The 114,431-nt window shown below is 39.6% G+C and carries 133 protein-coding genes, 5 pseudogenes and 1 riboswitch (1 of these 139 running past the window's edge); of the genes and pseudogenes, 34 read left to right on the forward strand and 104 right to left on the reverse strand.

From position 1 onward, the window contains the following. Positions 1–601, forward strand: the 3' portion of a protein-coding gene (locus H8S40_RS16595; protein ID WP_436286254.1) for a recombinase family protein. Its footprint begins 152 nt before the window's first position; the window shows 601 of its 753 coding nt (coding positions 153–753); the start codon falls outside the window, past its left edge; the stop codon is at positions 599–601. Continuing rightward, positions 598–1,704 carry a DUF4368 domain-containing protein gene (locus H8S40_RS16600; protein ID WP_436286255.1) on the forward strand — a complete coding sequence of 369 codons (1,107 nt, stop codon included), beginning with the start codon at positions 598–600 and terminating at the stop codon, positions 1,702–1,704. The genes H8S40_RS16595 and H8S40_RS16600 overlap by 4 nt, the downstream gene beginning before the upstream one ends. On the opposite strand, the gene H8S40_RS14950 is transcribed toward H8S40_RS16600, so the two are convergent. Together H8S40_RS14950 and H8S40_RS14955 are read right to left on the reverse strand one after the other, a co-directional pair. Beyond that, positions 1,627–2,232, reverse strand: a complete 606-nt coding sequence (locus H8S40_RS14950) for an FMN-binding protein (RefSeq protein ID WP_186865529.1) — start codon at positions 2,230–2,232, stop codon at positions 1,627–1,629. The two genes, H8S40_RS16600 and H8S40_RS14950, sit on opposite strands and share 78 nt — an antisense overlap. A gap of 23 nt (positions 2,233–2,255) precedes the next feature. After that, positions 2,256–3,329: an FAD:protein FMN transferase gene (locus tag H8S40_RS14955; RefSeq protein WP_186865530.1), complete on the reverse strand. Its 1,074-nt coding sequence runs from the start codon at positions 3,327–3,329 to the stop codon at positions 2,256–2,258. A gap of 184 nt (positions 3,330–3,513) precedes the next feature. Between H8S40_RS14955 and H8S40_RS14960 the strand changes: the two genes are divergently transcribed. The 3 genes from H8S40_RS14960 (at position 3,514) to H8S40_RS14970 (ending at position 6,849) form a co-directional block, all read left to right on the forward strand. After that, positions 3,514–4,197, forward strand: coding sequence for a helix-turn-helix domain-containing protein (locus H8S40_RS14960; protein WP_117992213.1), 684 nt, complete (start codon positions 3,514–3,516; stop codon positions 4,195–4,197). A gap of 32 nt (positions 4,198–4,229) precedes the next feature. After that, positions 4,230–5,159, forward strand: coding sequence for an IS3 family transposase (locus H8S40_RS14965; RefSeq protein ID WP_186864265.1), 930 nt, complete (start codon positions 4,230–4,232; stop codon positions 5,157–5,159). Positions 5,160–5,397: 238 nt separating this feature from the next. Next, the gene (locus tag H8S40_RS14970; RefSeq protein ID WP_118725032.1) at positions 5,398–6,849 is read left to right on the forward strand and encodes a sodium:solute symporter family protein; all 1,452 of its coding nucleotides are present in this window, start codon (positions 5,398–5,400) and stop codon (positions 6,847–6,849) included. A 149-nt stretch (positions 6,850–6,998) separates the two neighbouring features. On the opposite strand, the gene H8S40_RS14975 is transcribed toward H8S40_RS14970, so the two are convergent. The 3 genes from H8S40_RS14975 to H8S40_RS14985 all read right to left on the reverse strand — a co-directional run bounded on the left by H8S40_RS14975 (position 6,999) and on the right by H8S40_RS14985 (position 9,226). Continuing rightward, complete coding sequence (locus H8S40_RS14975) at positions 6,999–7,658, reverse strand: HAD-IA family hydrolase (RefSeq protein WP_186865531.1); 660 nt, start codon at positions 7,656–7,658, stop codon at positions 6,999–7,001. Then, positions 7,659–8,531, reverse strand: a complete 873-nt coding sequence (locus H8S40_RS14980; RefSeq protein ID WP_186865532.1) for an NAD(P)/FAD-dependent oxidoreductase — start codon at positions 8,529–8,531, stop codon at positions 7,659–7,661. Positions 8,532–8,686: 155 nt separating this feature from the next. After that, complete coding sequence (locus H8S40_RS14985; protein WP_243238270.1) at positions 8,687–9,226, reverse strand: HdeD family acid-resistance protein; 540 nt, start codon at positions 9,224–9,226, stop codon at positions 8,687–8,689. 277 nt (positions 9,227–9,503) lie between these two features. Between H8S40_RS14985 and H8S40_RS14990 the strand changes: the two genes are divergently transcribed. Next, positions 9,504–10,211, forward strand: a complete 708-nt coding sequence (locus H8S40_RS14990; protein WP_186865533.1) for a LytTR family transcriptional regulator DNA-binding domain-containing protein — start codon at positions 9,504–9,506, stop codon at positions 10,209–10,211. A gap of 154 nt (positions 10,212–10,365) precedes the next feature. On the opposite strand, the gene H8S40_RS14995 is transcribed toward H8S40_RS14990, so the two are convergent. Together H8S40_RS14995 and H8S40_RS15000 are read right to left on the reverse strand one after the other, a co-directional pair. Further along, the gene (locus H8S40_RS14995) at positions 10,366–11,598 is read right to left on the reverse strand and encodes a chloride channel protein (protein WP_118738443.1); all 1,233 of its coding nucleotides are present in this window, start codon (positions 11,596–11,598) and stop codon (positions 10,366–10,368) included. Between the two features lie 85 nt (positions 11,599–11,683). Beyond that, entirely contained in the window at positions 11,684–12,700 is a 1,017-nt protein-coding gene (locus H8S40_RS15000; protein WP_186865534.1) for an acyltransferase, read from the reverse strand. A gap of 161 nt (positions 12,701–12,861) precedes the next feature. Between H8S40_RS15000 and H8S40_RS15005 the strand changes: the two genes are divergently transcribed. Then, entirely contained in the window at positions 12,862–13,275 is a 414-nt protein-coding gene (locus H8S40_RS15005) for a potassium channel family protein (protein WP_118725025.1), read from the forward strand. Between the two features lie 10 nt (positions 13,276–13,285). On the opposite strand, the gene H8S40_RS15010 is transcribed toward H8S40_RS15005, so the two are convergent. The 4 genes from H8S40_RS15010 to H8S40_RS15025 form a co-directional block, all read right to left on the reverse strand. After that, entirely contained in the window at positions 13,286–14,068 is a 783-nt protein-coding gene (locus H8S40_RS15010) for a DUF2238 domain-containing protein (protein ID WP_186865535.1), read from the reverse strand. Between the two features lie 17 nt (positions 14,069–14,085). Next, complete coding sequence (locus tag H8S40_RS15015; RefSeq protein ID WP_186865536.1) at positions 14,086–15,375, reverse strand: L-cysteine desulfidase family protein; 1,290 nt, start codon at positions 15,373–15,375, stop codon at positions 14,086–14,088. A gap of 45 nt (positions 15,376–15,420) precedes the next feature. Next, on the reverse strand, positions 15,421–16,356 hold the full coding sequence (locus H8S40_RS15020) for a DUF4349 domain-containing protein (protein WP_186865537.1): 936 nt from the start codon (positions 16,354–16,356) through the stop codon (positions 15,421–15,423). A gap of 187 nt (positions 16,357–16,543) precedes the next feature. Next, a complete protein-coding gene (locus H8S40_RS15025; protein ID WP_366482632.1) occupies positions 16,544–17,170 on the reverse strand; it encodes a M48 family metallopeptidase in 627 nt (208 codons plus the stop codon). Between the two features lie 248 nt (positions 17,171–17,418). Here H8S40_RS15025 and H8S40_RS15030 point away from each other — a divergent pair, with 248 nt between their 5' ends. Beyond that, the gene (locus H8S40_RS15030; RefSeq protein WP_186865538.1) at positions 17,419–17,610 is read left to right on the forward strand and encodes a hypothetical protein; all 192 of its coding nucleotides are present in this window, start codon (positions 17,419–17,421) and stop codon (positions 17,608–17,610) included. Between the two features lie 182 nt (positions 17,611–17,792). Here H8S40_RS15030 and H8S40_RS15035 read toward each other — a convergent pair whose 3' ends face one another. The 4 genes from H8S40_RS15035 to H8S40_RS15050 form a co-directional block, all read right to left on the reverse strand. After that, positions 17,793–18,332: a hypothetical protein gene (locus H8S40_RS15035; protein ID WP_186865539.1), complete on the reverse strand. Its 540-nt coding sequence runs from the start codon at positions 18,330–18,332 to the stop codon at positions 17,793–17,795. A gap of 154 nt (positions 18,333–18,486) precedes the next feature. Further along, entirely contained in the window at positions 18,487–18,753 is a 267-nt protein-coding gene (locus tag H8S40_RS15040; protein ID WP_118737830.1) for a heavy-metal-associated domain-containing protein, read from the reverse strand. A 71-nt stretch (positions 18,754–18,824) separates the two neighbouring features. Further along, positions 18,825–19,181, reverse strand: coding sequence for a VOC family protein (locus H8S40_RS15045; RefSeq protein WP_118725018.1), 357 nt, complete (start codon positions 19,179–19,181; stop codon positions 18,825–18,827). Next, a complete protein-coding gene (locus H8S40_RS15050; protein ID WP_186865540.1) occupies positions 19,178–19,864 on the reverse strand; it encodes an MBL fold metallo-hydrolase in 687 nt (228 codons plus the stop codon). The genes H8S40_RS15045 and H8S40_RS15050 overlap by 4 nt, the downstream gene beginning before the upstream one ends. 208 nt (positions 19,865–20,072) lie before the next feature. Here H8S40_RS15050 and H8S40_RS15055 point away from each other — a divergent pair, with 208 nt between their 5' ends. Then, positions 20,073–21,833: a diguanylate cyclase domain-containing protein gene (locus H8S40_RS15055; RefSeq protein WP_186865541.1), complete on the forward strand. Its 1,761-nt coding sequence runs from the start codon at positions 20,073–20,075 to the stop codon at positions 21,831–21,833. An 84-nt stretch (positions 21,834–21,917) separates the two neighbouring features. Here the strand turns inward: H8S40_RS15055 and H8S40_RS15060 are convergent, their stop codons facing one another. Both H8S40_RS15060 and H8S40_RS15065 read right to left on the reverse strand, forming a co-directional pair. Further along, complete coding sequence (locus H8S40_RS15060; protein WP_186865542.1) at positions 21,918–22,793, reverse strand: YitT family protein; 876 nt, start codon at positions 22,791–22,793, stop codon at positions 21,918–21,920. Positions 22,794–22,950: 157 nt separating this feature from the next. Then, positions 22,951–24,291 (reverse strand): MATE family efflux transporter, encoded by a 1,341-nt coding sequence (locus tag H8S40_RS15065; protein WP_186865543.1) that lies wholly within the window; start codon positions 24,289–24,291, stop codon positions 22,951–22,953. Between the two features lie 181 nt (positions 24,292–24,472). Beyond that, positions 24,473–24,569, forward strand: a riboswitch (purine riboswitch). Positions 24,570–24,617: 48 nt separating this feature from the next. Here H8S40_RS15065 and H8S40_RS15070 point away from each other — a divergent pair. The 5 genes from H8S40_RS15070 (at position 24,618) to H8S40_RS15090 (ending at position 31,516) form a co-directional block, all read left to right on the forward strand. After that, positions 24,618–25,904, forward strand: coding sequence for an amidohydrolase family protein (locus H8S40_RS15070; protein WP_243238271.1), 1,287 nt, complete (start codon positions 24,618–24,620; stop codon positions 25,902–25,904). 189 nt (positions 25,905–26,093) lie between these two features. After that, positions 26,094–27,011, forward strand: coding sequence for an AraC family transcriptional regulator (locus H8S40_RS15075; RefSeq protein ID WP_186865544.1), 918 nt, complete (start codon positions 26,094–26,096; stop codon positions 27,009–27,011). A 176-nt stretch (positions 27,012–27,187) separates the two neighbouring features. Further along, on the forward strand, positions 27,188–28,606 hold the full coding sequence (gene melB, locus H8S40_RS15080; protein WP_118725008.1) for a melibiose:sodium transporter MelB: 1,419 nt from the start codon (positions 27,188–27,190) through the stop codon (positions 28,604–28,606). Positions 28,607–28,639: 33 nt separating this feature from the next. Then, positions 28,640–30,883: an alpha-galactosidase gene (locus tag H8S40_RS15085; RefSeq protein ID WP_186865545.1), complete on the forward strand. Its 2,244-nt coding sequence runs from the start codon at positions 28,640–28,642 to the stop codon at positions 30,881–30,883. 3 nt (positions 30,884–30,886) lie between these two features. After that, complete coding sequence (locus H8S40_RS15090; RefSeq protein WP_118725006.1) at positions 30,887–31,516, forward strand: YczE/YyaS/YitT family protein; 630 nt, start codon at positions 30,887–30,889, stop codon at positions 31,514–31,516. A gap of 139 nt (positions 31,517–31,655) precedes the next feature. Here the strand turns inward: H8S40_RS15090 and H8S40_RS15095 are convergent, their stop codons facing one another. The 7 genes from H8S40_RS15095 to H8S40_RS15125 all read right to left on the reverse strand — a co-directional run bounded on the left by H8S40_RS15095 (position 31,656) and on the right by H8S40_RS15125 (position 37,323). After that, positions 31,656–33,059, reverse strand: coding sequence for an alanine/glycine:cation symporter family protein (locus tag H8S40_RS15095; RefSeq protein WP_118725005.1), 1,404 nt, complete (start codon positions 33,057–33,059; stop codon positions 31,656–31,658). Positions 33,060–33,369: 310 nt separating this feature from the next. Continuing rightward, positions 33,370–33,783 carry a hypothetical protein gene (locus tag H8S40_RS15100; protein ID WP_118725004.1) on the reverse strand — a complete coding sequence of 138 codons (414 nt, stop codon included), beginning with the start codon at positions 33,781–33,783 and terminating at the stop codon, positions 33,370–33,372. Between the two features lie 15 nt (positions 33,784–33,798). Beyond that, positions 33,799–35,325: a Y-family DNA polymerase gene (locus H8S40_RS15105; RefSeq protein ID WP_186865696.1), complete on the reverse strand. Its 1,527-nt coding sequence runs from the start codon at positions 35,323–35,325 to the stop codon at positions 33,799–33,801. A 79-nt stretch (positions 35,326–35,404) separates the two neighbouring features. Further along, entirely contained in the window at positions 35,405–35,773 is a 369-nt protein-coding gene (locus H8S40_RS15110; RefSeq protein ID WP_186865546.1) for a VOC family protein, read from the reverse strand. A gap of 26 nt (positions 35,774–35,799) precedes the next feature. Continuing rightward, a complete protein-coding gene (locus tag H8S40_RS16485; protein ID WP_207723331.1) occupies positions 35,800–35,865 on the reverse strand; it encodes a peptide deformylase in 66 nt (21 codons plus the stop codon). Between the two features lie 110 nt (positions 35,866–35,975). Further along, on the reverse strand, positions 35,976–36,905 hold the full coding sequence (locus H8S40_RS15120; protein ID WP_186865547.1) for an AEC family transporter: 930 nt from the start codon (positions 36,903–36,905) through the stop codon (positions 35,976–35,978). Between the two features lie 79 nt (positions 36,906–36,984). Continuing rightward, positions 36,985–37,323 carry a winged helix-turn-helix transcriptional regulator gene (locus H8S40_RS15125; RefSeq protein WP_118725001.1) on the reverse strand — a complete coding sequence of 113 codons (339 nt, stop codon included), beginning with the start codon at positions 37,321–37,323 and terminating at the stop codon, positions 36,985–36,987. 119 nt (positions 37,324–37,442) lie between these two features. Between H8S40_RS15125 and H8S40_RS15130 the strand changes: the two genes are divergently transcribed. Further along, positions 37,443–38,009: a flavin reductase family protein gene (locus tag H8S40_RS15130; RefSeq protein ID WP_118725000.1), complete on the forward strand. Its 567-nt coding sequence runs from the start codon at positions 37,443–37,445 to the stop codon at positions 38,007–38,009. Between the two features lie 138 nt (positions 38,010–38,147). Here H8S40_RS15130 and H8S40_RS15135 read toward each other — a convergent pair whose 3' ends face one another. From H8S40_RS15135 to H8S40_RS15305, 34 genes are all read right to left on the reverse strand, one after another. Then, positions 38,148–39,158: a helix-turn-helix domain-containing protein gene (locus tag H8S40_RS15135; protein ID WP_186865548.1), complete on the reverse strand. Its 1,011-nt coding sequence runs from the start codon at positions 39,156–39,158 to the stop codon at positions 38,148–38,150. A gap of 149 nt (positions 39,159–39,307) precedes the next feature. Further along, complete coding sequence (locus H8S40_RS15140) at positions 39,308–39,505, reverse strand: hypothetical protein (RefSeq protein WP_186865549.1); 198 nt, start codon at positions 39,503–39,505, stop codon at positions 39,308–39,310. A 29-nt stretch (positions 39,506–39,534) separates the two neighbouring features. Next, positions 39,535–39,696: a hypothetical protein gene (locus tag H8S40_RS15145; RefSeq protein ID WP_186865550.1), complete on the reverse strand. Its 162-nt coding sequence runs from the start codon at positions 39,694–39,696 to the stop codon at positions 39,535–39,537. Between the two features lie 65 nt (positions 39,697–39,761). After that, a complete protein-coding gene (locus tag H8S40_RS15150) occupies positions 39,762–40,226 on the reverse strand; it encodes a DUF3021 domain-containing protein (RefSeq protein ID WP_019162974.1) in 465 nt (154 codons plus the stop codon). 10 nt (positions 40,227–40,236) lie between these two features. Beyond that, complete coding sequence (locus tag H8S40_RS15155; RefSeq protein WP_186865551.1) at positions 40,237–40,677, reverse strand: LytTR family DNA-binding domain-containing protein; 441 nt, start codon at positions 40,675–40,677, stop codon at positions 40,237–40,239. Between the two features lie 160 nt (positions 40,678–40,837). Further along, positions 40,838–41,158: a TfoX/Sxy family protein gene (locus H8S40_RS15160; RefSeq protein ID WP_028088277.1), complete on the reverse strand. Its 321-nt coding sequence runs from the start codon at positions 41,156–41,158 to the stop codon at positions 40,838–40,840. Positions 41,159–41,181: 23 nt separating this feature from the next. Beyond that, positions 41,182–41,607, reverse strand: coding sequence for a GNAT family N-acetyltransferase (locus tag H8S40_RS15165; RefSeq protein WP_186865552.1), 426 nt, complete (start codon positions 41,605–41,607; stop codon positions 41,182–41,184). A 46-nt stretch (positions 41,608–41,653) separates the two neighbouring features. Continuing rightward, on the reverse strand, positions 41,654–42,175 hold the full coding sequence (locus H8S40_RS15170) for a YodL domain-containing protein (protein WP_243238273.1): 522 nt from the start codon (positions 42,173–42,175) through the stop codon (positions 41,654–41,656). Positions 42,176–42,273: 98 nt separating this feature from the next. Next, positions 42,274–42,588: a type II toxin-antitoxin system RelE/ParE family toxin gene (locus H8S40_RS15175; RefSeq protein ID WP_186865554.1), complete on the reverse strand. Its 315-nt coding sequence runs from the start codon at positions 42,586–42,588 to the stop codon at positions 42,274–42,276. Continuing rightward, positions 42,578–42,871: a type II toxin-antitoxin system RelB/DinJ family antitoxin gene (locus H8S40_RS15180; RefSeq protein ID WP_118724996.1), complete on the reverse strand. Its 294-nt coding sequence runs from the start codon at positions 42,869–42,871 to the stop codon at positions 42,578–42,580. The genes H8S40_RS15175 and H8S40_RS15180 overlap by 11 nt, the downstream gene beginning before the upstream one ends. Positions 42,872–43,156: 285 nt before the next feature. Further along, on the reverse strand, positions 43,157–43,330 hold the full coding sequence (locus H8S40_RS15185; RefSeq protein ID WP_186865555.1) for a hypothetical protein: 174 nt from the start codon (positions 43,328–43,330) through the stop codon (positions 43,157–43,159). A 119-nt stretch (positions 43,331–43,449) separates the two neighbouring features. Further along, positions 43,450–43,626, reverse strand: coding sequence for a helix-turn-helix domain-containing protein (locus H8S40_RS15190; protein ID WP_186865556.1), 177 nt, complete (start codon positions 43,624–43,626; stop codon positions 43,450–43,452). 273 nt (positions 43,627–43,899) lie between these two features. After that, positions 43,900–44,979, reverse strand: a complete 1,080-nt coding sequence (locus H8S40_RS15195; protein WP_118737811.1) for a PDDEXK nuclease domain-containing protein — start codon at positions 44,977–44,979, stop codon at positions 43,900–43,902. Positions 44,980–45,020: 41 nt separating this feature from the next. After that, positions 45,021–45,653 (reverse strand): GyrI-like domain-containing protein, encoded by a 633-nt coding sequence (locus H8S40_RS15200; RefSeq protein ID WP_118725269.1) that lies wholly within the window; start codon positions 45,651–45,653, stop codon positions 45,021–45,023. A gap of 23 nt (positions 45,654–45,676) precedes the next feature. After that, complete coding sequence (locus tag H8S40_RS15205; RefSeq protein WP_186865557.1) at positions 45,677–46,327, reverse strand: hypothetical protein; 651 nt, start codon at positions 46,325–46,327, stop codon at positions 45,677–45,679. 27 nt (positions 46,328–46,354) lie between these two features. Continuing rightward, entirely contained in the window at positions 46,355–46,780 is a 426-nt protein-coding gene (locus H8S40_RS15210) for a GNAT family N-acetyltransferase (protein WP_186865558.1), read from the reverse strand. A 358-nt stretch (positions 46,781–47,138) separates the two neighbouring features. Next, complete coding sequence (locus H8S40_RS15215; RefSeq protein ID WP_186865697.1) at positions 47,139–47,330, reverse strand: YdbC family protein; 192 nt, start codon at positions 47,328–47,330, stop codon at positions 47,139–47,141. 78 nt (positions 47,331–47,408) lie between these two features. After that, entirely contained in the window at positions 47,409–48,206 is a 798-nt protein-coding gene (locus H8S40_RS15220; RefSeq protein WP_243238349.1) for a YhfC family intramembrane metalloprotease, read from the reverse strand. Positions 48,207–48,225: 19 nt separating this feature from the next. Then, positions 48,226–48,528, reverse strand: coding sequence for a hypothetical protein (locus H8S40_RS15225; RefSeq protein ID WP_008121271.1), 303 nt, complete (start codon positions 48,526–48,528; stop codon positions 48,226–48,228). 9 nt (positions 48,529–48,537) lie between these two features. Then, positions 48,538–48,744 carry a helix-turn-helix transcriptional regulator gene (locus tag H8S40_RS15230; RefSeq protein WP_003865061.1) on the reverse strand — a complete coding sequence of 69 codons (207 nt, stop codon included), beginning with the start codon at positions 48,742–48,744 and terminating at the stop codon, positions 48,538–48,540. Beyond that, positions 48,741–49,070: a DUF6442 family protein gene (locus H8S40_RS15235; RefSeq protein ID WP_005608366.1), complete on the reverse strand. Its 330-nt coding sequence runs from the start codon at positions 49,068–49,070 to the stop codon at positions 48,741–48,743. Before H8S40_RS15235 ends, H8S40_RS15230 begins: the two co-directional genes overlap by 4 nt. An 823-nt stretch (positions 49,071–49,893) precedes the next feature. Further along, complete coding sequence (locus H8S40_RS15245; protein WP_118198095.1) at positions 49,894–50,103, reverse strand: DUF6219 family protein; 210 nt, start codon at positions 50,101–50,103, stop codon at positions 49,894–49,896. Positions 50,104–50,191: 88 nt separating this feature from the next. Next, complete coding sequence (locus H8S40_RS15250; RefSeq protein WP_186865559.1) at positions 50,192–52,249, reverse strand: oxidoreductase; 2,058 nt, start codon at positions 52,247–52,249, stop codon at positions 50,192–50,194. Between the two features lie 104 nt (positions 52,250–52,353). Further along, complete coding sequence (locus H8S40_RS15255) at positions 52,354–52,875, reverse strand: TetR-like C-terminal domain-containing protein (protein WP_186865560.1); 522 nt, start codon at positions 52,873–52,875, stop codon at positions 52,354–52,356. A gap of 16 nt (positions 52,876–52,891) precedes the next feature. Continuing rightward, positions 52,892–53,215: a virulence RhuM family protein gene (locus tag H8S40_RS15260; RefSeq protein ID WP_186865561.1), complete on the reverse strand. Its 324-nt coding sequence runs from the start codon at positions 53,213–53,215 to the stop codon at positions 52,892–52,894. 64 nt (positions 53,216–53,279) lie between these two features. Then, the gene (locus H8S40_RS15265) at positions 53,280–53,936 is read right to left on the reverse strand and encodes an L-2-amino-thiazoline-4-carboxylic acid hydrolase (protein ID WP_186865562.1); all 657 of its coding nucleotides are present in this window, start codon (positions 53,934–53,936) and stop codon (positions 53,280–53,282) included. A gap of 291 nt (positions 53,937–54,227) precedes the next feature. Further along, entirely contained in the window at positions 54,228–54,419 is a 192-nt protein-coding gene (locus tag H8S40_RS15270; RefSeq protein WP_186865563.1) for a DUF6019 family protein, read from the reverse strand. 28 nt (positions 54,420–54,447) lie between these two features. Next, positions 54,448–54,783 (reverse strand): type II toxin-antitoxin system RelE/ParE family toxin, encoded by a 336-nt coding sequence (locus H8S40_RS15275; protein ID WP_118725271.1) that lies wholly within the window; start codon positions 54,781–54,783, stop codon positions 54,448–54,450. Continuing rightward, a complete protein-coding gene (locus H8S40_RS15280) occupies positions 54,780–55,088 on the reverse strand; it encodes a type II toxin-antitoxin system RelB/DinJ family antitoxin (protein ID WP_117990300.1) in 309 nt (102 codons plus the stop codon). Before H8S40_RS15280 ends, H8S40_RS15275 begins: the two co-directional genes overlap by 4 nt. A 406-nt stretch (positions 55,089–55,494) precedes the next feature. Continuing rightward, entirely contained in the window at positions 55,495–55,884 is a 390-nt protein-coding gene (locus H8S40_RS15285) for a class I SAM-dependent methyltransferase (protein WP_243238274.1), read from the reverse strand. Positions 55,885–55,917: 33 nt separating this feature from the next. Next, positions 55,918–56,244: a hypothetical protein gene (locus tag H8S40_RS15290; protein ID WP_243238275.1), complete on the reverse strand. Its 327-nt coding sequence runs from the start codon at positions 56,242–56,244 to the stop codon at positions 55,918–55,920. Positions 56,245–56,389: 145 nt separating this feature from the next. After that, a complete protein-coding gene (locus tag H8S40_RS15295; protein ID WP_117990301.1) occupies positions 56,390–56,833 on the reverse strand; it encodes a GNAT family N-acetyltransferase in 444 nt (147 codons plus the stop codon). A 35-nt stretch (positions 56,834–56,868) separates the two neighbouring features. Then, positions 56,869–57,681 (reverse strand): alpha/beta fold hydrolase, encoded by an 813-nt coding sequence (locus H8S40_RS15300; protein ID WP_118725272.1) that lies wholly within the window; start codon positions 57,679–57,681, stop codon positions 56,869–56,871. Positions 57,682–57,711: 30 nt separating this feature from the next. Continuing rightward, a complete protein-coding gene (locus H8S40_RS15305) occupies positions 57,712–58,137 on the reverse strand; it encodes a GNAT family N-acetyltransferase (RefSeq protein ID WP_118725273.1) in 426 nt (141 codons plus the stop codon). A 381-nt stretch (positions 58,138–58,518) separates the two neighbouring features. Between H8S40_RS15305 and H8S40_RS15310 the strand changes: the two genes are divergently transcribed. Beyond that, positions 58,519–58,665 carry a hypothetical protein gene (locus tag H8S40_RS15310; RefSeq protein WP_186865564.1) on the forward strand — a complete coding sequence of 49 codons (147 nt, stop codon included), beginning with the start codon at positions 58,519–58,521 and terminating at the stop codon, positions 58,663–58,665. 457 nt (positions 58,666–59,122) lie between these two features. Here the strand turns inward: H8S40_RS15310 and H8S40_RS15315 are convergent, their stop codons facing one another. Genes H8S40_RS15315 through H8S40_RS15325 form a run of 3 tightly spaced genes read right to left on the reverse strand, consistent with a single transcriptional unit; the run spans position 59,123 to position 60,884 of the window. After that, on the reverse strand, positions 59,123–59,290 hold the full coding sequence (locus tag H8S40_RS15315; RefSeq protein WP_366482640.1) for an NAD(P)H-dependent oxidoreductase: 168 nt from the start codon (positions 59,288–59,290) through the stop codon (positions 59,123–59,125). A gap of 2 nt (positions 59,291–59,292) precedes the next feature. Beyond that, entirely contained in the window at positions 59,293–59,883 is a 591-nt protein-coding gene (locus H8S40_RS15320; protein WP_117835391.1) for a sugar O-acetyltransferase, read from the reverse strand. A gap of 2 nt (positions 59,884–59,885) precedes the next feature. Continuing rightward, entirely contained in the window at positions 59,886–60,884 is a 999-nt protein-coding gene (locus tag H8S40_RS15325; RefSeq protein WP_186865565.1) for an alpha/beta hydrolase, read from the reverse strand. Between the two features lie 118 nt (positions 60,885–61,002). On the opposite strand from H8S40_RS15325, the gene H8S40_RS15330 reads away from it, so the two are divergent. Further along, positions 61,003–61,440 (forward strand): MerR family transcriptional regulator, encoded by a 438-nt coding sequence (locus H8S40_RS15330; protein ID WP_015541390.1) that lies wholly within the window; start codon positions 61,003–61,005, stop codon positions 61,438–61,440. 42 nt (positions 61,441–61,482) lie between these two features. Here the strand turns inward: H8S40_RS15330 and H8S40_RS15335 are convergent, their stop codons facing one another. Then, entirely contained in the window at positions 61,483–62,094 is a 612-nt protein-coding gene (locus H8S40_RS15335; protein ID WP_186865566.1) for a class I SAM-dependent methyltransferase, read from the reverse strand. Between the two features lie 296 nt (positions 62,095–62,390). Between H8S40_RS15335 and H8S40_RS15340 the strand changes: the two are divergent. Then, positions 62,391–62,618 (forward strand): annotated as a pseudogene (locus tag H8S40_RS15340) (DUF6061 family protein); the annotation flags it as partial. Between the two features lie 76 nt (positions 62,619–62,694). On the opposite strand, the gene H8S40_RS15345 reads toward H8S40_RS15340, so the two are convergent. Further along, positions 62,695–63,888, reverse strand: coding sequence for an MFS transporter (locus tag H8S40_RS15345; protein WP_366482641.1), 1,194 nt, complete (start codon positions 63,886–63,888; stop codon positions 62,695–62,697). After that, a complete protein-coding gene (locus H8S40_RS15350; RefSeq protein ID WP_186865567.1) occupies positions 63,885–64,106 on the reverse strand; it encodes a hypothetical protein in 222 nt (73 codons plus the stop codon). Before H8S40_RS15350 ends, H8S40_RS15345 begins: the two co-directional genes overlap by 4 nt. Positions 64,107–64,223: 117 nt before the next feature. Here H8S40_RS15350 and H8S40_RS15355 point away from each other — a divergent pair, with 117 nt between their 5' ends. Next, positions 64,224–65,117 (forward strand): AraC family transcriptional regulator, encoded by an 894-nt coding sequence (locus H8S40_RS15355; RefSeq protein ID WP_186865568.1) that lies wholly within the window; start codon positions 64,224–64,226, stop codon positions 65,115–65,117. A gap of 791 nt (positions 65,118–65,908) precedes the next feature. On the opposite strand, the gene H8S40_RS15360 is transcribed toward H8S40_RS15355, so the two are convergent. The 8 genes from H8S40_RS15360 to H8S40_RS15395 form a co-directional block, all read right to left on the reverse strand. Then, positions 65,909–67,297 (reverse strand): site-specific integrase, encoded by a 1,389-nt coding sequence (locus H8S40_RS15360; protein ID WP_186865569.1) that lies wholly within the window; start codon positions 67,295–67,297, stop codon positions 65,909–65,911. Between the two features lies 1 nt (position 67,298). After that, positions 67,299–68,288, reverse strand: a complete 990-nt coding sequence (locus H8S40_RS15365; RefSeq protein WP_186865570.1) for a helix-turn-helix domain-containing protein — start codon at positions 68,286–68,288, stop codon at positions 67,299–67,301. A gap of 120 nt (positions 68,289–68,408) precedes the next feature. Continuing rightward, on the reverse strand, positions 68,409–68,585 hold the full coding sequence (locus H8S40_RS15370; RefSeq protein WP_003864535.1) for a helix-turn-helix domain-containing protein: 177 nt from the start codon (positions 68,583–68,585) through the stop codon (positions 68,409–68,411). Between the two features lie 268 nt (positions 68,586–68,853). Continuing rightward, entirely contained in the window at positions 68,854–69,378 is a 525-nt protein-coding gene (locus tag H8S40_RS15375) for a flavodoxin family protein (RefSeq protein WP_186865571.1), read from the reverse strand. A 138-nt stretch (positions 69,379–69,516) separates the two neighbouring features. Further along, positions 69,517–71,025, reverse strand: coding sequence for a hypothetical protein (locus H8S40_RS15380; RefSeq protein WP_186865572.1), 1,509 nt, complete (start codon positions 71,023–71,025; stop codon positions 69,517–69,519). 120 nt (positions 71,026–71,145) lie between these two features. Further along, positions 71,146–71,523: an SdpI family protein gene (locus tag H8S40_RS15385; RefSeq protein ID WP_186865573.1), complete on the reverse strand. Its 378-nt coding sequence runs from the start codon at positions 71,521–71,523 to the stop codon at positions 71,146–71,148. Between the two features lie 31 nt (positions 71,524–71,554). Continuing rightward, positions 71,555–71,980, reverse strand: a complete 426-nt coding sequence (locus tag H8S40_RS15390) for a GNAT family N-acetyltransferase (protein WP_186865574.1) — start codon at positions 71,978–71,980, stop codon at positions 71,555–71,557. Next, entirely contained in the window at positions 71,977–72,177 is a 201-nt protein-coding gene (locus H8S40_RS15395; protein WP_015541494.1) for a hypothetical protein, read from the reverse strand. The genes H8S40_RS15390 and H8S40_RS15395 overlap by 4 nt, the downstream gene beginning before the upstream one ends. Before the next feature lie 185 nt (positions 72,178–72,362). Here H8S40_RS15395 and H8S40_RS15400 point away from each other — a divergent pair, with 185 nt between their 5' ends. Genes H8S40_RS15400 through H8S40_RS15425 form a run of 6 tightly spaced genes read left to right on the forward strand, consistent with a single transcriptional unit; the run spans position 72,363 to position 76,088 of the window. After that, positions 72,363–72,749 (forward strand): plasmid mobilization protein, encoded by a 387-nt coding sequence (locus H8S40_RS15400; RefSeq protein WP_186865575.1) that lies wholly within the window; start codon positions 72,363–72,365, stop codon positions 72,747–72,749. Continuing rightward, positions 72,727–74,280, forward strand: coding sequence for a relaxase/mobilization nuclease domain-containing protein (locus H8S40_RS15405; RefSeq protein ID WP_186865576.1), 1,554 nt, complete (start codon positions 72,727–72,729; stop codon positions 74,278–74,280). The genes H8S40_RS15400 and H8S40_RS15405 overlap by 23 nt, the downstream gene beginning before the upstream one ends. Positions 74,281–74,309: 29 nt before the next feature. After that, positions 74,310–74,636: a hypothetical protein gene (locus H8S40_RS15410; protein ID WP_029471619.1), complete on the forward strand. Its 327-nt coding sequence runs from the start codon at positions 74,310–74,312 to the stop codon at positions 74,634–74,636. Next, positions 74,623–75,402 (forward strand): FAD-dependent thymidylate synthase, encoded by a 780-nt coding sequence (locus tag H8S40_RS15415; RefSeq protein ID WP_186865577.1) that lies wholly within the window; start codon positions 74,623–74,625, stop codon positions 75,400–75,402. Before H8S40_RS15410 ends, H8S40_RS15415 begins: the two co-directional genes overlap by 14 nt. Further along, a complete protein-coding gene (locus H8S40_RS15420; protein WP_044932419.1) occupies positions 75,392–75,805 on the forward strand; it encodes a dUTP diphosphatase in 414 nt (137 codons plus the stop codon). Before H8S40_RS15415 ends, H8S40_RS15420 begins: the two co-directional genes overlap by 11 nt. A 4-nt stretch (positions 75,806–75,809) precedes the next feature. Next, the gene (locus H8S40_RS15425) at positions 75,810–76,088 is read left to right on the forward strand and encodes a helix-turn-helix domain-containing protein (RefSeq protein WP_118001297.1); all 279 of its coding nucleotides are present in this window, start codon (positions 75,810–75,812) and stop codon (positions 76,086–76,088) included. A 130-nt stretch (positions 76,089–76,218) separates the two neighbouring features. On the opposite strand, the gene H8S40_RS15430 is transcribed toward H8S40_RS15425, so the two are convergent. Next, positions 76,219–76,647, reverse strand: coding sequence for a hypothetical protein (locus tag H8S40_RS15430; protein WP_186865578.1), 429 nt, complete (start codon positions 76,645–76,647; stop codon positions 76,219–76,221). Positions 76,648–76,970: 323 nt separating this feature from the next. Between H8S40_RS15430 and H8S40_RS15435 the strand changes: the two genes are divergently transcribed. From H8S40_RS15435 to H8S40_RS16490, 8 genes and pseudogenes are all read left to right on the forward strand, one after another. Beyond that, complete coding sequence (locus H8S40_RS15435) at positions 76,971–77,345, forward strand: TnpV protein (protein ID WP_015535394.1); 375 nt, start codon at positions 76,971–76,973, stop codon at positions 77,343–77,345. A 366-nt stretch (positions 77,346–77,711) separates the two neighbouring features. After that, entirely contained in the window at positions 77,712–79,631 is a 1,920-nt protein-coding gene (tet(O), locus tag H8S40_RS15440) for a tetracycline resistance ribosomal protection protein Tet(O) (protein ID WP_186865579.1), read from the forward strand. A gap of 51 nt (positions 79,632–79,682) precedes the next feature. Next, positions 79,683–79,872: pseudogene (locus H8S40_RS15445) on the forward strand (cysteine-rich KTR domain-containing protein). Between the two features lie 476 nt (positions 79,873–80,348). Further along, entirely contained in the window at positions 80,349–80,774 is a 426-nt protein-coding gene (locus H8S40_RS15450; protein WP_033126097.1) for a sigma-70 RNA polymerase sigma factor region 4 domain-containing protein, read from the forward strand. A gap of 592 nt (positions 80,775–81,366) precedes the next feature. Then, positions 81,367–81,711, forward strand: coding sequence for a plasmid mobilization protein (locus tag H8S40_RS15455; RefSeq protein ID WP_033126096.1), 345 nt, complete (start codon positions 81,367–81,369; stop codon positions 81,709–81,711). 1 nt (position 81,712) lies between these two features. After that, positions 81,713–83,068 carry a relaxase/mobilization nuclease domain-containing protein gene (locus H8S40_RS15460; RefSeq protein ID WP_033126095.1) on the forward strand — a complete coding sequence of 452 codons (1,356 nt, stop codon included), beginning with the start codon at positions 81,713–81,715 and terminating at the stop codon, positions 83,066–83,068. After that, entirely contained in the window at positions 83,065–83,355 is a 291-nt protein-coding gene (locus H8S40_RS15465; RefSeq protein ID WP_186865580.1) for a hypothetical protein, read from the forward strand. The genes H8S40_RS15460 and H8S40_RS15465 overlap by 4 nt, the downstream gene beginning before the upstream one ends. A gap of 81 nt (positions 83,356–83,436) precedes the next feature. Beyond that, positions 83,437–83,643: pseudogene (locus H8S40_RS16490) on the forward strand (recombinase family protein); the annotation flags it as partial. Between the two features lie 7 nt (positions 83,644–83,650). Here the strand turns inward: H8S40_RS16490 and H8S40_RS15470 are convergent. The 6 genes from H8S40_RS15470 to H8S40_RS15495 all read right to left on the reverse strand — a co-directional run bounded on the left by H8S40_RS15470 (position 83,651) and on the right by H8S40_RS15495 (position 88,356). Then, on the reverse strand, positions 83,651–85,324 hold the full coding sequence (locus H8S40_RS15470) for a recombinase family protein (RefSeq protein ID WP_002604471.1): 1,674 nt from the start codon (positions 85,322–85,324) through the stop codon (positions 83,651–83,653). A gap of 77 nt (positions 85,325–85,401) precedes the next feature. Next, positions 85,402–85,575, reverse strand: coding sequence for a transposon-encoded TnpW family protein (locus H8S40_RS15475; protein WP_002604472.1), 174 nt, complete (start codon positions 85,573–85,575; stop codon positions 85,402–85,404). A gap of 458 nt (positions 85,576–86,033) precedes the next feature. Beyond that, positions 86,034–86,276: a helix-turn-helix domain-containing protein gene (locus H8S40_RS15480; protein ID WP_002604473.1), complete on the reverse strand. Its 243-nt coding sequence runs from the start codon at positions 86,274–86,276 to the stop codon at positions 86,034–86,036. Further along, the gene (locus H8S40_RS15485; protein ID WP_002604474.1) at positions 86,260–86,697 is read right to left on the reverse strand and encodes a sigma-70 family RNA polymerase sigma factor; all 438 of its coding nucleotides are present in this window, start codon (positions 86,695–86,697) and stop codon (positions 86,260–86,262) included. Before H8S40_RS15485 ends, H8S40_RS15480 begins: the two co-directional genes overlap by 17 nt. A gap of 473 nt (positions 86,698–87,170) precedes the next feature. Then, positions 87,171–88,154 (reverse strand): 23S rRNA (adenine(2503)-C(2))-methyltransferase RlmN, encoded by a 984-nt coding sequence (rlmN, locus tag H8S40_RS15490; protein ID WP_002584956.1) that lies wholly within the window; start codon positions 88,152–88,154, stop codon positions 87,171–87,173. A 16-nt stretch (positions 88,155–88,170) separates the two neighbouring features. After that, positions 88,171–88,356 carry a cysteine-rich KTR domain-containing protein gene (locus H8S40_RS15495; protein ID WP_003431289.1) on the reverse strand — a complete coding sequence of 62 codons (186 nt, stop codon included), beginning with the start codon at positions 88,354–88,356 and terminating at the stop codon, positions 88,171–88,173. 398 nt (positions 88,357–88,754) lie between these two features. On the opposite strand from H8S40_RS15495, the gene H8S40_RS15500 reads away from it, so the two are divergent. After that, complete coding sequence (locus H8S40_RS15500; RefSeq protein WP_186865581.1) at positions 88,755–89,072, forward strand: helix-turn-helix domain-containing protein; 318 nt, start codon at positions 88,755–88,757, stop codon at positions 89,070–89,072. A gap of 6 nt (positions 89,073–89,078) precedes the next feature. Here the strand turns inward: H8S40_RS15500 and H8S40_RS15505 are convergent. The 25 genes and pseudogenes from H8S40_RS15505 to H8S40_RS15625 all read right to left on the reverse strand — a co-directional run. Further along, positions 89,079–90,116: pseudogene (locus H8S40_RS15505) on the reverse strand (adenine-specific methyltransferase EcoRI family protein); the annotation flags it as partial. Between the two features lie 7 nt (positions 90,117–90,123). Next, complete coding sequence (locus tag H8S40_RS15510) at positions 90,124–90,321, reverse strand: hypothetical protein (protein WP_015535391.1); 198 nt, start codon at positions 90,319–90,321, stop codon at positions 90,124–90,126. Between the two features lie 259 nt (positions 90,322–90,580). Further along, entirely contained in the window at positions 90,581–90,871 is a 291-nt protein-coding gene (locus H8S40_RS15515) for a hypothetical protein (RefSeq protein WP_015535390.1), read from the reverse strand. A 3-nt stretch (positions 90,872–90,874) separates the two neighbouring features. After that, complete coding sequence (locus H8S40_RS15520; protein ID WP_015535389.1) at positions 90,875–91,759, reverse strand: YodL domain-containing protein; 885 nt, start codon at positions 91,757–91,759, stop codon at positions 90,875–90,877. Further along, positions 91,749–92,009 (reverse strand): transposon-transfer assisting family protein, encoded by a 261-nt coding sequence (locus H8S40_RS15525; RefSeq protein WP_015535388.1) that lies wholly within the window; start codon positions 92,007–92,009, stop codon positions 91,749–91,751. The genes H8S40_RS15520 and H8S40_RS15525 overlap by 11 nt, the downstream gene beginning before the upstream one ends. Beyond that, a complete protein-coding gene (locus H8S40_RS15530; protein ID WP_015535387.1) occupies positions 92,006–94,027 on the reverse strand; it encodes a YodL domain-containing protein in 2,022 nt (673 codons plus the stop codon). Before H8S40_RS15530 ends, H8S40_RS15525 begins: the two co-directional genes overlap by 4 nt. An 82-nt stretch (positions 94,028–94,109) precedes the next feature. Continuing rightward, a complete protein-coding gene (locus H8S40_RS15535) occupies positions 94,110–95,159 on the reverse strand; it encodes a DUF5688 family protein (protein ID WP_186865582.1) in 1,050 nt (349 codons plus the stop codon). A 28-nt stretch (positions 95,160–95,187) separates the two neighbouring features. Beyond that, entirely contained in the window at positions 95,188–97,299 is a 2,112-nt protein-coding gene (locus H8S40_RS15540) for a DNA topoisomerase 3 (protein WP_044932415.1), read from the reverse strand. Between the two features lie 72 nt (positions 97,300–97,371). Beyond that, complete coding sequence (locus tag H8S40_RS15545; protein WP_186865583.1) at positions 97,372–98,106, reverse strand: CD1107 family mobile element protein; 735 nt, start codon at positions 98,104–98,106, stop codon at positions 97,372–97,374. Continuing rightward, positions 98,081–98,389 (reverse strand): DUF4315 family protein, encoded by a 309-nt coding sequence (locus H8S40_RS15550; RefSeq protein WP_005334805.1) that lies wholly within the window; start codon positions 98,387–98,389, stop codon positions 98,081–98,083. The genes H8S40_RS15545 and H8S40_RS15550 overlap by 26 nt, the downstream gene beginning before the upstream one ends. A gap of 26 nt (positions 98,390–98,415) precedes the next feature. Then, entirely contained in the window at positions 98,416–100,659 is a 2,244-nt protein-coding gene (locus tag H8S40_RS15555) for a C40 family peptidase (protein WP_101884927.1), read from the reverse strand. Between the two features lie 51 nt (positions 100,660–100,710). Beyond that, positions 100,711–101,169 carry a hypothetical protein gene (locus tag H8S40_RS15560; protein WP_186865584.1) on the reverse strand — a complete coding sequence of 153 codons (459 nt, stop codon included), beginning with the start codon at positions 101,167–101,169 and terminating at the stop codon, positions 100,711–100,713. Further along, positions 101,153–103,594, reverse strand: coding sequence for a VirB4-like conjugal transfer ATPase, CD1110 family (locus H8S40_RS15565; protein WP_114100250.1), 2,442 nt, complete (start codon positions 103,592–103,594; stop codon positions 101,153–101,155). The genes H8S40_RS15560 and H8S40_RS15565 overlap by 17 nt, the downstream gene beginning before the upstream one ends. Beyond that, the gene (locus H8S40_RS15570) at positions 103,575–103,964 is read right to left on the reverse strand and encodes a PrgI family protein (RefSeq protein ID WP_033126086.1); all 390 of its coding nucleotides are present in this window, start codon (positions 103,962–103,964) and stop codon (positions 103,575–103,577) included. Before H8S40_RS15570 ends, H8S40_RS15565 begins: the two co-directional genes overlap by 20 nt. 22 nt (positions 103,965–103,986) lie before the next feature. Beyond that, positions 103,987–104,859 carry a VirB6/TrbL-like conjugal transfer protein, CD1112 family gene (locus H8S40_RS15575; protein ID WP_158371229.1) on the reverse strand — a complete coding sequence of 291 codons (873 nt, stop codon included), beginning with the start codon at positions 104,857–104,859 and terminating at the stop codon, positions 103,987–103,989. Between the two features lie 19 nt (positions 104,860–104,878). Next, positions 104,879–104,971, reverse strand: a pseudogene (locus H8S40_RS16495) (Maff2 family mobile element protein); the annotation flags it as partial. A 90-nt stretch (positions 104,972–105,061) separates the two neighbouring features. Continuing rightward, on the reverse strand, positions 105,062–106,672 hold the full coding sequence (locus tag H8S40_RS15585) for a recombinase family protein (protein ID WP_117962491.1): 1,611 nt from the start codon (positions 106,670–106,672) through the stop codon (positions 105,062–105,064). A 111-nt stretch (positions 106,673–106,783) separates the two neighbouring features. After that, entirely contained in the window at positions 106,784–106,972 is a 189-nt protein-coding gene (locus H8S40_RS15590) for a transposon-encoded TnpW family protein (RefSeq protein ID WP_002569233.1), read from the reverse strand. After that, the gene (locus tag H8S40_RS15595) at positions 106,969–107,826 is read right to left on the reverse strand and encodes an ATP-binding protein (RefSeq protein ID WP_117962489.1); all 858 of its coding nucleotides are present in this window, start codon (positions 107,824–107,826) and stop codon (positions 106,969–106,971) included. The genes H8S40_RS15590 and H8S40_RS15595 overlap by 4 nt, the downstream gene beginning before the upstream one ends. Then, positions 107,823–108,572, reverse strand: coding sequence for a phage replisome organizer N-terminal domain-containing protein (locus H8S40_RS15600; RefSeq protein WP_117962487.1), 750 nt, complete (start codon positions 108,570–108,572; stop codon positions 107,823–107,825). Before H8S40_RS15600 ends, H8S40_RS15595 begins: the two co-directional genes overlap by 4 nt. Further along, on the reverse strand, positions 108,562–108,774 hold the full coding sequence (locus H8S40_RS15605; RefSeq protein ID WP_087212865.1) for a hypothetical protein: 213 nt from the start codon (positions 108,772–108,774) through the stop codon (positions 108,562–108,564). The genes H8S40_RS15600 and H8S40_RS15605 overlap by 11 nt, the downstream gene beginning before the upstream one ends. Positions 108,775–108,958: 184 nt before the next feature. Further along, the gene (locus H8S40_RS15610) at positions 108,959–110,581 is read right to left on the reverse strand and encodes a relaxase/mobilization nuclease domain-containing protein (RefSeq protein ID WP_117962497.1); all 1,623 of its coding nucleotides are present in this window, start codon (positions 110,579–110,581) and stop codon (positions 108,959–108,961) included. Then, a complete protein-coding gene (locus H8S40_RS15615; RefSeq protein ID WP_002569238.1) occupies positions 110,553–110,951 on the reverse strand; it encodes a plasmid mobilization protein in 399 nt (132 codons plus the stop codon). Before H8S40_RS15615 ends, H8S40_RS15610 begins: the two co-directional genes overlap by 29 nt. Before the next feature lie 475 nt (positions 110,952–111,426). Next, a complete protein-coding gene (locus tag H8S40_RS15620) occupies positions 111,427–111,846 on the reverse strand; it encodes a winged helix-turn-helix domain-containing protein (RefSeq protein ID WP_117649097.1) in 420 nt (139 codons plus the stop codon). A 13-nt stretch (positions 111,847–111,859) separates the two neighbouring features. Beyond that, complete coding sequence (locus H8S40_RS15625; protein WP_117739290.1) at positions 111,860–114,061, reverse strand: HelD family protein; 2,202 nt, start codon at positions 114,059–114,061, stop codon at positions 111,860–111,862. Between the last annotated feature and the right edge of the window lie 370 nt (positions 114,062–114,431).

Here is a 114,431-nt window from a genome sequence, read left to right on the forward strand (position 1 = left end):
AAAAACGTATGTGGACGATGGTTATTCTGGTACAAATTTCCAAAGACCAAGTTTCCAGAATATGATAAAAGACATTGAAAGCGGTCTGATAAACTGCGTGATTACGAAAGATTTATCCCGTCTGGGGAGAAACTATCTTGATTGTGGGTTATATCTGGAAGTTTTCTTCCCAGAGCATAACGTGAGGTATATAGCGGTCAATGACGGCGTAGATACCTTGAATAAATCTGCTATGGACATCACGCCTTTCCGCAACATTTTAAACGAAATGTATGCCGCTGACATATCTGTTAAGATAAAATCGGCATATCGGGCGAGGTTTCAACAGGGGAAATTCATGGGAACTACCGCCCCTTATGGCTATATCAAAGACCCTGCCGACCACAACCATCTGCTGATAGATGATAAAGTGGCACATGTTGTAAAAGAGATATTCGACCTTGCATTAAAAGGGAATGGAGTTGCCAAAATTTGCAGACATCTTAATAAACAGCATATCCTACGCCCTGCCGCTTATGCGGCGGAGCGTGGCGAAACAGGCTTTGAACGTCATTTTGAGGGGAACGAGGACAAACGCTATATTTGGAGTGGAACAGCGTGAGGAGCATTTTAAGAAGCCCGATATATGCGGGAAATCTTGTAGGCTACAAACGGATTGCCGCCAATATGAAAAGCAAGAAACGCCCCTCTAAGCTGCCCGAAGAATGGGAAGTGATACCCAATACCCATGAGGGAATAGTCACGCAGGAGGAATTTGATATTGTCCAACAGCTTATTACAAGTCGTAGGCTTCCACAGAACAAGGGAGGATTTGTAAATATTTTTGCAGGCGTTATCAAGTGTGTGGACTGCGGATGTGCTCTGCGGGCAATGAACGTACACAGGAGGAAACGCCCAGAGATTATCGACTGTGTACAGTATTCATGTAATAATTATGCAAGAAACGGAAGAAGCGAGTGTAGTGCCCACAATATAGAAGCAAGGGATTTATTCAATGCCGTTCTTGCCGACATCAACTGTTTTGCGGATATGGCAGTGAATGATGAAAAGGCGGTCAGGGCCATAGAAAAGCGGCTCACGGAAACAGACCAGAGCAGGGCGAAAGCATTAGAGAAAGAACGTAAGAAGCTGAACAAACGCCTTGCGGAACTGGACAGGCTGTTTTCCTCTCTCTACGAGGATAAGGTCATGGAGCGTATTACCGAGCGGAATTTTGAGATGATGTCGGGGAAATACCAGAAAGAGCAGCTTGAAATTGAAGCAAGGCTGAAAGAGGTGACGGAAACTCTTAATGAAAGCTACGAGAAATCACGGGGAATCCGTGACTTCCTCGCCCTTATCCGAAATTATCAAGGCTTAAAAGAACTGGATGCAACAGTTATAAACGCACTCATAGACAAGATACTTGTTTCGGAGCGTGAGAAGATGGCAGACGGAACAGTGAAGCAGGAAATCAAGATTTACTATAAATTCATCGGCTTTGTCGATGAATTACATATCATACCTACAAAACGGTGGGCAGCAATGCCCGCTAAAAATTGTACGGTGTGCGGCGTTGAATATGTCCCGGGCTCTGGTGCATCAAGGTATTGTCCTGCTTGTGCCAAGAAGATACGGAGGGAGAAATCAAACGAGAGCAAACGCAGGAGCAGAGAACAGAAAAGGATAGCATGTATGAACTGTCCGCAAAAAATGACCGACTGAAGTTGAACTTCCAGCTGCGGCTGTTCCACCCGATTGCGACTGGCCTGTCTCACCGCTGTCCTTTTCCCCTGTCAGCGCATTTTTCACAGCACTGATAATTCCATTTGAACTATAGGTCGCTCCCGATACTGTATCCACATTTAATGTCTGTCCTTCTATAATTCGGTCAATCACTGCCTTCGCACGATTGAAAAATGCTGCGTCATCGGATGAACTTAAGATATCAATCGCCACAATCTGCTTATCCTTAATCTGAACGGACACAGTAATATCTCCGGCATATCCGGTACCGGTCCCTTTATAAACACCATCCGCAAGATCAAAAGAGCCTTTTGCTGTACTTTTCTTTTCCACCTTTTCCGATGAAGTTGTTTTTGATACTTTATCTTCCATCCTTTCCGTCTTTTGCGCTGCATAGACCGGTTCCTTATATCCACTTAAAGAACCGACTACACAGGCCGTAACCAATGCGACAGAAAGAATCGGGGCAAACGATTTTATTTTCTTTCCTTTATCGTTCATATCCATAACATTTTCCTCTTCTTTCGCTTTTATTTCTTGATGATTTCCATCTCCATTTCTGTCGAAAAATCATCCTGAATTCCTTCCGTCACATAAAGTTTTCCTTCATCTGTCAGCATGATTATGTCAAACTCATCACTATGCGCTCTCCAGAATTCGATTGCTTTGTCCTTTCCCATAATAAAGAGAGAAGTAGAAAGCCCATCTGCCAATGTTCCATCTTCACTTACAACAGTAACGGATGCCAGACCATTTTCTGCAGGATATCCAGTCTTCGGATCAATGATGTGATGATAAGTCTTTCCATCCTGTTCAAAATATCGTTCATATCCACCAGATGTAATTACAGCTTTATCCTCAACACTTAAGATGCCAAGATAATCCTCTGTATCATCCGGACTTTGTACCGCAACTCTCCACTTGCTGCCATCCGTCTTCGTTCCAAGTGCCTGCACATTTCCTCCAAGATTGACTAATCCTCTGGAAATATTATTTTCCTTGTAAATCTCCATGATTCTTGATGAAGTATACCCTTTTGCAATTCCTCCAAGATCAATTTTCATTCCTTCCTGGCCAAATGAAATCTTTCTGCTATCTTCGTCGTATATAATCTGTGATGCATCGGCAAGTTTTAAAAGAGATTCTAATGTATCCGCTGTCGGCACCTGATAATTCTGTGTTGGGAATCCCCATGCTTCCATGACCGGATAAATTGCAATGTCAAATGCTCCGTCTGTCTCCTTGTTTAGTTCTAATGCACGTTCTACCAAATACCCTGCATCTTCAGACAATGTCGCACTTTTATTTTGATTTAATTGTGCAATCTCACTCTCTTCATTTCCTGTCGAAAGCAGTTCATCCAATCTCTGGATTTCCGCTTCTGCCTCGTCAACCGCTTCCTGCGCCTTGGCACCATATGCAGTCACTGTCATATAAGTATCCATTGCAAATATATCTTTTGACGCTTCCTCATTGGATTCTGCTTTTTCTTCCGTCTGTGTGTTTTTTGTCTCTGTTGTCGTATCCTGCTTTATGTTATTACAACCTCCTAATAACAGTGATACACTAAGGCAAACGCATGCCATTACCGCTTTTAGTTTCATATATCTCCCTTTCGTTACTTTCGTCTAACTTTTTATACTATATTTTATTCTTTAATAGAATGTCAATTACAAATATGTTAATTGAGAAACGTTCTCATTAACAAGAGCCAATTGGGGACGGGGTGGTATGATTCCCCTTAAGTAGACAAGGTAAATAACCAAAATCTACTTAAGGGGGTTTTTTATGTCTAAATATTCAAAAGAAATAATTATAAAAGTATGTGAAGAATACTTATATGGAAACCTTTCAGAAATGGAATTATGTGATAAATATGGCATTCATTTCAAAAATGGCAATTCTATTATCACTGATTGGATTCCAAGATATCTTCAGGATGGAGTTGATGCATTTCTTCCTTCTAGTGGTAACAGAAATTATTTATCATCTGATAAGATTTCGGCGGTTGAAGATTATATTGCTGGAAAAGGTAGTTTAAGAACGATTGCTGCTCGATACGGAATTCCTTCAAAAGAAACACTTAGACGATGGGTTTTATTGTATAATGCTAATAGAAAACTTCGGGATTATAATCCTAAACGGGAGGTTTATATGGCAGAATCAAGAAAAAAAACAACCATTGAAGAACGTAAGAAAATCGTGGATTACTGTATTAATCACAACCACGATTATAAAGGAACAGCAAGTATTTATGGTGTTTCTTATAATCAGGTCTATTCTTGGGTAAGAAAGTATATTACACAAGGTGAAGAAGGATTAACTGATAGGCGAGGACAACATAAAACAGATGAAGAAGTAGATGAATTAGAACGCCTTCGTAGAGAAAATGCTCGCCTAAAAAGACAATTACAAGAAAAGGATATGTTGGCTGAATTATTAAAAAAAGTACAGGATTTCGAAAGGATGTGAGGCTTGGAAAACTCCGCTATGATTCAAAATTTATGGCAATAAAGTTTTTTTATGAAACAAAGAACTGGAGTATTAATTGGATGTGTAAGCAACTTGAAATATCAAGATCTGCCTACTATAAATGGTTGCATCGCGAGATTCCTGAACAAGAAGCAGAAAATATGAAATTGGCAGAACTTATAAAGGAGTATGACGAATGCTTTAATCATATCTTAGGATATAGAAGAATGACTTCATGGATTAACCATTTCAACCATACAAGCTATAATCCTAAACGAGTACATAGAATCATGAAAAAGTTAGGAATTCATTCTGCAATTAGAAGGAAAAAGAAGAACTATACTCCCTCGACACCAGAATCTGTTTCAGAAAATAAGTTAGGCAGAGATTTTTATGCGGATGCTCCTAATAAAAAGTGGACTACGGATGTGACTGAATTTAAAGTTCCAGGTACAAACAAAAAATTGTATTTGAGCGCAATACTTGATTTATATGACAGATATCCGGTTGCATATGTAATTGGCATACGAAATGACAGTAGGCTTGTGTTTAAAACCTTTGATAAAGCACTGGCTGCCAATCCTGAAGCAAGACCACTCTTTCATAGCGATAGAGGATTCCAATACACTAGTAAAATGTTTCAAAAAAAGCTCAACGAACATGAAATAGAACATTCTATGTCACGTGTTGGGCATTGTATAGATAATGGTCCAACGGAAGGGTTTTGGGGGATTATAAAAACGGAAATGTATCAAATGTACGAGATAACAGATGAGACATCATTAAGATTTGCAATATCAGATTACATTAAATTTTATAGTGAGAAACGACCTCAGGATAGGTATCATTGTAAAACCCCACTAGAAATAAGAACGGAAGCCCTTTCCACCGGACAACCAGTTGAATATTTAATTCCACGTAACAAACGAATTGAGAAATATAAAGAAAAATGGTGTGCATAGAAAAACGACCGCGCATTTCGTACGATCGTTCATCAGCACTTTATTTTAGTTATTTAACTTGTCTACTTGACAGGAATCAGATCAGGGTTTTCCGGCTTTTTTTGCAAAGCAAAAAAAGCCGAAAAACCCCGTCCCCAATTGGCCCTTTATATGTTATAATATAGAAAGACAAGGGTGTCAGGTTTCGTGGGAGTCTGATACCTATTTTGTTATAATGAGAAAAGAGGAGGGATTGCATATGCAGTCAAACATTATTGTAACCAGCGTTGTTGTTGTATACCTTCTGGTAATGTTGTTGATTGGTTATTTATCATCCAAGAAAATTGAATCCAACACAGACTTTGTTGTTGCCGGAAGACGTTTAGGACCATTTCTTATGGCCGGTACTCTCGCCGCAACAGAAATCGGAGGCGGAAGCTCTCTCGGTGTTGTTCAGCAGGGTATGGAAAGCCATGGCTTAAGTGCTGCATGGTACATCATCACTATGGGATTTGCCTTTGTTATTTTAACATTCCTGGCACCAAAATTCCGCGCTGCCATGGTTAAAACTGTTCCTGAGTATTTCCGTCGCCGTTATGGAAAGCCATCTGGAATCATTACTTCATTAATTATGTTTGTACCATTAATCGGACTGACAGCCGGACAGTTTATTGCTTCTTCTGTTATCTTATCTACAATGCTGAACATGAACTACAAGACAGCTGTTCTGATCGTAGGTATTGTTGTAACAATTTATGCCATCATGGGTGGTCTCTGGAGCGTAACTCTTACAGACTTCGTTCAGGTATTTCTGATCGTAGTTGGTATGATCATCGCATTGCCATTCGGCATGAATCTTGCCGGTGGCTGGAATAACGTTGTATCAAATGTTCCGGCTGAAACATTTGATATCTTTAAAGGATATAATGTAATGGACGTTATCAGCTTAACAATTATGTACGTTGCTACATTTACTGTTGGGCAGGAAGCTGTATCCAGATACTATGCCGCAAGAGATGGTAAAGCTGCAAGACAGGGTTCTATCCTTGCAGCGATCGTAAACTTTATTTACGCATTTGTTCCTACTCTTATGGGAATCATCGTTCTTGCTTTGATTAACATGGGTAAATTTAATGCTGCTGACTTCCAGGATGTCGGTGCTCGTTACGCACTTCCTGTATTAGCTATGGAAGCTATGCCAGCTCTTATCTGCGGTTTATTATTTGCAGGTATCATCTCTGCTACAATGTCAAGTGCTGACTCAGACCTTCTTGGTGCCGGTGCTATTTTTGCAAATGATATTTACAAAATTGTAATCAAACCTGAGGCTTCCGACAAAGAGGTTATGATTGTTACTCGTGTTACAATGGCAGCTGTTGGTGTTGCTGCTACATTGATCGCACTCTTTAATACATCAAGCATCGTATCTATCTTGATGTTTGCATTTACTCTACGTGCCGCTGGTGCTTTCTTCCCATATGTTCTCGGACATTATTGGAAGGGTGCTTCTCCGGCCGGTACTATCGCATCATTAATTGCAGGTACAATCGTAGTTGTTTACCTTGAGCATATTTCTGGTGGAAACTTGTTCGGTCTTCACTTCAACCAGCCAATCGTACCTGGCTTAGTTGCTGCATTGATCGCATTTTTAATTTTCTCACTGGTTATGCCACCAAAAGAGAAAACAACAGAACTTCCTGCAGAAGAATAATTATTAAATACATATTGGAGCCCCACGATCCATTCAAGTCGATTTTTCTTTAAACAAAAAAACATGGAGAGTTATCCACGATCAGTTGGATTCTCTCCATGTTTTTTCACATTTTATTTTGTTATCCACACATATTACTGTAAATATTTTTATTCCATTTCACAAAATGTTTCTTCCAAATCTTTCACTGTGTCAACAATATACGTTGCCCCTGCTTCTTCTAATTCTTCTCTCGAGCCAAAACCATATAAAACACCCATACTGTCAACACCCATCTTCTTTGCACCATTCACATCATACTTACGGTCTCCAACCATGAGCACCTGCGATTTATCTGTGATATTGCATTCTTCAAATGCATGCTCGATTACTGCCGCCTTGGAACCATTGCGTTCATCCATCCCTGCTCCTGCCACATAATCAAAATATTGTGTAAGATGAAAATAGTCCATTATTCTTCTTGCAAATAGTTCCGGTTTTGAAGTTGCAACAAGTACCTTTTTCCCTTTTTTCTTCAATACCTTCAGCACATCTTCAAAGCCTTCATAAACCTTGTTTTCAAAGATTCCTTTATCTTTATAATACACTCTGTACTGAGCTACCGCTTTTATTGCTTCATCCTCCGAAAATCCATACATTTCCTGCAGAGGTTCTACCAACGGAGGACCGATAAACTGACACAGTTTATCCATATCATTTTCCTCAATTTCATACTGCTTCAACATATATTTTACAGAATTGGTAATACCCTCTGACGAATCTGTTATCGTTCCATCCAGATCAAATAATATTACTTCATATGATTTCATCTATTCCACCTTTTTTTCTTTATTTTTTGCCAAATATTCAACCGCAGATAATGCTGCCACATTTCCCTGACCTGCCGCCTTAATATACTGATATGGCATTCCTGTTATATCTCCACACGCATAGCATCCGGAAATACTTGTTTCCATTTTCAAATTTACTTTCACATGTACCCCATCCAGTTCTACTCCGCCAAGCAGCTGCTCCGGTGAAATGCTTTCACGTAAAACGAAAATCCCGTCTACAATCCATTCTCCTTTATTTGTCTGCAAGCCCTCTACTAAATCTGTACCAAATATTTTCTTCGGCACTTCCCTGACAATTTCAATATTTTCAGAAAGCTGCGGTTCGTTCTTATACATTGGGAAATAATACAACTTATCCACAACTTCTGCAAGAAATTCTGCCTCCGCTTCTTCTCTCTTACTATAGCCGATTACTGCAACCTTTTTTCCTCTGTACAGCATTGCATCACACGTAGCACAATAACTCACGCCACGCCCCAGAAATTCTTTTTCTCCTTCCAACATCTTACCTGTCACAACACCTGTCGCCAGAATGACTGTATCTGCTTCATAGATTTCACCCGATGCCTGGATTCCAAAATAAGAACCCATGCTATAGATTGCATTTACTCTTGCATCAGTAACGGAAATATTCATTGCTTCTAAATGCCTTTGATAGGCTTTAACAAGCCCTTCTCCACTTATTTCCGGTAAGCCCAAATAATTCTGTATCAAATGTGCTTTCTGTACTTTTTCGCTCAGATTTGCCGGTCCCAACAGCAACACTTTTTTATTACGGACTGTGGCTGTAATTGCAGCAGATAATCCTGCCGGTCCGGTTCCGATAATTGCAATATCATATCTTTCCATTTTCTTATCTCCTCTCGTATAATTTTTTATTTATCGTTCCGATCAAATCATCTTGCAGTATTTTTTCATTATAACGAAAATGATGATGCCATACAAGGGAGATAGCATCATCATTTTTATATTCTCTTTTCAGTTGTTACTGTTCTATTATCTTTTTATTCCTCACTCGCTTTTCCAAAATTCACAGCAAGTACAATCATATTGATTCCCTGCATTAAAACAGAAAATGCAATCATATATCCAACTGAGAACATTGTCAATATCGGATGTGTAAAAGCGATAATACTTACAATGATCGATAATACACCACAGATAATCGCCAGAATTCCTTTTCCTTTAGAATCTTTAAACTTCTTCACTCCGGCTACAATCTGGAAGATACCATAAATCAGTACACTTCCGCCAACCAGATAGGTTGCCATGATATCTGTCAGGAATCTCTGTACGCCACTAAACAATAAAACAATACCGCCAAGTCCTTCCAGAACTCCAAGAATACATGCTCCAATATCTTTCTTCTCTTTAGACAATGAAAGTACCACAAGTTCAATACCATTTACTAAGAGAAGCATTCCAAGAATCCATCCGATTGCTAAAAATGTCCTCATAGGTCGAACTACCGCATAAAAACCTAACAGCACTGTCAGAATTCCCGTGATCATTGTGATAATTTTAATTGTTTTATTCTCCTTCATTTTTGCCGCCCCTTTCGCTTCTGCATTTCTTTTGTTTTTTCTATGATAACACAATTTTTTATTTACTTGTTACCTTTTTTATAATATCACTCACGCAGTTAATCAGCAATCTTTTTTACTCAAATATGTATCTTTATTTAATATTTTTCGATAAATCGCAGTAAAATTTAATTAAAATGCGTTTTATTTGTGTTAATTATTGCATTTTAATTGTTTTTATTGTATTTTCAAAGCAACTATAGTAATATAGAATTATCACAATAAAGGAAGGTCTCATATGCGTTATAATGTTCCACTATATTTCGAACGAAAGAATATCAAAAGTTCAGATATTTTTTACCTTACCAGACAGAATCCTCACACAATCATTACGCTTTCCTCAGGAGAAAGCATTACGACTACAATCCCGATAAAAGAACTTATGCTCTACTTGCCGGAAGAAGATTTTCTAAATATCTCAAAGGGCGTTGTTCTTCGAAAAAATCAAATTGTTCATATATCCGACGAAGGACTTTATACAATGACTGATGGTACTGTCTTTCAGGGTAGAAAACGTAATCTGAGTCAGCACAAACAAATCCGTAAGGAACTTGGTTTAAATGCGCAGAACTATTCGGATGTTTCAGAAGACAGCTCACTTCAATTATTTGATAACTGTAGCTTTCTCAATGATATGCCACTTGCTTTTTGTATTATTGAACTTGTATTTGATGCGAATGGACATGGTGTAGACTTTGTATTTCGTTACTGCAATGATGAAATGGCTGTTGTTGAAGGTGTTCCCGTTTCAGAAATGTTGAATCGTTCTTTTTATGAAGTCTTTGAAAACGGGGATAAAAAATGGCTTGTTACTTATGCTGATGTAGCATTAAACGGCAATAAACATATCCTGCAGGATTATAGTCCGGAAATCGACAAGACTCTGACCATCTACTGTTTTCAACCTGCTCCTGGATATTGTGCATGTGTCTTGATTCCATCTTAATTTTCTGCTATTTGGCGGATACGCCACACCGACGAAATGCGTAGCATTTTGGAGGTTGGCTCTGAACAGTTACATTATTTTTCTGTAATCAAAGAGGCTGTGATTTCAAAATGTGTTCTTAACATCCTGAAATCACAGCCTTTTCTATTTCGCTCTATTTTCCTTCTAAAATGGATACGCCCTTACTACCCGCGGCTGCCGCCACGAATATCCAGACGAACCATTTCACCGGATAACACAAAAACAAAAGCATCGTAACTGCCAATGGTTTTTTCATCGTTCCACCGAGCAATGCTGCCGTAACAATTGCTGTCGCAAACACCATATGACTCTCGACATTTCCACAGAGCAGCATTGCAATACCATATCCCATGCATACTCCTGCAAAAATGATTGGGAAGAAATGTCCTCCTTTTAATCCTGACTGTATACAAAGATTTGTAAGCAGAATTTTCAAAAATGCAACTCCGATCAATGCAAGCGGGAGATAATTCATATACTCTTCCATAAGTATGCCCATCTGTTCTTCACCCGAAAACATCACTGCCGGAATCAACGTACCGCATACACCAAGAATTAAACCTGCTAATGTTTCCCTTAAGACTGCAGGTATTTTTTTCGTTGCTGTTTGCATAAGCTGATGTGTCTTTTCATAAAATACTGCCAAAATACAACCGCAAATGATATATATAATCATCAATAGATAGTCGATTCTTCCAACTTCAACCACTGAAAAAGCCGGGAAACCAGAAAGGCCCGCTCCAAACAGTGCTGATAAACCGGCATAAACTCCTGTTGCCGCTGCCAGTGCGATACCATAAATAAATACTTTCGAAGTACCTGACATTTCTAATATTGCTTCCTCCGACTCGCTCTCTTCTACCTCGAAAATTCCGAACAGCGGTGCATGGAATAATACACTCAAAGACGCTGCAACTCCGACCTGAGAATACTCCTTTGCATGCTGCTTCGCAAACTTCAGATTGTCTCCCGCCCAATAGCACAGACCGACGATAATCCCTGTAAGCCCGGCTTCCGGACCGATACTACTTCCTATCAAAAGTGGAAGCAATGCTGCGATTATCATAACCAGCATATTTTTATATTCATAATGCTTTTCTTTTTTCACCTTACCCATTACGGTTTCCATTTCTTCCGGGTAGTCCCCGTATTTTTTACGGAAAAGCCCGATAATTGCCGCTCCTATCGTACACACAACAATCGTATAAAACGGAATTGAAAACCTGCCCGGAATCCATTCCCATATCACTTCCGTTCCAACTGCCAGAACTTTTAAAAGTGCCCACACCAGTCCGCCGGCAAATGCGCCGATAATTGCACAAAACAACCAAAGCTCTAATTGATTTCTCACCTTTGTATTCTTCATAATTCTTCTCCCATTCTTATGCTTTATCTTCCAGCCTTTCCATAGAAAGCCACTTAACCCCGTCCCCAAAGGTCTACCCAAAGGTCTAAAAAAGCCACTTAACCCCGTCCCCAAAGGTCTTTTTCATCAGCCATACACAGCCAAAAGAAAGGGCAATGATTGCCAATGTCAGCCCCGGAACTACAATCCATGCTGATGCATCTGCCGCCTCCATATACTTTTTATAATTATCCAAAAATAGAATATGTATCAGATAAATGCCAAACGAACATCCCGAAAATGTATCCATGATTTTTTTTGCCTTTGGTCCGGGAGAAAATTCGCTTTTCTTTAACCGAATAATATACATAAAGAACATTGCGGCTGCCAATACAAGTATTGGGTTTCCATACTCCATAAATCGTTCACAATGAACACCTTGTTTTATTGTCCCAATCCATGTTAATCCTATGTTTATCAGCATGCATACAACAAATGTTATCGCCGGTATTCGTTGATCTCGAATTACATGTTTTCTATATTTATAAATATAATATCCGATAAACACGTAATACATGTAAACTCGATCCCCGATCAATGGCAGATCATAATATGCTTCTTGATTCCCCAAAGAAGATAGATAATTAAAAATGACTGCTAAGGTGATCACACCAAGAAATGCCTGTTCCAATCTCAAATTCATGTGCTTACACATTACCTGAAAAAACGGAAGAACCATATAAATCGGAATCATTGCATATAAATACCAAAGATGTGCTTCCGCCGGTTCGAATAATATCTTGCGTATATCATACGGCGTCTTCATATAAAAATCATTCCAGATAATATAAATCAGACTCCACACGACAAGCACAATTATAAAGCGCCATAATCGTTTTAAATGTTTTCTCAGAGGTTCTTCTCTCCCTAAAAGGAGTGCACCTGTAATCATAAAAAAACACGGAACGCTTACTCTTGCCAGAACATCTAAAATCATAGAAAATATATATTCTCCCTGACTAATCTCGCCATATGCACGACAGTAATAGTTTGTCACATGGATCACTATAACGGAGACAAACGAAATGATCCGAATCAGCTCCAGATTATAATTTTTTTCCATTAAGAAATTCCACCTTTTCCTTATATTACTTACATTTTTTCATGATATCACAGCTATATTTAAACAGCAATATTGTTTTCTATTGTTATTTTCACTAAATTTATATTATACTTTAATCGACTCAATCTATACTTACTTTTATTTTTCGGAGGATTTTAATTATGAAAAGATTAAAATTATTATGGATAATTTTAAAACGAACGAAAGCTACACAAATAATCCTTGGCTTCGTTCTCTTCCTTTTTGCCAATGCTGCGGTTATCCAGTTGGTTGAACCAAATATTAACCGCTACGGAGATGCCCTCTGGTATTGCTATGCTGTAATCTCCACTGCCGGATTTGGCGATTTCGTTACCGTTACATTTATCGGAAAAATATGTTCCGTATTACTTACAATTTATGCTATTTTTGTAATTGCCATTGTCACCGGAGTGGTTGTCAATTTCTATACACAGATGGTAGAGATGCAAAGAAAAGAAACGCTCATTATGTTTATGGATAAACTAGAAAGACTTCCCGAACTCTCAAAAGAAGAGCTGGAAAGTATTTCTAGAAAAGTACGGGAATTCCGTTAGCAGAAGACTCTTATTCGTCTTCTGCTTCTATTTTGTCTTCATTTCTAACTTGTGGGATCAAAGAAGATGCAAGCTTTCCTCTTTCTCTGTTTTTCAAATATAAAATACCAATAACAGAGAAAACAACCGCCCCAATAAAGTTCACAATCAAGTCTTTCATTGTATCTATAAGACCAATATCAAGATAGCCTCCAAGATTCCACTGCTCCCCATTGATCACTACAGATTGAACATCTACGTGAATCGGAACATTTGCACCTGTAGGATTTAATTTAACAGAATTAATTACTGTAACAATCCAGTCTTTCTGCATATCTAAACCGAAAAACTGATCCATACTAAATTCAAAGAACTCCCACAACACTCCGACTGTCATAGAAAAACAAAATGCAAAAAATGCAACGAAATATGGTGACATCTTAATTGAGAATTTCTCGCTTCGGTTAAAGAGATCGATTAACGCAAATCCTATCGCTGCCATTAAAAATCCATTCGTAGTATGTAAAATGCTATCCCAAATCGGAATTTTTACATAAAAAGCGTTAATTTCTCCCAAAATCTCTGCTGAAAATATAAAGATTAAAATAACTGTTTCCAATCCTACCGGTATTGTAACGCTCAATTTCTTATCCAGAAATTGCGGAACCATGAATAATATCAGCGTTAAAATTCCCAGGAACATGTTGTGATAATTCCCAAGGAAAAATTGTCGTATAACCGAAAATACTACTATCAGCGTAAGTACCATCTGTATTTTTGTTCTATTTTTTCTTGCTTTCATGTTTGTACTCATCTCATTTTCCTCCTCTTTTAACATTCCTGATCGATATCAGCACGATCTATCATAACATTTAAAATTTCCGTGTCTGTGGCACGCATACCAACTCGCCCGATATATCCCATACTCTTAATCGTCTCCTCGATATCATCTTTAATAATACCTTCTCCCGGAAGAAAGCTTTTGTTCCGGATACTAAGCTGAAAAGCCATGAGTGCGGCATCGACGGAAGATGCTATCTTCGCGGCACAGGATGGCTTTGCCCCATCACAAACGATTCCTCCAATATTTCCAAGTGTATTGATAATAGTCAATGAAATCTGTTGGTATGTACCGCCATACATATATGTGATACCTGCTCCCGCACCACATGCTGCACTGACTGCACCACAGTATGCTGAAAGACTTCCTATATAGTATTTCTGATGAATTGCAATCAGATTGCTGACAACTAAGGAACGACAAAGCTTCTCGTGAGATACTTCCCACTCATCCGCATATACGATAACCGGAAGAGACACCGTTATTCCTTGATTACCGCTTCCGGAATTAATCACAACCGGCATAGAACAGCCACCCATACGTGCATCACTTCCGGCTGCTGCCCTGGCACAAGCTCTCGTAATAACACTTTTTCCCCATACATGCATCAACGTTTTTCCAATCTGTGCACCATAGTTATTATCAAGACCTTCCTGTGCTATTGCAGAATTTAATTTAATCTGACGATCAATGATTGGCTGAATATCTTCCATATGAACCTGGTCTGCAAAATCTAAAATATCCTTAACTGTAAGCTTCGATTTATCTACACTCGTCTCACTTTCTGATAAATAAGGATTATCCAGGAGCACCTTTCCATCCTTTTCAATTCTGGTAATATTGGTATGCTGATGCTCAATTGTTACGGACGCATAATGCTCTCCCTTTATCACCTTAGCTGTAATATACAGATTGTCAACACCTTCAACCAATGAGCATGTACAGATGTTCTGGTTGATCAACTCACGAGTTCTGGAAATATCTTCCTCCGTAACCTCACTCAAAACCTCAAGTGTTTTATCTGCATTTCCACCTACAATACCAAGCACTGCCGCAACCTCAATTCCTTTCATCCCATCGGAATTCGGAACCGTAACACCTTTTACATTTTTAATAATATTTCCACTTAGTTTCATCTCCACAGAATCCGGAAATTCTCCAAGAACCTGATATGCTTTTGCTGCTGTATAGGCAATTGCTATCGGCTCCGTACATCCTAGCGCAGGCACAAGTTCCTGTTTAAGAATGTTTAAATAATTTTCATATAGTATCGAGTCCATTTTAATATCTTGTTCCTTTTTCTACATTTTTACTTTTATATTTTTTCACTGCTTTTCTATCTCATTATTTTGTGTTCTATCTTCTTTTCTCACTTTTCTTTTCTTTAAAATCTTTCTAACTACGATTACAACAACCGCAATAACACCTCCACATACAATGAGAATTGGCAATGAACCAAGTATTCCAATTATCAGTCCTCTGATTCCCCTCGCCACTACATATAAACTATTTCCAAATCGTTCTTTGATTTCTTCAAAAAATCCCTTCTCACCAGTCTCTGTCACACGTTCCACTTCGTCTACATACACACTCACTGTACTATAATCAATCTGATTGTCCATTGTTTTGAGCTGACTTTCGTAGTTCTCTATCTCATAACGAATATCCGATAATTTACTTTCAATAGTTAGAATCTCTTCCATATTCTCCGCCTTAGAAAGTAATTCTAATAAACGCTCCTGTTCGGTTTCTAATGCCTTTTTATGACTTTCCACATCTATATACCGAAGTGTTACATCTTCCACAGATTCATTTTTCTGCGTCACATTTCCCAGTTCACTGACCACTTCTACAAACTCATTTAACTTATCCGAAGGAATCCGGATAACATAACTTGCGTATCGAGTAGAATGATGTGCATAACTATTCCCACTAACAGTAGACAGCTCAATATAACCGCCCAACTCTGTAGTCTTTGTGCTTAGGTTAGTAAGAACAGAATCAAATTTCTTTGTCTCCAAAGATAGGGAAACTGTTCGAATCAATTTTCGTCCATTTTCTACTTGCGCTTCCAACCCATTCTCTGAAGTAACGCCCGTATCTGCTGCCTCATCCGTATCCCAATTATATTCGCTATCCATTTCTGCACCCGAACTTACAGTTGCTCTATCTTCCGCGGCCATCTTTGAGCTATTGCCACATCCGGCTGTCATCATCACCAGCATCACTGCCATTAAAAATGCTTCCACCTTCTTTTTCATAGAATCCCTCCTTTGCTCAATAATTCAAGAATGCCTCGGTATTCTTGCTGCGAGGTGCGCGTCATGCAATTGCATGACATACTTCTACTGCGCACCTCTGCAATCCTGCCGGAGGCTATATCAGCTGGGGGGATTGACTCCCAGCCGATATACAAGGTCTTTTTCTATATTTTACCACAACTTCCTCTTAAATGAGCTGACTTCCTTCTTCTTTAAGCCACTTTTTTGCAGCTTTATAGTCTGGACATACCTTCTCTACTTCTGCCCAAAATGCTTTCGAATGATTCATTTGTTTTCTATGGCACAATTCGTGAACTACAACATAATCTAAAACTTCCGGAGGAGCTAACATTAACAGACAGTTAAAATTCAAATTTCCCTTGCTGCTACAGCTCCCCCATCTCGTCTTCTGATTTCTAATGGTTATCCTTTCATAAGTAACTCCAATTATTTTGGCAAAATATTCTACTCTCGCCGGAATTGTCACACAAGCTTTATCTGCCAGCTCCCTTATTTGTTCAAACGTCATTTTTTCTGATGCTTTCGGTTTAATATGTTTCTTCTTTTCCGCTATTTCTTCAAGTTTTTTATTAATCCAAGCCTCATTCTTTTTTAGAAATTCCTCAATGTATTTTTCTGAAACACTATATGGGGCTCTTACAGTGACATTTTGATTAAAATCCACCTGAATCGCCATTGTTTTTCTATTTGATTTAATCACTGTAACTTCCATAATAGCTCCTCTATAATATCTTTTCTTTACTCGACTGAAATTATCTTCAAAAGCATCTGCATAGTCCGGTTTTCCATCCACATATTTTTTTCATCCTGACTCTCTTCCCCTAAAATATTTTTCCTGATATCTACTCATCCCAACCTATATGCCAAATTTGAGTTGATTGCTGAATTAATAAAAGCCGTATCTAAACCTGAAGAAATATCGTGATTTGCTTTTACTACCATCTGAATCACCTCCACTGTAATCATTTGTAATTTCAACATTATCATTTAACGTATTAACTCAAATTATATCATACATACCTTTGTCTGTGAGAATAAAGTGTGCGGATTGAGCAGTTTTACCCTAACTGTTTTTCTTTCGCTGCTGAAGAAGCCCAAGTTGCCATGTTCCTAAAACAATTAGGAATCAAATATAGCAAACTCATCAAGGATGAATTTGTCACTTTGATGGACATTCTTCGTAAATCTGATATGCTGAAATCCTCCGGAAGCAAGCATGACAAAGGTAACTGAAAGAAACGATAGCAACAAAAAAACAGATCCGGATGCACTGAGGGTAATCAGTGTATCTGAACCTGTCTTTTCTATGGTCTTTCCGATGAATAGCTTGGCTGGCTTTTCATTGAGATTTCTTATGCTTTTTCGTTGACATTTAATACTGTTCAATGTATCATATAATCAAGAAATGGGTTTTGTTACTGAGTAAGGTCATTTGACTGGAAAAGATTGCTCGTTTCTTTTTTTATTTTCATGATATCGTATAAGTAATATTTTCCATCTTCATCGTATCTGACCAACATCGCAACATTAAAGACGTTGTATCTCTCTATTTCTCCATCATCACCAAATACCGGAAGAGCAAATCTTGAATCATATGAATACCAACCATATTTAGCGTCTTTACTATGCTTCTCCTTACGATTATCTTCATAAACCTCGTTCGTTGCTATTTTAAGCAATTCCGGTAATCCCTGTGCGGCATTCGCTTTTGCTTTCGCATTTGCTCCTTTTAAAATCCGAGTATAATTTGAGTGCGTATACTCATCAGGAAGATCCGATCCAATATAAATCATCTTATTGCAATCTTCTATCTGATAGAATTCTCCTACATACTGGCGTAAATACTTTTCAACTTCATCCCAATTAACTGCTCTTTTTCCCTTGAACAGAATATCGTGAATAAATACGGTTTTCTTTCCGTTCAAATCTTCGATAACATTTACTTTTCTCTCCAAGTTAACCTCCTAAACATTTACGTAATATAACGCATTGCGTTATGCTTATTGTAAAAAATATACAGAGGATACATTTTAATTATCTTCACTATAGAAAAGACAGGCCCGAACTCCTTGCAAATCAAGGCTTTTCGTCCTGTCCATAACAAACAATCTACAATTTTCTTCTTATAAAATCAACAATACCAACTTTCTTCTCGACATGCTGGCTCGTAATTTCGCCTATAGTATAACCCGTAGCTTCAATCGTTCTCCGAATTGCTGCTTCATCTAAAGGCTCTTCGGATAAAATGATTGTTTCCCCCTTAGAATGGTTTGATTTTACTTTTTTCACCGAAAATGCACCTCGGATTGCTTCGTTAATATGAGCTTCACACATAGTGCAAGCCATACCAGAAACCTTTACTGTTGTCTTAATCATGCTGAATCATCCTTTCATGTTGAAAGCAATACCCGTTATTATTGTCCCTCTTCTACTTGCTGTAAACGGATTTACGGCAGAATCTCAAGCCAGTATCCATCCGGATCTTCGATGAAATAAATTCCCATCGCTTCATTTTCGAAGCAAATGCATCCCATCTCTTTGTGCTTTTTATAAGCAGCCTCATAATCATCTGCTCGAAATGCCAGATGGAATTCACATTCGCCCAGATCATATGGCTGTGGATGATCTTTCAGCCAAGTAAGTTCCAGCTCAAAATCACTGATATCGTTACTCAAATATACAATAATAAAATCATCTGTCGTCTTTCGTCTTACTTCATGTAAGTCGAGGGCTTCGTTATAAAATTTAATAGATTTTTCTAAATCTGATACGTTATAATTTTCATGGATCATTTTAAAATTCATAATACTTCTCCTTTTGTACATTCTGTGTTTTTAATACGTGACTTATATTGTGGGTGTTCAGTAATAAACCGCTTGATTACACTGGCATCACCCCAATAATGCATTGGAAAAATGGCATTGCAATCTACATTTTCAAGAAAATATAGAATCCCGTCGGCATAGTGTTCTTCTTGTCTTGGATCAAGCGGAACAAATGCAACATCAAAATGCATCCCCTTAATTTTTCTAATTTCTGCACGATATGCCGATGTAAGCCTCTGATTATCCGTCTCCGGCTCACCCTCCCAATACCAGTCATTTAAATCACCGGCGTGGTAAATCGTTCCTTCTCTTGTTTTGACAATAAATGCAACACCGCTATCATTTGAAAGCAATGTATCAACTTCGGTATCATTATCCAACGTATATGCTTTATCGTGATAAGCATATGTAATTTTCATATCAGACCGCTTATTCTTCTTGCGTATATCTTTCGATAAAACAGCCTGATAGGTCATCCCCATTTCATCAAGGATTTCAAAGATTTTCGGGTTAAAATGATCCTCGTGAAAGTGACTGCAAAAGACAATCACTTCTTTCTTCTTATCGAGAGGTGGCAATTCACCCTTGTAATAGTCAAAGATATAGTAGCAATCTTTAGTCTCAACCAAAAAGCCACTATGATTAATATAAGTTATTTTCATGATATCACCTGCTAAAAATGACATGTTTCAAATTCGCTATTATTGTACATTGTTACGTTAAATTTGTAAAGTGTCACTTGCCAAATTATCTGATGCATCTTTTTAACATAAAATTTTTTATGTTTTCTCTAAAATACATTTTGTTTTTACATTTCTATGCTATACTAAAGCATTATAAAAATTCTATTTATAATACGAGGTGAACTAAGTGAAGAAAAAAACACTTGTGCCTCTTATCATTTTTTTACTGGGTATATGCCTGGTTGGTTTAATTGTATACAAAACAGACACCCATGAAAAAGCAGAGAGACACACAACCGCACAATTAAATGCCACAACCTATGGTGAACGTATAAAAAACGAAATTATAAGCGGAATTGAGATTACCAATACACTGGAACAAATTTTGACCAGTGAAGATGGTGAAATCAACCACTTTGACACAATTGCAGAGAATATCATATCTGGCTCTATTGCAAGCATACAGCTTGCTCCAGATGGCATTGTGACAGATATTTATCCTGCTAATGGAAATGAAGCAGGTAAAATTGATCTGCTCCATGATAAAGACCGCAAAGAAATTTCCTGTTACGCAAGAGACCATCATACAATCATTACTCAAGGTCCCTTCGAATTTAAACAGGGAGGCTTGGGAATTGCTGTCCGCAATCCAGTCTACCTGAAAGATGAAAATGGACAAGAATATTTCTGGGGCTTTACCATTGTTATCCTCCGTATTCCTGATATTTTTTCAGACTCAATTGATGCGATTTCAAATTTTGGATATGAATACAGACTTTCAAAAACAGACACACCTTGGAGCGATACTTATACAATTATTGAGCAATCGGATGGTGAAATGATTCATCCTGTTTCTTATAGTTTTACAATAGGTGAAGAGAATTGGATTTTTGAAGTAACTCCTGAAAACGGATGGAGAAATACTACATTAATAGCAATAATTATCGGATTTTTTACTCTTATCCTCTTACTTTTATGCGGGCTTACGCGGATGTGGTTAGTATCGAAGGAGAATAAAAATAAATTCCAAATACTGGCACACACGGATTCTCTTACCAATATTCACAATCGTTATAGATTTGATGAATTGGCAGAAGAGATGATAGACAAAAATCCGAAAGAACATTTTATAGCCGCACTCCTTGATATCGATGATTTTAAGTTTATTAATGATATCTATGGACATGTTTATGGAGACAGAGCATTAAAAAACCTGGCAGATAACATGAAAGCTTTTTTTCCACATGATGTAGTGCTTGGAAGAAATGGTGGTGATGAATTCTGCATCCTTCTGCCAAATTATACCTTTAAAGAAGCAGAAGAACTATTTCAGGAATTCACCAAAATTCCAAAAACATTTACATACAAAGGAAAAGAATATCCATTTTATATTTCTCTTGGATATGCGGAATATCCAACATTTGCACCCAACTATGCGCAACTCATGCGCTGTGCAGATGCCGCTCTTTATGAGATAAAACTTCATGGGAAAAATGGATGTATGGCTTACAGAAAAGGACTTCAATCAGGAGTCCGCAAACAGCTTGGCTTTGCGTTTAAAGACATTGCTGAACATCTTCCTGGTGCATTTATCATATACAAAGCGGATAAAAAAGACGATGAACTATTTTATGCAAACCATGAATTTCTTCATATGACTGGTTATAAAAATATTGATGAATTCTTTAAACTCACAAAAAAGAGGTTTCGCAATCTGATCCGTGAAGATGAGCAACAACAGATAGAATCCAGCATCTGGGAACAAATTGACAGTGGCAATGAAAATGACTATATTCACTTCCATCTTCGAAAAGCTGATGGTTCTTATCTTTCTGTACTCGACCATGGAAGAATCGTGGAGAGTCCGCAATACGGACGAGTATTTTATGTTCTGTTTATGGACTGGGAGGATATGCACATTCATTACAAGGATAAATTTTCAGAATAAAAAATAAAATTCCAGCCCGATGGAAGATAAACTTCCACCAGGCTGGAATTTTATTTAATTGCCATCCAAAATGCCCTATATTCATCACGCGTCCTCTTCTCCGTAATGTTTACTCAATGAGAATCCTCTTCCGCGTACTTCTGTAACTCTGCTGACAATCATAAAAGCCTCTGGATCAATATGTCTGATTAATCTCTCAACCTGTGGAAGCTCACGATTAGATACAATACTCAACACAATCTGTGTTTGTTCCTGCCGATATCCGCCTTCACCATACAACATCGTCACACCTCTGTCTACCTGCGCAAGAATCGCCTGACGTATTTCTTCCACATGACTACTAATAATCTTCACTTCTGTCTTAGTATTTCCCATCATCAATACTTTGTCCAACACTGTCGTATAGATCATAACCAGCAACACACCATATAAAACACGCTCTGGAGGATTATATACAATCTGCAGAACCAAAATTAATATATCAAATACATTCAAACTAAGCGACACAGGAATTCGAAAATACTTATTCAATACCAACGGCGGAATATCCATACCTCCTGTAGAAGCTCCCGTTCGGATCACAATTCCCAGACCAATCCCGATTCCAAGTCCGGCAAATATGGTATTCAGCATTGGATCAGTCGTAATCACCAGATCACCGAAAATATGATTGGCCGCTTCCAATGCGATTGGATAAGTAAAAGAACTGATAACTGTTGTCAGTGCAAATTTCTTGCCAAGAAGCGTCCATCCAACTAGTAACATCACAATATTAAACACTAAGACAAACCCAGAAATTGATGCTCCTGTAAAATGCTTCACTACCAGACCGATACCGGTTGTTCCTCCTGTCATCAGATTCCCCGGCAAAAGAAAAAGTCTGATTACAAAGGCATAGAGAATATTTCCTAAAATAACCGTTACAACTGTACCTACTCTCTTTAAATGTGCTTGATCCATAACAACCTCCAATTACTTATATACTTTTAACTAACATTCCCCAATACAGAATATTATACTGAGAAACACTTCCTTTTTTCAATAATAGTTTTTATAAATAATCAGAGAAATCCCCGCAATCAATTATAGAGAAACGGCTGTTTTGTCAAATTATATATCAAATTGAATCCACCTTATCAGTCGGCCATGATTTTCTGAGTGCCGCATAAGAAATCAAAAAGTTTGCGAGCCATCCAGCCGGTACAGCAAGCCAGACAAATGCAATACCAAAACGAGGGGCACAGATTAAGGCAACTGACAATCTTATTGCAAGATTTACCATATTTGCAATAAGAAATGGCCGCATGATTCCAAGCCCACGAAGAACTCCATCTGTTGCCATCTTGATACCCATGAAAATGAAAAAGTAGCCTAGCCATCTCATATAATCCCCTGATACCTGATAAGCTAAAGCAGTTCCGTCTTTTCCTAAGAATAACGAAGAAATTTGCGTATGCAATGTCTCAATAACTATAAAGGCAAGAACTGCAAAACATAAATCTAACACCAGTGCAGCATGATATCCTTTTTTGATACGTTCGATTTTCTTTGCACCAAGATTTTGGGAAACATACGGCGAAACTGCATTTCCAATAGATACAAATATCAGTGAAAATACATTCTCTACTCTCATCGTTGCCGAATAACCCGCTAGTGCCTGTGTACCAAATGGATTTACAACCGCCTGTACGATCATCATCCCAATTGACACTGTAGCCTGCTGAAGAACCGAAGGTACAGCAATTCGAAGCATTGAACGTAACTCCTGCCCGTCAAACCAGCTAAAGTGACTTTTATATCGGCGCATCCGACTAAAGAAAATCAAAAGTGAAAATACTGCAGAAATTCCCTGTGCAATAAGAGTCGCAAGGGCTGCACCAAACACGCCAAGACCAAGTCCAGCCACCATCCAAAGGTCCATAAATATATTTAAAACCGAAGAAAATATTAAAAGACCTAACGGAATCTTTGATTCGCCGATTGAAGTGAACATCGTTGAAAGGATATTGTACATAAACAGAAACGGAAATCCCACAAAATAAACTCGAAGGTACAGTACCGCTTCATCCAATATATCAGCAGGTGTCTGTAATAAACTCATCATTGGATGGGAAAAGCAAAATCCAAATAGTCCCAGAAGTATACTTAGGATCAGAAAACTAATCAATGATGTCGACACAATCGTTTTCATTTTGCTATAATCCCGAGCCCCAAAATAACGGCTCACAAGCACCCCTGCACCTACACCGGCACCCAATGCTACACAAATAAATACATTCGTAAGTGCGGCGCAGGCACCAACTGCAGCAAGTGCAGATGAACCAACAAACTGACCAACAATAATAGAATCAGCCATATTATATACTTGTTGAAAAAAACTGCCTAGAATCATAGGCATTGCAAAAACAGTCAGCGCTTTAAGAGGCACATCTGTAATTAAATATTCATCTTTTGACATTGTCTTATTCTCCTTCTATAGAGATTTATTTTATATCTTCAAAACACAAAATGCAAATGTCGTTATGATCAATCAACATTTTCCGATAAATTGAATATGCAATATACACAAAAAATAATTGTGTTTTTTTAATATAAAGTCAATAGACAATCATACATAAGAATATTATAATCCATATTGAATCAGTCGATTAATATTATTATGTATATGCTGGAGATTGGTCCAGTGTTTCTACCAACTACCGTAAAGAGTTGACTACATAAGTTCTATGTGGTGACTCTTTTTTTGTTTTCCTAAAAAAGACTTTGTGATAGGAGGTTTGAATTATGAATAAAAAGAAAATGATTAAAGCTTTAAAAGGTCAGATTGTATATTCTGAATCTTCAAACAAATTAAAGATTTGTGAAAATGGATATCTTGTATATGAAGCAAATAAAATTAAGGGCGTGTATCCAACACTTCCGGAAGAATATGAAGGAATATTGGTAGAGGATTATGGAAACAGAATCATTGTTCCTGGATTTGTAGATTTACATGTACATGCACCACAATATGCTTTCCGTGGATTAGGCATGGATATGGAGCTTTTAGACTGGCTGGAGACAAATACTTTTCCAGAGGAGTCAAAATATAAAGACATAATTTATGCCCAAAAAGCTTATCAGATGTTTGTAGACAATCTGAAGAAAAGCGCAACAACAAGAGCATGTATATTTGCAACGATTCATAAAGAATCAACTATTTTATTGATGGATATGCTTGAAAAAGCCGGGCTTGCTACAATGGTTGGTAAAGTGAACATGGATCGCAATTCACCGGATTATCTGAGAGAAGAAACAGAAGAAAGTGTAAACGAAACAATCTCTTGGCTTGAAGAAGTACAAAAGAAACAGTACCAACATACAAAACCTATTTTGACTCCTCGATTTATACCAAGCTGTACAGATGAACTGATGTGTAAACTGAAAGATATTCAGGAAAAATATCAGATTCCGGTACAGTCTCATCTTTCAGAAAATTATGGCGAAATTTCATGGGTACAGGAATTGTGTCCAAAATCAGAATTTTATGGAGACGCATATGATCAGTTTGGATTGTTTGGAAGAGACAGCAAGACAATTATGGCTCATTGCGTACATTCAGACGAGAGAGAAATTAAAAGAATGAAGGAGAATGGTGTGTTTATCGCACATTGTCCGGAATCTAATACGAATTTATCCTCAGGAGTTGCACCTGTCAGACAATATTTGGAAGAAGGAATGCATGTAGGATTAGGAAGTGATATTGCTGCCGGATCCACTGAAAATATGTTTGTTGCTATGCGGTATGCCATTCAGGCTTCAAAACTACGCTGGAGATTGAAAGATGAAAAACTGTCCCCATTAACTATGCCTGAAGTATTTTACATGGCTACAAAGGGCGGCGGAGAGTTTTTTGGTAAAGTAGGAAGTTTCGAAGCAGCGTACGAAATGGATGCCGTAGTGCTTGATGATAAACGCTTAATCCATCCACAGGAAATGAATGTGGAGCAGCGGTTAGAACGAATGATTTATTTGGCGGACGAACGAGAAGTCTATGCTAAATATGTAGTAGGAGAAAAAGTATCTGATTAACGGAAAGAAGATGGATTTGCAAGTTTTTTTACATTTTAGTACTTGGTTTGAAAACTGATGGAAGAATAACACGATACTGTGATAGAATAAGAAAAATGGTTAAACGAACTATTGTTGAGTGAGTAACAGCAAAAGTAAGCATGACTGGAAAGTGCTTGTGATCTTAGGGATTAAGAGAGGATACAGATTATGGAAGATTCTTACGTATTACAACTATTAAAACCAAAGTTTAAAGATTTTCATTTGTGTTTCTGCGGATTTGCAGAATGTAAGCCATTACATAGCTATGGACCGGCCGCAAGACCCAATTATATTTTGCATTATGTAATGAAGGGCAAAGGTATCTATCAGGTTGGTGAAACGAAGTATCCGCTGAAAGAAGGACAGGCCTTTCTGATTGAACCGGAAAGCCTTACCTTTTATCAGGCAGATAAAACGGACCCATGGTCTTACCTTTGGGTAGGATTTGGTGGTACGGAGGCACAGAGATTTGTCAGAGATCTCGGACTGAACAGTCGTCAGCTTACATGCGAGTGTGAATATGGAGAAGAACTGAAAGAAATTGTATTTGAAATGCTTCATCATACGAGTTCAACTGCAGAAAATCTTTATTATCTCCAGGGAAAATTGTATCAGTTTTTCTCCGTGCTGGCTCGCGGGATTGAAATTCAGCAATATGCGGATGATACAAAAGAAAGTATACATGTACAGGAAGCAATTGCCTATATAAAGAATTACTATTCACAGAAAATCACAGTGGAAGATATAGCTGATTATCTGGCACTTAACCGAAGTTATTTATATACAATATTTAAGAACAGTCTTGGAATCTCGCCGAAGGATTTTTTGACGAAATTTCGAATTTCCAGAGGAAAGGAGCAGCTCACACTTACAGATCTCTCTGTGGAGGAAATCGCAGTTTCTTGTGGTTATCGCAATTCACTTGCTTTCGGCAAAGTATTTAAACAGAAAATGGGAATGACGCCGACCCAATATCGTAATGATAACAGAAAGGCTGCCCGAGAACAATTGATCAGTGCACAAAACGAACTGAAAGAATATAAGAAGCATAAAACAATTTATGTAGGAAACATTGAAAAAGAATAGATAAAATGTTTAAAAAAGTATCTGATACCTAACATTTGAGATATAACTCTTAACAAAAAGGTATAACGGATGCTTTTTTTGTACGCTATACTTGTATCAACAAACATAAGGAACAAGTGCACAGGTTTCTTCACTTAAACAACAAATAAACAAATGAGTGTTAGAGGAGGAGAATCATGGAAAATCAAAAGGATACTCAGAAAAATCCGCAATATAAATATGCGTCTACAAGAGAAAAATTATGTTTTGGAATTGGAGCAATCGGCAAAGATGCGATTTGCAATTTAGTAGGAGCATTTTTAATGCTTTATTTTACAGATACTTTGTATCTGGCACCGGCATTTGTCGGCGTACTGTTTTTGGTAGCAAGAATATGGGATGCGATCAATGACCCGATGATGGGAATGATCGTTGACAATACACATACACGTTTTGGTAAATTCAGAATCTGGCTTGTAATCGGAACATTGGTAAATTCAGTTGTATTTGTTTTGTTATTCCACAGTTTTAACCTGTCAGGAACAGCATTGTACGTATATGTATCCGTTATGTACATTTTATATGGAATGACTTATACGATCATGGATGTACCTTACTGGTCATGGCTTCCTAACCTGACAAATGACCCGCGTGAACGTGAGAAAGTTTCCGTAATTCCAAGATTTTTCGCAAGTCTTGCAGGATTTTCAGTAGCAACATTTGGGCTTTATATTATCAATTACCTGAATAAAGCAGCAGGCGAGAGCAATCTCTACGCAGAAAAAGGATATACACTTTTTGCAATTATTATCGCAGTTATTTTCATCGTTACAATCGGAATTACTGTATTTAATGTAAAAGAGGAATCAACAGTAGGTATATCAGCAGAAAAGACAAGTCTGAAACAGGCATTTCATGTAATTGTAAAAAATGATCAGTTGCTTGCATTTATCGGATTACTTTTGACATTTAACCTTTGTACACAGATTGCAAAAAGCTTTGCTGTGTATTATTTCAAATGTGTATGCCACGATGAATATCTGTATTCTATCTTTGGATTTGCAATTATTGCTGAGATGGCAGGACTTTTATGCTTCCCAAAAATCGCAGCAAAAATTAGCCGTGAAAAGGTATACGCATTTGCATGTGGACTTCCAATTGCTGGATTTGTACTGCTCGGTGCAGCAGGATATGTAGCACCACAGAGTAATGTATTAGTTGTTGTATGTTGTGCACTGCTTTTCTTCGGATCAGGTCTTTCACTTGGAGTAACAACATGCTGTATGGCAGACGTTATCGACTATGGAGAAGTAAAATTTGGTGTACGAAATGAAAGCGTAACATGCTCTGCACAGACATTTCTTATGAAGGCAGCTACGGCAGTAGCAGGTGGATTAACAGGAATTGGTCTTCAGATTGTAGGATACAACGCAAAAGCGGTAACTCAGAGCGCAGCGACCGTAATGGGTATTCGCGTGTTAATGCTTGTGATTCCAATCATTCTTGCATGTGCAAGCTTTGGTATTTACAAAAAATACTACACTTTAAAAGGTGAGAAGATGGAAGAAATCACAAGAAAAGTAAATGAAATGCATGCGAAAAAGCAGACAGCTTAAGAGTCAACAATTCAATTATAAAAGGGGTAGTATATGAGACAGATTATTTTTCACGAGGAAACAAAAACTTTCCATTTATACAATGAAAAAATCAGTTATATCTTATGTGTATTAGAAAATGGACATCTGGGACAATTATATTTTGGAAAACGACTTCATGATAAAGCAGATTTTTCTTATCTGGTTGAGAAATGTGAACGCCCAATGACATCATATATATATGAATGGGATCGTACTTTTTCATTGGAACATATCCGACAGGAATATCCTGTTTACGGTACGACAGATTACAGACATCCGGCAATTGAATTGTTGCAGGAAAACGGCAGCAGGATTAGTGAGTTCCAATATGACAGCTATGAGATCATTGATGGAAAACCAAAGCTTCCCGGATTGCCGGCAACTTATACAGAGTCTGAGGGGGAGGCGCAGACATTGCGTATCTTCCTGAAAGACGCTCTGACCGGTGCGAAACTAGCACTTTTATATACCATTTTTGATGAATACGGTGCAATTGCAAGAAGTGCGTATATTGAAAATGCAGGTGAGAAAAATCTGCATGTATTAAATATGATGAGTTTAAGCCTGGATCTTCCAGATAAGGATTATGAATGGATGCAGTTGTCCGGTGCATGGTCCAGAGAGCGCTATATAAAGAATCGAACATTGGAGCAAGGCATAACAGCTATCGACAGCATGCGCGGAAATTCTTCTCACGAACATAATCCGTTCCTTGCTTTAAAACGTCACAATACAGATGAAAATGCAGGAGAAGCAATTGGAATAAGCCTTGTATACAGTGGAAATTTCCGTATGCAGGCAGAAGTAGATACACATGATGTGACACGAATTACAGCTGGGATCAATCCGGAAGGATTCGATTGGAAATTAGAACCGGGAGAAAGCTTTCAGACACCGGAAGCAGTTCTGGTTTACAGTGAAAATGGATTAAATGGCATGAGTCAGACATTCCAGAAGCTGTATGCTAAGAGACTCGCAAGAGGGTATTGGCGCGATAAGGCAAGACCGATTTTAAATAACAACTGGGAAGCAACTTATTTTGACTTTACAGAAGATCGTCTTGTAGAGATTGCCATGAAAGCAAAAGAATGTGGAGTAGAACTGTTTGTCTTAGATGACGGATGGTTTGGTGCAAGAAGAAATGACAGAGCCGGTCTTGGCGATTGGGTGGCAAATGAAGAGCTTCTGCCAAATGGCATCAAAGGCCTGTCAGAAAGAATTGAAGCACTTGGATTAAAATTCGGTCTTTGGTTTGAGCCGGAGATGGTAAATAAAGACTCTGATCTTTATCGAGCACATCCGGACTGGATCTTACAGACACCGGGAAGAAATACATCACACGGCAGATACCAGTATGTACTCGATTTTGCAAGAAAAGAAGTAGTAGATCATATTTACGGAATGATGGCAAAGTTATTATCAGAGTCGAAAATCTCATATATTAAATGGGATATGAACCGAAGCATTACAGAATGCTACAGCAGCAAACTTCCTTCAGACAGACAGGGTGAAGTGTTCCATCGTTATATTTTAGGTGTATATGATCTATATGAGCGTTTGACAAATGAGTTTCCAGAAGTATTATTTGAATCCTGCGCCAGCGGTGGCGGAAGATTTGACCCGGGAATGCTGTATTATGCACCGCAGGGATGGACAAGCGATGATTCGGATGCAATTGAGCGTTTGAAGATTCAGTATGGAACTTCTATGTGTTATCCGCTCAGTAGTATGGGAAGCCATGTGTCTGTTGTCCCGAATCACCAGGTATTTCGCAATACCCCATTACATACAAGAGCGAATGTAGCATACTTTGGAACTTTTGGATATGAACTGGATCTCAACAAATTGACAGAAGAAGAGATCAAAGAAGTAAAAGAACAGATCACATTTATGAAAGAATACCGAGAAGTGTTACAGTTTGGAACATTTTATCGTCTGAAAAGTCCATTCGAAGGAAATGAGACGGTATGGATGGTGACAAATGAAGACCGCACGCTTGCAATCGTAGGATACTATCGTGTTTTAAATGGAGTGAATCAGCCGTATAGCCGTGTCAGATTACAGGGATTGAACCCAGATATGGTTTATGAAAATGTATGGAACCATACAGAAAATTACGGAGATGAATTAATGAATTATGGATTGATCACATCCGATGTGACAGCTGGTGAAGTGCCTGGAAATGTGACTCCTTGTACCGATTTTGAATCTAGAATATATATGCTGAAAGGTAAAAAAGTTCAGGAGGGAAGATAGAGCATGACGAAGACAAAAAGAATCAGTGGAATGTTACTGGGAATACTGTTTATTGGATTATGTGTATCTTTCTTACGACTTTCACAATTTGGTGTGGATCCGTTCAGTGCGATGAATCTTGGAATCAGTGGGTTTATCGGATGGAGTTTTGGAACGTGGCAACTGCTTGTCAATGCGATCATTCTTGTAGTTGTATTCTTTCAGGCAAGAACCTGCATTGGTGCGGGTACCATTATCAATATGGTATTTGTCGGATATATTGCAGATTTTATCTGTTATGTAGCAAATGATGTAGTGCAGATTCAGATGAATCTGCCACTGCGTATCCTTGCACTGCTGCTTGCTCAGCTGATGGCGTCCATGGGAGTGGCATTATATATGGTTGCAGATATGGGAATTGCCCCATATGACAGTGTCGCAATTATAATCGAGAAACTGACACATCAAAAAATTCCATTCCATAAAGCAAGGATTCTTTCGGATGTTGTTGTCGTAATTATCGGAATTATATTTGCCACTGCATCTGGGGCAGGTATCTGGTCGGTAGTAGGGATTGGTACAATTATAAATGCCTGCTTCAATGGTCCATTAATTCAATTTTTTAAAACAAAACTGGAAACATTTTACCTATAAAATCTACGGATTACAATTCTTGCAAGGCTCATATCCAGAACGGATGCGAGCCTTTTTTATTTCTCAGCCAATCGGCTGAATCTCTGATAATCATATTTTTCTATCATTTGGGTATATATTCTTTTAGCTTTTGTTAAACCTATCTCCAGAAATCTGTTTTTTGACTAAGCCCGATGTCTGCGCTTTTAAAAACAGGGTTAAGTCCTTTCTTTAACTGTGCTTCATAATCTTGGACCGCTTTAAATGCAATCCCTGATAAAATCAGGATAACCGGAATGTTAATGAGCGCCATAACCCCCATCAATACATCGGAAAGATCCCACAAAAGAGACATCTCCATTCCTGCTCCCAGAAAGATTGCAAGTGCCGATACCAGTCTGAAGCCTTTCATAAAAGCTTTTCCCGGCTGTTTTTTGTGAATATATATTAAAAGATTGTCACAATAAAAACAGTTTCCGAGCAGAGTTGTAAATGCAAAAAATACCATTGCTACTGTAATAAAAACCGGACCGAAGGAACCAAGTGATTCCTGCAGAGACGCCTGCACCCATGGTGCTCCCTGCAATTCTTTTGCCGGGTCAATCCCAGATGACATACACATCATTGCTGTTGCTGTACAAAGCAGCAAAGTATCAATAAATACGGATAACATCTGTACCAGCCCCTGTTTTACCGGATGGCTGACATTTGCTGAAGCAGATGCATTCGGAGCAGAACCGATACCTGCCTCATTGGAATAGAGTCCCCGGCGGATTCCCTGCATCATGGCTGAACCGGAAAATGCTCCGAAAATTGCTCTAAAATCAAATGCTTCTTCAAAAATGCGCACAAACATTGCCGGCACATTCTGAATATTAATAATTACTACTAAAAGTGAAATTCCGATATACGCAATCCCCATTACTGGCACAACCCTTGACGTTACTTTTACGATACGTGAGCCGCCGCCAAGCAGACACCATCCTGTCAGCACAGCCAAAATTCCACCGATGATCCATGGACTCATCTCTGCATTATAAGAAGAAAATACTGAAAATGTAGACTGCAGATTATAAGATGCCAGCATATTAAATCCAAATGCGTAGGTTAAAATCATTGCAACGCAAAAAACAATTGCCAGCGGGCGACAATGAAGTGCCGCTTCAATATAGTAAGCCGGTCCCCCATAACAGCTTCCGTCTTCCCCTCTTTTCTTATAAATCTGTGCCAATGTACTCTCGATCAGAGCAGATGCACTTCCGATGATCGCAATCACCCACATCCAGAATACAGAACCAAATCCCCCTATACAAATTGCCGATGAAACCCCGACAATATTTCCCGTTCCCACACGGGATGCTGTTGAAACCATAAGTGCCTGAAAAGAGGAAATTGCCTCTTTATCCTCTGGCTTTTCCATTACGGATCCACAAGCTCTCTTAAATAACCTTACCTGTGGAAATCTTGTACGGACTGTAAAATACACTCCCGCACCAATCAGTATAATAACCAGTAGTTTGCTATACATAAAAGAACTTATTGTACTAATAATCGTTTGAAACATACCTTCTTTCCTTTCCATATTTTTTGTCAATATATTAACGGAAAGAAGATGGATTTGCAAGCTTTTATACCAAATAAGTGTGTTTTCATTCCGTCCCTTTCTTGAGAATCCGGATGTGATTGTTGTAAACGGTGAACTAAAGTCGAATAAAAGCGGCGGATCTGCGACAGAAGACATTTTAAATAATCCAGATTATGCTTCACTAAAAGCAACAATTATCTTAACATTCCCCAAATGCACTCCAGTAATGTTAGTGCAAGGATAATGTTAATAACACGGAAATGCCGCAGATAAAACTTCTGATTTATTCTTACAAATTTTGATTTGCCATTTCACTTATCTGCTCGATTGGAATAACCGTTTGATCCGTCATGATTATGGTATGCTCATATTCGTCTATCTTTTTTACAATACCTACGCACGTAACATAGGATCCGCCGGCTTTTTTTGCATCGGGAACAAAATAAGTTATCGATACTTTCTGTTCTATACCGATATTATTTCTGATTATATTGATTTTTTCGTTCAGCTGAGCAATCACTTCCTCGCTCAGTTCCAATCTCTCATCGGTTAATCTTGCCGTTTCCTTTATCGCAGCATCATGTCCGGTCAAAGCTGCAAAAGGAGCAAATTGCGCTGCCCGATCCTGAAGTGGCATTTGCGGATGATTCTTAGAGACCGGATGCGGTAAATTGATAATATCGTCATAAGAATTATTTTTCATCCTCTTCCAACTCCTTTACGCCTTATGTCCGCCAATTTGTTCATTTCTATCCTTAGCGGTTGCGCCTTCCTGAAGATTCATCCCCTTCAGTACAGCGTTTTTTCCAAATTTCTTTTTGATACTAAGCATTGCTTCCTGCATACGTTTTTCGCGATCCAGCGCTGCTTCATCCTCTTCCTTCTTTTTCCTTTGTGCCTCATAATCCGTAAAAAGATCCAGCTGCTCATACACTTCTTCTTTCTTTACCGAACTTTCATCCACAAGCCTGTTCGCCGTGATATTGATTCTTCTGATAAGCAGGTTTCTGTCAACGATCCTGTCATATAGCTCTATTACTGCATCCATTATCAGTTTTGTTGAGGAAGTCTGCCGTTTCAGATTGGTCGTTCCATGTGCATGTTTCGGGATTCTTCTTCCATAACGGTCGATCGTAACCTCTCCATGATACTGTTTTTTCCTGTCGGCATTGTTCAGATTCTCAATATCATAACCAACTGTCAACACGATCTGGTCTGTGACAAGCTTCTTATCCACCAAATCCAAAACCATCTGGTCTGTCATCTCTTTGACGACTAATTTTGCTTTTTCAAAATCATAAGGACAATGAAGTACCTGCCCGGAACAAACACTGTTCGTTTCCGGTTTGTAGGTCTTGACCATTTCCATGGTACAGGGCTCATATCCCCAGGCATGGTCGATCAGAAGCTCTGCATTAACACCAAAAAGCCTGTATAACAGATCTTCATTGTATAATTCATTTTCTTTTCCGATGGAACATCTTGCAATATCTCCCATTGTATAAAGCCCGTATTCTTCCAGTTTCTTTGCATATCCTTTTCCTACTCTCCAGAAATCAGTAAGTGGTCTGTGACCCCAGAGTTTCCTTCGGTATGACATTTCATCCAGTTCTGCAATTCGTACACCATCTTTATCTGCTTTAATATGCTTCGCCACGATATCCATCGCAATCTTACACAGATACATATTTGTTCCGATTCCAGCAGTTGCCGTTATACCTGTCGTTTTCAGCACATCATGTATCATGGTCATTGCAAGTTCTCTTGCTGTCATATTATACGTATGCAGATAATCCGTTACATCCATAAATACTTCGTCAATCGAATAAGGGAAAATATCTTCCGGCGCAATATATTTCAGATAAATGCTGTAAATTCTGGTGCTGTATTCCAGATAGAGAGCCATCCTGGGTGGAGCAACAATATAATCAATCTCCAGTGCCGGATTGATATCTAATTCTGTGCTGTCATCAGAGGCTCCGATAAAAGTTCTATTCGGCGCTTTCCACCTGCGGACGCTGTTGGCTTCTTTTACTTTTTGAACAACCTCGAATAAACGAGCCCTTCCTGGTATCCCATAACACTTTAAAGCTGGAGATACCGCAAGACAGATTGTTTTTTCTGTTCTGCTTTTATCCGCAACTACAAGATTGGTCGTCAAAGGATCCCTATTTCGTTCTTTACATTCCACAGACGCATAGAATGACTTAAGATCGATTGCAATATAGGTTCTTTCCTTTTCCATCATTCTACACCTCCCGATTCTCCTGTGTTCTGTTTCTAATTCTTATTTATCTTGGCCAAAAATCTGCATATTCTCTCCTTTAATTACACCTGAATGGAGTGCGAACCTCAATGAGATTACCACTCGGATCATACAGTCTTACAAGTTTCTGACCACCCGCAATCTCTGCTAGTTCAGTGGCATATCGGACGAAATACTTACCAGATTCATATTTTGCAAGCAATCCATCTATATCAAATTCCTCAAAATACAATTCCATCATGTTATTGAATGGAGTGGAAATCTCATCCAGTGTCTTCCCCCATAAACAGGCATCCTGCAAAACAAGACCCTCCGATAAAATCACATTTCCTTCATTCTGAAGAATCACTTGTAATCCAAATAAATCCCTATAAAACTCTATGGATTTTTCTATATCATTTACCACGATTAATACATTTTTCAGCATATCCGTCACCTCACAATCCGCATTGGTTATATGATTTTCCCTGACAAATGATCAATTTCATGTTGACAGATCTGCGCCGTCCATCCTGACAATTTCTGGCGCTGCTTTTTCCATTTTATTAATTGCTTCCTTCAATGTAATCTCATATGGAACATTATAATCACAAATTTCATAAATAGAATTCTTCAATCTTTTTATTTTCTCACACAAACATCTCATACATTCCCACCATCACTGGCATGGTCACAATTGACAGCAGTGTCGTAAGTACATACAATGAGCTCGCATATGCCGCATCTTTATCATATAGTTGTGCCATGGACGTCACAGTTGCACAGGCAGGTGTTATGGATGCAATATACACAGTCAGGAGAATCTGTTTGGAATCATTTAATCCCGCAAATGTATTAATCATTTTCATTAAAATCAATATAAATATTGGATAGACAATCAATCTCAATACTGTCGAAACATAGTTCCTTTTTTTAGTAAATACAGTCTTAAGAGGTACATCCGCAATAACCATTCCGGCAAGCAGCATACCGATCGGACCAATCATATTATTCATCATATCCATGACATCCTGTACACCCGAAGGTAACTGGATTCTGCAGATAAACAATATCACCCCTACTATGATTGAAATAATATTTACGTTCAAAAATACTTTTTTCCACTCTAATCTATCTTCTTCACAAATCATATTTTTGCAGTGTGTCCAGATCAGAACCAGCTGTACCGCAATATAAGCACTGGAGTAAATAACGTACTCCTGTCCAAGCAAGTCCTGTACCAGCGGAATCACCAGTATACCGGCATTTGAATAAATAACAGTTGCACGCTCAATCGTATCTAGCTGTAATACTTGTTTTAATATTGCGGTAAGTATCAGAAATAAAACATGTACCAGAACTGCTGCACATGCCAGGAGCAGTCCTTTTTTTACATCTGATGTATAGTCCACCTGAAATGCGTCGATAATCACACATGGAATAACAAGATAAACCATAACTACAGATATGCTTTTACTCTCTGATGACTTCATAAGTCCAGCTTTTACAACCGCATATCCCATAAGCATGATCGCAAAAAGCTTTGCAATCTCTTCCATTAGTAATAAACTGATTTGCATATTTTGTCCCTTCTTTTCTGATGTATACTGTCAGTATTATAGCACGTCGTCTACATTATGCTTAATAAACTTGAAGTTATCACTCTGTCAGTCGATTCTCCTCGCCCCAGACACAGAGCTGATCCAGCACAGTCATCAGCGATTTCCCACGCTCCGAAAGTGCATATTCCACCTTCGGCGGAATCTGTGGATACTCGGTACGGACAATCAGTTTATCCGCTTCCAGCTCCTTGAGATTCGTGCTGAGAGTCTTGTCGGAAATGGTTTTCAGATACCGTTTCAACTCATTGAATCGCACCGTCTCAAACTCCATCAGGCAGTAAAGAATGACCATCTTGTGCTTGCCGGAGATCAGCGACAATGTGTAGGCAAAGCCAGTATCCTCGAAATTGGCGTTCTCAATATAGTTCTGTATCATTTACTTTCTCCTAAGATAGTACCTGTTATAATTACCAGTACTTGAATTTATAATTTGCGTGGATATAATTATAAGCAGGATGAACAGTCCTGTCAATATGATCACAAGGAGGAGTTATCATGAGAACAAAACTGAATATTACCGAAGGCATTTTCCCAATGCCGGTTCTGATGGTTGCAACTTACAACGAGGACGGCAGCGTCAATGTCATGAACGCCGCATGGGGCACCATGCAGGAGCGGGACTCCGTTGTTCTGAACCTCACCGAGACACACAAGACCGTACAGAACATCAAGGCACGGGGAGCATTCACCGTCAGCATTGCCGATGCTGCCCACATAGTGGAAGCAGACTATTTCGGTGTAGAGTCCGGCAATAAAGTTGCCGATAAATTTGCCCGCAGCGGTCTGACAGCCAGCAAAGCAGAAACAGTAGATGCCCCTGTCATCAACGAGTTCCCGATCTGCCTGGAGTGCAGGTTCATCGAATATCAGAACAATGAATACGGATGCGGTGTCATCGGTAAGGTGGTCAATGTCACTGCCGATGAGAGCGTTATGGTAGATGGAAAAGTTGATATGTCTAAGGTCAACGCCATCGCATTTGACCCCTACACCCACGGCTATTATAAAGTCAACGAGCGTGTGGGCGAAGCATTCCGAGATGGCTTAAAGCTGAAAAAGTAAGGTGTGCAGAAAAGGAGCTTTCGCATAAGCGAAGGCTCCTTCTTAAAATATGTGGATTTCACAAATTCTAATTTTCCAATTTAACAAACTTGAATTTCTGGATGCGTATAATATGCGGAAAATAAACTTAACTCCATCTTAAATATAGTGCTGAGTTTCACTGCCATTCTTTAACACCATTTTCACCACACCAAGCAATGCTGCAAACAAAACACCTGCAACCGGCCATACAATCCATGTAATATCCCAGCTCATCGTCCAGAAGCTCCATGCAAGGTAAATCGCTGTAGTCAAGCACCAATATACACCAGAAAACGTGTCAGTCTTTTTCTTAAACAGTTTTTCTTCTTTTGTATATTCGCCTTCCTGAAGAAGGGTATCGTAACTGCTTTTTACCATCCCAACACGAACCAACAGATTCACTCCTATTGCAAGTATGAATAGCAGTAATCCGACGGAAAGACCACAGTAATAGTCGGACGCTTCCATAGATCCGGCAATAATTGTCGGAATCACTGCCAGTATACAAAGCACTACCCCAACAGCTGTTCCTCTGATAAAAATTGGTTCATAGGAATCTTTTTTTTCTCGTACCATTCCAGATACACCATGCTCTGTTTCAAAGCATTCTTTTTCAAAATGTTCCATATGTGATTCACGCATTCCATATGTAATAAACAAAAAGACAGCTGCCGCAACCATTCCAAGCAAAAAAACACATCCAAATACTGTTGCCAGAGATTCCGAAACATGAAATACGCTATCTTCTGCCATTGTCACAAGAACAATCAATAATATTGGACTTAAGATACACATACTTGTTGCGTTTGCCACTACTTTGGATCCATTTCTTTTCGTGTCAAGAAATTCATTTGCATTCTCCATAGTTACTTTTTTCAACGGTTCTGCATAGCTTTCAGTACTTTCGTGATAGGTGATATTTTCTGCTTGCATTTCATCTTTTAATAGGTAATCTGTACTAACACCAAATAGCTCCGACATCTGTAAAATTCTTTGCAAATCTGGAACAGCTCCTGCACTTTCCCACTTAGATACTGCCTGTCTGGATACGCCCAACTGATTGGCTAGTTCTTCCTGTGACCATCCATTCTTTTTTCTTTCCTCTATAATCTTATCAGCTAAAATCATTTTTTCCTCCTTTTGCAGATTTTATGAGCTAAATATAACAGTTTTGCTGTTTGCATTCCACCATTTCAGGCTGTAAATCTGTCAACCAGCAGTTGCAAATCACAAAAGGACTCTATGAATCCCGATTTTCCAGCAATACAAGCAGGAAATTATTTATCATCTGTATTTGTTTTATTGTTTTCCTTTTTCTTATAAGTCGAACCTAAGCAAAGAAATGCGGAACCAAGACTTAACCATATTATAGCCATAGTATTTTCATTTCCACTCGTAAAGCCAATAGCTGACGCTATGAAAAACAGAACTGATGCAATGTAAAATAAGATTGATTTGTTTATCCCTTTTTTCATAAATAAGAATCTCCTCCAAATTCCGATTGTTACATTGGCGAATGAATCCACATGTATCCCAAAATCAAGACACTAAGCACTATTACAAGCAGCAATGCTATACCAATTGCTTTGTGCTTTCGCTTAAAAGCGATAAAACTTCCCACACCCATTACTATGTATGTGAGAAGCAATAACATCGTAAAACTCATATGACCTCCTTAAATTCAGATTTCTCAGTTTCAAAAACTTGAAGTTGCCGTTGTGAAGGTTATGCTCATTTTGCGTTATTACTCTTCCGAACTCCGTCATTCATTCTTTTCACTTTGCGTTTCCATACAAAATATTGAACGAGCCAAGTGATGACGAAAATTGCAACGAATATTCCTACATATGAAAGAATACCAATGGCATTATGCTTCATCCAATTCGTAATATAGGCAATCGGAAACATCGTAACACAGGCAATGGAAAAGTAAATTCCGCTTTGCTTTGCAAGGCTCCACGAATCAATTTCCCAAATAACGGAAGCCATTGCAAAGCCTGTACCCAAAATTCCGCAGAGAATTGTTTGAAGAATAACTGCGTTTAATTCATTTTTCATTGTATCAATCAGCTCAGGGTTGACAGGATAGAACGAACCATCTCCTATGCACATTGATATAATCACAGTTATTACAAAACCGATAGCAATGCCGAGAGGGAATCCGAGAAGCCCACGCTGAATCATCTTTTTTTTCATTTTTACCACCTCATATTCCTAATAATTGTTTGATCTTGGCGACAAAACGCCTTGAAACATAAGTAACCGTCCCATTTGAAAGCGTGACACAAATTGTTCCTGCAAAGCTTAAATCAAAACCCTTGACTTTTCTCAGATTGATAATATCCGAGTTTGATATTCGGACAAAAAAGTTGCTGTCCAGCCGCTGCTCCATTTCGTAAAGCCGCAGACGGAGCGTGTACTCACCGTGATTTGTTTCGGTAAACACTTTGCCCGATGCAGCAAAAATGCGGTAAATATCAAACGGCTCCAACACTTCGACAATATCATCTTTGAATCCGGCAATCATTTTCGGCTGCTCGTCTGAAAGCCTTTTCATGATTTCATTGATTTCGTCGGTCATTTTGTTTGTCACAACGATGATTTTGGGTTCCTTGCAGTTCTCATCTAACTTGATTTCAATTTGCATTTGCTCACCTCCTCTTTGTTACGGTTACAGTATAAGAAAATCGAGAATTGATTTCCACCGATTCTCGATAGGTGGTCGTTTTCAGACCATAGACGGTAGATTATATAAATAATCTTCCTCATCAAATTCAAATTTTCCTGTTATACAAACTGGGAATTGTTTATTTCTTTTTTTTCGGTTTTAGGGCTGGCAATTCATCATACATTGCATGAAACAAGCCTGTCAAAAATTCCTTATTATCAACCTCATCTACCAACAACATCTCTTTTGCTCCCTCATAGGGTAATTCATACGGAGCTGTCGGCATATAACTAATTGCTGATTTTACTGGTTTAACAAGTAATCTATCATCATAGATACCACCTACAATCTTGCCACGATAATAAATAATAAATTCTCCCATCATAGCTCGATAAGTAATTTCTTCTAACTCAGATAGCTGCCCTAAAATAAACTCTAAGTATTCCTTGCTTGATGCCATATTTCCACCTCAAATCCCGATTTCTATTTTCGTTTCCATAGCATGGTGTATTCTTTTTCACCAGTATCTTCATCCAAATCTTCACATTGAATAATGAACCCTTCTCTTTGGTAAAAAGAAATTGCTCTGGCATTCTTCTGGTATACATTTAATCGTAAGCTAACTTTTTTATCCTTAATATAATCCAATAAAAGTTTACCTATGCCACATGACTGCATTTCATCAGAGACAAAAATACCTTCGATATATTCATCATTTAGTCCTACAAATCCTTGTATCATTTTATCCACTTCAAACACATAGACTTCGGATTGTGACATCATTTCTTTCACTAATTCATAATTACTTTTCCAGTATTGATTGGAAATAAAATAATGTGTTTTCAGATTTGTCTTTAACCATATGTCAGCAACTCTATCGATATCTCCGTTCAGTAATTTTCTAATCATAACAAATATTCTCCACAACTACATACTTTATGCTTTTCTCTTTTTTTCATTCTATCACAAGCTCACCATTATCATCAATTTTTTGATATTTTTTCTTTTCCCCCACTGTAAAACAGTCTCTGAGCGTTTCGTTATATAGAGGGATACACATACAGAGCAACCCATATGTATTTAATCGATTTAACTGATATAAAGTATTATCAGTAAGACCATAAATTTCATCTTCAGCACATTCAGCCGCATAAAAGCTGATACATGTAAGATCATTTTCATAATCCACATTTTCTATTTCCGAGACAATATCGAGTATTTTTTCTCTTTGTGCTGCAAAGTCTGGAAGTTCTGCAAATCCAAATTGATCCACATAATATGCTTTTGTTTCTCCATTTTGGTGCATGATGACTACATCACTGACTGACAAAGAATGTACTTTATAATCTGCCGGTGGATTATCGTTGAATGTAGCATAAAGTCCATCCAGGTCATCACTTTCCAGCATTCTGTCTGAATATAAGCATTTATAATTTGCTGCATCTACTTCGAGGCAATATTCTTTTACATAGTCCATGTCTGAGCAGCTATAAATATTTCCTCCTTCCCAAAAAGGTACAAAAAAGACCATCTACGGTTTTACGGTAAATGATCTTTTTACTGCCAATATTTAATTTATATCATTCTGTTTTCATAATCTTGTAACTCATGAAAAATATCATCCACATATACAACATCATTTTCTATTCTGTACAACATAAAATATCTGTGCTGTTGAAAATTTATTCGACGATATCCAAGGCTCTGTAAACGTGGATTGTCGCATACCTTCAAACTACTCGCTACATACTTCAACTTTTTAATAGTATCCTCAAAATCATCAAGCACATTCTTTGCTGCCTGCTTATTTTTCTTGGCGAAAAGCAGATACTGTACAAACTGGTTTAAGTCTTCTTCTGCTTCAGCTGTTACAACTACTTTATAATCCATATTTTCCTCTCATATCTGAAATCACATCATCTGCATTTCGGTAATTCCCCTTTTTTGAAGATTCTCTGGATTGTTCCAATCTTTGAAGCATCTCTTCTTCCGTCATAGATTTATAAGGATTATGCACAGTTCGTTTTATTTCAAATGGAAATCCATTGTATGCAACCGCCTGCGTTAAAAACATCCTTATTGCTGATGTCGTATCAGTTCCAAGATCTTTAAAAAGCTGATCTGATTTATTTTTTAAGTCATCGTCTACCCTAATCTGAATTGTACTTGCCATTTTAGATACCTCCTTTTTTCTTCATTATAATGCCATTCCATTACTAATTCAATACAACTGTATTGATATTTCACTTATTTCTATGCACTTATCCAAGATAATGGGCATGGAATCTCGAATTACAATTGATACAAGTACAATACAAATACAATCCGCACAGCGTGTGACGGTTGCTACCAGTGCGCCCTTTGCAAAATACAGTGTTCTCTGTCCATCTGCATCTACCTGATAATCAGCAGTATAGATATCCTCTGACGCATCTATAACCGATGTCAGAACTCTAAACTATCTGCATTTAAAAGGAAATCCCAGCAGCTTTCCCACTTCCGGCACTGTCATCCAGGTCCTCTTTTGTGTTGGATGCCGTCTGTAAGGACTTTCTTCTGAAATCTTCGAAATGATTTCCTCAACATCGTCCATTTCCGGAACTTCTTTTTGTTTCATAATTGCTGTTGCCATTTATTCTTCACTTCCTGTCCTTTTAGTGTTAGTGTTATTTTTCCTATATCATATCTCGAATCCAGAAAAAAATTTAGGATGTCGATGCAGACAAAATCTGCTGATCAACACCCTGTTTTTTACTGTTCCAAGTTATCGAGCCAGTCGTCGAAACACTTCTTAGAGACACGATACTTTCCGCCATCCAACTGGATCCACCGGAATTCCTTTTTCTTCAAAAGGTTATAAATAGTAGGTCTGCTGACTCCTAAGATTTCCTGTAACTCCTGAACTATATAACATCTTTTCTCTGACATTTCTTTATCCTCTTTTCTTTGAAATATGAAAGAAAAATTATCCCTTCATATAACGAAACGCTCAGAGCATGTTTTACAGTGGTCAAAAGCAAATTTTTTTACTTTTTTTCTTACGAGTTTTCTTGCGAGTTTTTTTAATGCAACTCGTAAGAAACTCGTAACATTAGATTTTTCAGTAAAGAAAAAGAGCATATGGAATTGAATCCATACACTCTATGATTTCTTGAACTTAAATTCATTTTTAACTCAACAACAAGTTTCCCAAACTAAAAATTATTCATTTAATTCAGCCTCAATCTCTTCAATGGTAGGCATACTACCTCTAAACTCTTCTGGTATAAGTTTTGATAATTCATAGCTAGAAATACCAAGTGGCTGGCTAGTAGATTCTAATGCATACTGGGCTTCTACTTTATCCATATCTTTGCAAATCAGAAGTCCCAATGTAGGATTATCGGCTTCTGTTTTCATCTGATGATTAACAGCCACAACATAAGTTCCCAATTGACCTGCATAAGAAGAATCAAATTTTCCTGTTTTTATTTCTACAACAACATAGCAATGCCTTTGAGTATTGTAAAATAGCATGTCTATAAATTTTTCAGTATCTCCGACCTCAATTCTCACTTCCCTGCCCATATAAGCAAAGCCAGTACCTAACTCCATAAGAAAATTATTAACTTTCTCTATAAGCGCATCCTTTAGTTCCTTTTCATCATACCTTTCACGCAAAGTCAAAAAATCAAAATTATATGGATCCTTCGTAATTGCTTGTGCTAAATCGCTCTGTTCTATCGGAAGTGTATTAGAAAAGTTAGTTATTGCCTTGCCCTGACGTTCATATAAATCCGTTCCTAAGAAGTTTAGTAAAACATCTCTTGACCAATTGTTTTCAATAGTCTTTCTGATATAAAACAATGCCTTTGCAGAATTTCCTTTGCATTTATCAAGTATTATTTTGTTATGTCCCCATGGTATTCTAAAAATGATTTGTAAATCATCCCCAACTTGGGAACGATTTGCATCTGTAATCAATTCGTCCTCAACTTGAGGACAAATTACTGCGTCAGGATACATCTCATAAAAGTATCTCATATATTTCAAGTTAGTTGGAGAAAATGATTTCACGTCTGGCAAAATGGATTTCAAATCGTCACTCACCGTTTTATAAAATCTTGTTCCATATCCAAACTGTTCACTCATAGATGAAATGCCCTTACCAAGTTTCCAATAAAATCTTAGCATCTCATCATTTATCTTCATAGAAGCCCTGATTTGGCTTCTTCTAAAATCAGTGGATATTCCGGCAATCCACTCTTTATATTCATTATCAGCCTTAAACAATTCACTCATATATAATCCTTTCTACTGTGTCAGTTCGACAATTTCCGAGTTTACAGTTTCTTTATAGGATGTCTAATGACCGTTTTCCATTTTTCTGGGGCAACCTTTCTTGCATCAGACAGATATATTTCATGATGTAATCTTTCCATATTCATATCATTAACATATCCATTCTGCTCCAAATACGCATCCATAAGTGCAACAGTTTCCGGTTCATCATCAAATGCTCCCAAGTGCATTATTTGAACACACAATCCCTCGTCAATGGTCACAAACTCTGCAGATGAACAATCTATTTTTTTCTTTTTGGTTGCTGTTTCAACAGCCCATTCAAAATCCTTTTGATTTACAAAATCAGGCAGGCGTATAACTGAAATCCAATTAAAAGAATCTTTATCTGCATAATTTACACCATGTATATTTTCCTGCCACCAGAATCCTTCAAGTGGTGGAACTACATATTCAAAAAATCCTGCAATTTTATGATCTGTCTTATAACTCATTCTCAAAGTATATGCAACCGCATATAATACACTAATTGCCTGCTGATATGCTCCACCTTCTTCGTTTGGATTACCCTTTCCTCTGACCGCAATATAATTTGCTTTAGGGACAGTCACGATCTCCGGTTTATTTTTAGGCATATAAAACTCTTTATATTCTTTCTTAAAATCAAAAGCCATAACTAACTCCTTAAATTTATAATTTATGAACTCAAATTCGTTACCAGTGACGAATATCTTTTTGTCTTATTTCTAATATCTTCCTCGGTAACACCATAATAACTGTATAAATCTCTGGCTATTTTCTTAAACTTTTTCATTACCGCATTATTTCCTGAATAAGATATTCCAAATATATTCCAAGTATAATCTATTTCCATTTCAAGAAAATTATCATTAATTTCTATTTTATACAAATGGAAATCCATAGAAATTATACTATCGGGCATTTCAGCAATCATTTCACTTCGAGTCTTTATTTTACCAAAATACTCTATAACGGATGCTTCATTAAAATAATCTGGTAATGGAATATCCTTCAATTCACCCAAAAGTTCTGGTTCATGTTGCAAAATCAAACTTTCTTTTAGGCATTTTATTTGTTCAATATATTCTCTATCGCCTGGAGCTGTTTCTGTCAATCCGTATTTTTCTTTTGCATACTGTACTGTTTCAGAAAGAGAATGCGGATTTGCAACTATTGTCTTCTCCACTTTTTTTCTCTTATATCTATATATGCTATTTTTGATCTTAATCGTTAATGGTTGCTTTTCTGAATGTCCAGCTATAAAAATGCTTGTAGGACCATCTGCACCACCTATGATTGAAACCCCATTTTTACTTTTTTGTTCCATTCGTCTTTTCCTCACAAATTCCGATTTCTATTTTCGTTTCCATAGCATAGTGTACTCTTTTTCACCAGTGGCTTCATCCAAACCTTCACATTGAATAATGAACCCTTCTCTTTGGTAAAAAGAAATTGCTCTGGCATTCTTCTGGTATACATTTAATCGTAAGCTAACTTTTTTATCCTTAATATAATCCAATAAAAGTTTACCTATGCCACATGACTGCATTTCATCAGAGACAAAAATACCTTCGATATATTCATCATTTAGTCCTACAAATCCTTGTATCATTTTATCCACTTCAAGCACATAGACTTCGGATTGTGACATCATTTCTTTCACTAATTCATAATTACTTTTCCAGTATTGATTGGAAATAAAATAATGTGTTTTCAGATTTGTCTTTAACCATATGTCAGCAACTCTATCGATATCTCCGTTCAGCAACTTTCTAATCATAACAAATATTCTCCCCAACTACATCCTTTATGCTTTTCTCTTTTTTTCATTCTATCACAAGCTCACCATTAATCATTATTTTTTTGATATTTTTTCTTTTCCCCCACTGTAAAACAGCCTCTGAGCGTTTCGTTATATAGAGGGATACAAATAAGAGCAAGATCCACCCGTGTTTAACAGTATTGTCGCTTAAACTCTTTACCGTACCAGTACTCTCAGAACCTAGAGAGTATGAAGCGGCAGAATATTGGAGGTATGAGTTAGGGGCGGAGTTGGATTAAATTTATATTTCTACGAAGAAAGCCAAAGACATTTAACTGTTCACCCAATCAAACGTCTTTGGCTTGTTTAATTACAACTATTTTTTTAGAGTTTTACCCAGTAACTCATACAGAGCTTCTGCCTCTTCTTGAGATAAAGTAATTCCTTTTCCCATTTTTTCATGTTCTGGTGCCCTGTCACGAATATCATATTTTTCTGCAGCTCCATTCCATGAAATCATATTTAATTCTTTTTTCCAACCTTTGGCACTTTCTGAAAGTATTCCTATTGGGTAACAAAAAACACCGTATTTCTACGGTGCGTTCTGTCAGATATATTCTGTTTTATGATAGCAGAAAACTGGAATTCACAGTTCTTCCATCCTTCCCATCTTCAGCGCCATAACAAGAGTTCCGGCTGCCATCACAAAGACACCAATTTCAATCACATAGATGGGAAGAAGCACCGGACCTGCCACGGCAAAGAAGTCCACGATAAAATGAATCCCATATGCAAGAACCGCTGTAAAAGCCGCTGTTCTGCATTTGCCTGCCTTTACCGCCCGGTAGATCAGCAGTGACAACCCGATATGCAGAATGATGGCACTGATTCTTTCGATTCCGCTTACAAAAAAGAGTGGTGCCGGTGTTGTCCATAGGGCCGACAGCTGTGACACGGTCTGGTTTGCAGACTCAGCAGGAAGTGCCTCCAGCGTATTCTGCATGGCTCCGCTGTTGATCATCAGCATGGACACAAGATTGCTGATTCCGGAGAGTCCTCCGAGCAGAATGGCCTCCACACCGCCATGCCCGATTCCATACATCAGTGCATTTGGAAAATCCAGCCATTTCTTCATCCAGAACTTCATGGCAATCAGTCTTCCGGTCTCTTCAAAAACCGCTGCAGCCAAAGCCGCGTACACATAGTAAAGCCATGGCCTGCTCTGTGCGTTCAGTCCGCAGAACTGAATGACAAGAACATGCAGCAGCTGCTCCAACAGCATGGCAAACAGCAGATAGGTTCCTGCTCCGATAAAGAACGAGGAAATCCTTGCCTTAAGCTTCACCCTTCCTGCAATGAACAAAGCAATCGGTACCCCCATCGAGAGGACAACGGAGCAGATAACTCCCGCTATCGCCAGACCTGATATTGTGTTCAATTCCATCTTTATACCTCCCTGATTCTCAAAAAATTCCTTTATTGTATTTGAACTGTCCATACAATATAAAGCCTAATCCGACAATAACTGCTGGAAGAATGATATAATCTATAATTATTTCACTCCAAAACGAAACAATAAAACCTAATACAAGAGATATTCCTATAATCAGCGTTCCTGTGCCGACTGTTTTTCCATACTTTGGTATATCTTCTTCCTTTACTTTTCGCCTGTTATAAGAGTGAATTGTGCTGATATTGCCTTTGATATTTACAATTCCCACAACAGATATGAACACTCCCAAAATCAACATTATAATATTTTCCATAATAACCTCCTAAAAATAGAATAGTTCCTCAAATTTTTTGTCCAATGCAATACAAAGAATTAGAGCCAATTTTGCAGTTGGATTAAACTGTCCTGTTTCAATAGAACTAATGGTATTTCTTGATACCCCTACCATTTCTGCAAGCTGAGCTTGAGAAAGATTTGCTTCTGTGCGAACTTCCTTTAAGTGATTTTTCAGTTGTAATTGTTCTTTCATATTCTCACCTCTAAAAGATGGCTAACAAATCCAACAAATGCCAAAATGGAAAGCACAAAAAACAGAACAGTCAAGACCAAATCGCTCTTTCGCTTCATTTTGATAAAACGAACTAACCATTGTGTTGCAATAATGCTGAAGTATATAACCCACGGACTGTAAATCATAGTATGAGCAAGCACAGAAGATAACAGCGAAAGCAAACAACACACTAAAGCACCAACTCTGCTTGCGTGACTTCCGGCTTGATATACCACTTCCATTTCAGCCAAGTCCTTATTGCGATGTTCTTTTCTGCTTGCATTTAATATTTCGTCTTTTTTCATAAAAACACCTCCATGCCAAGTTTTCTTTGCATGTTTTAATTATACACATACCAAGTTTTCTTGTCAATAGAGTCATAAAAAAGTTACAACCGATATAAGAGATAACTTTTCTACCACTTCGATTATACTCACGACTTAATGACTTCTTGAATACTTGCCGAAAAAGAAAAACTGCCATCGGTTTGACAGCAGTTCTTCTTCGGTTGGTATCCGTTAGGAATACACAATATCATTCAATACAATCTCATCGGCACAGGCTCGAATGTTATTCTTCAATCCTCTCCATCTCATCATAGCCGTTGCTTTCAGTTTTCCTCATGGTCATGAGGCTTTTTTCTCTTAAATCGCATTCTATGAATCCTCAGATTGTTCTTTCTGTTCTTCAATAATTCGTTCTGTCGCTTTATGGATCCTATCCTTGGAATAGGGTGGTCTTAAATTCAATGACAACCGTCCCTTTTTGATCATATACGTTTCACTTCCATCCTCCGAAGATCCTTTCAACCAGCAATCATCCGGATACTTCACAGAAAAGACCCGTAACCGATTGTTGCTGCTAATCATTAATAAGGGTGAGATCACTGGTGCAGTTGACATTGACAATATGTATGAATTTGCTTCTTCACACTACAATGATTTCAAGGATCTCCGCAATGATAAGGACATTGTTATCAATCGGGAGTGGATCCTTAACAAACTTGCCGAAACAGAAAATGAATAGTATATTTGGTGGCTACACCCCCAAGCCCCTGTAGAATAAATAACGCCAGTACTGGATATCAAAAATCCCGCACCGGCGTTATTTATTAAAATATTTTGTTTTTTAATCTTCAACACTCTCTACTGAAACTTCTTTTTTCTTCCTACTTTTACCAGAAATCATCTTGTGTCCTGTATAAATAGCCATAATCATGCAAAGCAAAGAACTTGCTGCAAAGTACTTATGGCCTTCTTTTAATCCCTTATAACCTGTATAAAAAGTTCCAAGCATTGTAATCAGTGCACCGATAGACCAATATTTATGTGATTTCATTCAGATACCTCCTGCCGTTTTTCTTAATCATATACCTTTTAAAAGATATATACAAACTGGAATTTTTCTAGATGTATATTTTCTTCATCTATAATGAAAATGCTAAATCGTAAGCTCCCCAAATTACAGTTTTTAAATTTCCTACTTTTGCAGCATCTCCGATTACATGAATATGTTCAGACTTTTCGCATAATGGATTTGGTGTATATCCAACAGATAAAATGACTGATTCGCAATTAATCTCCTTAATTCCATCTGCAGTTTGAATTATTACACCATTATCTTTGATTTCTTTTAAAGAGCTTTCTAAGTATACAGGAACCTTATAGAAACGCAAATAATCTTTTAGACAACTAGAATTTGCTGCACAAATACCAGCTGATTTGATAAGTTCATCAGCCATTTCAACAATAAATGGTTTTTTACCTTTTCGTGCTAAATCATAAGCGATTTCACAACCAGTCAATCCGCCACCAATTACAGCGACTGTTTCGCCAACTTCTTTATTACCTAGTAAAAAATCTACTGCTTCAACACCTTTTTCGAAACCAATGATTGGTAACTTTCTTACTTTGGATCCTGTAGCAATGACAATCTCGTCTGCATCTAGTTTAGATATATCTTTAACTTCAGTATTTAAATGTACAGATATTGGAAGTTTTGCGATTTGTGTACAATACCATTTAATCAAATCTTTATCTTTTTCCTTGAATTCTGGAGCAGCTGCGGCAATAAATACCCCACCTAATCTATCTGTTTTTTCATATAAATCAACTTTATGACCCATCATTGCGCAAAGTCTAGCTGTTTCCATGCCTCCAATGCCACCGCCGATGATAACAACTTTCTTTGGATTAGCTACTTTCTTTATCTGATATTTATTTTCTTCGAAAGCTACTGGATTTAATGCACAATGTCCTTGTGTTTCTATATCTTTTAAATCCATTATTACACCTGAGTTTTTATAGTATGCTACTGGGAGACATGCATTATGACAAGAGATACAAGGTCTAATATCTTCTTCTCTGCCTTCTTTTAATTTAGTCAAGTATTCACCATCACAGATAAACTGTCTACCTATAGCTACTGCATCTATATTTCCTGATGCAATAGATTCTGCTGCAACATCTGCTTGCATACGTCCTGCACAAATAACTGGAATGTCCACATATTTTTTGATATGTTCAACTTCTTTTAGGTTACAATTTAATGGCATATAAACCGGTGGGTGAGCCCAATACCAAGAATCATAAGTACCATTATCAGCATTTAATGCATCATAGCCTGCATCTTGTAAATATTTAGCTGCCTTTTCACTCTCTTGCATATCACGACCAATCTCATTAAATTCTTCACCAGGAACTGCTCCTACTTTAAAATCTATTACTTTACTAGTAACTGAGTAGCGTAACATAACCGGATAATCATCACCACATTCTTTTTTAATTGCTTTTACAACTTCCACTGCAAAACGATAACGATTTTCAAAAGAACCACCATATTTATCAGTTCTGTGATTTGTATACTTAGTTGTAAATTGATCCATAAGATAGCCTTCATGAACAGCATGAACTTCTACCCCGTCAACGCCAATATCTTTACATAACTTTGCAGATTTTGCATATCCTTCAATATAATCAGCAATTTCTTTTTCTGTAATTTGGCGAGTTGTGAGTTGTGGTGCAAAAACCATAGGAAGTCCTTCGTCAGGGGCAACCATCATTTCGTTTAAGTGCAAGAATGGATTAGTAAGTTTCTTAAGAGCTTTATTATCTGCAATCTTTAGCAGTTTATCTGGAATTGTGTAATTTCTTCCCGCAAAACCTGCGCCAAGTTGGAAGAATATTTTAGATCCGTTTGCGTGAATCTCGTCAATGACTGGTTTTGCTTGCGCAAATACTTTAGGATTTTTGTGCAACCATTTACCTCCCATCATAGAATAAACTGGAATCATCCCTGGGATGAAAAGACCTACATCATTGTTTGCTCGTTCAATGTAGTATTGTTTTGACTTTTCGTTGAATTTAGGTCCCATCATATTTTCTATAATATTGGTACCTTCCATAGCTGGAATAATTACTCTATTTTTTATTTCGCAAGTTCCAATAAAAAATGGTGTAAATAGTGCTTCATACTTTTTATTCATTGTCCTTATCTCCTTGATATAATAAAAAATCATGCTTTTACAATTCACATTTTAGCATGATTCAAGTACAGTATCTCGACAATTAAAGACATTGTGTTGGATATCTAGCGGTTTACTACATAAAATTTTTTTAATATATTGATAAGTTGCTCGTCAGACTCTTTACAACCATTTTGTAGCCACATTTCTACCATTCCATAAAATCCCGAAAATATAAAATTATATTCTAAACGATTGCTACTGGTTGGTATAAATAATTCTCCGTGGAGCCAATCGTTATTAATATCCACCATCTTTTGAATCGTAGAATTGTGAACACCTTGCCTGTGTATAGCTAAAAATACATTTTTATACTTTCGCGCAGTTCTAAAATACACTAAAAGAAAACCTTCTTGGCTTGGATTTAGATTGTTTTGTAATAAAGTTCGCATTTCATCCATAATAGAATCTGTAATTTCCTCAAAACAATCTTGTATATTACTGTAATAAACATAAAATGTACTCCTGTTGATATCCGCTACTTCACATAGACTACTTACAGTAATATCACTTACATCTTTTGTCTCTAGAAGTATTCTTAATGCCGATTGAAGTTTTTCTTTTGTTTTTAAAATTCTTTTATCCATAATAGGTATTATTTTCTCACTTTCTGTACCTTGCAATAGCTACAAAATAATCTACAGCAATAGTAAAGAGATAATTAAGATTGAAATAATCAATTAATCCAGTTTGAGTTTTGTCTTCAATAGCTCCGTGCTTAGTGGTGGACTCAAATTTTGCGACAACAACTTGTTCATTTAATTTTTCTTTCAAAACATTACTAATATGTTTGTTGATGGTTTTCACGTCACAATCAAATAGTTCGGCAATTTGTTGATGGTTTAACCAAATAGATTCCCTGTTATCTCTTACGTTAACTTCGAGTTTTAATTCACCATCTTTAAATACAATAATTACGTTGTTCATGTTTTTCTACTTGTCTTTCTATAATTTAATTATCATATTAAGACTTACAAACTTGAAGTTGTACTTATCTATTCTTTTCAGTAGTATCCCATTTCGAGCCTTTCTTACAAACATAGAAATCACAGCAGTCTCCACCGGTTGCCAGTGTTTTTGTCCGATGCAGCACCCCGCCCATCATGTCCACAGAAATATAATCCATCTGACACATGTAAGGAACAAGTTCACTGTGTCCCAGTTTTCTGCCAAGTCCACATAGCCCACACTGGCGATAAATTGTAGTGTACTCATCGCCATCTCTGCCGGGGATAGTTTCCGTAACCCAGTTATATGGACTGCTACTCATTCCATTAGCAATTTTATCTTTCTCTGCTTTTTTCTTCTGATAATCTAAAGAAAACGGATTTTTACCGCTAAAGGCTTTCTTGATAATCGGTGCGCCCATTGTTGCAGTAACCATTTCAGAGAAAAGTTTTTCACTCATTTTATTTGGGGCTGTTTCATAAACAGCCATCCAGACAGCGCCGCCGCTTAACGATACACGAAGCGGATTTTTCATCATGTCGCCAATCTCATCCAACTCAGAAATGATTTGTTTATAACGCTCTTTGCTTTTCTTTTTCCACTGTTTACAATCAACATCCGGCGTTTTTTCTTCCAGCAATTTAAAGATTACACCGTTCATTGCAAGCCACATTAGCTTTTCGCAATAAGAATACTTCATTTTACACTCCTCACTATCACTTAATTGTCATCAAGTTTCTTTGACAAATTCAAATTTTCCAATTTAACAAACTTGAAGTTGTATTTATTTATTTTTTCTCAAATTCGTAGTAGATAAAAGCAAAAGTGAAATACCTAATAATAAATATGTTACTGCTTGTGTAGTGTTTTTATCCATAAAATTCACTATCGACACTATAAAGTTACATATTGAAACAAATAAAAAACATATACACCTGATTTTCTCTTTTTTATCTTTTTCCATGATTTTTCCACCTCGCTCAATTAGAAGTTATTGATCTTCTGAATCCAATCCAAGTTCTTTCAGCACTTTTTCGTTTTGGATATCTTCATCAGTTTTCTTTCCAGTGATAGCACTGTAGGCTTCTTTGATGCCATTTTTCACTGCCCATTTGATAACGAAATACAGCGCAATCAAAATAACAATTGCAGTTCCTCCGCTTATACCTAATTCATTCCACATAATTCAATCCTCCAAATTCCGATTTACACTACTCTTCGTATTTCGTGTATTTATCAAGCTGAACATCAATATCACGACCGCCATACATCACTCGCATAATGGAAACTGTCCTATCATCATTATCTACAATATAGAGAACGCAATAATTATCTACTGGAACAATATGAAGTCCACGACTTTTCCACGGTTCTCTATCATAAAAACGATAGCGCTCTGGCATATCGTCAAGACTCATAATACACTTTTCGATTCTGTCCAGCTGACCACTGGCATTCTCCGGTGACTGCAGTTCGTAGGCAATATATTCATAGATGTTACGGATATCATTATCTGCCTGATCTGTAATTTTGATAGTGTAAATCATAGATTATAATCCTTACGGATGTCTGCAAAAACTGCACTTGCTTCTCTTGTTCTTCCTGCTTTGATATCCGCATATCCTTTCTCAAGTTCTGCATTCAATTCTGCTTCTGATAAAGCGGACATATCTACCGGACGAGAAGATGGAATTTTCACATCAAAAGGAAGTCCTCTCTGAAGAATAATCTGTTTATAAAACATATTGATAGCATTGGAAGCAGGAATGCCCAGTGCGGATAAAATGCTTTCTGCCTTTTCTTTCACTTCCGGTTCAATACGAGCATAAAGATTCGCTGATTTTGCTGCCATATACAGCACCACCTTTCCGATATTTTTATAATCATATTATACTCGATTGTGCGTACAATAGCAATACAACTTTCAAAATTTACAATTTGTTCATCAAAACTTATCAAAATCTTCCTGCATAGCTAAGTTATCATATTTCACAGAATCATTTGCTTTCTCCGTCCAAATATCCATCACCATTCCAATCGTCAAATAATCTAGATCTCCGATAGAAATACCTATCTCAAGGCAACGCAGGAGGAATAAGGGCGTGGTCATCTCCCTGCTACTGCGTTTAAGTTTTTTTAGACTCAATATCTGTAATGAGGTTTTCTTTATTGTTATTATGCATTAAAAGCAATGCACTTGCAATTCACTATAAAACTTTTTTCTTTTCCCAACTGTAAAACAGCCTCTGAGCGTTTCGTTATATAGAGGGGAATCCCGGCCAGAAGTAAACTGTCTCGAAAGCAGAAACATAATCAAAAACCGCATCCGGAAAAGGGATAGCAGATACATCACCTTGAACCACGCAACATTTCCCTTGTTTAATGGCAGCGGCGTTCAGTTTTTGAGATTCTGCCACACTGACCTCCGAATAATCCATTCCTGTCACATGTCCATTTCCGCATTTGTTCAACCAGGCTACAATATTTGCACCGCCTCCGCAACCAACATCCAGTACCGCAGCATCTGGATTTACTGAGATATTTGAGAATCCCCATTGTGATAACTTGGCGTGACCTCTGTTCATCATTTTCGTCATCAATTTTCCGCCAAAGCCTTGTGGCTTACGAGTATTTTCAAAGAAGCTCATTGCATTATTCCTCCTCTCTAACTTCCGATTGTTCTATTTCTTCCTTTTCTGATTTGAAATACTTTTTTGCGTATTTTTTACTTCTTTCACCAACAACTGAACATTATCATAAGCCAGACCGAATTTAAATAGCTTTTTACCTTGCTTATTATAGAAAGTAGTGACCTTATCCCAGCTACTAGTTACATTGCCATCGCCATAATCCTTATAGAATTCTTCAATTTTTTCATTGGAGGATGCAATGTCTGACAAGTTATATTCTCTCCTCCTGATTATACCCATACTATTCATGGCTGAAAGCATGTCATCTGTAACACCAGAAATTACCTTTGTTATCGCAGTTATTCCATTTCTTCTCATAGTTGCTTCTTCGATACCCTGCATAGCATAAGAACAAATGACGGAATCGCTCCAAATAACAAATCTATCCCCAAAAATGACAATTAAGTAACGAAATCATTATTTCCCTCAAAATTATAAATTCTTTAGTTTAAAAAACTTGAAGTTATAAACATCTTTGCAAATATATCATATCTATCAACTGTACGCCGCCCTCATAAATTGGGTGGTCATAATTGTCAGTAAAGAAATTGGGAATCTTGTAAGAACGGACAAATCCACATTTTTCATAAAATGGTATCGTCAATGGACTGTCACCTGTTCCAACTTGCAAAACAGAATATTCATCTGCATATTTACTGGCAAGAAAATCAATTAGTGCTTTGCCATAGCCCTTTCCTTGATTTTTCGGATCGACTGCGATATTCTTGATTTCAAGTATTCCATTACCTTCATCGGTAACAACACATTCAGCTTTTACATTACCATCTTCAAGTACATACATAGTACTTTTTTCAAGATAGTGATCAATCATATTTTCCTGCTCATCAGCTAATAACAATAATGCTATAAATTGCTTTTTATTCTCATTCACTTCTCGGATTTTCATATCTATTACTCCGTCAAACTTGAAGTTGTCTATTGTTAAATATTTGTAACAAATTCTTCTATCAAACTATTTATCCGTTCAGGTTTGTCTGTATTAGAATTATGTCCAGCTCCTTCAATCCATGTTAAAGGAATTTTCGTGTTTCTATGCCACGCTTTGTTATACCGTATGCACGAACCGGCATGATCCTGTGTACCGCATATTAACAAAGCTGGACACTTAAGCTCATACGGCAGATTCTTTTCCATTGCCTCTGCCAAAATACGAAAGCCATGTCCGGCAATTTGTGCATAACGCTTTTGGTTACCATCATAAACCTGCATCATTTCACGCATTAAATTTCTGCCATAAACAGATGTGGCAACACCTTCCGTTCCCGATTTCAGTAGCCACTTCCATGGATAATGAGCATATACCGGTTCCATCCGCTTCAAAAGCCAGATTTCAACCGCAGTCACATACTTTCGTTGCAACGGTGCAGAGTCAATGGAAACAAAACCTTTCAACTGGTTTGGATAGAGTTGTGCATAAGCCTGCCCCACATATCCACCCATAGATTGTCCAACAATGACAGGTTTGTTGATTTCTTCTTGATTTAAAATTTCGTTCAACCATTTTGCTTTATCGAACAAATCAAAATCAAGCCGAAACGGCCATGAGGTAGCGTGTGCCGGTGCATCCCACACCACAATATTATACTTTTTCTCAAAAAAAAGAATCTGCTTATCAAACAATCTATGGTCAGCGGTCAATCCCGGCAAAAAAACAAGGGTAATTGCATTCAGGCTTGATATGCTTGTCCAGTAGTGGATTGTTCCGCAACGAGTCTGATATGTCTTTTCTTTCATTGTTGTTTTCTCCTCCATAACTTCCGATTTCTATTTTTGTTTCCATAGCATGGTGTATTCTTTTTCACCAGTAGCTTCATCCAAACCTTCACATTGAATAATGAACCCTTCTCTTTGGTAAAAAGAAATTGCTCTGGCATTCTTCTGATATACATTTAATTGTAATCTAACTTTTTTATCCTTAATATAATCCAATAAAAGCTTACCGATGCCGCACGACTGCATTTCATCAGAGACAAAAATACCTTCGATATATTCACCATTTAATCCTACAAATCCTTGAATCATTTTATCATCTTCATACACATAGACTTCGGATTGTAACATCATTTCTTTCACTAATTCATAATTACTTTTCCAGTATTGATTGGAAATAAAATAATGTGTTTTCAGATTTGTCTTTAACCATATGTCAGCAACTCTATCGATATCTCCGTTCAGTAATTTTCTAATCATAACAAATATTCTCCACAACTACATACTTTATGCTTTTCTCTTTTTTTCATTCTATCACAAGCTCACCATTAATCATTAATTTTTTGATATTTTTTCTTTTCCCCCACTGTAAAACAGTCTCTGAGCGTTTCGTTATATAGAGGGATAAAAATAAGAGCAAGATCCACCCATGTTTAACGGTATTGCCATTTGACCTCCCGTCAACCTATGGGTTTTATCTTGATGGGAATCTCCCCATACCCTCTTCATAACAGACGTTTCACTCGTCTGTTGGTTCCACCTAAAGGTGTTCACAGCACTATTTCTAATATCGGAAGGGACAGCCGATATTGAAATACGTGGACTTCCAAAGGGAGAAATCATCTCAAAGGAAGGAGGATTATGAGAACAGTAAATAAAGAAACAGAATTAAATCACAGACATTTTGTTGCAGTACGACTGACAAATGCTCATTTTCATAAGAATAAGAAACGTGAAGATATCAAAAGTCACCACTACATTATCAGCTACGATCCACCGTATTCTTAACACAGAAAGAATATTTGCGAAATGCGATTGATGAATGTGCTGCCATATCCAATAGTTTTGATGAATTCCAATCCAAACTTCTGGAACAATTTCATATCTCTGTGATTGAGCATCGTGGCAGATACAGCTATCTTCATCCTGATCGACAGAAGCGGATTACTGAACGAGCACTTGGAACACGATATGGAAAAGAACACCTGAAACAGACCTTCTTACGCAAGGATCCGTTGGCTATTCTCTACGTCAGATCTCACCTGCGCCTGGTTGTAAATCTCCAGACAAATGTGAAGGCAATGCAGAGCCCGGCTTATACTCATCGGGTAAAACTTTCTAACCTGCAGCAAATGGCAAATACCATTATCTACGTGCAGGAGCATGGATTTGATACGCAGTCAGATTTGAAAAATACACTGGTTGCATCAAAGCAGGAATTGAAAGAAATGCAGACACAGTTTGCTCAGCACTGGTCCGATCTAAGGATTTTCAAACTTATAATTCCTTTCAAAGAAAGAAGTTCCACATCATGCCCAGCTTCTTTTGCTCCCTTTGCACACTCCTTTGCGAGTACATCAGAATTGCTGCCTCCTCGAAAACTTGTAGATATGATCAATACTTTTTTTGCCACAATTAAATTTCTCCTTTTTCAGCGTCTTTTTTAACCTTACGTATAACTTTCGCAGGCACTCCTGCCGCAATCATATTGGCCGGAACATCTTTTGTTACAACTGCTCCGGCTGCAATGATCGAACCTTTACCAATCGTAACCCCTGGAAGAACCGTTACATTTGCTCCAATCCATACATTTTTTTCAATATGAATCGGCTGAAATATCATACCAGCTCTTTTCTCAGGATCTTCCATATGATTGATTGTTGCCAGTACTGCATTATGTCCAATCAGGACTCCATCCTCTATATAAATACCACCCTGATCCTGAAACTTACATCCTGCATTAATAAAAACATTATTACCTATATGGATATTTCGCCCACAATCCGTATAAAACGGAGGAAACATTCCAAAACTCTCATCTATTTTCTGCCCGGTAAGTTCTGACATAAGCTGTACAATTTCTTCTTTTGTATGATATTTGTTATTCAGCTCCATCGTTATTTTTAATGCCCTTTGAGACAGCTCATGCATGATCAGATGGTCTTCACTTCCACCGTCTACAGTATATCCGGGCTTCATATTACTCAAATATTCTTCAAATGTCATGATTAACCAACCCCGTTTTCTTTAAAAAATTTCTGGATTTTATCAAATGGGATTACATCCAGATTATCGTAAAGATCTGTATGAACAGCCCCTGGAATTGTCAGCAGCTCTTTATTGGATGTGTACTTGCTGTCCTTGATCATATTTTCATAAGCATCTTTTCCAAAATAATAGCTGTGTGCTTTTTCTCCGTGAACGATAAGGACTGCACTTCTGATTTCATTACTGTACTTTAATATTGGCTGATTCATAAATGACATGCATCCAATACTGTTCCAGCCCCCATTGGAATTCAGGCTCCTTTTGTGATAACATCTGCCTTTATAATACTCACTATAATCTTTTACGAAGAGAGGGGCATCTTCCGGAACCGGAAGTGGAACACAACCACCGCTTCTGGAATACTCGCCTTTACGGTATTCTTGTGTTCTGAGGGCATTCAGTGACTGTTTCTTTGCATAACGTGCTTCTTCACTGTCCTCAGAATCAAAGTACCCATTTGCATTTACCCTTGTCATATCATACATGGTAGATGCTACAGTTGCTTTTATTCTTGTATCCAATGCAGTTGCGTTAAGAGCCATTCCACCCCATCCGCAGATTCCAATGATTCCTATTTTATCCGTATCCACATCTTCCCGAACAGAAAGAAAATCAACAGCAGCCATGAAATCTTCTGTATTAATATCCGGAGAGGCCATGAATCTTGGATTTCCTCCACTTTCCCCCGTAAAAGAAGGATCAAATGCAATCGTTAAATATCCTTTTTCAGCCATCGTCTGTGCATATAATCCAGAACACTGTTCTTTGACTGCACCAAATGGTCCGCTTACGGCAATCGCAGGATATTTCCCTGACACATTTTTCGGCTTATACAGATCTGCAGCAAGTGTGATTCCATAACGATTTACAAATGTCACTTTCTTATGGTCTACTTTTTCACTCTGTGGAAAAGTTTTATCCCATTCAGATACCAACTTTAATTCTTCTGTTTTTAACATATTTAACATCCTCCATATGCAAAATTTCTTGTAATTATACTAACAATAGTATATGATATAAATATCATACAACCTAAAGTTAACTTTAGGTCAAGCATATTTTGAAAGAAGGTTTTTTATGTATACAATCGGTCAGGTCTCTGCAATGTTTAGTCTTCCTGTTTCTACCTTAAGATATTATGACAAGGAAGGTTTTTTCCCTAATCTAGAACGTAAAGGAAACATCCGTTATTTCAGCGATAATGAGTTGGAAGCGCTTCGTATCATTGAATGTCTGAAGAAATCTGGGCTTGAGATCAAAGATATAAAGCAATTTTTTATCTGGGTATCTGAAGGCAGCGCCAGCTATGAAAAAAGGAAAGAATTATTTGAAGCCAGAAAATCAGCTGTTGAAACTGAAATCCAGGAACTTCAAAAAACTCTCTCCCTCTTAAAATTTAAGTGCTGGTATTATGAAACAGCAATGAAAGATGGTAATGAAGATACGATAAATGCCATGTTACCTGATAAACTTCCAAAAAATATACAGAAACTATATGACAAAGGACATGAATGATTTTTGTTTCTTCTTCAAGTTCTTCTTCAAGCTGGAAGTTGGCTATTTCGTTGCAACAATACTTATCCAATGATTTTTTGCATTTGAATACGTTTTAATCTCTGTAAAACCCGCTTCTTTCAAAGCGGCAACAAGTTGTTTAGATGTGTAAATCTTCATACCATTGATCATCTTTGTCCATTTTTCATCTGCGGCATTCGTTCCGTCACTCTCGTTACAAATCAGGAATATGCCTTCGCTTTTCAGCACACGGTTGACCTCGGAAAAGCATTTTACTAATCCTGGCCAAAAGTAAACTGTTTCGAAGGCAGAAACATAATCAAAAGTCGCGTCAGAAAAGGGTATAGCAGATACATCTCCTTGAACTACATTACATTTCCCTTGTTTAATGGCGAGGGCGTTCAATTTTTGAGATTCTGCCACACTAACCTCAGAATAATCCATTCCTGTCACGTGGCCATTTCTACATCTATCAAGCCAGACCGCAATATTTGCTCCGCCGCCACAGCCGATGTCCAGAACTTCAGCATCAGACTTCGCGGAGATATTTGAGAATCCCCATTGCGATAATTTGGCGTGACCGCTGTTCATCATCTTCGTCATCAATTTTCCGCCGAAGCCTTGTGGCTTACGGGTATTTTCAAAAAATCTCATTACAGAATTCCTCCTCGTTAAATACCGATTGTATAATCACTTAATTTAAGGGTTTCATTAGCTGTTATATTTTATTAATAAACTCCCCGCTAACCCTTATAAACACTAACTTTTCTATAGGTGAGCTTTCCCTTAGGTATTCCCTTGTGTTATATCGTTTCACAAGGCTTTACGAACCCTCGTAAGGGAAAAAATAAGGGAAGCAAAATCGCATAACACATTATAGCATAATATGAACGGACTGTGTGAACTGCTTGAAATGCTTTTTGAATTTTACAGAAAAGAGGATTGGTTTAATGAACATAATATATGCAGATTACAACATTTATCATAACAGCATTGATATATGCACTTGTGCCGGATATATTCTTCAGATTGATTGTGCAAAGGCAGAGGAAGGATTAAAGACAACACCTAATTCAGAGTGTGCCTTGAATGCTTTGGCAATAGACAATCCTGTGAAGTATGCTCGACTTTATCTTGACGGTACTATGCAGATGTGGATAGATGCGGAAGATTCGTTGGTTTCTTTAAGGGGCATTTTTCTCCCCATAGTGTTCTTTCATCTGGCAACATTTAACTGTCACATGAACATAACAGCTATTTCTGCTTATTCGCATTGTGGTTCATTATATTGAATAAAAATAGCATAAAACACAACGTAATCGGAAACAGGAGTCCAATGCGCATGCCCACATGAATACTACCTCCAAACATGTCCGCACCCCTTCCTACAATGGCTGGACCTATGCTTCCTCCAAGATCACCTGCCATTGCTAAAAGTGCAAACATTGCAGTTCCTCCTGTTGGAAATGCCTTGGAAGAGATGCTGATTGTACCGGGCCACATGATTCCTACAGAAAACCCACATACAATACATCCAGCAAGTCCAATGATCGGATTTTCTGAAAATGACGCTAATAAATAACATACAAAACATAAGATACCGGAACCAATCATAAATCTGTTTAGTTTCATTTTATCACCGGCTTTTCCAAACAACACTCGTGAAATTCCCATCGTCACAGCAAACATACAAGGTCCGGCAATATCTCCCACTGCCTTTGAAAATCCTAGGGCTGATTCTGCGTACGCAGATGCCCATTGTGCCATTGCAAGCTCCGATGCCCCGGAACAGACCATCATCACAATGGCAATCAGGAACATGGGATTTGAAAATAATTTTCTGATTCCCATTCCCTGTCCTTCCTCTACTAATGATTCAATCGGACAAGTTGCAAAATTAATAATATTGATAGCAGGAATTAATGCAAAAATAACAGCAAGCCATTTCCAGCTGCCAATTCCAAATAGCAGAAAGAAAGCGGTCGAAACAAGTATAGTTCCAACTGCTCCCCAACAGTAAAAGGAATGCAGAAGGCTCATAGTAGCCTCCTTGTTCTCAAACGGACATGCTTCCACAATAGGACTTCCTAAAACCTCGATTAAGCCACTTCCAATCGCATACAAAATGACACTTATAATAATACCAATAAACGGAGATGGAATTATTTCCGGTAAAAATGCCAAACCTACAAGGCCTGCAGCCGAACATACTTCTGAAGCAACAATGCATACTCTATATCCAATTTTGTCCACGTACTTGGCACAAAACAAATCTACCAAAAGCTGTGTAAAGAAAAAGGATGTTGATATCATAGCAATGTTTCCAAGTGAAATATTGTAATCTGTATGAAATTTCAGAAATAGTAAAGGTGCAAAATTCGCAGCAACTGCCTGCGTAATAAATCCCAAATAACACGCCAATTTTGTCTTTTTATAATTCTTCATCATTTTTCCTCAACTCTCTTTGTTGTTATTCTTAGATAATGCTCATCTCCACACCAAACACATCCCTCATAGAACGCACCTAAGTATCTTGGTTCACAATTCACTATAAATGACTTTTCAATAAGCATTAACATAAATTCATTTACCTGTTCCTCATTATCTAAAATGATAGAAATACATTCTTTTTCATCACATAAACCAAATTCAACCTGTTCATACATTTATCTTCTCCTTACGGCTAAATAGAACTATATAGCAATTTTGTTTATTTTTCACTATATAATATCGCAATTATGCTGTATAATATCGTAAAACAGATTGTTCAGGAGGGGACTGCCATGTCGCAGAAAGAAAAGAAAAAGCTTGTAAGTATAAAAACCGATGATACACTGATGGAAACTGCTTTACATGGGATTCATCTTTTTCCATACAAACTCTATGATGAAAACATAACCGATTATGATTTTAACTGTATTGACTGGCATTGGCATACCGAATTTGAATTTGTATATATCGAATCCGGTATAGTTCACTTTAATGTAGGAGAAGATAATTTTGACATGTCCGAGGGACAGGGAATATTTATTAATTCCAAAGTTATTCATAAAATGCATTCCGAAAATGACGCTGTAATTCCAAATTTTCTCTTTCTTCCGTCTCTGATTGCTCCGAAAGAAAGTTTAATCTATCAGAAATTTGTGTTACCTTTTCTGAACTCATCTTTGGGTTATTACATTTTTTCTTCTTCACAGGAATGGCAGAAAGAAATTTTGTCTGAAATGCAAAAGCTTATACAGTTTAGCAGAGGTGAAATAAATGAACTACAAATATCTGTTCAATTACAAAAGATATGGGCACTCATAACTTCAAATGTTATTTGTTACCCAGAAACTCAAAATGTGAATGCTTCCTCACTTGCACGGTTACAAATGATGATGCAATTTATACATTCGAATTACCCTGAAAGCATTTCTCTTTTGGATATTGCCAAAGTTGGGGAAGTGAGTATCAGTACTGCCTTGAATTTGTTTCGTAATGTACTGAATACATCTCCTGTCAACTATCTGATATGCTACAGGTTAAGGAAGGCAGCATTACTTCTTACCAATACAGAAAAAAAAGTAAGTGCCATTTCAATAGAAACTGGATTCAGTAATGCAGATTATTTCTGTAAAACATTTAAGAGAATGTATTCCTTAACTCCTACAGAGTATAGAAACGTAAAGAAATGAATTATCCGACGAAAAAAGGGTGACTTATCTCGCCCCTTTATCTCTGCTATGGTAATTTCTTTGTGTATGCTGCTGATCAGCTTCTCTTTGATATATCCGTAGCTGTAGCTAATAGAATTGTATACTGTTTCAGCTAATTAATGTTTGCAAACCTGTGATTTTGATTAGCTGTCAGCTAACAAAAATCGGATTGTGTTAGCTGGAAATGGATCATTTTGAATGGATTTTCATGTCACGAACGTAATTAAAAAACAAGAAAAGCGTTCGCTGTCAGCTAATCCAGCTAACATTTTCGAACGCTTTGAAGCCCGTCGCCAAGAGGATTTGAACCTCCGACCCCTCGCTTAGGAGAGCTCCAACCTATTGTCACTCTCTGTCAATCTGAGGTAAGGTAAACCCATATGGGACACTATATAAAACTGTTTCCGATTCAATTCGAGTTATTCTGAATACCCCCTTTGTCAAGCTCTGTAAAGCTCTGAAAGTTAGCTGTTTGTTTGCTCCAGCTAATAATCGGGGAATGCCTTGATATTACCATCGACATCTGTTATATGACCACCATGCTTTGTACGTTCGATCATGGTAAACAGTATTCAATTAAACTTCCTATCGAAAGCACAAGATATTTTCTTGTCTATAAATAATATAACGCATACGAGACGGTTTGTCCATGCGTTTTTGACTGGCAAATTTTATTCAGTAAAAATATCTGTAACCTTTTTTGTAACTGAATCTCCATCATTCCATCATCAAATGATGGAGATTCCAATAGATATGATGGAGATAGACAATTACTTCATCGTCTTCGCCAGTGAATTGAGCAATGCCCGCATCTCCGGATTTGCCAAGACTTTTGCCAGAAGTTCCGGATCAACTTCATCGGCAACAGTATTATTATTTTCCTGCTGTACATGCATCTGTGGATCCAGATTCTTTTTCTCATAAAATGCTTCTTCAAAAAGCTCTGCATTTTTCCTTCTATCATCATCCAGAATATGAGAGTACACATCCGTAACCATATTGACCTGAGCATGACCGGAATCACCCTGTACCGCTTTGATGTCCCCACCATTCAGTTTCAGCTTATAAGTAACGCTGCTATGACGGAAACTGTGAAACACAACTGGTGGGAGATTATAGTCCTCGATCAGTTTCTTTAAAGGACCACGGATTGCTCCATCTCCGAGAGGAAGACCAAAGGTACTTGCCATAACCAGGTTATAGTCCATATATTCATCACCAAGGATTTCTTTCATTTCATCCTGTTCCGCTTTCCAGTCTACCAACATATTAGCGACACTCTTTGGTAAGAATATCTTACGCACACTGCTTTCTGTCTTTGGTGTTTTCAGAATACGGACCGTAGAATTCTTCTTATGATTTGTCGGGAATACCAACAACACATCTTTTCCATCCAATGCATTCAACGATTCTTTTCTTATACGCTGTGATTCTTTGTTGATGAAGACATATGCACGGTTTTCTTCAATTGCCTCAGGAGAAATATCTACACAATCCCAGGTAAGACCAAGCAGCTCACCAAGTCGTAAGGAACATGAAAAGGATAGATTTATTGCAAGCTTTAACCGCTCATCTTCACAGACACTGAGCGCATACATTAATGTATCCGCTGTCCAGATGTCTCTTTTTTGTGATTTATGTTTTGGTACAGTCGCATGGGTGCAAGGATTCTTCTCCATCAACTCCCATTTCACTGCCTGTTCAAAACAATTTCTAAGCAGCTTATTAATATCCCTGACCGTACTGGAAGATACAAATTCATTTCGACTGGTTTTATTCAATGGATTGATAACTGCACGTCTCTTCAAAAGACTCTGATAATATCTTTCGATGAAACGGGTATTGATCTCTGAGAGTTTCGTATCACCAATGATCGGAAGAATATAGTTATTGATAAGAGAGACATTTCCTTCATATGTAGAAAGCGCCCAGTTTTCTTTGCCATAAAGTGCAACATATTCTGCAATAAGCTCGTCCAGTGTTTTGCATTTACGGACGACAAATGATCCCATCTCTTTTTTATATTCAATTTCTTTTTTTCTTCTCTTTGCTTCGGCTTTCGTTTCATAGGTTTCCCACTTCTGTTTCCTCTCACCTTTTTCATTCGTATAAGAATAGATTACATTAAATTTTCCGTTTCGTTCTCTTATAGATGCCATATTATTGCATACTCCTTTCCAAATCTCTTTGCTCCATCCAGTCCTCAAATTCATCCCGACGGATCCTAACTCGACTGCCAACTTTTATTACTGTGAACTTTCCTTTATCCGCCCACTTGTTGATCATGCTTCTGCTGACCTTTGCCAGATAGGAGGCTTCATCAAAAGTAAGATACTTTATATTTCCATTGCTTCCTCGTATTCCGGTTTGTGATAATTTCTTCCGCCGGAAATTAGCCAGGGCAATATTCTGTTCCTGTGCAAGTTCTTCATAATCATTCGATGGATCCAGCTTATAACGGTCCTGACCTTCCAGGAATTTTTGAAAACTCTCTTTTGTGATCCTTTTCTTTTCTGCAATCACAATGAATTCAAAAAAATGACTATACTTCGGATTATCAAGAATTGTATATACTGAACTTCTGGTTGTTCCAAGCAGCTGTGCCATCTCAGGCATCGTAATAGTTGCATTTTCCAAAAGAGCGTCTTTTTCTCTGTCTTCCTTTGTTCGATACCGGGACTGGCTTTTATACCAATTCTGAAAAGATTCTTTTGGTATTCGTTTCCAGTAATCGACAATAACAGCTTCCATTTGATTTTTCTTGAGTAATTCATAAACAAGATATTCATCAACACCCAACAGATCCGCGACTTCCTTAACAGAATAGGACCAGGATTTCAATTCTTTCCCCGGTTCTTCTCCGGTAACTTTATGGTATTTAATCTGATTGGCATACCATTTTTCAAAGCTGGCAATATTGATTCGTATCTTTCCGGCAATCTCTTTTGATTCAAAAACGTTTTTATGCACCAGCCAATATCGATCTGTCTTTTTTAATCCCAGTAGCTTTCCCATTTCCGGCACGGTCATCCAGGTCCTCTTTTGTGTTGGACGCCGTTTGTAAGGACTTTCTTCTGATATTTTCGAAATGATTTCTTCAACATCGTCCATTTCCGGAACTTCTTTTTGTTTCATAATTGCTGTTGCCATTTATTCTTCACTTCCTGTCTTTTTTAGTGTTAGTGTTTTTTCTTATATCATATCTCAAATCCAGATAAAAATTTAGGATGTCGATTGCAGATAAAATCTGCCTGATCAACACCCTGTTTTTTACTGTTCCAAGTTATCGAGCCAGTCATCGAAACTCTTCTTAGAGATGCGATACTTTCCGCCATCCAACTGGATCCACCGGAATTCCTTTTTCTTTAAAAGGTTATAAATAGTAGGTCTGCTGACTCCTAAGATTTCCTGTAACTCTTGAACTGTATAACATCTTTTTTCTGACATTTCTTTATCCTCTTTTCTTTGAAATATGAAAGAAAAATTATCCCTTCATATAACGAAACGCTCAGAGCATGTTTTACAGTGGTCAAAAGCAAATTTTTTTACTTTTTTTCTTACGAGTTTTCTTTAATGCAACTCGTAACATTAGATTTTTACATTTTTCATGAAATTAAGTAAAGAAAAAGAGCATATGGAATTGAATCCATACACTCTATGATTACTGGAACTTTATTTCATTTTTAATTCAACAAACTGGAATTTGGTGTGTGCTTTATAAATTTTTTCCGATCCACTCAAGTTCGTTCATGGAATCCTTATTTTTTTCAAGTTCATCTCTGGCTGTTGCGTAATATGATTTTTTGAAAAGCATATCCCATGAAAGATATTTTGCCATACAGTCAAACTGCTTATCAATCAGCTCATACTGGATACTGTCTACGGGAGAACCGCCTACAACAATCGTGCCAACTTTTTTATTTTTTAACTGCAATCCACGGCAGTAGCACTTATCAATGATAAGTTTCAATTGTGCTGACATTCCCCACCAATAAACTGGTGTAGCAAAAAGAATCATATCTGCGGCAGCAATTTTATCAATTGTAGAATTTGTATCATCCTTATCGACGCATCCCTTAGAGCATTGACAGACAGCACATCCCTTGCATGGTGCAATGTTGAGTTTGTCGGGTTCAATGATTTCAATTTTATTCTTTTCTGACGCTCCTTTTATAAATGCATTGATTGCTGCCAGCGTATTTCCTTTTCTGGCACTTCCATTAATGATTACAATTTTCATGCGTGTATCCTCCAACTCCCGATTTTTCAATCCGAATAATTTTAGCAAGCATTTCTTGTGTAAACCCATTTGAACTTCGCAGTTGTTTTATTCTTTCTCCCATTGTCATATAATGCACCTACTTCCCCAGAATTTATTTTACCACGTATTCTTCTGTTCATCTGTCACCTGCATCGTATCCGTATTTACCAGATAAAAATCTACCAATTCGGTCTCGTAATTACCGTCTGGATATATTTTTTCTAACACCAGTTCTTCGCAAGAATTACCATCCGCATCCGTCTTCGCCCCGTTGTCATACAGACAATATTTTACATTTACCGTATTACCATCTTTTGTTTCCTGCGTTTCACTGACAACACCATAGATTTCTCCTTTTGCATTCGCAGTGTAACTGAATGCCATATTTTGAAGTACATTATTCTCCTGAAGATAATTATAGACCGCCAGCATCGCATTCTGAATCGTCAGACCATCATGCTGTCCTTCTGCCTCATAATCTTCTACCACATCTCCGTTCTGAGTATCTTCTGTCACTGGGGAATCCTCTGTATCCGCATCCGATGATTCTTCGTTATCTTCTTCAGCATCCATTATATCCGAAGAATCCGAAGACCACCACAGACCATCCATACTCTGCATAACAAATGGATTATTGGTTCGATATCTCCGCTCGCCGCCATAATCCTCCTGCACGGTTATATACGTATATTTGCTGTCATGACCAGTCACCGTCTCCGCTCCATCCATTCCGAACACTACACTCAGACCACTCATTCCAATAATCAAAAGTGTAAATATCGCAGCAGCTCCAAAAATGATTATTAATGCCACTCTGTTTTTACCAGGCTGTATGGATAATGCCTGGCAATTGTGTCTGTACAAGCTTACGATTCCCCAGATTAAAAGAATCGCCAGACTGATTGTAATAACAGCAATCGATATTTCTGCGAAACGATATCTCACTTCATATCCCATATCACGGTTTATACCATACCACAATCCGTAAAAGAAGGTACTATATGCAAGAATCAAAGTAATGACACTGATCCGTACCGGATGCTCTTTCTTATCCGGCACTACCTTTTTCAGTGCTTCTACCATCTGCACTGTATCTCTCTGCTCTATCCATTCAGCAAGCTCAGCTTCTGGCGGATATACACATTTAGTATCCGGAATCCCTGCATAACGCATCTGGCTCTCTTGAAGCCCTTCTGTATCTCCTGCCACTACTGCTGTAACCACTTTCAGGTAATAATACACCTTCAACTGTGCCGGATTAAATTTATCTATACAAATATCTTCCAGCTCCTGTGTAGCCCGTTCATAATTGTCAAGAAGTATACTCATCCTTGCCATAACCAAAAGCATCTGATTCGCCACAGCAGGGTAACGTTGATATTGTTTCTCATATAAATACTGTGCATACTCATGTCGTTCTTCCGGTGTTAACCGGTAGGACTTCTTTCTACTCTGTGCCAGCATCGCGATTCGCATACCATAAGCCACTTCTAAAATCGCAATCAGCTGGCAGATAAATGCACCAAATCCCCAGATATCTGTTGTACGATCCACATAGGTTACCAACACAATGCCTAGCATTGCCGGAATCACGATCAACCATTTTGCCCAATCTGATTTTCTCACACTAACACCCTCCTGAATAGTTTTTCTGAATATAGTATATTACCGCACACACCAATCAACCATATACGCATTTTCAATTAATATCATACTGATCCGCTTGTCATCCCTCAAAACTTGAATTTATCGTCTTGTTCCATTCTTATCAAAATTCTTTTTTAATGCTATTTCTGTTGGGAGAATAGATCCAATTAAAGGAATAAGTTGAACACCACAGATAATTCCTCCTATACTCCCAACACAATCTTCATTTTTTCCAATTACTAAAAGCATGAATATTACTGTTATCGGCAACATAACCATTCCACAGACATACCAAACTTTACCACAATATTTATGAGCAAATTCCCATGTGTCTTTGTTCTTCATAGACATCGAAGTCCGATATCCAAATATTGAATTTATTTCCTTGGGAGTCTTTTTCATAAAATATCTTCCAAAACCAATCATCGTAAATGGAAGAAGCAAATCCATAACCAACATAAAAATCCAAAACCCCATTGTAAACCTCCTTTACTACAACTTCCGATTTCTATTTTCGTTTCCATAGCATAGTGTACTCTTTTTCACCAGTAGCTTCATCCAAGCCTTCACATTGAATAATGAACCCTTCTCTTTGGTAAAAAGAAATTGCTCTGGCATTCTTCTGGTATACATTTAATCGTAAGCTAACTTTTTTATCCTTAACATAATCTAATAAAAGCTTACCTATGCCACATGACTGCATTTCATCGGAGACAAAAATACCTTCTATATATTTATCATTTAGTCCTACAAATCCTTGTATCATTTTATCTGCTTCAAACACATAAACTTCGGATTGTGACATCATTTCTTTTACTAATTCATAATTACTTTTCCAGTATTGATTGGAAATAAAATAATGTGCTTTCAGATTTGTCTTTAACCATATATCAGCAACTCTATTGATATCTCCGTTCAGCAACTTTCTAATCATAACAAATATTCTCCACAACTACATCCTTTATGCATTTTCTCTTTTTTCCATTCTATCACAAGCTCACCATTAATCATCAATTTTTTGATATTTTTTCTTTTCCCCCACTGTAAAACAGCCTCTGAGCGTTTCGTTATATAGAGGGATACAAATAAGAGCAAGATCCACCCATGTTTAACAGTATTGCCGTTTGGCATCCTGTTCTCCTATGGGATTTATCTTGATGGGGATCTCCCCATACCCTCTCAATAACAGACGTTTCACTCGTCTGTTGGTTCCACCTAAAGGTGTTCACAGCACTATTTCTAATATCGGAAGGGACAGCCGATATTGAAATACGTGGACTCCCGGCGGGAGGAATAGTCTCAGCGGAAGGAGGAGTATGAGAACAGAAAACAAAGATAAAGAACTGAATCACAGACATTTTATAGGATTACGTCTTACAGATGTCGAACTGGATTTATTAGACCAAGGCGCTGCTTGTTTATCTATTAGCCGATCAGAATATCTGAGGAAACTTCTATTGGAAAAGCAAATCCATCATCAGATTGAAGTTGTTGCAGACATGAAAGATCTCAGAAAACTGGTCAGTGAATATGGAAAAATCGGATCGAATCTCAATCAGATCGCCAAGCATTTTAACAGCGGTGGCAGTCAGTCACGTGCTATAGAAAATGAAATCCATCAGTGCATCACAGACTTATTCCTATTGAGAAAAGAGGTACTGAAACTGGCAGGTGGTATGAATGGCAATCGTAAAACACATTAAAAGCAGAAATGCTAATTACTCGGCTGCTATCAATTACCTTCTGTTTGAACATGATGAAAAAACTGGGAAAAAGATTGTAGATGAATCCGGACGAAGCATCCTGCGAAAAGAGTTTTACATGGATGGGTTGAGCTGTGATCCAATGTCTTTTGACAAGGAATGTGAACTGACAAATGCTCATTTTCACAAAAATAAGAAACGTGAAGATATCAAAAGTCACCACTACATTATCAGCTACGATCCAGCTGATGTTACAGAAAACGGACTTACCGGAGAGAGAGCACAGGCAATCAGTTTGGAACTTGCGAAGCAGATGTTTCCCGGATATCAGGCTCTGGTGGTTACTCATACCGATGGACACAATGAATCTGGAAATATTCATACCCACATCGTCATAAACAGTGTGAGGATGACTGCAGTGGAAAGGCAGCCTTATATGGATAAACCACATGAGGAAGCTGCCGGTTACAAGCATCGTTCCACTGATAAATTCATGAACGCTTTTAAGAAAACTGTCATGGATCGGTGCCAACAGGAAGGACTTCACCAGATAGATCTTCTTGCTCCGGCTGAGAGAAAAATTACTCAGAAAGAATATATGTCACAGAAACACGGCCAGCAAAAACTGGATGAGATCAATCAGAAAATTATTGAAGATGGTCTCAAACCAACATCCACCGTGTTCCTTACACAGAAAGAATATTTACGAAATGCGATTGATGAATGTGCTGCCACATCCAATAGTTTTGATGAATTCCAATCCAAACTTCTGGAACAATTTCAAATCTCTGTGATTGAGTATCGTGGCAGATACAGCTATCTTCATCCTGATCGACAGAAACGGATTACTGAACGTGCACTGGGAACACGCTATGGAAAAGAGCACCTGGAACAGACCTTCTTACGCAAGGATCCATTGGCCATTCTCTACGTCAGGTCTCACCTGTGCCTGGTTGTAAATCTCCAGACAAATGTGAAAGCAATGCAGAGCCCGGCTTATGCTCATCGGGTAAAACTTTCTAACCTGCAGCAAATGGCAAATACCATTATCTATGTGCAGGAACATGGATTTGATACGCAGTCAGATTTGAAAAACACACTGCTTGCATCAAAGCAAGAACTAAAAGAAATGCAGACACAGGTTGCTCAGCATCGGTCCAATCTAAGGATCCTCAACGATCAGATCCGTTATACCGGACAGTACTATGCAAATAAGGAAGTTTATTCCCAATTTTCAAATGCAAAGTACAAAGGAAAGTACCGAAAAGAACATGAGAAGGAAATTCAGAAATATGAAGAAGCCAGAAATTGGCTGAGATCCTTTTATCAGGATGGAAAGATGACAAGCCTAAAAGCCTTGACTTTGCAAAAAGAAAAACTGCAACAGCAGATAACTTCCGAAGAAGAAGCAATAAGCAGCTTGAAAGAAAAATTAAAAGATCTGGATACTGCCGATCAGAATGTTGATGCCATTCTTCAGATGCAGATTCCAGAACCAGTGAGATCAAAAATCAAAGATCTCGAACGATAACTATCACAAAACAAAGGAGGAACTATCACATGACACAAGAAGAATTTAATGTTGTATTTGAACTTCAGATGAGAAAGTGTGCCGATATTCTGGCACATAAAAAGAAAGAATATACCGGTGACAATATTGACCGTCTCAGTGCATTCAAGATTGCTGCCGCTTTACAGAACTGCGATCCAAAAGCAGCACTGGCCGGTATGATGTCGAAACATGTCGTATCCCTTTACGATATGTGTTATTCCACTCTGTTACATTTTGACATGGAACAGTGGGATGAAAAAATCACAGACTGCATCAATTATCTGATCCTTTTAAAAGCTCTGGTAAAGGAGGAACAGGCCTATGGATCACATTGAAACAGCTATCTTAAACTGCTATGGAATCCGGGAAGCAGAACAAAATATGGTCTTTGCTGCCAGGCTCACACAACACGGTCATACAATCCAGAGCATGGCAGATCTGATGGACCTTTACCATCAATCCTACAGTCAGAAGACCGTAGAAAACATTGCGGGGCTTCCACATCCAACCGTACAGAAATTCATGGTCATTACCGTAGCTGTTGTTGGTGCAAGCAGACGCTTCCTGGCACAGATCACAAGGCATCAGAACGAAGTAAAGTACATGAGTGCATCTCTGCAGTACAGCAATTATTCCAGTCATGCTGCATTTGCTATACCATATGGAATTATGAGAGCAGATAAAGAAATCCAGGATATTTACAAGAAAAGCTGTCAGTCAGATCTGGACCACTATATAGAACTCTGTGCCTTAGGCATTGATCATGATTCAGCCGGATATGCCACACCTCAGGGACTTCGAAACGTACTGATCATCAGTGCAACGCCTTACCAGTGGAAGCATATGATCGGTCAGAGAACCTGCAGAAGAAATACGGATGAAACAAGGATTGTGATGCTACAGATCTGGCAGAGATTGTACAAATTAAGCCCGATTCTTTTTGCACCGGATCTGACCGGTCCATTCTGTCAGAGAGGAAGCTGTATGGAAAAACAGATGTCCTGCCAAAACCCTATTTCAAAACTTTGGATGCCGTCTGATATCTTAAAAACAGATTATCCATTGCTGATTCGGAAGGAGGTGCGTAGCCATGAAGATTAAACTGATTGACTTTGGTCTGAAAGCAGATCATCATCCCTTCCGGCCACATGAAAATGATGCCGGTGCGGATGTATTCATGCCTTATGATTGCATATTAAAACCAGGCGAGATTGCAAGAATTCCGCTTGGATTCGGTCTCATCATCCCAGATGGATTTGCCGGATATGTCTTTCCACGAAGCAGCATGGCAGCAAAAGGACTGGTATGTGAACTTCCACCAATCGACTCCGGTTACCGTGGAGAGATACATGCCATTATCAGCAACGTGAGCACATCTTCTCAGACCATTCATAAAGACACACGCGTCGGTCAGCTGGTGATCACACCAGTCGTGATCGCAGACTTTGTTCTGGATCTCGGTGAAAAACGAGGAACCGGGGCTTTCGGAAGTACAGGAGAATAATACTATGATTACATTTGGAAGAAAATTAAAACATTTAAGACAGAAAAATCATCTCACCCAGAAAGAACTTGGCATGGCTGTTGGATTTCCCGACAGCTGTGCTGATGTCCGGATTGCTCAGTATGAAAGCGATGTCCGAACACCAAAAGAGGATCTTATGAAAATCTTTGCATCAACACTCGGTGTTCCGGTTGAACTCTTTACTGTACCGGTACTCTCAGAACCTAGGGAATATGAGGCGGCGGAGTATTGGAGGTATGAGTTAGGGGCGGAACTAGATTAATTGTCATAATACTGATATGAGGCAACGGATTTTCCGCTGCCTCGCTTTTATCATTTTGAGGGTAATTGAAAATATCCTCCTGTGTTGAGCAATCCTCTTTTTCTGCGCTTTATCTGCATATCTATATATTTCATTTTATTTCTGTTCCATCGATAAAAAGCACATATTTATCCGGATTATGAACAATATCATAATCTTTTCCATATTCAATCGGTCTAAATTCTATTTGCATAATGGATTCGCCATTTTCGATATCTTCTTTCCAAGAATATACGGTCATATCAAGGCTGGTTGCATATCCATGATCTGTAGAAAATTTTATTGAATGAAATGAATTCTCTTTGTACATTTTTAAAAGCAGTCTTGCAAATGCTTCTTTATCAGAAATATTTTTTCTGTTAGCAACTACTGTAAAATTTTCATCTCTATTCATAGAAAAACTGCCAACTACATCTGGCTCACCTTCTTTATACTTTAATAAGCTTTTTCCAATTATCATTCCAACAATAATCGAAAAAACGATAGCAACAAATACAAGTGTTATATTATTTTTCTTCATTTTATTAAGTTCCTTAGAATTATATAGTTGAATTAAATCTGTATTTCAAATAAAACGCCTACAAAGTGGGCGTTTTATTATCTTAATACTATTTAATTTTTTTCATTTCTTCAACAAACTGTTCTTGTGTAATTCTCGCATTTAATACATTTTTTCCTAAAAACAATTCATCTTTATCACATGTAGCAAAACATGATTTTACCCAATTAACTTTTTTATTTAATTTTAAATAATGTATGAAACCAGATAAGGAGAAAACGTAAATTGTGTTAATGATAGCAGACATGAGTATGGAGTGAATATCTTATTTGGAGGAAAAACAAATGGTACAATCAATCTTTGAGGAAATGGGCGGCAGATACGAACGGCAAGGCGAATACATTTTACCCTGCCTTACCATACCACCCGAAAAGGAACAGTCGATAGACTTATTCGGACGGCGGCACTTGGACTATCTGCGGGAGTACCGCAAAATTACATACACCAATCTTCTCACAAGCGGCAGGCTCAATGCTTACCTTGCCGACATTGACAGACAGGCACAGGAACACTTTGAACGGCTCATAGAGGGCATGAAGCAAGCACAGGGCATAACGGAATGCCTAAAGGAAGAAAACGCCTTAGAATGGACTGGAAGAACGAATAACATAAGGGCTTGTGCGAGGGAGATTGTGGAAAAGGAAATTATTTTTGCATAAACAGATGATTAGTGGCAGGGGGAAATCCTGCCGCTTTTTCTGCTTTAGTTTGTCAGCTTGACAAATAAAGGGTTAAGGAATATAATTAGATTCAGTATTATACAAGGAGTTAATAAATATGCGGCAAGGTATTCTTAAATAAACTGTCAATTTGATAGTGGGAACAAAAAGTAGCAGTCCCGTTTCACTTTTAATATGGGGCTTAGTTTTTTGTACCCAGTTTAAGAATACTTTTATCATGTAATTTTATATGCCCGAAAACATATAAGTGTTTTGGGGCTATTGGAGTTATTTACCCAGTGATAGGAGTATTTATCACTGGGTATTTTTATGCCCTTTTTTGGGTGTTGATAGGAGGAAAATCACATGAAAATAATTAACTTAGGCATTCTGGCTCACGTTGACGCAGGAAAGACAACATTAACGGAGAGTTTATTGTATACCAGTGGTGCAATTGCAGAACCAGGGAGCGTAGATAAAGGCACAACAAGGACAGATACAATGAATTTGGAGCGTCAAAGGGGAATCACTATCCAGACAGCAGTGACATCTTTTCAGTGGGAGGATGTAAAAGTCAACATTATAGATACGCCAGGCCATATGGATTTTTTGGCGGAAGTATACCGTTCTTTATCCGTATTAGACGGAGCAGTATTATTAGTTTCTGCAAAGGATGGCATACAGGCACAGACCCGTATACTGTTTCATGCACTACAGACAATGAAGATTCCGACAATTTTTTTCATCAATAAAATTGACCAAGAGGGGATTGATTTGCCAATGGTATATCAAGAAATGAAAGCAAAGCTTTCTTCGGAAATTATAGTGAAGCAAAAGGTTGGGCAGCATCCTCATATAAATGTAACGGACAATGACGATATGGAACAGTGGGATGCGGTAATTATGGGAAACGATGAACTATTAGAGAAATATATGTCAGGGAAACCGTTTAAAATGTCAGAACTGGAACAGGAAGAAAACAGGAGATTCCAAAACGGAACGTTATTTCCCGTTTATCACGGAAGCGCTAAAAACAATCTGGGGATTCGGCAGCTTATAGAAGTAATTGCCAGTAAATTTTATTCATCAACGCCTGAAGGTCAATCTGAACTATGCGGGCAGGTTTTTAAGATTGAATATTCAGAGAAAAGGCGGCGTTTTGTTTATGTGCGTATATATAGCGGAACATTGCATTTGAGGGATGTTATTAGAATATCTGAAAAAGAGAAAATAAAAATCACAGAGATGTGTGTTCCGACAAACGGTGAATTATATTCATCCGATACAGCCTGCTCTGGTGATATTGTAATTTTACCAAATGATGTTTTGCAGCTAAACAGTATTTTGGGGAACGAAATACTGTTGCCGCAGAGAAAATTTATTGAAAATCCTCTCCCTATGCTCCAAACAACGATTGCAGTAAAGAAATCTGAACAGCGGGAAATATTGCTTGGGGCACTTACAGAAATTTCAGATGGCGACCCTCTTTTAAAATATTATGTGGATACTACAACGCATGAGATTATACTTTCTTTTTTGGGGAATGTGCAGATGGAAGTCATTTGTGCCATCCTTGAGGAAAAATATCATGTGGAGGCAGAAATAAAAGAGCCTACTGTTATATATATGGAAAGACCGCTTAGAAAAGCAGAATATACCATCCACATAGAAGTCCCGCCAAATCCTTTCTGGGCTTCTGTCGGGTTGTCCATAGAGCCGCTCCCTATTGGAAGTGGAGTGCAGTATGAAAGCAGAGTTTCACTTGGATATTTAAACCAATCGTTCCAAAATGCGGTTATGGAGGGGGTTCTTTATGGCTGCGAGCAGGGGCTGTATGGATGGAAAGTGACAGACTGTAAAATCTGTTTTGAATATGGATTGTATTATAGTCCTGTAAGTACCCCCGCAGACTTTCGGCTGCTTTCCCCTATCGTATTGGAGCAGGCTTTAAAAAAAGCAGGGACAGAACTATTAGAGCCATATCTCCACTTTGAAATTTATGCACCGCAGGAATATCTCTCACGGGCGTATCATGATGCTCCAAGGTATTGTGCAGATATTGTAAGTACTCAGATAAAGAATGACGAGGTCATTCTGAAAGGAGAAATCCCTGCTAGATGTATTCAAGAATACAGGAACGATTTAACTTATTTCACAAATGGGCAGGGAGTCTGCTTGACAGAGTTAAAAGGATACCAGCCAGCTACTGGTAAACTTATTTGCCAACCCCGCCGCCCGAATAGCCGTATAGATAAGGTTCGGCATATGTTCCACAAGTTAGCCTAACAGCTTGCATAAGTCGTATAAAATGAGATTTGAAAGGATTAGAAGCTAATTATGATGAAATGCGAATGGATATTATGTCCTGTTTGTGGGAGCAAAACCCGTAATAAAATTAGGAAGGACACTGTTTTGAAGAATTATCCCCTTTATTGTCCAAAATGCAGACAAGAAAGATTGATTAAAGTTGACAACTTGAAGATAACTGTCATCAAAGAGCCAGACGCTTAAGACGCAGAGCCGATGAAATTGTGGAACAATTCACGAATCATCGGCTCTTTTTGTTTCGTATTTGAAAGAACAAACTCACCAAATAAAAAAAACGATATTCGGGTGGGTTATTTTGTTATACCCTAAATTACCCTCTGAATTTGTTTTTAAATTTGGAGGGTTTTTATGTTCCTTTTTTCGGGCGGTTGCCCATCTGCTTATATAAAGCAAAGTTAATTTATACATAGCACATCAGGGAATGGCGGGAAGCCAGTTAAAAAAATCCCTGCCAGTGCAACGGTACTTCCCACCATGAAGGTAGAAGTACAATCTCCATACAACAGAATTAGTATTTCCCATAACCGTAAAGGTCACAAAGCCTTTGCGGTTTTTCTTTTGTCGTTTTTGGTTGGAAAGTGCCGCAGGACTATTATTGGTGTTAAGTGTCGTTCGCCGCCTTTCAATCTGGATTTTTATGTTTTCAAAGATTCAGATTGATTGGAGGAAAAAAGAATGGCATATAACAACGGACGTGAGGACAGGAAGTGGCGTATCTGGAAAGAAGCCGAGGAAAAAGTGTTGCGGGAACATGGAGTTGATGAAGCTACCATCGAACAAATCCGTATTGACGACAGGGCAGACTTTAATTCCAACAGGCGGTTTTACCATTGGACAAGCGATTTCGGGGAATACCTTGAGGGAATGGCAGACAGGGAACAGTCAGCCGAAGTAAAGACCGTTGAAGATTTACTGGATGAAATCGAAGATGAAAATCTGTATCAGGCATTACTTACGGTGGACAGGCGTACACTGCAAATCGTTCTGCTGAAAATGAAAGGGTATTCCACAAAAGAGATTGCCCCGCTTGTGCATTTAACGACGGGTGCTATCTATGCACGGTTAGACCATCTTAGAAAAAAGTTGCGGAAGATTTTATAGTCATCTAATACAGCATGCTTTCTTATGGGCTATTGGGTGGGGGATAAAATTCTCCCACCCAATTTTAGAATAAGTGAATAAAATCCCTGTCCATAGAGAATACTAAAAAGTTTGTGCAAAATCTTGACAGCCATATTGCCGCTATGGTATTCTGAAATACCAATGGGGAAATTGGAAGATTGAAAATTAAATAAGCACATAGATATAAGATTGAAATGTCAGCCAATCGGCAAGGCTGACATGGGTTTTGAATTTCAAAGCCGCTACATAGCATTGCGAATCAGAGCGGGAGGGAATCCTCTTGTCGTTCGTGATGCAGTGTGGCGGCTTTTTCATTTATCCAAAAGTCAAAGGCAATAAAATCCAGAACGGAGGTGGAAAGGACATAGGATTTCCTTTTCGGAGGGTAAAGGCAGGCATTAAGAAAGCCGTTACACAGAAAAATGCTCTGCGGAGTTGTCCACAGAGATAGCGAGCATCGGATTGTGTCAGCCACAATCCAATCCACACCCTAAAGGCGTGTGGACTAACTTAGGGGACAACCCCTAGCTACCCCGATAAAAGGAAAAATAAAACTGGAGGATTAAGAAAAATGAGTAGAGAAAAATCAGAAAAAGTATGCATTACTTTTAGATTGAGCGAAGAAGAACATGAAAAATTAAAGCAGTATTCATCCGCCTGCGGTCTGTCCACCGCAGAATTTATGCGTCAGTTATGCAGGGGAAACGCACCGCAGCCACAGCCAGAGAAAGAATTTTGGGAACTATTAGGCACGCTTTACGAAGTACACGTAGCCTTTAAAAAGTGTATCCCCTACGCCCCTTCCGCTGATGAAATATGCAGGGAGATTGAGGATTTTATCTTGGAACTGCAACGGAATTATACCCTCCCACAGCAGTTTGACATGGAAAAATTGACGGAACAGGGGGCAGTCTGATATGGCGGCAACGAGCCTCTGGCACATCGAAGGACGGTTGAAAGACTTAATTTCTTATGTGGAAAACCCAGAAAAGACCGTGCCGAATAAGGAGATGCAGGACTTCTTTGACGTGTTCTCCTATGTGAAGAATCCACAGAAAACGGACAATGGAGAGTTTGTTTCCGCCATCAACTGTTTAAAAGAAACAGCGTTACAGCAGATGATTCTAACGAAAAAGCAGTACCAGAAGACAGGCGGGTATATCGCTTGGCACGGCTACCAGAGCTTCAAGCCAGACGAAGTAACGCCCGAACAATGCCACGAAATCGGCTTAAAACTTGCGAGGGAAATGTGGGGCGACAAGTACCAGATAATCGTTGTCACCCACCTTGACAGGGGGCATCTCCACAATCACTTCTGCTTCAACTCTGTTTCCTATCTGGATGGGAGCAAATATAATTACTCAAAATCGGAGCAGAAACGGCTAAGGGAAACGTCAGACCGCTTGTGCAGAGAGTACGGATTATCGGTGATTGAGAACCCGAAGAAAGCACCGTCAAGACCGCTGTATCTGGATGAAAAGAGCGGCAAGCCGACACGCTACAACGTCTATCTGGAAGATTTAGCGGAGGCAATCAGCGGCAGTCGGGATATTCCGCACATGATGAAGTATCTAATCGACAAAGGCTACGAGGTTGATTTTTCGGGCGGGCATTGGAAAATGAAGCTGCCGCAGTATAAGCATTTCACAAGATTAGATACGCTTGATGAACGCTTAACGCCCGATTTTATCCGTTCACATTTAGGCACAAGGGCAAGATATGGGAACTACAAAGCAAAGATTTCCTACTCTCCCCATATGCCCGAAGAATATAAAAAGGCTTGGAAACCGCACCAGAAAACAAGGGGAATCTTAGCGTTGTATTACTATTGGTGCTATCAGTTGGGGATATTTCCCAAAGGCACGGACTACAAGCCGACAAGCCCGCTTATGAAAGAGGAGCTTCGGAAACTGGATGAGATTACCACACAGGTACGCTATATGTCGGAGCATAACATCTCCACCCTCTCCGATTTGCACGCCGACAGGGAGAAGAACCAGACGGAAATGGACAGGCTTACCAACTATCGGCGGCATTTGCAGAATAAGATACGGCGTGCTTCACCCGCCGAGAAAGAAACGCTCCGAGAAGAAAAAAACGGGGTGACGGAACGGATAACGGAGCTGCGAAAGCGGCTGAAATATGCGGACGGGATTGAAAAACGCTCTGCCCACATTGATGACTGCTTGAACCAAATCCACGATACGGTTGAAAATCAAAGGTCAAACCAGAATGGCAGGACAGACCGCAAGAGGGAGGACGCATTGCGATGAGCAGACTGACAGAACAGGAACTTACGGAAATTTTAGACGAAAATAAGGGTATCTCAATGGTAAACCCGAATAGGGTGTACCCGCCCCTGCCGCCTGCTGAAAACATTATGCCCCTTATGCGTATCCCTGAACAGGCAACGCTCTGCGAGAAAATCGGCGGCACGGAATATACAGTGACCGCACATTTCCGAGAGGACGGGAGGGACTTGCTTGGGCTTCTCAGCAGGATATTCATGCGGGACACAACAGATTACAGTTTTGATTCCGAGGGTTATGATGAGGATTAAGAAATATCGGAAAGATTATCGCTTTAAAGCGTTGAAGTTTGACCGCAGGCGTGGTATACTGTATCTACACTTCATACTATCGTGTCTGCTGTCGGAAAGGAGAAAGCATTGCAAAGACAGCAGGAAGAAATCACCGCCTTGTACTGTCGTCTGAGTCAGGACGATGGACGTGAAGGCGAGAGCAACAGTATCGTAAATCAAAAAGAATATCTATTCAAGTACGCTAAGGAACACGGGTTTCCAAATCCCACCTACTATGTGGACGATGGCTATACGGGTACGAATTTTGCTGGGGTTAGATAGCGATACTTTTTACATCTACCATGTTGCGGCGGTCATGGTTGACAACTTGCGTCGGCTCCTGCTCGGTATCAACCTGTCCGACAAAGCTATAATGGATTTCGATTTTCCGGGTGTTGGTTTCCCGGTCTAATTCATGTATCAAAATACGGTCGATAAACTCATGGACGTTTTCATAGGTCAATTCCTGTATGTCGCTGTATTTCCCGACAATCTGAATAAACCTTGATATATCCCTTTTTCGCTCGGTAACGGTTGCGATCTGCTGTTGTAACTCGTCTATCCTTGCGGCAAGGGATTTCTTTTCGTCCTCATAGCCGGAAGTTAGAAACACAAACCGTTCATCTGTCAGTCTGCCTAATGCGTTGTCCTCATACAGCTTGCGGAAAAGCGTGTCAAGTTCGGTCATACGCGCCTGTGCTTTGAAAAGTTCCTTTTGCTGCTGCGCTAATGCCTTTCTCGCTTCCATGTCGCCGTACTCGGTAGCTTTACAGATAAAGTCCTGTTCGTGTTCCTTAACATACCGCAAAACCCGCCGCATATCTTCCAGCACTAAATCAAGAAGTACGTTTTTGCGGATATAATGAGAGGTACACTCGCTGCCTGTCCTTGCCCTGTTGCGCCATGCGCCGCAAGAATAGGAAAACTTGCGCGGCTCGATATTTACGCCCTGTTGGTAATACATCTTATGTCTGCAACCAGCGCAAAACAGCAAGCCGGAAAAAATATCAATCTCCGCTGCTTTTGTCGGGCGGTGGCGGGTAGCAATCCGCTTTTGCGCAAGTTCAAAGGTTTCCTCGTCAACAAGCGGCTCATGGGTGTTTGGGAAGAAATAGCGTTGTTCTTCTTCGTTCTTCCGGGTCTTTTTCGACTTGTAGGATACCTTGTGAGTTTTCGCGGTTATGGTATGCCCTAAATATTCCTGCCTTGCTAATATGTCATAGAGCGTTTTGTCCGGCCAAGTATAGGGGGCGATCATTGCCCGCTGATACCGCGCCTGTCCTGTACGCTGATAGCGCAACGCTCCAATCGTCAAGACTTTGTTTTCCGCAAGCCATTTTTGGATTTCGCACATACGCACGCCGCTAACAAACATAGCGAAAACCTGTTTGACAATCGGCGCGGTTTCCGGGTCGGGTATAAGGTGGTGGCGGTTGTTCGGGTCTGGGATATAGCCGTATGGATATTCCCCGTTGACGCGCTCGCCTTTTTGCGCCTGTGCCTGTTTAACTGCGCGGATTTTCTTGCTTGTGTCGCGGGCGTAAAACTCGTTAAACCAGTTCCGCAAGGGGGTAAACTCGTTATCCTCCCGCGCTGTGTCAACTCCGTCGTTGATCGCGATATAGCGTACTCCGTTTTCGGGAAATACAATCTCTATGAGTTCGCCCGTTTTCAGATAGTTTCTGCCAAGACGGGAAAGGTCTTTGGTAATGACCGTCGCCACTCGTCCGGCTTCCACTTCCTGCAACATCGCTTGCAGCCCCTCGCGCTCAAAACTCACGCCGGAAAATCCGTCGTCCACAAAAAACTTTGTGTTCAAAAAATGGTGTTCGTCCGCATAGCGTTGAAGTATCATTTTTTGGTGCTGTATGCTTCCGCTTTCTCCGGCTTGCATATCCTCTTGACTTAAACGGCAGTAAAGGGCGGTGATTTTATTCGACTGTAACATTAGTCCTCCTTTCCGACAGCCGAATAAACAGGTATAATGTGTTGCTATCATTATACCATATCCCGCCGCCTAATGCACTACTCGGACGCTAAAAATCCCGGATTTCCGGGCTTTTTCTGCAAATCCTTTACAATGAGTTTCTCAATCTTTTTATGGATTGTATCGGTTGCCTTTTCACTCGGCAACGCTTGAACAAGATAGGTGATTTTCCCTATTTTGCGTTCGGTTGTAATTGTCTGTTTTTTATCCATTAGAAAAACCTCCTTTTCCTGTATGGATAAACTATATTCGTCAAAAGGCAAAAACGGGCGGTTGTTAGCTGCAACCTCACGGGAGTTTCACCCCGGCCCATGCTTATGGGTGCGCCGCGCAATACTTTGAGGGTGTTCAACGCGGGAGTATCATTGTGCCGCCTTGTATGTCGTCGCCCACAAGCTGCTAAACCTGTTTTACGGCGCGGTAGTTCTCGCTCGGCTTTTCCCCTATGGGGAAAAGCTGTCATGGCGTACCCGCCGACTGGCTCGGTACAGACGGAATGTACCCGTTTGCCTGTTATGCTGCGCACCAAAGGCCGCTTTCTTTGTCAAAGAACAATAGGCTTTGTCGGCCTGCAAAAGCACATCAACAGCGGATATGCTTTTGCGGAACGACAAATAGCCCATAACGGGAAGCGTGGAAAGGGGACACGCTCCCCGCATGGGCTAAAAGATTATCCTACATGAAAAGCAAGGGTGCGGGTAATAAGGCGCACTTGCAGCCTGTTACGCATTTCCTCGTCCACATAGGAATAGGTATTGCCCGCGTCGTCTTTCAGCGTGCGGGTACAAAGTTTCGCTATGTAACCCTCGTAGTGCTTCAAGATCGCGCACATGGCGGTTGTGTCGCCGTTTGCCGCTGCGGAAATGACAGGGAACGGCAACAGATTTTCAGACTTCCTAACGGTATTCATCATCTGCTTTTCCCTCCAAATACTGTTTGATTTTCGCAAGCGCGGATTTCCTGTGCCGGAAAACCGTCGTGCGTACAACATTCAGCAGTTCGCCAATTTCCGCGTCGCTCATATCCAAGAAGTAGGACAAAAGGATAATGTCGCGTTTCCTTTCGGGCAAAGCGTTAAGGGCTTCGGCAAGCAGTTCATTTTTGACGAGTACATCAAAGCCGGACACTTGAAAACGGAAATAATCGCTTTCGTATTCGTCCGTTGTGAAAAGCTGCGCGAGTTCGCTTTCGCTCAAATCCGAAAAAGTAACTTCGCGTGCTGCGCGTTTCGCAAGAGTGCGGCGGTGGCTTTTCGCTTCGCCGACCAAAGTTTTCTTTGCTAATGCGTCGTACTGATGTTGTATTCTTTCCTTGTCGGAAGAAGATAGCTCCATAGAGTTCACCTCCTTCCCGCGTGGAGTAGAGGACGGGAGTTAAGGGCTTGTCCTCTCTGCCCCTTTCGCTCCGTACCCGTTCGGGAGATGGCTCTTGAGTGCGCTTTTCAGAAAAAAGTTGAAAAAAGCAAAATGCGCCCGTCCGCAAGACGCGGACGGGCGCAAAGGAAATGTAAGCAGTAGCTAAATGTATTGACAGTTCACATTCATAGCCGGAATATCCCGCTTGCGGAGCATAGCTTTTTTTGACCGCAAAGCATTAGGCGGGTTACAGTAAATAAAAATGGACACGGCGATACCTCTCCGATACCGCCGTATCCTTAAAAAAGGGCGACTTTAATACACTACCCGCAATCCATTCTATAATAGGGAACAGCGGCTTTTGCGCAATATTAAATAAAAAAGCCGATAACACATAGGTTTTTTGACCTAATGCGTTATCGGCTCTGCGTCTATGCGTCTGGCACTTTTAATCATTTTTTTTTGAATTTATTATATGTGTTAGCTAACTGTCCACAAGCCGCGTTAATCTCTCTGCCATGAGAAACTCTCATAGTAACTTCAAGTCCTGCTTGCTCTAATTGATGTTTGAATGCAACTATTTCCCGTTTCTGTGGTGCTTTAATTCTTGAATTGCTTGTTGGGTTGTATTGTAACACGTTAATCATAACTTTTTTGCCCCGAAACCATTTTGCAAGTTGTCTTACATCTGAGGGCCGGTCATTTATACCCGGTAAAAGCAAATACGCAAAGACAATTTTGCGATTATGCCTTTCAGAATAGGATAAGGCTTGCTTAACAACATCTTCAATAGCATATATGCGCATGTGAGGAATAATACGATTTCTTGCAGATTGTGTTGCTGCGTGTAAAGATATTGTCAACTGAATTTTAAGATGTTCCTCGCGCAATTTTTTTAATTGATCGACCGGACCAACTGTTGATATGGTAATGCCGTCGGTTGGAAAGTTGAGCCCATATCTATCTCGGAGAATATGGATTGCTTTTATCAAGTTGTCATAATTGAATAAAGGCTCTCCCATACCCATAAAAACGATACGGTTTACTTTTCGACGCAACAATATAATCTGTTGTACGATTTCTGACGATGTTAGATTACGAACAAAGCCATTTCGCCCGGACTCACAAAAAATACAACCAACAGGACAACCGACTTGTGTGCTCACGCAAACAGTTCCACCATCTCGCCGCTTGATAAAAACCGTTTCAATGTATTTGTTGTCTTTCAGTTCGTAAACATACTTTTCAGTATCACTGCTTTTGCAAATATTTTTTACCAACATTGATAGATTTTTTTTGCGTGGTAATTGCTTATATAATTCTTCATATAAGGCTTTTGCTTCATTCTCGCCAATAACTTCCGACATTTCTTTGTAAGTAAATCCGTATGGATCATTCCGTACTTCCGCAGGCGTATATTTAGGTAAACGTTTCATTTTTATATCCTTTCTTCTAAATAATAAAAGTTTGTTTTTCTGTATTTTTGATTACAATCTCTAATTTTTCTACATCAATGATATGCGTCAATTTGCATTTAGGGCAGAAAAGAGGAAAATCTTTTAATACAGTATTATGAAATACTTGAACTCTCGTCTTTCCGTTACAAATCGGACATTTTATCCAATATTTTTTAAGCATTATATTTCACTCGTCCTTTTTACACAAAAAAATGCAGGTCAATCCTCAACATGAGCATTGACCAGCATTTATAATGCACAGAGCAGTACAACAAAACTAAGGCATAGCTTGCACTATGTCTATACTATATCTATACGTCGTTAGTTTTTTGTATAGCATCCGCAAAATAAGCATGACAAAAAAGCCCATGTTGAAAATGGGAAAATCCTTTTTTTCAATGCTTATCTAATACGCATGCTATGCAACATAAACGCCGCCTCCTTTTACATAAATTTTATTTTATCAGAAAATCAGTCTACTGTCAATACACAACAGGAAGTATTTAACCTAATGATATGAATTGTGTGGACATATCCAAAAAGAAAGGTGAACTGTAAAATGTAACAGGGTGAATGAAAATGGCAAAAAGACCCGTACCATTGTACGACTTTAAGGCTTTCGGGGCAGCTATAAAAGCCGCGAGAAATGAATACGGCGAGAGCCGCAAAAAGGTAAGCGACGAGTTATATATTTCCCCGCGCTACCTTGCGAATATCGAGAACAAGGGACAACAGCCGAGTTTACAGGTATTCTATGACCTTGTAACCCGGTATCATATTTCGGTAGATCAATTTTTCTTCCCGAACAGCAATGCGGAGAAATCCACCGGGCGGCGGCAGCTTGACGCGCTGCTGGACGGTATGAGCGATAAAGGCATTTATTTTAGGTTTAAATAAATCAAACTCATTGTCAGATCCATGATTGGCTTCTCCAACAATCTCAAATTGCTCTTCATTGTGATATTTTAAATAAGTTATAGGAACACCCATAATGCCATCATAATCCATAGGTATTTCCGTTACTTTTTTTACATTTATACCATCAAAATTATCATATTTAGGATATCTAACGGGATCATAACATTGTGTTAATGTTAGTTCTTGGTGACGCCTTTCTGTATCTAAGTTTGTTAACCACATAGCATTTCCTAGGCTTCTCCATTTCTGTCCATACTCATCTACCCAATACCGCGTTTTTCTTGGCATGGTATCTTGCGGGACACGAAAAGCCATATCCCCAAATCTATATCCAACCCAAGCTTTATTCTCTTTAATATACGGAAATATTTCTTTATAAGTAATAGCATTTTGATTACCAATTAATAAATACTTCTTATCATACTTTACCAACAAAGAAAATAGTTCTGAAAATAAACTAAACGGTGGATTTGTACAACAGATATCACATTCTTTTAAATACTCGATACACTCTTGCGAACGAAAATCACCATTTCCAGATAGTTTTCTTACAACATTCTTTTTCTGTAATACATTTTTAATAACATTATCCGGTACTTCTTCTTCATGCTCTCCTGGTATTTGTGTAATAGTTAATACATATCCATGTTTGTTGTTAATAACTGGATTGCCATCCGCATCCAAAAGATCTAATGTTAATTGACCATTGACTAACTGATCTATTTTGGATCCAGAATAAGATGTACATATCAGTTTTTTGAGTTTTAATTGATTAAAATGTCGCAAAAAATAATAGCAAAAATTTGATTCAAACGGATCATCACAATTACAAAGTACCACCTTGTCTATAAACTGATTTTTATAATGAGATAATTCTTCAGCTATCGTTTCATATGTAGTATACCATTCATCCGTGTTATCTGCAGAATATTTTGCGTTATTTAATATTGAATTTCCTGTTTTATTTATAGTTATAATTTCTTGATCTTTGCCGTTGATCATTTGCTTGATTCTCCCCTGCATGAATTTCTCATTTGTCTTGATTAGATTCTAATTCTTTTAATTTCTTTTTCATTTCTTCATATTCATCGAAATAAGAAATTAATGCTCTTTCAACAGCAACCGTTTTTGTATGTCCTGCATCTTTACAAAAATTTTCTAATCGCTCATAAATAGGAGTTTCAATACATACATTAAGGTATGTTCCATTCTTTTTTGGTCTTGCCATTTTTTTCTCCCTGCATTTAATACTATTACATGAATTTTCCTCAAATAATTGTACCACTGAAAACTACTTAAATCAACTATTCACTACTTGTTATCAAATATATAAAAGATAAAATCAGGTTTTGTACTACTAAATGATTTTAAACAAAATAAGGCCCAAAAGGGAACTTTCCCTTTTGAGCCTATACACTTTATCAGCTAACATATTTTGCTTTCATTTTTCCTCATGGTCATGAGGCTTTTTTCTCTTAAATCGCATTCTATGAATCCTTTGATTGTTCCTTCTGTTCTTCAATAATTCGTTCTGTTGCTTTATGAATTCTGTCCTTAGAATAGGGTGGTCTTAAATTCAATGACAACCGGCCCTTTTTGATTATATACGTTTCACTGCCATCCTCCGAAGATCCTTTCAACCAGCAATCATCCGGATACTTCTCAGCGAATGCCCGTAACCGTTTCTGCAAGCTCTGATTGAAGGTATACACATCATAGAATCCGTCATCTTCATTGGTCAGAATAATCGTTTCTTTTTCACACTTTAACCTTCGCATATTCTACCCCCGCTTTCTTTCCATTTCCTGATCCAGGTATTTGGGTATCGGTTTTCCGGACCGGCGAGCAATGGCAATCTGTTTCTGATGCAGACGTTTGATCACGGATCTTCGTTTCTTAGATTTTCCATCCTGTTGATTTCGGGAGGTCTGATTGTTGCTGCTAGCATCAGAGGTCTTTTCCTGATTCTTCTTCTGATTATTCACCAGACCGTCCACCATATCATAATTGGCTTCGGTACCAGATTCTCTGCTTCGTTCATAAGTGCCGTTCTGGTAGAATTTCTGGTAATGTTCCAGACGGATTTTACCATCTTGTTTTAGCTGTTCGACCGGATTTAGCGGTACTTGCTGTTGGATGTAATCATGAATCTTTTGTTTTGTCTTTTCATCGAATTTCTTACATTCTTCGACAACCATTTTTCCATAGGCATCCAGGATAACACCCTGGGCCTGATCTCGGTATACCTGATGTTCCATCAAATAAAACTGTTTTCCATCAATAATGATGGTGTCTGTGGCAATCCAGTTTCCTTTTTTCCCATCGATCTGATAATTCTCAGTTTCCATAGTGATCAGTGCACCGGATGTATTGATACGAATGAATCCGGCCAGATACTGTGGATAGTTTTCATCTACATAGTAGCAACTGATTTCTCCGTTCTTGTTCAATACGAGCACGTCACTGACTTCGCATTGCTTTTTCATTCGTTTCCAGATGTCAGCGACTTTTTCATTTTCCTGCATTTCATGAATCGAGACTAATCGGTAATTTTCGACAGTAATCGACACATTCTGCTGTCTTGCCTCTTGATATGGCAGATGCCACAGTGCTTTTCCTGCTGTCTGCTGATCTACTCGGTAGACTGCAAATTGATTAAGCTTCATAGGCATCGTTCTCCAAGTTATTCAGATAATAATTCAGATCCAGAGAATAGTAGTATTTGTCTTCGATCTGCTGTAATTTTCCAACTGTAGAATTGATGATCTCAATCATTTCATCATTCTCAGGATCACTTTCTTCCTGTTCCATAACTTCCAAAGCTTCTTTCAGTGTTTGGATTGTTTCTTCCTTTGTGTGCTGCTGGAAGATAGCAGTAATAGTCAGTTCGTTTTCTTCCAGGTTTACATTTCTCATAGGCTCATTTCCCCCCTTTTCTTTTTCGGTATTGGTTTCATCTGTATATTCAGCTCCTTCTCGTTTTTTTCTTTGCTTATATTTTTTTCGTTATCCACTTTCTTATTGGATTCCAGAGGATTTTCCACATTTGGATGTCTTTCTTCCAAGTACTTTTCCACACGACTGATTGCATTTTGCACATAAGAATTTTCTCTAAATCCAGGAATCGAATTCAAAAATTCTTTCTGTATTTTTCCTTCGATCATCAGACTCTGCATTCCTTCATAATCACTTCCGTCTTTCAGATCAAAGCCAACACATTTCAGTCCATGCATACGTTCTGATGGGATTTTCTCATAAGCTTCCAAGGCTTCCGGTAATGTCAGGTCATAATGTACTTCACCCATCACAGGAAATTCAGCACATTCAGCCGCATAAAAGCTGATACATGTAAGATCATTTTCATAATCCACATTTTCTATTTCCGGGACAATATCGAGTATTTTTTCTCTTTGTACTGCAAAGTCTGGAAGTTCTGCAAATCCAAATCGATCCACGTAATATGCCTGCATATCCCCACCACGGTTTGTAATGATAACATCACTAACCGACATAGAATGTGCTTTATAATCTGCCGGTGGATTATCGTTGAATACGGCATACAAATCATCCAGCTTTTCATTTTCATGTAATCTGCCAGAATAGACACATTTATAATTTGCTGCATCGATTGTAATTCCATCTTCTTTGACCATTGCCATATTCATAAATAAATGTTGTTTTCCAGGTGTGTCTTCATCCACGTGGTAAATCGCATAGCGGTCACCATTACCTCTGAACATTTCTTCCTCTAGGGTATAATCAAACTTAAATGGATACAAAGCCCGATCAACTCTTTCCGAAATATCCGTTCCTTCTGCAATCGTATCTTCCAGCCAGTCTTTGATATCTCCCCATGATTCAAACTGCAAGTATCCGGCAATTTCATGTGTCCCATCCGGCGCCAGTACAATATGTCCCGGTTCGCTTTCCCGATAATCATAGCGGTATCCGGCTGCTTCCAGTGCATCTACCAGAATGCCGTATTTATCATGTAATTCTGTTTTCTGTTTTTCTTCAAGAATGATTTCCAGCTCTTCTGTAAGCTGATCGATCATTTCACCGGCTGTCTTGCGGATCACATCCATAGATGCTTTCATTTCTTTCATTTCCCGGCTGCTGCTCCAACCTGCAATGTAAGGGAAACTATAATCCGATGTATCCAAACCAAAGGAAGAACACACACAGTAAGCAACGGATTCAGCCTCAACCTCTTTTGTCAATCGGTCTTTTTCTACACCAAGGCTTTCCATGATCTCCCTGTCATGCAATTTTGCATGGACTGTTTCATGAATAGCAGTCTTTAAGGTCTGGCTTTCACTGAGTCCTTTTTTGATCACAATTTCCTTATCTGCATTATGATAATATCCATTAGCATTGCCATCGATCTCATCGAATCGTATCGGTACTGGGGATATTTTCTGAATAGCCTGCATGAAAGAATCAAAATCCTGTACAGCTGCAGTCAGTAATTCTGGTGCCAGTGTCTGGATCGGTTCTCCGGATGTCTGAGCAATATCAAATACCGTAACTGCTTTAAAATGCGGAACTGTAACTTCCACCTGTTCAGTCTTAGGTTTTCCATCGCTTCCCATGATCGGTCGCTGATTTTCATCCAGAACCTCTTTTTCCTTCATTTTCTTATATGGTGCCGGGGCAATGATTGTAATTCCTTTTTCACCTTTCATGACCTGTCTACCCATGGACTGCCAGTTTTTGTAGCTGGTAACAAGTGTGGCATCCGGTCGCTGCATAGCGATCAGCATTGTATTATTAAAAGAATAATTGTGAAACTTTGCCATGGTTTTAAGAAATTCCTGATAGCGGTTACTTGTAAATAGTTCTTCCACACCGGATTCCAGTGACTGCATAATGCTGTCCATATCTTTTCCCGGAACCGGCAGTGGAATAGTAGTAGTTTTGTTTTGTTCTGTCATAATACTCCTTTCCAAAAACGCCCCACGACATTGTGTTTATGCCGCAGGGCTTTTTATTAGTTGACGAGATGATTATTTTTTATTAAAGTTCCATATCGTGCTTCTTTGTTTTCGGTTTCTGATCCGGCTGTTCTTTTCCTGCTTTCTCTGTTTTTGCAGCCTGCGCTTCTTTTTCTTTCTGACGTTCTGTAAATCTGTCGGCTTTTTCAAAGACGTGATCCTTTGTGTCAAAGTGATATACATCATTGGTAAGGCGTTCTGCTGGTGCTACCTGAGTCGCATTGACTTCTTTTACCATATCTCTTAACATTTCAGCATCCACTTGCCCGTCATCCGGTAAAATCAGCATTTCATGAATGGATGATGGCAAAATAAAGAAATCATTTCCCAGAAGTTCCCCCATGTTATCCATGAATTCCGGATAAAAGATCACACCGGCACCATCAACTCTTTCTGTATTTGTAACAACAAAGAATGTCGGCATCTCACTTGATTCCTGCAATGTTTCCTGCAGCATTTCACGTTCATCCGGTGTCAGCATGAGAATATTTTTCTGATACATTTCATCTATCAATGCACCTATACTTGATACCTCCGGGACCATAACTCGTGGTGAACTTTTCATAGCATCTTCATGAAGCTGTTCTGCTGAGATTCCATACTGTTCAAGCAGATCATTCTTGATAAACATGGAACTTAATCCATTCTCATCCTTGTCTACTGCCACATGATAGGTAATTGCGAGGTCTTCTTTCAGCTGGTGTGGAGCATTTTCGAGGACTTCCTTATTTGCTTCGGCTGATGATACACGGATAAACAGCTTGTCCTTCACATCTTCATAATTAAAAATAGCTTTCAGATCAACCTGTATCGGTGCCTCAATAACTATATCTGCAATCTTTCTGCATACAGTTTCCATTGTTACGCCAGGCTGTGCTTTATATGCTTCATACAACTGATTAAGATTGATCGTCGGGATAAGCATCTCACCTTCTTTTCTCACCATCAATCCCGTATAGGCACGGTTCAGTTGCTGACACTCCATCGTTGATACTTCTACATTCTCATACTCCTCTGGTAAAAAGAGTTTGATATTATCCTTTACTTCACTTACAAATTCGTTAAAATTCATTCTTCGTTTCCTCCTCTAATCTGTTTTTTTATTTCTTTTTGCTTTTGTTTTTTGATTTCTTTTTGGGAAAGGATAAAGAAAAATTCACCTTTCCGGTTTCATCTGTATCCATATGGAGATCTGCCTCAAAGTACATATTTTTCTTTCTGGAATACAGGTCTTTCACATGCACACTTCCGTTTTTCAGAAGTTCTGCAGCCATCTTTTTATCCATGGTTTTTTCCATGCTCTGCAGATAGCGGTTATCTTTCCAGAGCGCAAAGTGACAATCATGGTTGCTGCAATAGAAGTTGGGTTTGCTTTCATATACCAGGCTTCCACATACCGGACATGTTCCAATGCTTTCTCTGGTCTGAAATCTTCTTGTTTCTTCTTCGGAAATCGCATCGCATCCATTCAGCATCATGGTCAGCATGTTTTTGATCCCGGTCATAAACTGTTCCGGTGCAATCTCTCCATGCTCCATCAAGAGCAGCTGGTTTTCCCATTCTGCAGTCATACTTGCAGATTTCAGGAAGTCCGGCAGGATCTCCACAAGGACTTTTCCATCCTCTGTTGGAAGAATCTGTTTTCCTTTTCGGGTGGCATACTGGGAATAGATCAGTTTTTCGATGATACCGGCTCTTGTTGCCGGAGTTCCTAATCCTTTCTTTTCTGTATCTTCATCGAATTCCTTATTTCCAGCAGTTTCCATTGCCGCAAGGAGCGTATCTTCACTGTATGGTTTTGGCGGTGATGTGAAATGTTCTGTCTTTTCTGCAGCTACAGCATAGAAAGTCTGTCCCTGGGTTACTTTCGGGATCTTCTCTTTCATTTCCTGATCCGGATCTACGATTGCCATGCGGTCCTTATTCTTGAAGCAGTTTTCAAAGAGTTTCCATCCATCCTGCAACACAGTTTTTCCTTTTGCTTTGAAGATTTCTCCCTGGCATTCCACTTCAATCTCTGTTTCCTGGTAAACGTGCTCCTTACTCATTGCCATGACCGTGTGAACTGCAATCAGGAAAAGAATCTTTTCTTCCCAGGATTTCAATTCATCCAGATGGCAGGATGAAAGCTCCATCGTTGGGATGATTGCATGGTGATCTGTCACTTTGCTGTTATTCATGACTTTCTTCACATCCGGCTGTTCCGGCTGATCAAAAGGACCTGTCAGTTGATATTTCTCATAAATCTGACGAACCACATTTCTTGCGGTCTGCTCCATATCTTCGGTCAGATACTGGCTGTCCGTTCTTGGATAAGTGATCAGTTTCTTTTCATACAGGTTCTGAGCGGTATCCAGTGTCTGTTTGGCTGTCATTCCGTAGATACGGTTTGCTTCTCTCTGCAGTGTGGTCAGATCATAAAGCTTTGGTGCTTTTACTTTCTTTTCCGTTTCTTTTACTGCTGTGACAATAGCTTCACTTCCTTGGCATCTGCTTCTTAACTGTTCCGCCTCATCCGGATCAAAGATTTTTGGCTTTACAGCCGGAATTCCATCACAATCGAGTTCCACATTGAAATACTTTTCTTTCTGGAAATTGCTGATCTGTCCGGCACGTTCCACCAACATGGCAAGTGTCGGTGTCTGAACCCTTCCAACGGTCAGCTTTTTGAAGTACTTTGTGGTGTAAGCTCTGGTTGCATTCATTCCTACCAGCCAGTCAGCCTGAGAACGGCATACAGCAGCTTCGGCCAGATGTCGGTATTCCTCTGCGGATCTCAGATGCTGCATTCCATCAAGGATTGCTGAATCTTCCAGAGAACTGATCCATAATCGTTTCACCGGCTTTTTACTTCCGGATAAGTCATAGACATGTTTGAAGATTAATTCTCCTTCACGTCCGGCATCACAGGCATTTACGACGTATTCAATTTCCGGACTGTTGAGCAGTCTTTTTAAGATATAGAACTGATCTTTCTTATCTTCTGAGACTGTAACTTTCCAGTCTTTCGGGATGATCGGGAGATCTTCATATCTCCACTGGTTAAATTTCTCATCGTAAGCATCCGGTGAAACATATTCGGCCAGATGTCCGAAGCACCAGCTGACCATACAGTCGGTTCCTTGTAAATATCCGTCTTCTCGTTCCTGTGCTCCAATCACTTCTGCGATTGCTCTTGATACACTTGGTTTTTCTGCAATTACTAAATACAAGATGTATTACCTCCTTCATATAACGAAACGGAGAGAGCATGTTTTACAGCCCCCTCCGCTAAAAAAGTTTATTTATTTTTCATTTTCTTCAAAATCTTCGTCTTCAGACTCTTCCTCATCCGGAACTTCTTCCAGTCCACCTGTTTCCAAACCTTCCGGCTGATCATCCTCATCTTCCTCTTTTTTAGGTTTATAGATCTTGAAGTAGTAGTAAGCTGCCACGCCGCCGAGAGCCAAAATCAGGATTGTTGCCATTGCACCCATATTGGTTTTTGCAGATGCTGTTTTCTCCGGATCAATGGTAGCTTCCTTGTCTACATCCTCATTATTTGTCTCATCCAGCACAACCTTCGATGTATCCGGCTGTGGTGTTACAACAGCAGCTGTACTGTCTTTATCCAGAAACTCGGACAGATCATTCTCATCAATCTGAGATAACATATAGACATTCTGGGATGTGGCACTGCGGTCGATCACGATATAGAAAGTGTTGTTATTCTTCGTTGTAACCGTAAGAAATTCCTTTGTGGAATCATCGGTAATGTCATCCTTGACTTCACCATTGCCAGGTGTCGTAAATGCAGTTCCCTGGTCTGTTCCATCTTCTGGCAGCACCTCGTTTGTGTTTGTCGCCTCGTCCTTTTTCTCTTCTTTGTCTGTTGACTGTTCCGTCTGAGTTGTCTCTACTTTGGATGCCTCTGCTGATTCATCCACATAGGCAAATGCTGTGGTTGATGCTGTAAAAAGCATCATGACTCCCAACAGCAGTCCTGCCATTTTCTTATTCATTTTCTTCCATTTCACCATTCTGATATTCCTCCTTATTTTCTTCTGTGAATACAAAGGAGCCTGAACCTTCATCGTCAGACTCCCTGCTTACCTGAAATTTAACTTTTCCACTCTGGATACCATCCAAAAGATCATATAACTGATCATTATCCATCTTCATACCACGGATGCACCTGATCATCTCATTGTCCTCTTCCTGCTTTAATGCAGCCTGGACACCCCTAAGATATTGCTGCAGATCCGCGATCTTTTTCTCTGTCTTGGCAATCTCATCCAGATATTTTTTAATCTTTTTATTCAAACTTTCACCTCCCTTCGTTCACCCCTTTATGGCAGTCTTCCAAAGCACATGAAATGTTGCTGCCAGTAGGATGTGCTGATATTTGAGTAATGGATCGGATCCCCGCAATGGATCATCATATTGTTACCGACATAGATACCCACATGGCTTGCACCGGATGTGTTATACGTTCCCTGGAAGAAAATCAGATCTCCTGGTTTTGCTTCTCCCGGTGATACATAAGTACATACGCCTCTTAATCCTTCTGCGGTCAATCGTCCATAGTTCCATCCATTACCACAATGGTTAAGGACATAGGATACGAAACCTGAGCAGTCAAATCCAGATGGAGAGTAGCCACCCCATACATAAGGTACTCCCAGATATTTTTCTGCTTCTCGGATCATCCGGGCAAATTCTTCATCCTGCAGTGCTTCCGGTGGAATCTCATAACTCATTCCATTACCGCCTGATCCACTGGTCACATTGTTTACATCCCACAGATAATTTCTGTTTCCATAGGTCGTATTTAATGCATTGTAAATAATCAGCTGCTCTGCATTCAGATTGGCTCTTGCCACAGCATCAAAGCTTCCATTTGTCAGTGTCACATATAGAATCTTCTTAGTGCTTGTACTGGTAACCGTTACTTCCTGACTGCCATTGTCATCTGCGATATAGGCTTCCCAGGTCTGGTGTCCATGAGCAGAGGCTGCAGCATGGTTATCATAGTAAACGTCAAACTGCACACCATATCTTGCAAAGGCTCCGGTATCCTCAACTGTGTATTCCACACCATTCATTACTACCTTAGTGCCAATCGGCACAAACGGATTGGAAGCATCTACGGCAATGGTATGGTTTGCAGTTGGATATGCACCACTGGCAGTTGGTCCGCCTGACCATACACCACAGCAGATTCGACAGTTACAATATCCACTGGTCACTACCTGTCCCAATGATTCTCCGACTCGAACATTTCTGGTTTCTGTCACCGTTTCTGTTCGACCTTCCGTATTCAGATGATATTGTGCTTCAAAAAGAGCTTGCAGTTCATTTTCAACATCTGAGTACGTCCAGTCCCCATATTTTGCAGTAAGATACGAGATAAGATGGTATGGATTATGACCAATCTCAGCAATGTTGTACTGATACTCGTCATAATTCGGATGTCTTCGTTCCATCTCATTAATCTGCTGGTTCAAGGCACTTTCCAAAGCAGCATATCTGTTTTCGGCAGCATAGATATCCTCGTCTGAACTTGGATACGTTGTAATACCGATCACAGATCCAGCTCCCTCGATAGAAGCACTGCAGCTCCCCAGAGATACTGAAATGACTAGAAAAAGAAGCGCAAAAATACCGATGCCTGCGAACATGGCACGATTACGCTTTATGATCTCTTTCAAGGCGATCTTTGCTTTTACCGTCATGTTCTCAACACCGGCAATGGTTGTTGCTCCACCCAGACTGTCAGCGGATTTTCCGGCTCTGGCTGCTCGGTAAGCATCCTTATATCGTTTTTTCTGGAAGAAGCGGTTATAGAAATGTCTCTTTTGTTCGGCTTTCTTTACCGTTTCTGCATTCTTGACTCCTTCCATACTTTCTGCAGAACCAAATTTCAGTTTCTTTTCTACGGTAGCCTCACGATAACCTCTGCGATGGGTTTTCACATCCGTTCGTTTGCTTCGGATCTGAGCATGACGCAGACCACGTAACGCATCTTCTGTTTCACGCTCTACAAGTCTGGCACTTTCCACACCTGCATTTTCATCTGTTTCTTCCTCTTCGGGAGAGACTGCTTTTATGCCAGATATAACAGCTTGTGTAGCAATGTATTTCCCGGCTGTCCCTCCCGGTTTCATGCCAGCACCTTTCACCATCTGATTTCCTTCATCATCAAAAGATAATCTTCCGGCTTTTGCTTGTTCTTTGGTCATCTGTTTTTGCAACTGTTTCTTCCGAATGGATTTCTTTTGGCTGTTCAGATTATTATCATCATCCGGGATTTTTTCATAACGATGCAGTTTCTTTCGATATCCGGATACTTTTTCTTCCGGTGTAACTTCAACTGTATCCTCAACAGCTTCCTGCCTGGCAGAAGATTTACGGATTTTCTCCATCTGCAGTCGTTTTCCTTTTCCTGATTTTGAATCTTCATTCTCAGCCTTTTTCCGTTCCCGTTCAGGAACAAATTCTTCCTTATTTTCCGGTCGTCCTCGACTCCTGTGACTGATATCTTTTACACTACCATCACGAAGATTTTCTTCTGTCAAACCATCCCTGGTCATCTTTGCGACCTTTTTATCTTTGCCTTTAAATTCTTTTCCAGCTATAGGTCATCACCTCCTGGCACAACTTTTCTTTCTGTACTCATTCAGTTCCTGGCGTCCTATAATCGGGATACCAGGATAACCATCTGCCTGTGTCCTGATTGCTGGAGAGCTCGCCTGAATATGAAATACCCAGTTCATCTCACTCGGATCTCTTGGCCAGAATCTATTGATCAGCATGGCTTCCTTGAACTGGTTATTGTACAGATAGATCTGGGTTCGTTTATACAAAACTTCTTTCAGATCATCACTGGTAAGATGTGGGTAGATCTTTTGTGCCGGATAGAAATTCCAGAATACCCAGTCAAGGATAATATTCTGTGTTTCCAGCGGAAGCTCATACAGATGATGATCGTCATTAACTGTATGAACACGGTATCCAGGCTGCGCATTTTCCAGATTTTTCATCTGAATGTAAGGATTATCCTGGTTCCACTGCCTGATTCGGATCTTATCGATTTCCTTCATGCTTTTCCGCCTCCATTTCTTTCTCTCGTTTTTCAACTTCTTCCGGTTTTGTAGTCATCAAACTGTACAGTTTCAAGTTCTTATCGAACTTGTCCTTAAATGGAATAATTGTTGTTCCATAGAAAAGAAGTCCTTCTCCTTCCCCGGAATTCGTCACATAGGACAACTGATATGGGGAAATATTCAGCTGTTTTGCGAGGATCTGTCTGTCACCTGCCGCCTGGTTCAGCATCAGGATAAAATCACTGTTCTCAAAGATATTTTCAATTTCCCTGCTGGCAAGAAGATCTTTGATATTCTGGGTGATACCACTTGGAATACCACCCCATTTTCTGAATCTCTTCCAGATTTCTACAGAATAAGCTGCTGTCTGTTCTTCTTTGAGCAGAAGGTGGAATTCATCGATATAGTACCTGGTAGATTTGATGCCACGGTTGATCGTAACTCTGTTCCATACCTGATCCTGGACGATGAGCATTCCGATTTTCTTCAGCTGCTTTCCAAGTTCCTTAATGTCAAAGCAGACAATACGGTTATTCAGTTCCACGTTGGTTCTATGATTGAACACTTTCAGTGATCCATTTACATAGATTTCCAGTGCTGTTGCAATCCTCTGGGCCTGTGGTTCTTTCTGTTTTCTAAGGCAGTCATACAGATCACCGAGGACCGGCATATTTTCCGGTTTTGGATCTGCAAAGTACTTCTGATACACCAGTGGAAGACAACGATCGATCACGGATTTTTCTTCCGCTTCAATGCCATCCCTGCTTCCCATGATCAGCTCACATAAGGACAGGACGAAATCGGATTTTACACCAAGTGGATTGTCATCATCGGAATAATCCATATTGATATCCATCGGATTGATATAATCCTTACTGGTCGGTGAAATGTGTACGACCTGTCCGCCAAGTGCATGGACCAGTGGATAATACTCACCCTCCGGATCTCCGATGATAATGTCATCCTTCGTGACAAAGAAAGCGTTGGTGATTTCTCTTTTTGCAGCAAAGGATTTACCGGATCCAGGTGTACCAAGGATTAGTCCATTCGGGTTTTTCAGCTTTTTACGATCCACCATAATCATGTTGTTGCTGAGTGCATTTAATCCGTAATACAGGGATTCTCCTGCCATAAAAAGTTCCTGAGTGGTAAACGGTACGAAGATAGCAGTGCTGGTCGTGGTCAGTGCACGTTTGATGGGGATATGATTGACTCCCAGCGGAACACTGCTCATCAGTCCTTCTTCCTGCTGATAGTCCAGACGTTTCAGTACACAGTTGTATTTCTGTGCAATTCCGGCAGTCTGGAAGATGGCATTGTCCAGTGCCTGTTTGGTCTTTGCTGTATTTAAAAAGAGCGCTGTTACAAGGAACATACGCTCATTTCGTGACTGCAGGTCTTCTAACAGACGCTTAGCTTCTCCGCCATACGTGTTCAGATCCGATGGAATGATATCCATATCGTATCCGGCCCGGACTGCTTTTTTCTGTTCTTCGATTTTCATACGGTTGATATCCGTCACTTTGCTTTTTACCAGCTTGATTGCCTTCATCTGATCCACAGACTGGACATGCAGGTTGACGATGAGATTCTTATCAATATCCAGAAATTCTGCCAGCATTTTATCTGTAAGCTCTGGTGCCAGGATCTGTAAATAAGAGACTGCTCCGATGGTATTTCCCATACGGAATGTATTTCTGTCCTTGAATACAAAACTGGTCGGTGCCACATAATCTTTGGTATTGAGTCCAGTACGGATCATGGAACCATAATCAAACTGGAAGTCTGTCATGATATCCGGATTGAAAGTCTCATACAAAATCTGCAATCTTTCCACTCCATTCAATGGATAGGCTGGAACTCCAAGGATCTTGAAGTTGTTCAGGATATCTGATTCAATACGTTCCAGCTTTGGCTTTGCTTCCCGGATATTATCCGCTTCGATGGAAAAGGTGATATATTTTGACTTCACCAGACCGTTGTTTCCTTTTGCCAGCTGCTGTTTCAACATCTTTGCGTATTCCATACGGACATCATCAAAAGCATCCTCCTGTGGTCGGATCCGGATGACCTGCTCAAACTCCTTCATGCTGCTCTTATGGTTGATAAAGCTCAGCTGAAAATGGATACTGGCATCAAAGTAATTGAGGAAATCACACCAGTTTTCAAAGATTGCATTTTTATCTTCGTTCTGAGCCAGCTGGTAGTTGATGTCATAGAAGCGGATGCACTTAGAATACGTTTTTCCCTGTACCCTGCAGATTCCATCTCTTCCCATTTCCTTATAAGCGATCGACTGCTGAACAGACAGTTTTTTCTGCCTGCGTTTTTCCTCCTGCTTTTCCTTTTTCTTTTTCTCTTTTCTGTCTACTTTTTTGTATCCGGTATCTGCGACAGTTTTCTTATTTTTCTTTTTTCGCAACCGTTTTTCCTCCTTTCAGTTTTCCTGTATCCGGAGACTGCTTGATCTGTTCCGGATCTGTCTCATAATAGTTTTCAGTTTCATATTTTCTAACGGGTGGACGAAGAAACTTCACCCGGATCATATGCATCAGAACATCTTCCAGATGCATCCCGTCTTTTTCGTACATGGCAAATAAAAATGCCGGTAACATCAAAAGCACCATGACCGTTGCTGCATTACTATTTCCCATCACATTACGCAAGAGGAAATAGCTTGGAATTCCCATTGCAGCACCTATACCGATACAGATCAGCTGTCTTTTGGTCAGGTTAAATGCTACTTTATTCTTTACCTTCGTTAAATCTTTCGGTACGCTGACATATGCCATGATTTTCACTCCTTCCTGTAATTTAGTGCGCGTTGAATATCGACTTACTTAAAGAGGCCGTCTTAAAGAGGCTGTAACATAAGATCACTGTGTAAGCCATAACGCCAAATAATGAAGAACTCAGATTATCTGAATACTGGATACCTGCAACAAGCACTGCATAGATTGCAACGCATACCATCATCAGAAATGCCTGGAAAGCCAGGGCAAAGAGTCCTCTGAAATAATTCGTGCCGATCTGTCCCCATTCTCTGTTACTCATAGTTGCAAATGGAATCGGCGCAACTGAGGTATATAGGTAAATCTCTATCATACGTCCATACATGATCACTGTGATCAGTACAGACAGGATTCTCATACAGAAGCCGGCGATAAGGGTTTCCAGCGCCAATACAACAAGTTCTCCGATTTCCATACTTTCCAGGGTTGTGGAAAGATCCGTCAATGCCGAAGAAATATCAATGGCGGTACTTCCTGTGATAACACCGGCCGCAGAATTAACTACGTGCTGGCCCACGTCGAATACCGCCATTGTGATCGTAAAGGTGTTACTCACCAGATAAACAGCAATCCACATTTTTACGAAGTACTTGAAAAACATCCAGGTATCAATATCATGCATGTTGTTGCGCTCGGTCAGCATAGAAATCAATTCGTAGCAGAGTACGAGTGTGATAATAATACCTGCGATCGGCATGATCACGGAATCCGATAAGTTCCGGATCATACTGAATATGCTGCCGTTCCACCCTTGCGGGGTCTGTCCAACCTGGGTAGCGATCTCACCAGTCTTTTGATTGACATCAGTAAACATCGTGTCCAGGTTGGAAGTGATCATCCCGGTTAAGAGTTCCCTCATCCATTCCTCAATCGCATCAAAAATCTGACTGAACATGGATCTCTACTCCTTTCTCTTAACCAAATAATCCACTCAGAAGCGGGATCAGCTGTGTTCCGATCAGGATAACACCACCACCGCTCATCAGCTGCTTAATTCCCTGGGATTTTACTGATGTGCGATAAAGAAGTAATAGAAGTGTAAAAAATTTTGCCGTTCCTATCCGGCACTTGCGCATTGTGTCGGATAGGTCGGGCGGTTATTCGGGCAAGTCCACCTTGCCAACAAAAGAATAATAAATCTCAATGTCCTGTCTGCGGGTCTTGTTCTCGTCATAGCTGCACTCATGCACAACGATTTTCTCTACAAACTCCCGCAGCAGAGTAGGGGTAAGTTCTTCAAAGCTGGTATGCCGCCGGACAACATTCATAAACTTTTCTGCGTTCACGGTGGCTTCCTGTGCTTTGGAAAGCTCCGCTTGGATAGCAGCGGCTCTTTCTTTCAGCTCCCGTTGTTCTGCTTCATAGTCTGCCGACAGTTCTGTGAAACGCTCGTCTGATATGCGCCCGGTCACGCTGTCCTCATACAGCCGCTTGAAGATAGCGGATAACTCGGCTATGCGTTTCTCGGCGGCTTCCAGTTCCTTTTTCTTGGCGGCGTTCCTGCGTTTGCCCCCGTCCTCGTTCTGCTCAATCAAGAGTTTCATAAACCGGGCTTCATGCTTTGCCGCATAGCTGGTCACTTTCCGCAGATTGGAGAGTACACCAGCGGTCAAGAGGTCGGTGCGGATAAAGTGCGCCGTACAGTCATGGGTGCGTTTCTTGTAGTTGCCGCAGATATAACAGTCCTGCTTGCGCTTGTCCGTCTGGTATCGCTGCTGATACATCACGCTGCCGCAGTCCGCACAGAACAGTATGCCGGAGAACAAACCCACTTCATCATAGCGGTTTGGGCGTTTGCGCTGTTTGCGAAGCTCCTGCACCCGTTCCCATGTCTGGGTGTCTATGATAGGCTCGTGGTGGTTCTCGAAAATCACTTGCTTTTCCGGGGGATTTTCTACACTGTGCTTGACTTTGTAAGAAAGTTTTTCTGTCTTGAAATTTACCAGACAGCCTGTGTATTCCCGGTTTTCAAGGATATGCACTACGGTATTGGTCGCCCACTTGCACTCATAGCCGGGGTGGTAGCGGCGGGTGCTGCCCGTCCTGCGGTATTCCAGCGTTCCCGGCGTGGGGATTTGCTGCTCTGTGAGCATACGGGCTATCTTGGTCGGACCATTCCCGGCAAGACAGAGGTTGTATATCTGCTTGACTACGGGTGCAGCTTCCTCGTCAATGATGAAATTTTCGTCCTCGTCCATGAGGTAGCCATACACAGGCTTGCTTGTGATGGGCTTGCCACTCATGCCTTTTGAGCGTTTTACCGCCCGTATTTTCTTGCTCGTATCTCTCACCAGCCATTCGTTAAAGATATTCCGCAGCGGGGCAAAGTCATTGTCGCCCTGTGCGCTGTCCACTCCGTCATTGATAGCGATGAAGCGGACGCCTTTCTGTGGGAAAATCATTTCCGTGTACATTCCCACTTGCAGGTAGTTTCGCCCTAACCTCGACATATCCTTTACGATAACTGTCCCGACTTTTCCGGCTTCAATGTCCGCAAGCATGGCTTGAAAACCGGGTCTTTGAAAGTTCGCACCAGAATAACCGTCGTCCGTGTACCAGCGCAGATTGGAAAAGCCGTTCTGCTTCGCATAGGTTTCAAGGATACGCTTCTGATTGGAAATGGAATTGCTCTCGCCTTGCAGCTCGTCCTCATGGGAAAGTCTTGGGTAAAGGGCGGTAATTGGTTGTTGGTTGGTCTGTCTTAACATAAAATCCTCCGTTTCCGACAGCCAGCCCCACTATTCCGTACCTTGATTGTACCACATGGGGCGGCTGTCTGTATAGCGGCAAAAGCGTCAAATCTGCTTCTTTATGGTCTGTCAAATCGCCGTTTTTTGTGTAGCAGCTTCCGCTTCCAGCACTTTCATCATCTTGTCGGCTGCGGTGTCGGTTGCGCCCTGCTTGAAGAAGCCGGAAACGGTAAGGACGGAGTTGCCCATGCGGATTTCCGTTACACAGTCCGGGCGGCGGTCTGTTTTGGTGGTGCTTGTCTGTTTGGTTTCTGTCATAGGCTCTCCTTTCGCTGCTTTATCAGTTGCTTTAATCGTTCCAGCTTTTCCTGTGCGGTTTCCTTTCGGAAGTTGCTGCCCGTGAAGCGGACGGGGGCGCACATGGAAGTCAGCCTGTCATAGATACGGGCGTGGGGCGTGTCCTGCGGGTGCTGCAATTCCTCCAGCGTGAGGTTGGTCGTGGCGATCAGCGGCTTGCCGCTTCGGTAACGGCTGTCAATCACGCTGTAAACCTGTTCCAGCCCGTACTCTGTCCCTCGCTCCATACCAAAATCATCAAGTATCAGCAGAGGGTAGCTGCAAAGGCGGGAAATATATTCGTTCCTGCCCTCAAAGCTGGCGGCAAGGTCACCCAGTATCGTTGCAAAATTTGTCATGCGAACGGCAACCTCTTTTTCCATAAGGGCGTTGGCGATACAGGCGGCAAGGTAGCTTTTTCCTGTCCCCACGCCGCCCCAAAACAGGTAGCCGATATTTTCAGCCTGCATGGTTTCCCAACTCTCCACATAAAAGCGGGCGGTTTCGGTCTGTGGGTTTCTGCCGTTGTCATGCTCAAATGTCCAGTTCCGCATAGCGGGGTCGGTAAAGCCCCGGCGTTTCAAGTCCTCCACTGTTTCAAGGTGCTTCTGTCGGCTTTCAGCGGCTTCCCGCTTTTCACGGGCTGCCCGGTGGCAGTCGCACTCTGCCGGGTGTCGGTCATGCCCTAACCATTGGGCGGTTTCTTTTGAAAAGTATGCTTCTTTTGGCGTATGGCACTTGCCGCAGTATAAAAGCCCGTCCTCGCCTGTGTAGTCCTCTGCTTCGGCGGTAGTGGCTGTAATGTCCGTAATCATAGCTTCAATCTCGTTTTTCATAAGCTCTCGCCCTCCTTGCATGAATAATCGGGTATGCCCTGTTTCGGGGCAGCCTTGCCTTTGGCAGCGTCCTCCTGCGCCCACTTGTAAATGGTGGCTGCATGGCTGTGGTACTGCTTCCCGGTGGAAGCGATATGGCAGGAAAGCCGGTCAATATAATACTCCCACTTGTCGGGCAGCTCTGTTTTCAGCCCGGAAAGCTCTGTATCGGTCAGTATCACATTGTTGTATCTGCCATAAGCGGCGGGGGCGGGGTATCCCGTTTCTCCCTCTCTCTCTTTTTCTATCTCTATCTCTTTCTCTAACTCTATCTCTATCTCTGGTGGACGAATGTCGGACAAATGTCCGCCTTTTGTCCGGGGCGGTAAAAGTGCCTTGTTTTCCAGCCTTGCAGCCCGTTTCCTCTCGGCTTCGGTAGAGGACTGTCCTATCATCAGCTCAATGTCGGTCATATAGAAAGCCCCGCTGTCAAGCTGCTCCACAAGCCCCAACTGCCGGAAAATCTCTAAAGCCCTCTCAACTGTCCCTATCTGGTGGCGGGTCAGTGTCGCTATCATCTGCGCTGTGTAGGGGATATGCTCGTCAAGCTGCAACTTCCCGCCGTTTTTCAGCGATTTTAAGTACAGCTTCAAGAGAATATTGGAATATAAAATCCCGTCTTTCATATCTTCCAGCAGTACAATGGAGTCGCTGTCAAAAAAGTTCTCTTTCAGCTTGAGGTAGTAATACTTGCGGTTATCTGCCATTGTCCCTGTCCTCCTTTTTCCGGCGTTTGGAGTAGTAGCGGGGGCAGAGTATGATAACCGCCCGGAAGCTCTGCTTGCAGCTATGGGTACAGCTCCGGCAGAGGTCGTTGTATGTGATACGGTCGCAGGTGGCATTCCCGACTTTCACTTGCCGCAGGAAAAAAGACCATTCCAGCCGCCGTTTCTTGCTCATTCTTGGCATGGGTGCGCTCCTTTCTGCCGTTTCCGCTGGTGTGGCGGTATCGGCGGTAATTCTGTATCATCTCGGTATCATTTTCGGGGTTTTTCTGCCCTGTAAGCCCGTTAAAAAATCCTTTGGTATTGGGGATAGGGTACGGGGCAGCCCCCTTGTTCTGTATGGGTTCAGGTACATTTTGGGGTGGTTTTTATCGCTCCTGTTCCTGCCTTTTCACAGGCTTGCGCTCCCGGCGTAAAATCTGGTCGATATTGCCCTTGACGGTCTGTAAGCGGCGGTATTCCTCCCGTTTTGCCCGGTAATCGTTGTAGCCGCTGTTTTTCTCTTTGATAAGGGTTTCAATCTCTGCTTGCAGGGCTTTATAGCTTGGCAGCTTGGAAATGCCGTTCTCCCTAAAATAACGGGCGGCTGCGTCTGCTATGATAAAGTCGCTTTCGTGCTTCTGTCGGTAGGCTGCTTTTGCTTTGGCGTTTTTCTGCTGTTTCAGCCCGTCCCGGACAGGGCGGGTCTTGGAATAGGCAAGCACCTGCCGTTGCAGCTCCTTTTTCCCGTCCAGCGTCTTTTCCACCTGCTTCAGCTCTGTAAGGCTTTCCCGCATGGCGGTATAGGCGGCAGAACAGGCTTCGTCCAGTTCCTCCGGGGAAGAAAAGCCGTACTGCTGGTAGGCGGTAACGGTAGCCGCCATTTGCTTTAGATTGTACTTTGCCGCCCAGCGGTCATAGCCCACGCCCTTGCCCTCGGCTCGCTTGGCTTCCCGGTCAACCATGCGCTGCAAGGTGTTGTCTGCCGGGGTGGTTTTTGTGGTTTTTTCCCCTTGTGACGGCTTTTTAACTGCGGCAGGGTATTCGGGTATGGCTTTGGTCTGTTCGGCGGCTCTGCGGGCGTTCTGTGTAAGCAGGGCAAGGACAGTAGCCTTGTCAAAATCGTCCCCCAGCTTCCGGGCTGTGATAGGCTTTGTCCTGTCCGGCGTGAGGTAGGAAAGCCGCCCCCGACTCTCCTTGACAGTCACACCCTCACGCAGCAAAAGGGAAGAAAACTCGTCAAAGCTGGTAGCTTGGGAAAGTGCCTGCCGTATCGTCCGGCGCAGCTTCGCCTTGTCCGTTTCAAACTTGGTGGGCTTGGTCGGCTGTCCGGCGGCTTCTCTGGCGGCGTTCTCTTTATCAAGGGCAAGCTGCCCTTTCTTTGCCGCCCAGTATTCCCGTTCCGTTATCCGTTCCTTGCTGCCGCTTAGGAGGTCGATTTGGTAAAGCCCCTCCCGGTGGCACATCTCCATGACTTCACTCTTGAAATATTCCATAGCGGCGTTGGTGCAGCGGTGCTTGCAGCCCTCCCGTGTATCGGCTGGTCTGTCCATGTAGGGCAGAAGCGGGACTTCATAAATCCGCAGGGAGTTGATGACGATATGCACATGGATATTGCCGCTGTGGTTATGCCCGTCCGGGTGGGTGCATACAAGGGCTTGGTGTCCGGGGAAATGCTCTTTACAGAACTGCTCGCCCAGCTCCTGCGCCCGGTCTACGGTCAAGCCGTTGTCTGTCCCGTCCCGTGGGTCAAAGCTGATGATATAGTGGTGGCTTTTCACATCTTCCCGTTTTTGGTTTTTCTCATAGCGGAGATTGGCTCGCATACAGGCAACAGCGAAATCTTCGCCCCCACAGTTAAGGGAAGAAATGCGGTAATCCTCCCTCGGTATCAGCCGCCCGTTTTCATCAAGGGTGGGCTTCATGGTAAACTCGTCATGCTCAAATGTGAGGTAGGCTTCCGCTGCGCCATAGTCGGCATTTTTAGAGCTGATATGTTTGAATGTTGCCAACAGCGTCACCCACTTTCTGCAAGACTTCAAACTTTAGGGCAGCAAGGTCGGAAACCGCCGCCCGCACCTCCCCGGCAAGCTGCGGGTAGGGGCTGTGCCACTCGTTCAGCGTCCGGGCTATCTGGTTTAAGTTGCCGCCGATCCTGCCGTATTCGGCGGTCAGTTTCCCGACAGCGGCAAGCAGCTCGTCATTGACAGGAGAAACGGTTATGATGGGGCGTATGGCTGCCCCGGTTATGGCTTGCCGGATAAACTCGGCTTGGCTCATGTTGTAAGCAGAAAGCCTTTCCGCAAACTCGGCGTATTCTTCCTCGGTCATGCGTGTCTTGACTACCCGGCTGCGGTGCGGTGTGTTGTATCGTTTTCGCATGGTAAAACCTCCTTTCTGTGCGTGGTGTCCTCTCACTAATAGGAGAAAAACGGGGTGTGAAGCGGAACTGTTTTTGAAAAATCCGAAAAAATATTTTGAGGGATTTTTAAGCGGCGCAAGCCGCATAAGCAGGGTTTGGGGAAGGCACTCCCCAACAAGATTCCCGCAGGGGCAAAATGAGCGAAAAGCGAATTTTGGTACTGCGGTAGAATCTTGCTCTAAGAAAGTGACGGATTCCGCTGTGTAGGCTTCTGCTGATACCCTCGACGGAGAGGGCGGGGCTTCTGCCAACTTTGCGGCAATATTTTTCCCGTCATTATTACTACGCACTGGAAGAAAAATATGGCAAAGTCCCCCGGAAAATCTTTTCGTGTTTTCGTAACAGTATTTGACAAAAACGGGCGCAAAAAAACAGGAAACCTTTTTCTGATTTCCTGTTTACTGACTGCCAAAAAGGGCGGCGGTTATTCGGTTGTCATTCCCCGGAAGCAAACTTGTAGCCTATGCCTAAAACGGTCTTTATGTAGGTGGGGTTTTTGCTGTCCGGCTCTATCTTTTTCCGTAGGTTGTAAATCACGTTGACAACACTTGAATGGCAGCTATCGCTATCCATGTTCCAAACGGCTTCAAAAATCTGTTCTTGTGTGAGGACATTGCCGGGATTGGAAGCAAGGAATACAAGGGTACTGTATTCAAGGCGGGTAAGGTTTATTTCCTCCCCGTCCCTAAATACCCGGCGTTGGTGCTGCCTTATTTCCAGTCCCGGAAAAAAGAGTGTAGGAAAAACACCAAAAGACATGGTTTCCATTTTAGCTTGATTGGCAGTTATTAACGATATAATTTGTTCATATAAGTTGTTCTGATTATCTGTCCGAATTATTATTAACTTATCCATGTGTTTTCATGACCTATTCTGTCTGCGCTAGTTTTGTATGTTTAGAAGTTGCATATATCAATGGGCTAACTTCTTTTTCACAAAATAAGCTAAGTCTATGGAGTGCTCTGGTACAGGCAACGTATAAGAGATTTTTATCATCTTCATCATAGTAGTTTTGATTGTCTGCATCACAAATTAAGACGGCATCAAATTCCAACCCCTTTGACATATATACTGGTATAATGAATACACCTTGTAACTCTGCTGCACTTCCATTTCTGATTATTTGTATATCTAGTTTGTGCTTTATTTTGTTATACAAGCAGATGGAATTATTTTCAGTTTTACAAATTAATCCTATTGACTGTAATCCTTTTTCTTGGCATGATTTTACCTCTTCAACAATCTTGTCAATAAAGACTTCGGAATTATCCGCAATAAATACTTCCGGGCTATCCCCTTTCCGATTAAAACTTTTTATCTGTGGACTTTGTTCTATGAATTTTAAGCTAAAATTTAATATCTCATTCGTACAACGGAAACTTTTGTTCAACACGATAAGAGAAGATTTTTTCTTATTCAGTATTTTATGAATTTCTTCATAGAAAGATATATCCTCTTTTTTGGCAAGGGTTTGTTTCATATCCCCTAAGATTGTAAATTTAGCATTTGGAAATAATAAGCCGAATATTTCATATTGAAGCGGGTAATAGTCTTGAGCTTCATCAATGACAACCTGCTTGATATTTTTATATTCATTCGTTCCGTATATTTTTAAATATAAATAAAGCATTGCTATTGCGTCATCATAGTATATACAGCCTGCTTCCAGATTTTCTTTCGTATATTCCCGGATTTCCTTTATGCTCTCTGAGGAATTATTATTTTGCAATAAACTGAAAAAATAGGATTCATTGCTAAATAATGTTTTATACAACTCAAATATATCAATTTTTATAAATTTTTGTATTTCCTGCTTTACTAAATTTTTTTCTGCTTTATGTCCCCGTCCCTTTCCTGTTCCAAATATTAGTTCTAAAATATAATCTTCTAATTGCTCTAACTTTATGCCTAATGGAGTTTCTGTTCTTCCCAGTATCTTATCTTGTAGAGTCTGCCTGTTTACAACACATGTTCCTTCATAATAAACATCATCAAATTCTATCCATTGGCATGGAATATCATAAATAAATTTGTCTAATATTTCCCCAAAAAGTTTTGACGCTTTAAACTCGATACTGTCTTTATAAATTTTTTTGTATTGTGAGGGAGCAATTATTTTTTCTAAAAAATCGTTCTTGGACTGAATTTTCCTGCCTTTTAACAGCATTTTTAGAATATCCTCAAATACAACGGAGATAACATTATCTTCTCCCAATTCGGGCAACACATTAGAAATATATTGCTCAAATATAGTATTAGGGGAAATAATCATAATATTATTTGCGGACAACTTTGTCTGTAATCCTTGATACATAAGATAAGCTGCCCGATGAAGGGCAATGGAAGTTTTACCGCTTCCTGCCACGCCCTGCACCATTAACAGGTCGTTTTCCATATCTCTGATAACAGCGTCCTGTTCTTGTTGTATTGTTTCAACTATCGCTTTCATTTTGGCGGTGGTATTCTGTGATAATAGTTGTCTTAAAAATTCATCAACAATCTGCACATCTGTATCAAAAAAATACTTTAACACTCCATTCTTTATTTCATACTGACGTTTTAATTTGAGTTCACCTGTTACCCGCCCGCATGGAGCGTCATAAAATGCTTCTCCTTTCATAAAGCGGTAAAAAATACTTGCAATCGGTGATCGCCAATCATAAACATACATCTCCTGATAACTGTTTTTCCGTAGAGAGGAACGTCCGATATATATTTTTTCACATTCTTCCTCATCATCAAATTTAAAATCAATACGGGCAAAATATGGTGATTTTATCATGTTTTCCAGTAAAAGTATTCTGTGTTCTTCTTCTTCATAATCTACAATTTTATCTGTAACAGGGTTCATATATTGACTTAACTCAACAAGTGCCTCAAATCCGTCAGAAGTGTATAGATTTGTAACACTATGTGTTGCGTTTTCACGAACTTCTTTTTTGGCTTCGATAATTTGTGATTTCTTTTTTTCTGCTGCTTCTTTTGCTTGTTTTAATTGTTCCTCGGCTAAAGATATAGTTTGCTTTAATCTTATTTCTTCGTACTCTCTTTCTGATTGATTATTTCCCATAAAAAATACCCTCCTTGATAAAAAACAACAGAAAAATTCTCACTGATACATTGCTAGGCTAGTTTAGCACACGTTTGCCTATATAAACAGTCTTGTAATCATGAAATTTGTATGATACTATTATGGTGGGAGAGAGAATACAAAAATATTGTATATGCAATAGTAAAAAGGTCAGTAGCCTTTCCCATTATCCCATATCTTCAGCAGACAGGAATACAAGCCCAGTAAATTCTTCTTACAGAACGTGGGAAAGCTGCACCTTAGCTTTCCATGTCCTGTGAATAGAGTTATCCATGATTCCATAGCCTGTTATGCACATTTCCATAATGCTTGTCTTTGGTTCTTTTGTTCGGAATAGTGTGGTGCTTGC

The organism is Ruminococcus hominis (assembly GCF_014287355.1).
In the GTDB taxonomy this organism is placed as follows: Bacteria; Bacillota; Clostridia; order Lachnospirales; family Lachnospiraceae; genus Schaedlerella; species Schaedlerella hominis.

Coding starts and splice junctions, on each gene's coding strand:
- H8S40_RS15250 (WP_186865559.1), bottom strand. CDS start 52,249: ATGAATAAAAAGTATGAAGCACTATTTACACCATTTTTTATTGGAACT.
- H8S40_RS15425 (WP_118001297.1), top strand. CDS start 75,810: ATGATTACATTTGGAAGAAAATTAAAACATTTAAGACAGAAAAATCAT.
- H8S40_RS15180 (WP_118724996.1), bottom strand. CDS start 42,871: ATGGCAAGTACAATTCAGATTAGGGTAGACGATGACTTAAAAAATAAA.
- H8S40_RS15375 (WP_186865571.1), bottom strand. CDS start 69,378: ATGAAAATTGTAATCATTAATGGAAGTGCCAGAAAAGGAAATACGCTG.
- H8S40_RS15450 (WP_033126097.1), top strand. CDS start 80,349: ATGGCATATAACAACGGACGTGAGGACAGGAAGTGGCGTATCTGGAAA.
- H8S40_RS15135 (WP_186865548.1), bottom strand. CDS start 39,158: ATGATTTTAGCTGATAAGATTATAGAGGAAAGAAAAAAGAATGGATGG.
- H8S40_RS15275 (WP_118725271.1), bottom strand. CDS start 54,783: ATGATTTACACTATCAAAATTACAGATCAGGCAGATAATGATATCCGT.
- H8S40_RS15280 (WP_117990300.1), bottom strand. CDS start 55,088: ATGGCAGCAAAATCAGCGAATCTTTATGCTCGTATTGAACCGGAAGTG.
- H8S40_RS15120 (WP_186865547.1), bottom strand. CDS start 36,905: ATGCAAATCAGTTTATTACTAATGGAAGAGATTGCAAAGCTTTTTGCG.
- H8S40_RS15515 (WP_015535390.1), bottom strand. CDS start 90,871: ATGCGAAGGTTAAAGTGTGAAAAAGAAACGATTATTCTGACCAATGAA.
- H8S40_RS15175 (WP_186865554.1), bottom strand. CDS start 42,588: ATGGATTATAAAGTAGTTGTAACAGCTGAAGCAGAAGAAGACTTAAAC.
- H8S40_RS15355 (WP_186865568.1), top strand. CDS start 64,224: ATGTCGCAGAAAGAAAAGAAAAAGCTTGTAAGTATAAAAACCGATGAT.
- H8S40_RS15575 (WP_158371229.1), bottom strand. CDS start 104,859: ATGTTCAGTCAGATTTTTGATGCGATTGAGGAATGGATGAGGGAACTC.
- H8S40_RS14955 (WP_186865530.1), bottom strand. CDS start 3,329: ATGAAACTAAAAGCGGTAATGGCATGCGTTTGCCTTAGTGTATCACTG.
- H8S40_RS15050 (WP_186865540.1), bottom strand. CDS start 19,864: ATGAAAATAACTTATATTAATCATAGTGGCTTTTTGGTTGAGACTAAA.
- H8S40_RS15045 (WP_118725018.1), bottom strand. CDS start 19,181: ATGAATTTTAAAATGATCCATGAAAATTATAACGTATCAGATTTAGAA.
- H8S40_RS15230 (WP_003865061.1), bottom strand. CDS start 48,744: ATGAAAGAACAATTACAACTGAAAAATCACTTAAAGGAAGTTCGCACA.
- H8S40_RS15615 (WP_002569238.1), bottom strand. CDS start 110,951: ATGCGAAAACGATACAACACACCGCACCGCAGCCGGGTAGTCAAGACA.
- H8S40_RS15145 (WP_186865550.1), bottom strand. CDS start 39,696: ATGAGTTTTACGATGTTATTGCTTCTCACATACATAGTAATGGGTGTG.
- H8S40_RS15110 (WP_186865546.1), bottom strand. CDS start 35,773: ATGCTGAAAAATGTATTAATCGTGGTAAATGATATAGAAAAATCCATA.
- H8S40_RS15465 (WP_186865580.1), top strand. CDS start 83,065: ATGAGCAGACTGACAGAACAGGAACTTACGGAAATTTTAGACGAAAAT.
- H8S40_RS15200 (WP_118725269.1), bottom strand. CDS start 45,653: ATGGCTTTTGATTTTAAGAAAGAATATAAAGAGTTTTATATGCCTAAA.
- H8S40_RS15530 (WP_015535387.1), bottom strand. CDS start 94,027: ATGACAGAACAAAACAAAACTACTACTATTCCACTGCCGGTTCCGGGA.
- H8S40_RS15455 (WP_033126096.1), top strand. CDS start 81,367: ATGAGTAGAGAAAAATCAGAAAAAGTATGCATTACTTTTAGATTGAGC.
- H8S40_RS15165 (WP_186865552.1), bottom strand. CDS start 41,607: ATGATTAGAAAATTACTGAACGGAGATATCGATAGAGTTGCTGACATA.
- H8S40_RS15605 (WP_087212865.1), bottom strand. CDS start 108,774: ATGCCAAGAATGAGCAAGAAACGGCGGCTGGAATGGTCTTTTTTCCTG.
- H8S40_RS14970 (WP_118725032.1), top strand. CDS start 5,398: ATGCAGTCAAACATTATTGTAACCAGCGTTGTTGTTGTATACCTTCTG.
- H8S40_RS15310 (WP_186865564.1), top strand. CDS start 58,519: ATGAGAACAGTAAATAAAGAAACAGAATTAAATCACAGACATTTTGTT.
- H8S40_RS15090 (WP_118725006.1), top strand. CDS start 30,887: ATGACGAAGACAAAAAGAATCAGTGGAATGTTACTGGGAATACTGTTT.
- H8S40_RS15010 (WP_186865535.1), bottom strand. CDS start 14,068: ATGAGTACAAACATGAAAGCAAGAAAAAATAGAACAAAAATACAGATG.
- H8S40_RS14975 (WP_186865531.1), bottom strand. CDS start 7,658: ATGAAATCATATGAAGTAATATTATTTGATCTGGATGGAACGATAACA.
- H8S40_RS15160 (WP_028088277.1), bottom strand. CDS start 41,158: ATGGCATCAAGCAAGGAATACTTAGAGTTTATTTTAGGGCAGCTATCT.
- H8S40_RS15005 (WP_118725025.1), top strand. CDS start 12,862: ATGAAAAGATTAAAATTATTATGGATAATTTTAAAACGAACGAAAGCT.
- H8S40_RS15195 (WP_118737811.1), bottom strand. CDS start 44,979: ATGAGTGAATTGTTTAAGGCTGATAATGAATATAAAGAGTGGATTGCC.
- H8S40_RS15485 (WP_002604474.1), bottom strand. CDS start 86,697: ATGGAGCTATCTTCTTCCGACAAGGAAAGAATACAACATCAGTACGAC.
- H8S40_RS15525 (WP_015535388.1), bottom strand. CDS start 92,009: ATGAGAAATGTAAACCTGGAAGAAAACGAACTGACTATTACTGCTATC.
- H8S40_RS14950 (WP_186865529.1), bottom strand. CDS start 2,232: ATGGATATGAACGATAAAGGAAAGAAAATAAAATCGTTTGCCCCGATT.
- rlmN (WP_002584956.1), bottom strand. CDS start 88,154: ATGAAACGTTTACCTAAATATACGCCTGCGGAAGTACGGAATGATCCA.
- H8S40_RS15140 (WP_186865549.1), bottom strand. CDS start 39,505: ATGAAAAAAGGGATAAACAAATCAATCTTATTTTACATTGCATCAGTT.
- H8S40_RS15150 (WP_019162974.1), bottom strand. CDS start 40,226: ATGAAAAAAAAGATGATTCAGCGTGGGCTTCTCGGATTCCCTCTCGGC.
- H8S40_RS15370 (WP_003864535.1), bottom strand. CDS start 68,585: ATGTCAGAAAAAAGATGTTATACAGTTCAAGAGTTACAGGAAATCTTA.
- H8S40_RS15385 (WP_186865573.1), bottom strand. CDS start 71,523: ATGGGGTTTTGGATTTTTATGTTGGTTATGGATTTGCTTCTTCCATTT.
- H8S40_RS15100 (WP_118725004.1), bottom strand. CDS start 33,783: ATGAAAAATAATTCTTATGACGATATTATCAATTTACCGCATCCGGTC.
- H8S40_RS15300 (WP_118725272.1), bottom strand. CDS start 57,681: ATGAAAGAAAAGACATATCAGACTCGTTGCGGAACAATCCACTACTGG.
- H8S40_RS15125 (WP_118725001.1), bottom strand. CDS start 37,323: ATGATACAGAACTATATTGAGAACGCCAATTTCGAGGATACTGGCTTT.
- H8S40_RS15265 (WP_186865562.1), bottom strand. CDS start 53,936: ATGAAGTATTCTTATTGCGAAAAGCTAATGTGGCTTGCAATGAACGGT.
- H8S40_RS15105 (WP_186865696.1), bottom strand. CDS start 35,325: ATGGAAAAGGAAAGAACCTATATTGCAATCGATCTTAAGTCATTCTAT.
- H8S40_RS15170 (WP_243238273.1), bottom strand. CDS start 42,175: ATGGACTATGTAAAAGAATATTGCCTCGAAGTAGATGCAGCAAATTAT.
- H8S40_RS15365 (WP_186865570.1), bottom strand. CDS start 68,288: ATGGCAACAGCAATTATGAAACAAAAAGAAGTTCCGGAAATGGACGAT.
- H8S40_RS14965 (WP_186864265.1), top strand. CDS start 4,230: ATGGCAATAAAGTTTTTTTATGAAACAAAGAACTGGAGTATTAATTGG.
- H8S40_RS15305 (WP_118725273.1), bottom strand. CDS start 58,137: ATGATTAGAAAATTACTGAACGGAGATATCGATAGAGTTGCTGACATA.
- melB (WP_118725008.1), top strand. CDS start 27,188: ATGGAAAATCAAAAGGATACTCAGAAAAATCCGCAATATAAATATGCG.
- H8S40_RS15185 (WP_186865555.1), bottom strand. CDS start 43,330: ATGGCAACAGCAATTATGAAACAAAAAGAAGTTCCGGAAATGGACGAT.
- H8S40_RS15470 (WP_002604471.1), bottom strand. CDS start 85,324: ATGTTACAGTCGAATAAAATCACCGCCCTTTACTGCCGTTTAAGTCAA.
- H8S40_RS15245 (WP_118198095.1), bottom strand. CDS start 50,103: ATGAAATCACATAAATATTGGTCTATCGGTGCACTGATTACAATGCTT.
- H8S40_RS15430 (WP_186865578.1), bottom strand. CDS start 76,647: ATGAAGAAAAATAATATAACACTTGTATTTGTTGCTATCGTTTTTTCG.
- H8S40_RS15535 (WP_186865582.1), bottom strand. CDS start 95,159: ATGAATTTTAACGAATTTGTAAGTGAAGTAAAGGATAATATCAAACTC.
- H8S40_RS15345 (WP_366482641.1), bottom strand. CDS start 63,888: ATGATGAAGAATTATAAAAAGACAAAATTGGCGTGTTATTTGGGATTT.
- H8S40_RS15205 (WP_186865557.1), bottom strand. CDS start 46,327: ATGGAACAAAAAAGTAAAAATGGGGTTTCAATCATAGGTGGTGCAGAT.
- H8S40_RS15235 (WP_005608366.1), bottom strand. CDS start 49,070: ATGAAAAAAGACGAAATATTAAATGCAAGCAGAAAAGAACATCGCAAT.
- H8S40_RS15435 (WP_015535394.1), top strand. CDS start 76,971: ATGGTACAATCAATCTTTGAGGAAATGGGCGGCAGATACGAACGGCAA.
- H8S40_RS15620 (WP_117649097.1), bottom strand. CDS start 111,846: ATGGATAAGTTAATAATAATTCGGACAGATAATCAGAACAACTTATAT.
- H8S40_RS15065 (WP_186865543.1), bottom strand. CDS start 24,291: ATGTCAAAAGATGAATATTTAATTACAGATGTGCCTCTTAAAGCGCTG.
- H8S40_RS15285 (WP_243238274.1), bottom strand. CDS start 55,884: ATGAGCTTCTTTGAAAATACTCGTAAGCCACAAGGCTTTGGCGGAAAA.
- H8S40_RS15220 (WP_243238349.1), bottom strand. CDS start 48,206: ATGGAATTGAACACAATATCAGGTCTGGCGATAGCGGGAGTTATCTGC.
- H8S40_RS15225 (WP_008121271.1), bottom strand. CDS start 48,528: ATGGAAAATATTATAATGTTGATTTTGGGAGTGTTCATATCTGTTGTG.
- H8S40_RS15290 (WP_243238275.1), bottom strand. CDS start 56,244: ATGAGAAGAAATGGAATAACTGCGATAACAAAGGTAATTTCTGGTGTT.
- H8S40_RS15295 (WP_117990301.1), bottom strand. CDS start 56,833: ATGAAAATCCGAGAAGTGAATGAGAATAAAAAGCAATTTATAGCATTA.
- H8S40_RS15500 (WP_186865581.1), top strand. CDS start 88,755: ATGGCAAAAAGACCCGTACCATTGTACGACTTTAAGGCTTTCGGGGCA.
- H8S40_RS15075 (WP_186865544.1), top strand. CDS start 26,094: ATGGAAGATTCTTACGTATTACAACTATTAAAACCAAAGTTTAAAGAT.
- H8S40_RS14990 (WP_186865533.1), top strand. CDS start 9,504: ATGCGTTATAATGTTCCACTATATTTCGAACGAAAGAATATCAAAAGT.
- H8S40_RS15510 (WP_015535391.1), bottom strand. CDS start 90,321: ATGGCAAGACCAAAAAAGAATGGAACATACCTTAATGTATGTATTGAA.
- H8S40_RS15570 (WP_033126086.1), bottom strand. CDS start 103,964: ATGGCATATGTCAGCGTACCGAAAGATTTAACGAAGGTAAAGAATAAA.
- H8S40_RS15415 (WP_186865577.1), top strand. CDS start 74,623: ATGGATCACATTGAAACAGCTATCTTAAACTGCTATGGAATCCGGGAA.
- H8S40_RS15040 (WP_118737830.1), bottom strand. CDS start 18,753: ATGATTAAGACAACAGTAAAGGTTTCTGGTATGGCTTGCACTATGTGT.
- H8S40_RS15260 (WP_186865561.1), bottom strand. CDS start 53,215: ATGAACAACGTAATTATTGTATTTAAAGATGGTGAATTAAAACTCGAA.
- H8S40_RS15585 (WP_117962491.1), bottom strand. CDS start 106,672: ATGTTAAGACAGACCAACCAACAACCAATTACCGCCCTTTACCCAAGA.
- H8S40_RS14985 (WP_243238270.1), bottom strand. CDS start 9,226: ATGAAGGAGAATAAAACAATTAAAATTATCACAATGATCACGGGAATT.
- H8S40_RS15335 (WP_186865566.1), bottom strand. CDS start 62,094: ATGAGATTTTTTGAAAATACCCGTAAGCCACAAGGCTTCGGCGGAAAA.
- H8S40_RS15085 (WP_186865545.1), top strand. CDS start 28,640: ATGAGACAGATTATTTTTCACGAGGAAACAAAAACTTTCCATTTATAC.
- H8S40_RS15495 (WP_003431289.1), bottom strand. CDS start 88,356: ATGCTTAAAAAATATTGGATAAAATGTCCGATTTGTAACGGAAAGACG.
- H8S40_RS15475 (WP_002604472.1), bottom strand. CDS start 85,575: ATGGATAAAAAACAGACAATTACAACCGAACGCAAAATAGGGAAAATC.
- H8S40_RS15560 (WP_186865584.1), bottom strand. CDS start 101,169: ATGAAGGAAATCGATAAGATCCGAATCAGGCAGTGGAACCAGGATAAT.
- H8S40_RS14980 (WP_186865532.1), bottom strand. CDS start 8,531: ATGGAAAGATATGATATTGCAATTATCGGAACCGGACCGGCAGGATTA.
- H8S40_RS15390 (WP_186865574.1), bottom strand. CDS start 71,980: ATGATTAGAAAGTTGCTGAACGGAGATATCAATAGAGTTGCTGATATA.
- H8S40_RS14960 (WP_117992213.1), top strand. CDS start 3,514: ATGTCTAAATATTCAAAAGAAATAATTATAAAAGTATGTGAAGAATAC.
- H8S40_RS15210 (WP_186865558.1), bottom strand. CDS start 46,780: ATGATTAGAAAGTTGCTGAACGGAGATATCGATAGAGTTGCTGACATA.
- H8S40_RS15555 (WP_101884927.1), bottom strand. CDS start 100,659: ATGACCAGGGATGGTTTGACAGAAGAAAATCTTCGTGATGGTAGTGTA.
- H8S40_RS15480 (WP_002604473.1), bottom strand. CDS start 86,276: ATGATGAATACCGTTAGGAAGTCTGAAAATCTGTTGCCGTTCCCTGTC.
- H8S40_RS15330 (WP_015541390.1), top strand. CDS start 61,003: ATGTATACAATCGGTCAGGTCTCTGCAATGTTTAGTCTTCCTGTTTCT.
- H8S40_RS15410 (WP_029471619.1), top strand. CDS start 74,310: ATGACACAAGAAGAATTTAATGTTGTATTTGAACTTCAGATGAGAAAG.
- H8S40_RS15350 (WP_186865567.1), bottom strand. CDS start 64,106: ATGTATGAACAGGTTGAATTTGGTTTATGTGATGAAAAAGAATGTATT.
- H8S40_RS15000 (WP_186865534.1), bottom strand. CDS start 12,700: ATGGAAAAAAATTATAATCTGGAGCTGATTCGGATCATTTCGTTTGTC.
- H8S40_RS15395 (WP_015541494.1), bottom strand. CDS start 72,177: ATGCCAAACGGCAATACTGTTAAACATGGGTGGATCTTGCTCTTATTT.
- H8S40_RS15625 (WP_117739290.1), bottom strand. CDS start 114,061: ATGGGAAATAATCAATCAGAAAGAGAGTACGAAGAAATAAGATTAAAG.
- H8S40_RS15520 (WP_015535389.1), bottom strand. CDS start 91,759: ATGAAGCTTAATCAATTTGCAGTCTACCGAGTAGATCAGCAGACAGCA.
- H8S40_RS15420 (WP_044932419.1), top strand. CDS start 75,392: ATGAAGATTAAACTGATTGACTTTGGTCTGAAAGCAGATCATCATCCC.
- H8S40_RS15405 (WP_186865576.1), top strand. CDS start 72,727: ATGGCAATCGTAAAACACATTAAAAGCAGAAATGCTAATTACTCGGCT.
- H8S40_RS14995 (WP_118738443.1), bottom strand. CDS start 11,598: ATGAAGAATACAAAGGTGAGAAATCAATTAGAGCTTTGGTTGTTTTGT.
- H8S40_RS15360 (WP_186865569.1), bottom strand. CDS start 67,297: ATGGCATCTATAAGAGAACGAAACGGAAAATTTAATGTAATCTATTCT.
- H8S40_RS15600 (WP_117962487.1), bottom strand. CDS start 108,572: ATGGCAGATAACCGCAAGTATTACTACCTCAAGCTGAAAGAGAACTTT.
- H8S40_RS15400 (WP_186865575.1), top strand. CDS start 72,363: ATGAGAACAGAAAACAAAGATAAAGAACTGAATCACAGACATTTTATA.
- H8S40_RS15015 (WP_186865536.1), bottom strand. CDS start 15,375: ATGGACTCGATACTATATGAAAATTATTTAAACATTCTTAAACAGGAA.
- H8S40_RS15320 (WP_117835391.1), bottom strand. CDS start 59,883: ATGACATTTGAAGAATATTTGAGTAATATGAAGCCCGGATATACTGTA.
- H8S40_RS15270 (WP_186865563.1), bottom strand. CDS start 54,419: ATGTGGAATGAATTAGGTATAAGCGGAGGAACTGCAATTGTTATTTTG.
- H8S40_RS15545 (WP_186865583.1), bottom strand. CDS start 98,106: ATGGTGAAATGGAAGAAAATGAATAAGAAAATGGCAGGACTGCTGTTG.
- H8S40_RS15095 (WP_118725005.1), bottom strand. CDS start 33,059: ATGTTTCAAACGATTATTAGTACAATAAGTTCTTTTATGTATAGCAAA.
- H8S40_RS15590 (WP_002569233.1), bottom strand. CDS start 106,972: ATGACAGAAACCAAACAGACAAGCACCACCAAAACAGACCGCCGCCCG.
- H8S40_RS15190 (WP_186865556.1), bottom strand. CDS start 43,626: ATGTCAGAGAAAAGATGTTATATAGTTCAGGAGTTACAGGAAATCTTA.
- H8S40_RS15460 (WP_033126095.1), top strand. CDS start 81,713: ATGGCGGCAACGAGCCTCTGGCACATCGAAGGACGGTTGAAAGACTTA.
- H8S40_RS15020 (WP_186865537.1), bottom strand. CDS start 16,356: ATGAAAAAGAAGGTGGAAGCATTTTTAATGGCAGTGATGCTGGTGATG.
- H8S40_RS15595 (WP_117962489.1), bottom strand. CDS start 107,826: ATGAAAAACGAGATTGAAGCTATGATTACGGACATTACAGCCACTACC.
- H8S40_RS15155 (WP_186865551.1), bottom strand. CDS start 40,677: ATGCAAATTGAAATCAAGTTAGATGAGAACTGCAAGGAACCCAAAATC.
- H8S40_RS15255 (WP_186865560.1), bottom strand. CDS start 52,875: ATGGATAAAAGAATTTTAAAAACAAAAGAAAAACTTCAATCGGCATTA.
- H8S40_RS15060 (WP_186865542.1), bottom strand. CDS start 22,793: ATGGATCAAGCACATTTAAAGAGAGTAGGTACAGTTGTAACGGTTATT.
- H8S40_RS15130 (WP_118725000.1), top strand. CDS start 37,443: ATGAGAACAAAACTGAATATTACCGAAGGCATTTTCCCAATGCCGGTT.
- H8S40_RS15325 (WP_186865565.1), bottom strand. CDS start 60,884: ATGTTAAAAACAGAAGAATTAAAGTTGGTATCTGAATGGGATAAAACT.
- H8S40_RS15070 (WP_243238271.1), top strand. CDS start 24,618: ATGAATAAAAAGAAAATGATTAAAGCTTTAAAAGGTCAGATTGTATAT.